76 protein-coding genes are annotated in these 91,079 nt (G+C 60.8%); 37 read left to right on the top strand and 39 right to left on the bottom strand.

What is annotated here, in order from left to right:
• Nucleotides 1-373 precede the first annotated feature (373 nt).
• Complete coding sequence (locus tag HX823_RS16800) at nt 374-1,651, bottom strand: HAAAP family serine/threonine permease (protein WP_016980153.1); 1,278 nt, start codon at nt 1,649-1,651, stop codon at nt 374-376.
• Nucleotides 1,652-1,935: 284 nt separating this feature from the next.
• Between HX823_RS16800 and HX823_RS16795 the strand changes: the two genes are divergently transcribed.
• The 5 genes from HX823_RS16795 (at nt 1,936) to HX823_RS16775 (ending at nt 6,219) form a co-directional block, all read left to right on the top strand.
• On the top strand, nt 1,936-2,529 hold the full coding sequence (locus HX823_RS16795) for a TetR/AcrR family transcriptional regulator (protein ID WP_177075612.1): 594 nt from the start codon (nt 1,936-1,938) through the stop codon (nt 2,527-2,529).
• 184 nt (nt 2,530-2,713) lie between these two features.
• Nucleotides 2,714-3,238, top strand: a complete 525-nt coding sequence (locus HX823_RS16790; RefSeq protein WP_177075610.1) for a cysteine hydrolase family protein — start codon at nt 2,714-2,716, stop codon at nt 3,236-3,238.
• 53 nt (nt 3,239-3,291) lie between these two features.
• Nucleotides 3,292-4,245, top strand: a complete 954-nt coding sequence (locus HX823_RS16785; protein ID WP_177075608.1) for a 2-hydroxyacid dehydrogenase — start codon at nt 3,292-3,294, stop codon at nt 4,243-4,245.
• A gap of 129 nt (nt 4,246-4,374) precedes the next feature.
• A complete protein-coding gene (locus tag HX823_RS16780) occupies nt 4,375-5,442 on the top strand; it encodes a phosphotransferase family protein (RefSeq protein ID WP_038850917.1) in 1,068 nt (355 codons plus the stop codon).
• 9 nt (nt 5,443-5,451) lie between these two features.
• Nucleotides 5,452-6,219: an SDR family oxidoreductase gene (locus HX823_RS16775; RefSeq protein ID WP_016980158.1), complete on the top strand. Its 768-nt coding sequence runs from the start codon at nt 5,452-5,454 to the stop codon at nt 6,217-6,219.
• On the opposite strand, the gene HX823_RS16770 is transcribed toward HX823_RS16775, so the two are convergent.
• Nucleotides 6,220-6,663, bottom strand: a complete 444-nt coding sequence (locus HX823_RS16770; protein ID WP_038850919.1) for a carboxymuconolactone decarboxylase family protein — start codon at nt 6,661-6,663, stop codon at nt 6,220-6,222. It abuts the gene before it with no gap.
• A 155-nt stretch (nt 6,664-6,818) separates the two neighbouring features.
• Between HX823_RS16770 and HX823_RS16765 the strand changes: the two genes are divergently transcribed.
• The 3 genes from HX823_RS16765 (at nt 6,819) to HX823_RS16755 (ending at nt 9,116) form a co-directional block, all read left to right on the top strand.
• Nucleotides 6,819-8,252: a PLP-dependent aminotransferase family protein gene (locus tag HX823_RS16765; RefSeq protein ID WP_177075606.1), complete on the top strand. Its 1,434-nt coding sequence runs from the start codon at nt 6,819-6,821 to the stop codon at nt 8,250-8,252.
• Nucleotides 8,253-8,336: 84 nt separating this feature from the next.
• Nucleotides 8,337-8,618: a putative quinol monooxygenase gene (locus tag HX823_RS16760; protein WP_177075604.1), complete on the top strand. Its 282-nt coding sequence runs from the start codon at nt 8,337-8,339 to the stop codon at nt 8,616-8,618.
• A gap of 96 nt (nt 8,619-8,714) precedes the next feature.
• On the top strand, nt 8,715-9,116 hold the full coding sequence (locus tag HX823_RS16755; protein WP_177075602.1) for a cupin domain-containing protein: 402 nt from the start codon (nt 8,715-8,717) through the stop codon (nt 9,114-9,116).
• A 3-nt stretch (nt 9,117-9,119) separates the two neighbouring features.
• Here the strand turns inward: HX823_RS16755 and HX823_RS16750 are convergent, their stop codons facing one another.
• Entirely contained in the window at nt 9,120-9,749 is a 630-nt protein-coding gene (locus tag HX823_RS16750) for a DNA-3-methyladenine glycosylase I (protein WP_177075600.1), read from the bottom strand.
• A 217-nt stretch (nt 9,750-9,966) separates the two neighbouring features.
• Here HX823_RS16750 and HX823_RS16745 point away from each other — a divergent pair, with 217 nt between their 5' ends.
• The 4 genes from HX823_RS16745 (at nt 9,967) to HX823_RS16730 (ending at nt 13,614) form a co-directional block, all read left to right on the top strand.
• Nucleotides 9,967-11,292, top strand: coding sequence for a C4-dicarboxylate transporter DctA (locus HX823_RS16745; protein WP_177075616.1), 1,326 nt, complete (start codon nt 9,967-9,969; stop codon nt 11,290-11,292).
• Nucleotides 11,293-11,461: 169 nt separating this feature from the next.
• Nucleotides 11,462-12,163: an FCD domain-containing protein gene (locus tag HX823_RS16740; protein ID WP_177075598.1), complete on the top strand. Its 702-nt coding sequence runs from the start codon at nt 11,462-11,464 to the stop codon at nt 12,161-12,163.
• 18 nt (nt 12,164-12,181) lie between these two features.
• Complete coding sequence (locus HX823_RS16735; RefSeq protein WP_038848723.1) at nt 12,182-12,889, top strand: GntR family transcriptional regulator; 708 nt, start codon at nt 12,182-12,184, stop codon at nt 12,887-12,889.
• A 104-nt stretch (nt 12,890-12,993) separates the two neighbouring features.
• The gene (locus HX823_RS16730; RefSeq protein WP_177075596.1) at nt 12,994-13,614 is read left to right on the top strand and encodes a hypothetical protein; all 621 of its coding nucleotides are present in this window, start codon (nt 12,994-12,996) and stop codon (nt 13,612-13,614) included.
• 55 nt (nt 13,615-13,669) lie between these two features.
• Here HX823_RS16730 and HX823_RS16725 read toward each other — a convergent pair whose 3' ends face one another.
• Nucleotides 13,670-18,538 carry an NAD-glutamate dehydrogenase gene (locus HX823_RS16725; RefSeq protein WP_177075594.1) on the bottom strand — a complete coding sequence of 1,623 codons (4,869 nt, stop codon included), beginning with the start codon at nt 18,536-18,538 and terminating at the stop codon, nt 13,670-13,672.
• A 490-nt stretch (nt 18,539-19,028) separates the two neighbouring features.
• Between HX823_RS16725 and HX823_RS16720 the strand changes: the two genes are divergently transcribed.
• From HX823_RS16720 to HX823_RS16670, 11 genes are all read left to right on the top strand, one after another.
• Nucleotides 19,029-19,382 (top strand): hypothetical protein, encoded by a 354-nt coding sequence (locus tag HX823_RS16720; protein ID WP_033902402.1) that lies wholly within the window; start codon nt 19,029-19,031, stop codon nt 19,380-19,382.
• Nucleotides 19,383-19,528: 146 nt separating this feature from the next.
• The gene (locus HX823_RS16715; protein ID WP_003174327.1) at nt 19,529-20,488 is read left to right on the top strand and encodes a MoxR family ATPase; all 960 of its coding nucleotides are present in this window, start codon (nt 19,529-19,531) and stop codon (nt 20,486-20,488) included.
• A 5-nt stretch (nt 20,489-20,493) separates the two neighbouring features.
• Nucleotides 20,494-21,426 (top strand): DUF58 domain-containing protein, encoded by a 933-nt coding sequence (locus HX823_RS16710; RefSeq protein WP_033902401.1) that lies wholly within the window; start codon nt 20,494-20,496, stop codon nt 21,424-21,426.
• Nucleotides 21,423-21,917 carry a DUF4381 domain-containing protein gene (locus HX823_RS16705; protein WP_028616472.1) on the top strand — a complete coding sequence of 165 codons (495 nt, stop codon included), beginning with the start codon at nt 21,423-21,425 and terminating at the stop codon, nt 21,915-21,917. The genes HX823_RS16710 and HX823_RS16705 overlap by 4 nt, the downstream gene beginning before the upstream one ends.
• Nucleotides 21,910-22,998 (top strand): VWA domain-containing protein, encoded by a 1,089-nt coding sequence (locus HX823_RS16700; protein ID WP_038848730.1) that lies wholly within the window; start codon nt 21,910-21,912, stop codon nt 22,996-22,998. The genes HX823_RS16705 and HX823_RS16700 overlap by 8 nt, the downstream gene beginning before the upstream one ends.
• Nucleotides 22,995-24,734, top strand: coding sequence for a tetratricopeptide repeat protein (locus tag HX823_RS16695; RefSeq protein WP_177075592.1), 1,740 nt, complete (start codon nt 22,995-22,997; stop codon nt 24,732-24,734). The genes HX823_RS16700 and HX823_RS16695 overlap by 4 nt, the downstream gene beginning before the upstream one ends.
• Nucleotides 24,731-26,371: a BatD family protein gene (locus tag HX823_RS16690; RefSeq protein WP_038848732.1), complete on the top strand. Its 1,641-nt coding sequence runs from the start codon at nt 24,731-24,733 to the stop codon at nt 26,369-26,371. Before HX823_RS16695 ends, HX823_RS16690 begins: the two co-directional genes overlap by 4 nt.
• Nucleotides 26,372-26,832: 461 nt before the next feature.
• On the top strand, nt 26,833-27,066 hold the full coding sequence (locus tag HX823_RS16685; protein WP_177075590.1) for a DUF6124 family protein: 234 nt from the start codon (nt 26,833-26,835) through the stop codon (nt 27,064-27,066).
• Between the two features lie 82 nt (nt 27,067-27,148).
• Nucleotides 27,149-28,390 (top strand): exonuclease SbcCD subunit D C-terminal domain-containing protein, encoded by a 1,242-nt coding sequence (locus HX823_RS16680; RefSeq protein WP_177075588.1) that lies wholly within the window; start codon nt 27,149-27,151, stop codon nt 28,388-28,390.
• Entirely contained in the window at nt 28,387-32,025 is a 3,639-nt protein-coding gene (locus HX823_RS16675; protein ID WP_177075586.1) for an AAA family ATPase, read from the top strand. The genes HX823_RS16680 and HX823_RS16675 overlap by 4 nt, the downstream gene beginning before the upstream one ends.
• Nucleotides 32,022-32,615, top strand: a complete 594-nt coding sequence (locus HX823_RS16670) for a glutathione S-transferase (RefSeq protein ID WP_177075584.1) — start codon at nt 32,022-32,024, stop codon at nt 32,613-32,615. Before HX823_RS16675 ends, HX823_RS16670 begins: the two co-directional genes overlap by 4 nt.
• A 21-nt stretch (nt 32,616-32,636) precedes the next feature.
• Here HX823_RS16670 and HX823_RS16665 read toward each other — a convergent pair whose 3' ends face one another.
• The 5 genes from HX823_RS16665 to HX823_RS16645 all read right to left on the bottom strand — a co-directional run bounded on the left by HX823_RS16665 (nt 32,637) and on the right by HX823_RS16645 (nt 37,944).
• Nucleotides 32,637-32,816, bottom strand: a complete 180-nt coding sequence (locus HX823_RS16665) for a hypothetical protein (RefSeq protein WP_016980181.1) — start codon at nt 32,814-32,816, stop codon at nt 32,637-32,639.
• 156 nt (nt 32,817-32,972) lie between these two features.
• Entirely contained in the window at nt 32,973-34,148 is a 1,176-nt protein-coding gene (locus tag HX823_RS16660; protein WP_177075582.1) for a lactonase family protein, read from the bottom strand.
• Nucleotides 34,135-34,431 (bottom strand): DUF5629 family protein, encoded by a 297-nt coding sequence (locus HX823_RS16655; protein ID WP_177075580.1) that lies wholly within the window; start codon nt 34,429-34,431, stop codon nt 34,135-34,137. The genes HX823_RS16660 and HX823_RS16655 overlap by 14 nt, the downstream gene beginning before the upstream one ends.
• 78 nt (nt 34,432-34,509) lie before the next feature.
• Nucleotides 34,510-36,885 (bottom strand): RND family transporter, encoded by a 2,376-nt coding sequence (locus tag HX823_RS16650; protein WP_033902391.1) that lies wholly within the window; start codon nt 36,883-36,885, stop codon nt 34,510-34,512.
• A 15-nt stretch (nt 36,886-36,900) separates the two neighbouring features.
• The gene (locus tag HX823_RS16645) at nt 36,901-37,944 is read right to left on the bottom strand and encodes a YCF48-related protein (RefSeq protein WP_256350138.1); all 1,044 of its coding nucleotides are present in this window, start codon (nt 37,942-37,944) and stop codon (nt 36,901-36,903) included.
• Between the two features lie 291 nt (nt 37,945-38,235).
• On the opposite strand from HX823_RS16645, the gene HX823_RS16640 reads away from it, so the two are divergent.
• Nucleotides 38,236-39,351 carry a Gfo/Idh/MocA family protein gene (locus tag HX823_RS16640; RefSeq protein WP_177075578.1) on the top strand — a complete coding sequence of 372 codons (1,116 nt, stop codon included), beginning with the start codon at nt 38,236-38,238 and terminating at the stop codon, nt 39,349-39,351.
• 70 nt (nt 39,352-39,421) lie between these two features.
• Here HX823_RS16640 and HX823_RS16635 read toward each other — a convergent pair whose 3' ends face one another.
• The 12 genes from HX823_RS16635 to HX823_RS16580 form a co-directional block, all read right to left on the bottom strand.
• A complete protein-coding gene (locus HX823_RS16635) occupies nt 39,422-41,125 on the bottom strand; it encodes an AMP-binding protein (RefSeq protein ID WP_177075576.1) in 1,704 nt (567 codons plus the stop codon).
• A gap of 31 nt (nt 41,126-41,156) precedes the next feature.
• A complete protein-coding gene (locus tag HX823_RS16630; RefSeq protein ID WP_177075574.1) occupies nt 41,157-42,455 on the bottom strand; it encodes an acetyl-CoA C-acetyltransferase in 1,299 nt (432 codons plus the stop codon).
• Nucleotides 42,452-43,342: a MaoC/PaaZ C-terminal domain-containing protein gene (locus HX823_RS16625; protein WP_177075572.1), complete on the bottom strand. Its 891-nt coding sequence runs from the start codon at nt 43,340-43,342 to the stop codon at nt 42,452-42,454. The genes HX823_RS16630 and HX823_RS16625 overlap by 4 nt, the downstream gene beginning before the upstream one ends.
• A 3-nt stretch (nt 43,343-43,345) precedes the next feature.
• Nucleotides 43,346-44,689: a 3-oxoacyl-ACP reductase gene (locus HX823_RS16620; protein ID WP_177075570.1), complete on the bottom strand. Its 1,344-nt coding sequence runs from the start codon at nt 44,687-44,689 to the stop codon at nt 43,346-43,348.
• Nucleotides 44,690-44,718: 29 nt separating this feature from the next.
• Nucleotides 44,719-47,244, bottom strand: a complete 2,526-nt coding sequence (locus tag HX823_RS16615) for an acyl-CoA dehydrogenase (protein ID WP_177075568.1) — start codon at nt 47,242-47,244, stop codon at nt 44,719-44,721.
• Nucleotides 47,245-47,443: 199 nt separating this feature from the next.
• Nucleotides 47,444-48,850, bottom strand: coding sequence for an outer membrane protein transport protein (locus HX823_RS16610; RefSeq protein ID WP_218169844.1), 1,407 nt, complete (start codon nt 48,848-48,850; stop codon nt 47,444-47,446).
• Between the two features lie 150 nt (nt 48,851-49,000).
• The gene (gene praB, locus HX823_RS16605; RefSeq protein ID WP_038843885.1) at nt 49,001-49,495 is read right to left on the bottom strand and encodes an alkane oxidation protein activator PraB; all 495 of its coding nucleotides are present in this window, start codon (nt 49,493-49,495) and stop codon (nt 49,001-49,003) included.
• 435 nt (nt 49,496-49,930) lie between these two features.
• The gene (locus HX823_RS16600) at nt 49,931-51,376 is read right to left on the bottom strand and encodes an outer membrane protein transport protein (protein WP_038843883.1); all 1,446 of its coding nucleotides are present in this window, start codon (nt 51,374-51,376) and stop codon (nt 49,931-49,933) included.
• Nucleotides 51,377-51,498: 122 nt separating this feature from the next.
• Nucleotides 51,499-52,008, bottom strand: coding sequence for an alkane oxidation protein activator PraB (gene praB, locus HX823_RS16595; RefSeq protein WP_038843881.1), 510 nt, complete (start codon nt 52,006-52,008; stop codon nt 51,499-51,501).
• Between the two features lie 132 nt (nt 52,009-52,140).
• Complete coding sequence (gene praA, locus HX823_RS16590; RefSeq protein ID WP_177075563.1) at nt 52,141-52,635, bottom strand: alkane oxidation protein activator PraA; 495 nt, start codon at nt 52,633-52,635, stop codon at nt 52,141-52,143.
• Nucleotides 52,636-52,766: 131 nt separating this feature from the next.
• Nucleotides 52,767-54,047, bottom strand: coding sequence for an alkane 1-monooxygenase (locus HX823_RS16585; protein WP_177075561.1), 1,281 nt, complete (start codon nt 54,045-54,047; stop codon nt 52,767-52,769).
• 294 nt (nt 54,048-54,341) lie between these two features.
• On the bottom strand, nt 54,342-55,403 hold the full coding sequence (locus HX823_RS16580) for an alpha/beta fold hydrolase (protein WP_177075559.1): 1,062 nt from the start codon (nt 55,401-55,403) through the stop codon (nt 54,342-54,344).
• Between the two features lie 204 nt (nt 55,404-55,607).
• On the opposite strand from HX823_RS16580, the gene HX823_RS16575 reads away from it, so the two are divergent.
• The 3 genes from HX823_RS16575 to HX823_RS16565 are packed head-to-tail and all read left to right on the top strand — an operon-like array spanning nt 55,608 to nt 58,882.
• Nucleotides 55,608-57,146 carry an NAD(P)/FAD-dependent oxidoreductase gene (locus HX823_RS16575; protein WP_177075558.1) on the top strand — a complete coding sequence of 513 codons (1,539 nt, stop codon included), beginning with the start codon at nt 55,608-55,610 and terminating at the stop codon, nt 57,144-57,146.
• Nucleotides 57,143-58,033 (top strand): SDR family oxidoreductase, encoded by an 891-nt coding sequence (locus HX823_RS16570; RefSeq protein WP_177075556.1) that lies wholly within the window; start codon nt 57,143-57,145, stop codon nt 58,031-58,033. The genes HX823_RS16575 and HX823_RS16570 overlap by 4 nt, the downstream gene beginning before the upstream one ends.
• 15 nt (nt 58,034-58,048) lie before the next feature.
• A complete protein-coding gene (locus tag HX823_RS16565; protein WP_177075553.1) occupies nt 58,049-58,882 on the top strand; it encodes a metal-dependent hydrolase in 834 nt (277 codons plus the stop codon).
• Here the strand turns inward: HX823_RS16565 and HX823_RS16560 are convergent.
• A complete protein-coding gene (locus HX823_RS16560) occupies nt 58,879-60,954 on the bottom strand; it encodes an EAL domain-containing protein (protein WP_177075550.1) in 2,076 nt (691 codons plus the stop codon). The genes HX823_RS16565 and HX823_RS16560 overlap by 4 nt on opposite strands.
• A 295-nt stretch (nt 60,955-61,249) precedes the next feature.
• Between HX823_RS16560 and HX823_RS16555 the strand changes: the two genes are divergently transcribed.
• Together HX823_RS16555 and HX823_RS16550 are read left to right on the top strand one after the other, a co-directional pair.
• The gene (locus HX823_RS16555) at nt 61,250-61,516 is read left to right on the top strand and encodes a hypothetical protein (protein WP_038843869.1); all 267 of its coding nucleotides are present in this window, start codon (nt 61,250-61,252) and stop codon (nt 61,514-61,516) included.
• Nucleotides 61,517-61,529: 13 nt separating this feature from the next.
• Nucleotides 61,530-61,859, top strand: a complete 330-nt coding sequence (locus tag HX823_RS16550) for a DUF6388 family protein (RefSeq protein ID WP_038843868.1) — start codon at nt 61,530-61,532, stop codon at nt 61,857-61,859.
• Nucleotides 61,860-61,863: 4 nt separating this feature from the next.
• On the opposite strand, the gene HX823_RS16545 is transcribed toward HX823_RS16550, so the two are convergent.
• The 16 genes from HX823_RS16545 to tssA are packed head-to-tail and all read right to left on the bottom strand — an operon-like array spanning nt 61,864 to nt 81,556.
• Nucleotides 61,864-62,709, bottom strand: coding sequence for a serine/threonine-protein kinase (locus tag HX823_RS16545; RefSeq protein ID WP_177075548.1), 846 nt, complete (start codon nt 62,707-62,709; stop codon nt 61,864-61,866).
• Nucleotides 62,706-63,449 (bottom strand): PP2C family serine/threonine-protein phosphatase, encoded by a 744-nt coding sequence (locus HX823_RS16540; protein WP_177075546.1) that lies wholly within the window; start codon nt 63,447-63,449, stop codon nt 62,706-62,708. Before HX823_RS16540 ends, HX823_RS16545 begins: the two co-directional genes overlap by 4 nt.
• Nucleotides 63,416-66,766, bottom strand: coding sequence for a type VI secretion system membrane subunit TssM (tssM, locus tag HX823_RS16535; RefSeq protein WP_177075544.1), 3,351 nt, complete (start codon nt 66,764-66,766; stop codon nt 63,416-63,418). Before tssM ends, HX823_RS16540 begins: the two co-directional genes overlap by 34 nt.
• A 15-nt stretch (nt 66,767-66,781) precedes the next feature.
• Nucleotides 66,782-67,645 carry a type IVB secretion system protein IcmH/DotU gene (gene icmH / locus HX823_RS16530; protein WP_038843860.1) on the bottom strand — a complete coding sequence of 288 codons (864 nt, stop codon included), beginning with the start codon at nt 67,643-67,645 and terminating at the stop codon, nt 66,782-66,784.
• A gap of 5 nt (nt 67,646-67,650) precedes the next feature.
• Nucleotides 67,651-68,979: a type VI secretion system baseplate subunit TssK gene (tssK, locus tag HX823_RS16525; protein ID WP_038843858.1), complete on the bottom strand. Its 1,329-nt coding sequence runs from the start codon at nt 68,977-68,979 to the stop codon at nt 67,651-67,653.
• A gap of 1 nt (nt 68,980) precedes the next feature.
• On the bottom strand, nt 68,981-69,466 hold the full coding sequence (gene tssJ, locus HX823_RS16520) for a type VI secretion system lipoprotein TssJ (RefSeq protein WP_033902423.1): 486 nt from the start codon (nt 69,464-69,466) through the stop codon (nt 68,981-68,983).
• 5 nt (nt 69,467-69,471) lie between these two features.
• The gene (gene tagH, locus HX823_RS16515; RefSeq protein ID WP_177075542.1) at nt 69,472-70,644 is read right to left on the bottom strand and encodes a type VI secretion system-associated FHA domain protein TagH; all 1,173 of its coding nucleotides are present in this window, start codon (nt 70,642-70,644) and stop codon (nt 69,472-69,474) included.
• Nucleotides 70,645-70,660: 16 nt separating this feature from the next.
• On the bottom strand, nt 70,661-70,792 hold the full coding sequence (locus tag HX823_RS16510; RefSeq protein ID WP_038843856.1) for a hypothetical protein: 132 nt from the start codon (nt 70,790-70,792) through the stop codon (nt 70,661-70,663).
• 41 nt (nt 70,793-70,833) lie between these two features.
• Nucleotides 70,834-72,366 (bottom strand): sigma-54-dependent Fis family transcriptional regulator, encoded by a 1,533-nt coding sequence (locus tag HX823_RS16505; RefSeq protein ID WP_177075540.1) that lies wholly within the window; start codon nt 72,364-72,366, stop codon nt 70,834-70,836.
• The gene (locus tag HX823_RS16500) at nt 72,363-74,795 is read right to left on the bottom strand and encodes an AAA family ATPase (RefSeq protein ID WP_177075538.1); all 2,433 of its coding nucleotides are present in this window, start codon (nt 74,793-74,795) and stop codon (nt 72,363-72,365) included. Before HX823_RS16500 ends, HX823_RS16505 begins: the two co-directional genes overlap by 4 nt.
• 6 nt (nt 74,796-74,801) lie before the next feature.
• Nucleotides 74,802-75,815: a type VI secretion system baseplate subunit TssG gene (gene tssG / locus HX823_RS16495; protein ID WP_177075536.1), complete on the bottom strand. Its 1,014-nt coding sequence runs from the start codon at nt 75,813-75,815 to the stop codon at nt 74,802-74,804.
• Nucleotides 75,779-77,566, bottom strand: coding sequence for a type VI secretion system baseplate subunit TssF (gene tssF, locus HX823_RS16490; RefSeq protein WP_038843848.1), 1,788 nt, complete (start codon nt 77,564-77,566; stop codon nt 75,779-75,781). Before tssF ends, tssG begins: the two co-directional genes overlap by 37 nt.
• Nucleotides 77,556-77,975 carry a type VI secretion system baseplate subunit TssE gene (tssE, locus tag HX823_RS16485; protein ID WP_218169839.1) on the bottom strand — a complete coding sequence of 140 codons (420 nt, stop codon included), beginning with the start codon at nt 77,973-77,975 and terminating at the stop codon, nt 77,556-77,558. The genes tssF and tssE overlap by 11 nt, the downstream gene beginning before the upstream one ends.
• Complete coding sequence (gene tssC, locus HX823_RS16480; RefSeq protein ID WP_177075534.1) at nt 77,972-79,447, bottom strand: type VI secretion system contractile sheath large subunit; 1,476 nt, start codon at nt 79,445-79,447, stop codon at nt 77,972-77,974. The genes tssE and tssC overlap by 4 nt, the downstream gene beginning before the upstream one ends.
• 28 nt (nt 79,448-79,475) lie before the next feature.
• Nucleotides 79,476-79,973 carry a type VI secretion system contractile sheath small subunit gene (tssB, locus tag HX823_RS16475; RefSeq protein WP_177075532.1) on the bottom strand — a complete coding sequence of 166 codons (498 nt, stop codon included), beginning with the start codon at nt 79,971-79,973 and terminating at the stop codon, nt 79,476-79,478.
• A 32-nt stretch (nt 79,974-80,005) separates the two neighbouring features.
• Entirely contained in the window at nt 80,006-81,556 is a 1,551-nt protein-coding gene (tssA, locus tag HX823_RS16470; RefSeq protein WP_177075530.1) for a type VI secretion system protein TssA, read from the bottom strand.
• Nucleotides 81,557-82,036: 480 nt separating this feature from the next.
• Between tssA and HX823_RS16465 the strand changes: the two genes are divergently transcribed.
• Nucleotides 82,037-82,552: an Hcp family type VI secretion system effector gene (locus HX823_RS16465; RefSeq protein ID WP_033902356.1), complete on the top strand. Its 516-nt coding sequence runs from the start codon at nt 82,037-82,039 to the stop codon at nt 82,550-82,552.
• 52 nt (nt 82,553-82,604) lie between these two features.
• Here HX823_RS16465 and HX823_RS16460 read toward each other — a convergent pair whose 3' ends face one another.
• Entirely contained in the window at nt 82,605-83,426 is an 822-nt protein-coding gene (locus HX823_RS16460; protein ID WP_061448793.1) for an aldo/keto reductase, read from the bottom strand.
• A gap of 105 nt (nt 83,427-83,531) precedes the next feature.
• On the opposite strand from HX823_RS16460, the gene HX823_RS16455 reads away from it, so the two are divergent.
• From HX823_RS16455 to HX823_RS16425, 7 genes are all read left to right on the top strand, one after another.
• Nucleotides 83,532-84,026 carry a DUF1543 domain-containing protein gene (locus HX823_RS16455; RefSeq protein ID WP_177075528.1) on the top strand — a complete coding sequence of 165 codons (495 nt, stop codon included), beginning with the start codon at nt 83,532-83,534 and terminating at the stop codon, nt 84,024-84,026.
• A 97-nt stretch (nt 84,027-84,123) separates the two neighbouring features.
• On the top strand, nt 84,124-85,224 hold the full coding sequence (locus HX823_RS16450; protein ID WP_177075526.1) for a polyamine ABC transporter substrate-binding protein: 1,101 nt from the start codon (nt 84,124-84,126) through the stop codon (nt 85,222-85,224).
• Nucleotides 85,225-85,249: 25 nt separating this feature from the next.
• Nucleotides 85,250-86,668: an aminotransferase gene (locus tag HX823_RS16445; RefSeq protein WP_177075524.1), complete on the top strand. Its 1,419-nt coding sequence runs from the start codon at nt 85,250-85,252 to the stop codon at nt 86,666-86,668.
• Nucleotides 86,669-86,733: 65 nt separating this feature from the next.
• Complete coding sequence (locus HX823_RS16440; protein WP_177075522.1) at nt 86,734-87,582, top strand: response regulator transcription factor; 849 nt, start codon at nt 86,734-86,736, stop codon at nt 87,580-87,582.
• Between the two features lie 88 nt (nt 87,583-87,670).
• On the top strand, nt 87,671-87,952 hold the full coding sequence (locus HX823_RS16435; RefSeq protein WP_010210937.1) for a peptidylprolyl isomerase: 282 nt from the start codon (nt 87,671-87,673) through the stop codon (nt 87,950-87,952).
• Between the two features lie 130 nt (nt 87,953-88,082).
• On the top strand, nt 88,083-89,942 hold the full coding sequence (locus HX823_RS16430; RefSeq protein WP_177075520.1) for an extracellular solute-binding protein: 1,860 nt from the start codon (nt 88,083-88,085) through the stop codon (nt 89,940-89,942).
• A complete protein-coding gene (locus HX823_RS16425) occupies nt 89,942-91,003 on the top strand; it encodes a microcin C ABC transporter permease YejB (protein WP_038843829.1) in 1,062 nt (353 codons plus the stop codon). The genes HX823_RS16430 and HX823_RS16425 overlap by 1 nt, the downstream gene beginning before the upstream one ends.
• Nucleotides 91,004-91,079 lie beyond the last annotated feature (76 nt).

The following is a 91,079-nucleotide window of genomic DNA, read 5'->3' as shown; positions in this document are numbered from 1 at the left end:
TTGCTTTTGCTCCACACCACTCAGGTCGGCTACCAGGCCGCCGTGCTTTTGCTTTTGCTTTTGATCTTAGGCGCCCCGTCAAACACGCTGGCCGAACGCAGGCTTTGGAGCGTGGGTAACCCGGCAGGACGCCGGGTTAGCCGCGCTGGGCCAAGGATGGCCCATCGCGGCGGCCCACGCTCCAAAGCCGGAGTGAGGGCACACCGAGCCTAGGCGAGGTGCCGAGTGTTGGGGCGAGAGCCTTTTGGTTACTTTTGGGCTCTTCCAAAAGTGAGCCGCTGTAAGAGCGGAACCCTAAGTGGCCGTTACCGCAGCAACGGATATGAACACTCGCTATCGCAAGTAAGGTGCAGTCAGACAGACCACACCAGCCTCAAGCAAAAAACGAATAAACCACCGCAGTAATCGCCACCAACCCCACCGCCGTGACAAACACATTGGACGCCTGCCCACGGTACTTGGCCATAGCCGGCACCTTGCGGATGGCATACATCGGCATCAGAAACAGGATCGAAGCAATGATCGGCCCCCCCAGCGCCTCAATCATCCCGAGAATGCTTGGGTTCAACGTCGCAACAATCCAGCACACCACCAACATGAACGCCGCCGTCATCCGGTCCAGACGCTTGGCCTCAGGACGACGACCGGTCTTCAGCACCAGCCCCTTGAGGCCTTCACTCGCACCGATGTAATGCCCCAAGAACGACTTGGCAATCGCCACAAACGCGATCAACGGCGCTGCGAACTCAATGGTCGGGTTATTGAAGTGGTTGGCCAGGTACGACAGGATCGACAGGTTCTGTGCCTTCGCCTCGGCAAGCTGCGCCGGCGACAGGGTCAGCACGCAGCTGAACACGAAGAACAGCACCATCACCACCATCAACAGGTGCGCACGGGACAGGATCTGCGAGCTGCGCTCATCAGCGTGGACGCCGTACTGACGCTTCTGGTCCACCGCAAAGGCCGAGATGATCGGCGAATGGTTGAACGAGAACACCATCACCGGAATCGCCAACCACAAGGTGTTGAGCAGCGCAGACGGCGCCGGAACCTGGCTGGCGGTGCTGAGGATGCCGCCGTTCCAGTGCGGGATCAGGTATACCGCCAGGAACAGCAAGGCGACGATAAACGGATACACCATCAGGCTCATCGCCTTGACGATCACCTGCTCACCGCAACGCACCACGGCCAGCAGGCCGAGGATCAGCACGAACGACAGCAGTGCGCGTGGCGGCGGCATGATGTGCAGTTGGTGCTCCATGAAGCTGCCGACCGTGTTGGTCAACGCCACGCTGTAGATCAGCAGGATCGGGAAGATTGCGAAGAAGTACAGCAAGGTGATCAGCGCACCGGCCTTGATGCCGAAGTGCTCTTCGACCACGTCGGTGATGTCGGAGCCTTCACGGCCCGACAGCACGAAACGGGTCAGGCCACGGTGGGCGAAGAAGGTCATCGGGAACGCCAGCAGCGCGAGGATCACCAGTGGCCAGAAGCCGCCCAGGCCTGCGTTGATCGGCAAGAACAGCGTACCGGCGCCAATGGCGGTGCCGAACAGGCCAAGCATCCAGGTGGTGTCCTGGCGGCTCCAGCTTGTGAGGGTTGCAGGTGTCGTTGCATAGCGTTCGTCGACGCTATTGGCCTGATCATTCATCCGGTCGGATCTCCGCATTTACACGGCCGGGACGAGTCAGAAAAACCTGACAGGCAGCGCCCCGACCATAGAAGGGGCCGGATTGTCCGGGATTCTTGTGAATAAGCAAAGACTTAGCTGAGGAACGGTGGTGCGGTGCAGGCCCGCAGGGGCACCTGTATACGGCGGTTTTCGGGGCGTGCGGCTGAATGTGAAATATACATTCCCGCACAAATCTATTTTAGAATCGCGCTTGATCCTGTAGTTTTCATCCAGCATCCGCCGTTTATCCAGAGAGCCCAGCCATGCCGCGCGTTTCCCGCAAACAAGCCGAACTCAACCGCGAAATCATCGTCGAGGCAGCCACGCACCTGTTTCGCGAACGCGGCTTGCACGGCATTAGTCTGTCGGACGTCATGGCCGCCGCCGGCCTGACCCACGGCGGTTTCTACGGGCACTTCGCCTCCAAGGAGGCCCTGGCCACTGAAGCCTGCCAGCAGGCCTTCGAACAAGCGAACCTGGGCTGGCAGGCAAAGATCGATCGCAGTGAAGATCAGCAGGCTGCCCGCGAAGCCGTGATGGGGCCTTATCTGACAGCCACCCATCGCGACAACCCTGGAGACGGCTGCCCCGTGTCGGCCTTCGCCCCGGACATGTGCCATGAGCCCGCCGACACCGCCTTGCAACACACCTTTATTGAGGGCGTCGAGAAGTCCCTGGAGGTCTTTGCGCAGCTACAGGAGGGAGATCGCCAGGCAATGCTGGCCCAGTACGCAATGATGATCGGCGCAGTGACCCTCGCGCGTGCGACACGTGGCAATCACCTGTCGGATGAATTCCTGGTTGCGGCACGAAATGCCCTACTGGCCGTTGACAGCCCTTCCTCCGTCCCAGCATGATCAGGCCATGAACATTTTCCAGCGCTGCCTCACCCGCACCACCACCATGACCGCTTCCGGCGGGTCGCGCGGTGGCTGTGAGTGCTTGAGCTAGACACTTCACAGATTCAACCCAAGGCCCCGCCAGCAATGGACGGGGCCTTTTTATTGCTCCGCCCGTTCGGCAATCACAAGGAGCAACACCATGGCTGACGCCCTGCTGATCATCGACATGCAAACCGGCTTATACGATGGCCCGGAAAAACCCATCGAGCGCGAACGCGTGCTCGCCACCATCAACCTGCTGATTCAGCGCGCACGCCTGGCTGGCGCCCCGATATTCGTCGCCCACCACACTGGGCCGGCAGGCTCACCGATAGAAGCCGGCAGCCCGCTTTGGCAGCTGTGGCATGGGCTGGAGGTAGACGAATCCCGCGATCACCTGTTCAACAAGAGCCGCCCCAGCTGCTTCCTGGGCACAAATCTGGAAGCGCACCTGAGAGCGGCCCAGGTCAATGAACTGGTGATCGTCGGCATGAAAACCCAGTTCTGCATCGACACCACTTGCCGGGTAGCCGTGGAATTGGGGTTTTCCGTGGTGCTGCCGGAAGATGGCCACACCTGCATGGACACACCGGCACTCAAGGCCGAAGCGATTATCGAGCATCACAATGCGACCCTGGCCGGAGCGTTTGTGAAGCGTGCACGTGCGGTCGAGATAAGCTTCTGATCGCTCAAATACGGCATACTCCTCCCCTCAAACCCTTCAGGAAGAGCCTTCCGATGACCGCTACTGTTTTGGTCCTGGTTGAAACCATCAACGAATACCTGCCCATCATCGAGGGCAATGACTTTCATGTGATCCTGGCGCCGACACCCGCCGAACGCGCCGAAGCCATCAAGGCGCACGGCAGCCAGATCAGGGCCGTGCTGACCCGTGGCCCGCTGGGCTTGTACGCCGAGGAAATCGCCGCCCTGCCCCTGTTGGAAATCATCTGCGTGATCGGTGCGGGCTACGAGCATGTAGACCTGCAAGCCGCCAGCAATCGCGGGATCGTCGTGACCAATGGCGCCGGGGTGAACGCGCCATCGGTGGCCGATCACGCCATGGCGTTGCTGCTCTCGCTGGTGCGCGGCATCCCGCAGACCGACGCCGCCGTGCGCCGCAGCGAATGGCCGAAAGTGATGCGCCCGTCCCTGGGCGGCAAGCAGTTGGGCATCCTCGGCCTGGGTGCTGTGGGCCTGGAAATCGCCAAGCGTGCAGCCCTGGGCTTCGGCATGGAGGTGAGTTACCACAACCGCCAGCCGCGCGATGACGTGGACTACACCTACTGCGCCACTGCGGTAGAGCTGGCGCGCACCTCGGACTTCATGATCCTCGCCACGCCCGGCGGCGCCAGCACCCGTCACCTGATCGATCGCCACGCCCTGGATGCCCTGGGCCCGAATGGCTACCTGGTCAACATTGGGCGTGGCAGCGTGGTGGTTACCGCCGACCTGGTCGCGGCCCTGGAGCAACGCCGCATCGGCGGCGCCGCACTGGATGTATTCGACGACGAACCCCAAGTGCCCGACGCCCTCAAGAAGCTCAGCAATACCGTGCTCACTTCCCATGTGGCCGGCCTGTCGCCCGAAGCGGCCCATGACACCGTGCAGCGCGTGGCCGATAACCTGGTGGAATACTTCGCCGGTCGCCCGGTGCTCACGCCGGTCGCCCTGCCCCCGCCCACTCAATGACCGATCAGGCACGCTGATCATCGTCCAACACGCTAACCTATTAAGCCGCCCCGACCTTGTCGCTGGGCGGTTGTGCGCATTAGATTAGGAAATAGTCCAAGGCCTTTAGAATAAGCAGAAGGGATAAGCATGGCGCTGAACGACCAATCGACCCAGATTCGCCCAGGCGAAGAACTTGATGCCAGCCTGATCGATCCCTACCTCAAGGCCCATATCCCCGGCCTGAGCGGCACGCCCACGATCAGCCAGTTTCCCGGTGGCGCGTCCAACCTGACCTACCTGCTGGAATACCCTGGCCAGGAATTCGTGCTGCGCCGCCCGCCCTTTGGCCACAAGGCCAAGTCCGCCCACGACATGGGCCGCGAATACCGCATTCTCAACCAGCTCAAGGATGGCTTCCCGTATTGCCCCAAGGCCTATGTGCATTGCACAGACGAATCGGTGATCGGCGCCGAGTTCTATGTGATGGAGCGGGTCAACGGCATCATCCTGCGCTCCGACCTGCCGCCTGAGCTGGGCCTGGACGCGGCCAAGACCGAAGCGCTGTGCAAAAGCTTCATCGACAAGTTCGTCGAACTGCACCAGGTGGACTACAGCGCCTGCGGCCTGGCCGACCTGGGCAAGCCGCAAGGCTACGTAGAGCGCCAGATCCGTGGCTGGAGCGATCGCTACGAAAAAGCCCTGACCCCCGACGCGCCGCGCTGGGAAGCGGTACGCGCCTGGCTCAACGACAAAATGCCGGCCGACCATCCGACATCAAGCATCGTGCACAACGACTACCGCTTCGATAACGTGATCCTCGACCCGCACAACCCCATGCAGATCATCGGCGTGCTGGACTGGGAGCTGACCACCCTCGGCGACCCGTTGATGGACCTGGGCAACACCCTCGCCTACTGGATCGAAGCGGCCGACCCGGCGCCGGTGCAACTGATGCGCCGCCAGCCGAGCAACGCGCCGGGCATGCTCACCCGTCGTGAATTCGTCGACTACTACGCCGAGCGCTCGGGCATCCAGATCGACAACTTCGACTTCTACTACACCTACGGCCTGTTCCGCCTCGCCGGCATCGTGCAGCAGATCTACTACCGCTTCTTCCATGGCCAGACCCAGGACAAACGCTTTGCACAGTTCATTCACATGAACAAGCTGCTGGAGCAGATGAGCCTGAACGTCATCAGCAAATCGTCCCTTTAAGGAACCGCTATGTCCAAGACCCACCTGTTCGACCTCGACGGCAAGATCGCATTCGTTTCCGGCGCCAGCCGTGGCATCGGCGAGGCCATCGCCAAGTTGCTGGCCCAGCAAGGCGCCCATGTGATCGTCTCCAGCCGTAAGCTGGAAGGCTGCCAGCACGTGGCCGATGCGATCATCGCCGATGGCGGCAAAGCCACGGCCGTGGCCTGCCATATCGGTGAAATGGAACAGATCACCCAAGTGTTCGCCGGTATCCGCGAGCAGTTCGGGCGCCTGGATATTCTGGTCAACAACGCCGCGACCAACCCGCAGTTCTGCAACGTGCTGGACACCGATCTCGGTGCGTTCCAGAAGACCGTTGACGTGAACATCCGGGGCTACTTCTTCATGTCCGTGGAAGCCGGCAAGCTGATGCGCGACAACGGCGGCGGCAGCATCATCAACGTCGCGTCGATCAACGGGATTTCCCCCGGTGTGTTCCAGGGCATCTACTCGGTGACCAAGGCCGCTGTGATCAACATGACCAAGGTGTTCGCCAAGGAATGCGCAGCGTTCGGCATTCGCTGCAACGCCCTGCTGCCGGGCCTGACCGACACCAAGTTCGCTTCGGCGCTGGTGAAGAACGACGCGATCCTGAAAATGGCCCTGGCGCAGATCCCCCTCAAGCGCGTGGCCGACCCGAGCGAAATGGCCGGCGCGGTGCTGTTCCTGGCCAGCGATGCATCCAGCTACACCACGGGCGTATCGCTGAATGTGGACGGTGGTTTCCTGTCCTGATCAAGCATTCGGCGGCTGCTGCCGAAAACTCACCGCCAGGCGGTTCCAGCCACTGATGCTGGACACCGCCATGGTCAGGTCCACCAGTTCCTGCTCGCTGAATTCCAGCCGCACGGCGGCGAACAGTTCATCCGATACCGTCGAGGTCGGCAGTGTCGCGACGGATTCGCTCCAGGCCAACGCGGCCTTTTCCCGCGCTGTGAAGAACGGCGAATCGCGCCAGACGCACAACGCGAACAAACGTCGCTCGGTCTCGCCGCGCTGACGTGCCGCCATCGAGTGCATGTCCGTACAGAACCCGCAATGGTTGAGCTGCGAGACACGGATCTTGAGCAGTTCCAGCAAAGGCTTTTCGATGGACAAGCCAAACGTGGTCGCCTCCAGCATCAGCATGCCTTTGAGCGCCTGCGGTGAGGCGGTGTAGTAATCCAGGCGGGGTTCCATGGGGGCGGCTCTCTGGCGGTGGGTGCAATGACTGTCCAGCCTAGAACCCACACGGCATAAGCCCTATAGCCAATCGGCCGGTTTATGCAGAGACCATTTTGAGCCTGCCGCGCACGCGCGTACGCTTGGCGCAACGTCAATGCCCGGAATAACACATGGAACTGCACGTTGTGATCAACGGCCGCAAGGATCTGGCCGAACAGTTGTACCAACAGTTGCGTGAAGCCATTGGCTCCGGGCGCCTGGCCGCCGGCGCGCAGTTGCCGCCCAGCCGCTTGCTCGCCGAGCAGTTGGGCGTGTCACGCAAGACCGTGTCGGATACCTACGCCACCCTGACCTACGAGGGATTGCTGATCGGCAAGACCGGTCGCGGCACCTTCGTCAACGCTCGCGCGCCACAGACCGAACGCCTGCAAACCGCCACCGACTTGGCCTGCGCCGCCAACCTGGCGAAATGGCAGTCACTGCCCTCGCCCATGCGCCACCCCACCCGCGATAGCACACTGCGCTATGAATTTATCGGCGGCGCCACCAGCCGCAACCAGTTCCCCCAGGATGAATGGCGGCGCTGTACCCAGGACGCGTTGCGGCGCATCGCTCAGAACAGTGGTTTCTACAGCCAGCCCGAAGGCTTGCCAGCGCTGCGCAGCGCTATCGCCGGGCATATCGCGTTCTCACGCGGGGTCAACTGCCGTGACAGCGACATCGTAGTCACCAACGGCGCCCAGCAGGCACTGGACCTGATCGCCCGCGTCGTGCTGGAACCGGGCAGCATTGTCGCCATGGAAGACCCCGGCTACAGCCCCGCGCGCCAAATGTTCATGGCCATGGGCGCCCGTGTCGCCAGCGTGCCGGTGGATGAACAGGGCATTCAGGTCGAGCGGATTCCCGACGGCACACGACTGATCTACGTGACGCCCTCGCACCAGTTCCCGCTCGGCATGCCCATGAGCCTGCCACGCCGTGAAGCCTTGCTGGCGCGGGCGTTCGAGCTGGGCGCAATCATCATCGAGGACGACTACGACAGCGAGTTCCGCTACGAAGGGCGGCCCACCGACTCCCTGCAAAGCATGGACACCCGTGGCGTGGTGACCTACGTCGGCACCTTTTCGAAAACCTTGCTGCCGGAGCTGCGCCTGGGCTACGCGGTGCTGCCGCCGGCGATTTATGGCGCAGTGCTCAAGGCCAAGCAGCTGACCGACCAGCACAGTTCCACACTGCCGCAATGGGCCTTGGCCAAGTTCATCAGTGAAGGCTACCTGCTCAAGCATATCCGTCGCTGCCACACGGTCTACGCCGGGCGCCGTGAACGCATCCTGCAACGCCTGGCAGGCGACTTGTCGCCCTGGTTCGAGGCCGTACCGACCGTGGCTGGGTTCCACATGGCGGCGCTGTGCAGGGTGCCGGTGAACATCCCGTTGCTGATGGAACTGGCGCGCCGGGTAGAGGTGGGTTTGTACCCCTTGGATGTATTTTTCCACGATGCGCCGGTACGCCCTGGCCTGATCATCGGCTTTGGCGCCATCGAAACCCTGGACATCGACCCGGCGCTGGACAAGGTGCGCGATATTCTCCAGCAGATTGGCTAGCGGATTTTCCGGCGGATTGGTCATTGGTCCTGGCGTCGTCAGGCTCTAGCCTGTGCACTGACCCCGCCCTCGGAGACCATCGCCATGCCAGCCTGTGCCTTCAACACTGTCCTTGTCCGCGCGGCCGCCGGGCGCTCAGCGGAACTGGGCGAGCGCCTGCAGCAGATAGCCGAGGCGGTGCGCACCGCCCCCGGATGCCTGGATTACGGGGTGCAGCGCGACCCGATGGACCCCGACCTGTGGACCGTCACAGGACGCTGGTCCTGCGCCGAGCAGCTCAGCGCACACTTCGCGTTACCGGCCCTGCAAGGCTTTATCGAATTGACCCGTGAACACCTGGCCCGTCGCCTGGATTTCGACCACTGAAGCATTGGTCTACTGGTCTTAGCCAGGATTGGTCATTGGTCACCCAGGCCTTGCAGCGTAGGGTAAAGAGGTCTCGAACTACTCGGAAACTTCGTCATGAAACCACTGCTCGCCGCCGCCCTGATGTTCGCCTCGCTCAGCGCCTTTGCCCATGAACCGGTTTATAACCAAGAGTCGATCAAGGTCTTGCAAGAACACGCCTTGACCAATGTACCCGGCAAGAAAACCATCATGCTCACCGTCGATTACGCTCCTGGACAAGCCACTGTGCCCCATAGCCACACAGGTACTGCCGTGGCCTATGTGCTGGAAGGCGCGATCACCTCGCGGGTGAATGATGAGAAAGCGAAAACCTATCAGGTCGGCGAATCGTTCTACGAACCTGCGGGCTCCCGGCACTTTGAATCGAGCAATGCCAGCCAGACAAAACCGGCCAAGTTGCTGGTGGTGATCGTGCTGGATGACAAGGCTGAAGTGCTGACGCCTCTCAAGCAGTAAGCCCTAAGGTCGCTTGAACCGCCGGCGCAGGTCTTCGATCCGTGGCCGGCAAACACAACCTTCCAAGTGATCATTGACCATCCCCATCGCCTGCATCAACGCATACATCGTGGTCGGGCCCACATAGGTCCAACCGCGTTTCTTCAGGGCTTTGGACAAGCGCACCGAAGCCGGTGACGTGGGGTTGCCTGTCCAATAAGCCATATCCACCACTGTCGGGCGCTCATCTTCACTGGGCTCAAACGCCCACAGCCAGCGCGCCAGCGAACCCGTCTCATCCACCAGTTCACAGGCCCGGCGTGCGTTGTTGATGGTGGACACGATCTTGGCCCGATTGCGCACGATGCCCGGGTCCTGCATCAAGCGCTCGATATCTGCCTCGCCGTACTGCGCCACCCTTCTGAAATCAAACCCGTCGAACGCCGCCCGAAACTGCTCACGCTTGCGCAGGATGGTGATCCATGCCAGGCCCGCCTGGAAGCCTTCCAGGCAGACCTTCTCGTACAGCTGGATATCATCCGCCACCGGCACGCCCCACTCCTGGTCGTGGTAACGCAGATATTGCGGCGCTGCTGTGCGCCAGGTGCAGTGGGTCTGCCCGGTTTCGTCAGGGGTCAGTCCTGGTGTGTCCATCCATCACCTCATGTGCCGAGCGGCGGATGATAAGCGAAAAAATTTCCCTCGCGCCAACCGCTCAAGCATCACCCTTACCGACCAACTGGTCAGACCGGGACCTGTCAACCGTCAAATAATTGCTTGTGATTTCAAAAATACCGGGCGTAGACTGGCCCCGCACTGGACTTACCGGTATGACCACAACAATTAAGCCCTGGAACCACCAGGGCACCGAATAGAGATCCCTCCCATGCTCAGATGGTGCTCGCGTTCGATTTTCCTGCAAGTCGTGATTGGCCTGATGCTCGGCATCATTTGCGGCCTGGCCCTTCCCGAATTCTCCTCGCAACTCAAACCCCTGGGTGACGGCTTTATCAAGCTGATCAAGATGCTGATCGGCCTGATCGTGTTCTGCGTGGTGGTCAGCGGCATTTCCGGTGCAGGCGACCTGAAGAAAGTCGGGCGTATCGGTCTCAAGTCGGTGATCTACTTTGAAGTGCTCACCACCGTCGCCCTGGTGATCGGCCTGGTGATGGCCTTCAGCACCGGCATCGGCCAAGGCGCCAATATCCACCTGGAACAGTTGTCTTCCGCCGGCCTCAATGAACTGGCCGACAAGGGCCAGCACATCCGCGGTACCAGCCAGTTCCTCATGGACTTGATCCCCAACTCGGTGATCGGCGCCTTTGCCGACAACAACGTGCTGCAAGTGCTGCTGTTCTCGGTGCTGTTCGGCAGTGCGTTGAACCTGGTGGGCGAAGCCGCCTCGGGCATCTCGCGGCTGATCAACGAATTGAGTCATGTGATTTTCCGCATCATGGGCATGATCGTGCGCCTGGCGCCGATCGGCGTGTTTGGCGCGATCGCCTTCACCACCAGCACCTACGGGCTGGATTCCCTGCAACACCTGGGCAGCCTGGTGGGTTTGTTCTACCTGACGTGCTTTGCCTTCGTCGGGCTGATCCTCGGCCTGGTGATGCGCCTGTCGGGCCTGCGCATGCTGCCGCTGCTCAAGTACCTGCGTGAAGAACTGCTGATCGTGATGGGCACCGCCTCCTCCGACGCCGTGCTGCCACAGATCATGCGTAAACTCGAACACCTGGGCATCGGCAGCTCCACCGTGGGCCTGGTGATTCCGACGGGGTATTCGTTCAACCTCGACGGCTTCTCCATCTACTTGACCCTGGCCATCGTGTTTATCGCCAACGCCACCGGCACACCGCTGTCGATGACGGACCTGCTGACCATCCTGCTGGTGTCGCTGATCACCTCCAAGGGCGCCCACGGCATTCCCGGTTCGGCGCTGGTGATCCTGGCGGCGACCCTCACCGCGATTCCGGCGATCCCGGTGGTGGGCCTGGTGCTGGTGCTGGCGGTGGATTGGTTCATGGGCATCGGTCGCGCATTGACTAACCTGATCGGCAACTGCGTCGCCACCGTGGCCATCGCCCGCTGGGAAAAAGACATCGACCTCCAGCGCGCCAACAAGGTGCTGGACGGCCAGCAAGGGTATGCCTTCCAGGCCAAGAAGCCGGTATTGCCGGCGCATCAGGAGTTCTGACCGATTTCATGAGCGACGCCGTTCAAATGTGGGAGCGGGCTTGCTCGCGAAAGCGCTGGGTCAGTCACAGAAGTATTGACTGAATGACCGCATTCGCGAGCAAGCCCGCTCCCACAGTTAAGAGTCGCCATGCTCGCTAATGTATTCGCAACATAAAGGAGAGGTAGACGTGATCAGCACCTCAACCGTCGTCAATTCAGTGGTAGAAAAACTCCGCGCCGCCTTGGCGCGTGGCCAGTGGCGCCGGGGTGAAATGCTCCCCGGCCAGCGCGAACTGGCCGAACAGATGGGCATCAGCCGCCCCAGCCTGCGTGAAGCAGTGATCGTGCTGGAAACCCTCGGCCTGGTGCGCTCCATGCCCGGCAAAGGCGTGGTGGTGCTGGAAACCAGCGTCAGCGAGCCGCAATCCAGCGACGCCGTGGCCGACGCCAGCCTGGAAGACATCCTGCAACTGCGCTACACCCTCGAACCCTTCATTGTCGGCCTGGTGGCCCAGTCCATCAGCAGCAAGGAAGTCGGCCAACTGCGCCTGACCCTGATGGACATGCGCGAAGCCCTCGACGCCGGCGACGCGCAAGCCGGAATGAACGCCTACATCGGCTTTCACGAAGAATTGTTCGCCCTCACCTCCAACCCGATCTTCCAGAACGTGGTGCAACAGACCAGCAACGCCCTCAAGCAAAGCGCCCAGGTCCTGCGCAACTCGCCGGAACACCTGGCCGAACGCCTGCAGGAAAACGACGCCGTGGTGCGCGCCATCCGCAATAAGAACAGCGCCCTGGCCAGTGCCGAGATGCGCCGGCACATCCTTCAGGAAGGCCTGCGCATGGGCATTCGCTTGAACATCCCGGACGACCATCTGGGCAGCTGATTTTTTTGGAGACAGGCCATGACCGCCCACGCCTTGCACTACGAACCGATCCTCCCGACCCTGCGCCTGGTCGCTGGTAAAAAGCCTTCGGTGGACGATATCTACCCGCGCCTGTTCGACGCCATCCTGGAACAGCGGATCGCCCCGGCCAGTCGCTTTACCGAAGAAGGCCTGGGCGAGATCTTTGGGGTGAGCCGCAGCGTGATTCGCCGCGTATTGGCAAAGCTGTCCCATCAGCAAGTGATCATCCTGCGTCCCAACCAGCGTGCCCAGGTGGCTGCGCCGGATGCGCTGCAAACCCGCCAAATCCTGGAAGCCCGCCGCCTGACGGAAATGACTGTGGTGCAACTGGCCTGCACGCAGGCCACATCGACGCAGATCCGGCATTTGCGCGAACTGATCGCGCGGGAGCGTGAGCATATTGAACGGGACCAACGCGGGCCAGCCATCCGCCTCTCCGGCGAATTCCACCTGCAACTGGCAGCGATGGCACGTAACGCGCCGTTGGCGCAATTTCTCAACAGCCTGGTGCCGTTAACGTCGTTGATCATTGCCCAGTACGAAGCGAATGCCTGTACCTATTGCGCGTGGCAAGAGCATGAAGCGATAGTGGATGCCGTCGAACAACGCGATGTGAAGCGCGCGATAAACCTGATGACCCAACACCTGGATCACCTGGAGGCCAAATTGCTGAGCCACGATGATCAGATGGCCCACCCTGGCTGACTACAATTACAACGCTGATCTACGAAATCACCGACAGCACGGACGGTCATAGAACCGCAGAATTGCATTCATTCCTAAAGCCTTGAACGCGGATGAATAGCACTATGCACCCCCTCACTTTCGCACTGGTCACTGGCCTGGTCGTCACCCAGTTCAGTGTCAATGTACGGGCCGGCGACGCGTTAACTGCCGGGACTTACATCATCACCCCGGCAGCCCCCGTGTGGTTGCTTGAACAGCCCTACGCAGATAGCCCCATGCTCACCGCCCGCACCTTCGGTGGCAGCGCTTACGGCGACTACCACGTCAAGGCCAGCCTTGAGATCAGCTGTTCGCCGCAGAGCCCGACCGCCAGCATTGCACTGCAGATCACACCGGCGGCGCTGGGCTTTGACATCGCACCTTTCGAAGGTCCAGACGCCAGCGCCAATGGGCCGTTGCGCATCACTACGGCGACACGCACGACCATCGAACACTCGGTAAATGGCGTCTGGACTTACGGCGGAGCGTTCCAGATCGGTACGATATTTGCGCTCAGTGCTGCTGTTCCCCATGACGAATTAGCCTACTGGGCCAGCGATGCCTCACGCGGCCAGACATTAAAACTTTCAGTAGCGCCAGCCAAAGAGGGTGGCAAGCCGCTGACCGCGACATTCTTATTGCCTGCTAACAACAACGGTTTGAAAACAGTTATCCAGCCCTGCCTGGGCAACGCCAGTTTTTAAGCCATAAAAAAAGCCCCGTATCTCAGGATACGGGGCTTTTTGTCTTACAGCGGAATCAAGCCGGTTGCAGCACCGACTGACCGCTCAATGCCAGGTCCAGCAACTCACGGTTGGCCACCGCGTACATGGCGTAGTCCGTCCCCACAGCGGCACGGATTTCCACCATCATCGCCACCCAACGCTGCGCCATGTCCTTGTGCTGCTCAAGCCACAGGGCCACGCGGGCTTCCATGTCTTGTGGCGCGTCGGCCATTTGCAGCACGGAGATGGTGATTGCGCGTTGCTGCCAGTCCACGTCATCGCGGAAGGCTTCACGAGCCTGGGCCTGCCAGTTGTTAGCCACCGGCAGATCGCTGATCTGCTGCAGGTACCACGGCAAGTCCAAGGCGCTGCCGACGGCAAAGTAGGCCTTGGCCACTTCGGCGGCGTCATGCCCGGTCACGTCAGCGGCTTCGATGATCGGCAGCAAGGTGTACAGGTGAGTAGTGCCTGCAACCATGCGTGCCAACAGCTCAGGCACACCGGCTTCGGTATATTTACCGTAGCGGTTCTGCCAGCCTTCGCGGGTCGGGCCTTCCAGCAGTTCGTCGAGCTTGAGGCCCAGCGCCGCCAGGTGCGGACCAAAGTGCGCGGTGTCACGGCCAGCGTCCTGCTCGTTGCGACGGCTGCGCAGGAACCAGCGTGTAGCACGGCGGCCCAGACGCATCAGCTCATCCATCAGCTCCAGTTGCACGTCAGCGGAAACCTGGTGGTCCAGGGCTTCAATCTGACGGAACCAGTGCGGGAGGTGGAAGATGTCACGCACGATCACATAAGCGCCAGCAACGTTCGCCGGGCTCATGCCCGTTGACTCCTTGAGTCGTTGAACGAAGGTGATGCCCATGTGGTTGACCAGGTCGTTGGCGATCTGGGTGCTGACGATCTCACGCTTGAGGCGGTGGCGACGCATGGCCTCGGAGAACTTGGCGACCAGGCTCGGTGGGAACGCGGTCTCCATGTCACGGGTCAGGTAGTCGTCATCCGGCACCAGGGACTTGAGCAGCGCTTCCTTGAGGTCGATCTTGCTGTAGGAAATCAGCACCGACAGCTCCGGACGGGTCAGGCCCTTGCCGTTCGCGGCGCGCTCGGTGAGCTGCTCCTCGGTCGGCAGGTACTCGATGGCGCGGTCCAGCTTGCCACGGCCTTCCAGGTCGCTCATCAGGCGCTTGTACTCGGCGGCACGCTCGTAGGCACGGCGCGCGGCCAGGGACAGGGCCTGGGTCTGCTTGTAGTTGTTGCCCAACACCAGGTTGCCGACTTCGTCGGTCATGCTCGCCAGCAACTGGTTACGTTGCTTGTCGGTCATGTCACCGGCCTGCACCACTTCGTTGAGCAGGATCTTGATGTTCACTTCGTGGTCGGAGCAGTCCACGCCACCGGCGTTGTCGATGAAGTCGGTGTTGGAACCGCCGCCATTGAGGCCGAATTCCACGCGACCCAGCTGGGTCATACCGAGGTTACCGCCCTCGCCCACTACCTTGCAGCGCAGCTCGTTGCCGTTGACGCGCAGCGCGTCGTTGGCCTTGTCGCCCACATCGGCATGGCTCTCGGTGCTGGCCTTGACGTACGTACCAATGCCGCCGTTCCACAACAGGTCCACCGGCGCCTTGAGCAAGGCATTCAGCAGCTCGGTCGGGGTCAGCTTGTCGGCCGCGATGTCGAAGCGCTCTTTCATCTGTGGCGAGATGGCAATGCTCTTCGCGCTGCGCGAAAAGATACCGCCGCCTTCAGACATGATGCTGGTGTCGTAGTCGGTCCAGGCCGAACGCGGCAGCTCGAACATGCGCTGACGCTCGACGAAGCTGGTCGCCGGGTTCGGGTTTGGATCGATGAAGATATGCAGGTGGTTGAACGCTGCGACCAGTTGCAGCTTGTCGGACATCAACAAGCCGTTACCGAACACGTCACCGGCCATATCGCCGACGCCGACCACGGTGATGCTGTCTTCCTGCACGTTGATGCCGCGCTCACGGAAGTGACGCTGCACACCGACCCACGCGCCCTTGGCGGTGATGCCCATTTTCTTGTGGTCGTAACCGGCGGAACCGCCGGACGCGAACGCGTCACCCAGCCAGAAGCCGTAGTCGATGGCGATGCCGTTGGCGATGTCGGAGAAGGTCGCAGTGCCCTTGTCCGCCGCTACCACCAGATACGGGTCATCGTCGTCATGACGCACGACGTTGGCCGGTGGCACCAAGGCGCCGTCCTTCAGGTTGTCGGTGATGTCCAACAGGCCGGAAATGAAGATGCGGTAGCAGGCGATGCCCTCGGCCGCGATCTCGTCACGGCTGCCGCCCAGTGGCAGGCGACGCGGCAGGAAGCCGCCCTTCGCACCCACTGGCACGATGACCGAGTTCTTCACTTGCTGGGCTTTTACCAGGCCGAGCACTTCGGTACGGAAGTCTTCTTCACGGTCGGACCAGCGCAGGCCGCCGCGCGCGACATTACCGAAGCGCAAGTGCACGCCTTCGACGCGTGGCGAGTACACGAAGATTTCAAACTTCGGCACCGGCTTAGGCAGTTCAGGGATCGCGTGCGGGTTGAACTTGTAGCTGAAGTACGACTTGTTCTGGCCGTTGGCGTCAGTCTGGTAGAAGTTGGTGCGCAGGGTCGCCTTGATCAGGTCCAGGTAGCGACGCAGGATGCGGTCTTCGTTGAGCACCTGAACGTCGTCCAGGGCCGAAAGAATCGCTTGTTCCAGGCGTTGCTGCTTGTCTTCCAGGTCGTCGCTGGTGAGCTTGCGCGCCAGGTAGAAACGGGTCTTGAACAACCGGGTCAACTCGCGGGCGATGTCGGTGTGGTTGTTCAGGGTGCTGGCGATGTAACCCAGGTCGAAGCCCAGGCGGATCTGCTTCAGGTAACGGGCGTAGGCACGCAGCAGTGCCACGTCGCGCCAAGGCAGGCCGGCAGTCAATACCAGGCGGTTGAACGCATCGTTTTCAGCGTCGCCGTGCACGATGTGCACAAACGCATCCTGCAGGGTGTCGTTGAGCTGCTGGATGTCCAGGTTCACGCCTTCGGCGGCGATGAACGCGAAGTCATGGATCCAGAACTCACGGCCATTGGCATGACGCAGACGGTACGGGAACTCACCCAGCACACGCAGGCCGAGGTTTTCCAGGATCGGCAGCACGTCGGACAGCGCCAGCGGGGTGTCGGCGTGGTAGAGCTTGCAATGCAGCTCGCGCTGGCCAGACACCTGGCCCAGCGGCTGGTAGAAGCTCATCACCAGCGGGTTGGCTTCGGTCAGGCTGAGCAAGTGCTGCATGTCGACCACGGCCGAATGCGCGGCGAAACGCTCGCGGTAACCGGCTGGGAAGCCTTTAGGGAAGTCGGCCAGCACGTTGGTGCCGTGGGCTTCGCCGAAGCTTTCCACGACCAGGCTGGCGTAGTCGTCCTGCCAGCTGCGGCAGGCCTGCACCACTTCTTTTTCCAGTTGCAGCGGGTCGATGTCCAGGCGGTTCTTCGGGTCAACCCGCAGGATCAGCTGTACACGGGCCAGCACGGACTCGGAGAAGAACGTCCAGAATTCGCAATCCGAGGCCTTCAAGCGATCCATCAGCACTTGCTGGATCTTCTGGCGCACTTCGGTGGAATAGATGTCGCGCGGCACGTAGGCCAGGCAGTAGCAGAAACGACCGTACGGGTCTTTACGCAGGAACACGCGGATCTTGTTGCGTTCCTGGATCTGTACGATCGACATCACGGTGCTGAACAGCTCGTCGACCGGGGTCTGGAACAGGTCATCACGTGGCAATACTTCAACCACCTGCGCCAGTTCCTTGCCCAGGTGAGCCTTGGGCTGGAAGCCGGAACGGCGTTCGATCTCCGCAACCTTGCGACGGATGTACGGAATCACCCGCACGCTTTCGCCATACACCGACGAGGTGTAAAGGCCCATGAAGCGGTGTTCCTTGATCACTTTGCCGTCGGCGCTGATCTCACGGATCGACACATAGTCCGGATACGCCGGACGGTGCACGCGGCTCGGGTGCGCGGCCTTGGCGAACGACAGCACGGTCGGTTCACGCAGGTAGGCTACGGCATAGTCTTCGATGCGCAGGTCGTCGGCGGTGAGGCCGGCGCGCAGCAGTTTGGTCAGGCCGAGGAACGAATCGGCGTCATATTCGATATGACCGCCGTCCGCCTCGTCACGTACCACGAATTCTTCATAGCCGAGGAAGGTGAAGTGGTTGCCCACCAGCCATTCCAGGAAGTTCTTGATCTCGGCTTTCTCTTCGCCGTCGATGCTGAACTGGCTGGCGTCGATACCGGCCAGCAGGTCCTGGACCTTGGCTTTCATCGGTTCGAAATCGGCCACGGCCACGCGCACTTCGCCCAGTACCTGCTCCAGCTCTTTGCTCAGCACGTTCAGTTCGGCGGCGTTGGCGCAACGGTCGATTTCCAGGTACATCAGCGATTCTTGCAGGATGCCTTCGCCCTGGGTGCCTTTTGGCAGGATCTCCAGCAGCTCGCCCTTGGCGCCACGGCGTACGCTGAGTACTGTGGTCTGCAAGGTGTGAATGCTGTAGCCACGGCGGTTCAGCTCGGTACGCACCGAGTCCACCAGGAACGGCAGGTCATGGTGCAGCACTTCGACCGCGGTATGGGTCGACTGCCAGCCATGACGTTCGTAATCGGGGTTGTAGACCCGCACTTGCGGTTGGGTGTGGTCAAAGCGCTCAAGCAGGCGCCACGCAGAAAGAGTGCAACCGGCCAGGTCGGAAAGGCGACGCTGGGTCAGTTCGTCCAGGGAAATGATGCCGAAGAATTGTTCAGCGAACAGCGCCACTTGTGGCAGTGCCTGTTCACTGATGTGCTGCGCCAGTGCCGCTTGCAGTTGATGCTGGAAGTCGGCCTTGCTGGCTGCGGTGAAGAACGCCATCTGTGGTACTCCGCTTGGGCTTGTTATTGATGGAAGCGTCGCGTGTTATCCCCTTGCGGGGAGACCGTCAGCGCTGTTCGCTGGTACTGATATAAGCACACTAGCGAATCAGGGTGACAGGTGGGTGAAGCTGGACAAGACAATGAGGTCACATACAACTTCCATAAGATGCGCACCTTGCCGGGTGACGGTACGACGGGCAGGTCAGGCGCCTGGCTCATGCACATCCGTTGCGCAGCTTAACGAGTGTGGGAAGCCCACTGCTTGCGACGCTGCGACATATTCGGTCATCGGTAAGCAGGCGTGGGGTTGCGACTTGGGCAACCCGCAATATCCGGCAAAAAAACCGGCTATTTCAATGTCCGCGAGTACCAGAAATGACTGATCTTGCCCCTCAGGTCATGCACTGGGTCTGACACAGGATGCAGCACAAAATTCGCCGCAATGGCACAATTGCCCGTATTACGCCCTACCCCAGACAGGATTCCCCATGCTGCAGTTGAAAACCGACGCCCTGATGGTCACCCCGTGCGATGACGAAGAAGACAACATGGCGATGCTCTGCTGCCACGGCAAGAACGGCGAGATGTTCATGCTGACCCGTTACCCGGATGAAGACGAAGTGGAACTGACCTGGGATTACGAGCCGTCGACCCTCGACGGGCTGAAAGTCACCCTGGGCGCCACGACGCTGCTGGTTGAGCTGGCCGCAGGCGATGCCGATGCACTGGGCGGCAAGGACCAGTTGGAGATCACCCACGCCACCAGCGCGTCGGACCTGGCCGAAGTCGAGGAAACCCTGCAAAACATCCTCAAAGGCACTGGCACCTACGTCCGCGCGTGACGCCTCGCACACAAAAATCCTACAAGTTTTGCCAAAAATACCCGTTACGCCGTTAGTCGCCAGCCCCTTCGATGCATTAAAGTAAGCCTCCCAAGCCCGGCGTTTTTTCTCGACCACCGGGCTCATCTCTCCAGGAACCGTCATCGATGGAACATCGTGAAGCGCTGCTTGCGCTGCGAACCTTTCTTTCTACGCAGATTCTCGGCCAGGAAAAACTCATCGATCGCCTGTTGATCGCCTTGCTCGCCGACGGCCATATGCTGGTGGAAGGCGCGCCGGGCCTGGCCAAGACCAAGGCCATCAAAGAGTTGGCCGAAGGTATCGAAGCGCAGTTCCATCGTATCCAGTTCACCCCCGACCTGTTGCCTGCCGACATCACCGGCACCGAGATCTATCGCCCGGAAACCGGCAGCTTCGTGTTCCAGCAAGGGCCGATCTTCCACAACCTGGTACTGGCGGACGAAATCAACCGCGCCCCGGCCAAGGTGCAGTCAGCTTTGTTGGAGGCCATGGCCGAGCGCCAGGTCAGCGTTGGGCGCAGCACGTATGACCTGTCCCCGCTGTTCCTGGTGATGGCCACGCAAAACCCCATCGAGCAGGAAGGCACCTACCCGCTGCCCGAGGCCCAGCTCGACCGTTTCTTGATGCATGTGAAAATCGGTTTTCCGGACGCCGCCGTCGAGCGGCGCATCCTGCAACAGGCCCGTGGCGAAGCGCTCAACGGCGAAACCAAGCCGGAGCGCCGCGTCAGCCAGCAGGCGATCTTCGCCGCGCGCAAGGAAATCCTTGGCCTGTACATGGCCGACGCCGTGGAGGAATACCTGGTGCAACTGGTGATGGCCACGCGCACCCCGGCCAAGTTCGACCCGGAAATGGCCGAGTGGATCGCCTACGGCGCCAGCCCACGCGGCTCCATCGCCCTCGACCGCTGTGCCCGCGCCCACGCCTGGCTGGCCGGTCGCGACTTCGTCAGCCCGGAAGATATCCAGGCGGTGCTGTTCGACGTGCTGCGCCATCGCATCATCCTGTCGTTCGAGGCCGAAGCCGCTGGCATTGACCAGGACCGTGTGGTGCAGCGCATTCTCGACGTCGTTGCCGTCGCTTGAAACCCATGAACGCCGGTGATGGGATCCGCGTCACGCTCAGCGAATTGATCGAGATGCGCCATCGCGTGCGCGAAGTGCAGCTGTTTTCCACGCCAAGCCAGCGCAGCCCTTTGATCGGCCTGCACCACTCCAAGCTGCGCGGGCGTGGTGTGGACTTCGACCAAGTGCGCGTGTACCAGGCCGGCGACGATGTGCGCACCATCGACTGGCGCGTCACCGCACGCACCCAGGAACCGCACACCAAGCTGTTCCATGAAGAGCGCGAACGGCCGATCTTCATCATGGTGGAGCAAAGCTGCCGGCTGTTTTTCGGCTCGGGGCAGATGTTCAAGTCGGTACTGGCCGCCCAAGCCGCCAGCCTGATCGGCTGGGCCGCGCTGGGGCATAACGACCGTGTCGGCGGGCTGGTGTTCGGCGACAACGAGCACTACGAAATCAAGCCGCGCCGCAGCAAGCAAAGCCTGCTGCAACTGCTCAACCGCCTGGTGCGGGTCAACCAGAGCCTGAGCACCGAAAGCCGCCCCGAAGCCGACGCCCTTGGCATGGCCCTGCGCCGTGGCCGCGAAGTGTTGCGCCCTGGCAGCCTGGTGATTGTGATCTGCGATGAGCGCGCACTGACCGAAGGCGCCGAGCAACAGCTGAGCTTGCTGTCGCGGCATTGCGATTTGCTGCTGTTGCCGATCTCCGACCCACTGGACCATGCCCTGCCCGCCGCCGGGCTGCTGCGTTTCGCCGAACGCGGTGCCCAGCTGGAACTGGACACGCTGAATTTCGACCTGCGCCAGGCCTACAAGGCCCAGGCCGAAGCGCGCCTTGCGCGCTGGGAGCTGCTCGCGCAGAAACTGCGCGTACTGCTGATGCCCTTGAGCACCCAGAGCGAAATGGTCGAGCAACTGCGCGAATACCTCAACCCGCAACGCCCGGTTAAAAAACAATGAGCAGCCTTGACCAACTGCAACCGCTGATCGCCCCACCCGCCATCGGCTTCTGGCCGCCCGCGCCGGGTTGGTGGCTGTTGCTGCTGGTGATTCCGCTGCTCGGCTGGGGCCTGTGGTCACTGCGCCGCTTTCTGCCGACCCGCCGCCCCATCGCCCGTGCCGAACAACCCTTGGACCCACTGCGCATCGCCGCCCTGGCAGAGCTTGCACTCATGCCCAAGCCTTACGATGGCGCGCCCGCCGGTGCCTGGCTGCAACAGCTCAACGGCCTGCTCAAACGCCTGTGCCGCAACGACTACCCCTACAGCCAGAGCCACACCCTCAACGGCCGCAAATGGCTGGCATTCCTCGACAACCGCTGCCCCGCCGCCGGCCTTACGCGCTGGATGGTATTGGTAGAGGGCGCCTACAAACCCGAATGCAAGCTCGACGACAAGGCCATCGCCGGCCTGACCCAAGCCGTCGACACCTGGATTCGCAAACATGTTTGAGTTCGCCTGGCCGTGGATCTTCGCCCTGTTGCCGTTGCCGTGGTTGATGCGCCTTGTGCTGCCGGCCGCCGACAGCGGCGAGCCCGCGTTGAAAGTCAGCTACCTCAGCGACCTTGAAGGCCTGGCCCGTCGCCGCGCCCGCGTCAACCTGCCCGGCTGGCGCCAGCAAGCGCCGTTCGTGGTGCTGTGGTTGCTGCTGCTGACCGCCGCCGCGCGCCCGGAATGGCTCGGCGAACCGTTACCGATTGCCGCCAGTGGCCGCGACCTGCTGGTGGCGGTGGACGTGTCTGGCTCCATGGATTTCCCCGATATGCATTGGCAGGACGACGACGTAAGTCGCTTGAGCCTGGTCAAGCACCTGCTTGGCGATTTCCTTGAGGAGCGTGAAGGCGACCGCGTCGGCCTGATCCTGTTCGGCAGCCAGGCCTACCTGCAAGCGCCACTGACCTTTGACCGCCGCACCGTGCGCGCCTGGCTGGACGAAGCGCGCATCGGCATTGCCGGCAAGAACACCGCGATTGGCGACGCCATCGGCCTGGCCCTGAAACGCCTGCGCCAGCGCCCGGCGCAGAGCCGCGTGCTGATCCTGGTCACTGACGGCGCCAACAACGCCGGGCAGATCGACCCGCTGACCGCCGCGCGTCTGGCGGCTGAAGAAGGCGTAAAAATCTATCCAATCGGCATCGGTGCCGACCCGGAACAAACCGGTTCCTTGGGCATTCTGGGCGTCAACCCGAGCCTGGACTTGGACGAACCGGCGCTCAAGGCCATCGCCGAGGCTACCAACGGCCAGTACTTTCGCGCCCGCGATGGTGAAGAGTTGCAAGCGATCAAAGCGACCCTAGACAAACTCGAGCCCGTCGAACAACAACCCACCCAAGCGCGCCCGGCCCTGGCGCTGTACAGCGCGCCACTGGCCCTGGCCTTGGTGCTGAGCATGTTGCTGGTGATTCAGGAGCGCTGGCCGAACAACGCCTTGCAACGGCTGTTCAACAAATTGTCGAGCAAGGGGATTTTCCTGCAACAACACCCTGAGTGGCGTCAGCGCCTCAAACGCCTGCGTTTGCGGAGGCGTCGATGATCGACCTGTGGCCGCACTGGTTCCGTCCGTGGTGGTTGTTGCTGCTACCGTTGCTCGGCTGGTTGCTGTGGCACCTGTGGCACCGGCAAAAGCGCGCCGGGCGCTGGCAGATGATCCTGCCGCCGGCCTTCCACGCGGTGTTGCTCAGCGGTGGCAACGGCCGCGAGAGCAAATCACCGTGGGTGGTACTGGGCATTGCCTGGCTGCTAGCCGTATTGGCGTTGCTCGGCCCGAGCTGGCAGCGTGTGGAACAGTCCAGCCAGAAGCCTTCCGATCCGCTGGTGGTGTTGCTGGAACTGACCCCGGAAATGCTCGCCACCGACAGCCCGCCCAACCGCCTGGAACAGGCACGACGCAAGCTGTACGACTTATTGCAAGCGCGTACCGATGCGCAAACCGCCATCGTCGTGTACGCCGGTAGCGCCCACACGTTGGTGCCGCTGTCGGACGACCTGGCCACCAGCCGCAACTTGCTCGAAGCGTTGCGCCCGTCGATCATGCCCGAGCCCGGCCATCGCGCCGACCTGGCCGTCGAGAAAGCCCTAGGCCTGCTCAAGCAAGGTGGCCTCGGCCAGGGTCGCTTGCTGCTGATTGGTTCCTCGCTGTCCAAACAGGAACGCCAGGGCATTCGCCTGCTGCTGCAAAACGCACAAGCGCCCACCCTGTCGATCCTGGGTATCGGCAGCCGCGAAGGCACGCCAGTCACCCAGGAAAGCGGTGAGTTCCTCAAGGACGAACAAGGCGCGATCCTGGTACCGCGTCTCGACAGCCCGACACTCAAGGCCTTCGCCAGTGAAATGGGCGGCCGCTACCGCGCCGCGCGCCTGGACGACAAGGACCTGCGCCAACTCGGCGTGCTCGACCCGCCGCAAACCTTGCGCAATGACGGCCAACGGCTGCACCTCGATACCTGGGCCGACCAGGGTTACTGGCTGCTCCTGCCCTTATTGCTACTCGCTGCCTGCGCCGGGCGGCGTGGCTGGTTGTTCTGCCTACCGCTGCTGCTGTTGAGTGCGCCGCAGCCCAGCTATGCGTTCGGCTTGCAAGACTTGTGGCTGCGTCCCGACCAGCAAGGCCAGTACCTGCTGAAGAAAAAGCGCCCCGCCGAAGCCGCCGAACACTTCCAGGACCCGCAGTGGAAAGGCGTGGCGCTTTACGAGGCCGGCAACTATGCAGAGGCCATCAAGCTGTTTGCCGAAGGCAATGACGCCTACTCCCACTACAATCGGGGTAACGCCCTGGCCAAGTCCGGCGAACTGGAAGCCGCCATCGACGCCTACGAACAGGCCCTCGAAGCCCAGCCCGACCTGCAACCGGCCCTGAAAAACAAGGCGTTGGTGGAGGCATTGATGCAGGAACAGGCCGAACCGGAACCCACCGAACCTGCAAAAAACGAGGATGACGAAACCACCCAACCCGGCCAAACCGCGCAACCGGGCGCCAGTGGGCAAAACGCCACAGGTGGCGAGCCGTCGTCCCAAGGGCAAGGCGAAGCCGGGACTGACGACACCCAACCCGGCAACACGCCGCACACCACGGGTAACGAAGTGCCGGGCAGCGAACTGGGCGACGAACAAACCACCACCCCGCCGCTGCGCCCCAATGACGCCAGCCTCGACGGTGAGCACCGACAGGCCCTGGAGCAATGGCTGCAGGAGATCCCGGACAACCCCGGCGAACTGCTGCGCCGCAAATTCTGGTACGAACAGCAACAACATCAGGACAAGACTCGATGAGCCGCCGCACCACCCTACTGCTCCTGCTCGCCCTTTCGGCAGGCCACGCCCAGGCGGCGAACCTGTCCGCCAGCGTCGACCGCAGCCGCGTCAACTCCGGGGAAACGGTGGAACTGACGGTGGAATCCAGTGATGTCACGCAGTTCGGCAAGCCAGACCTGACGCCGCTGGATGCACAGTTCGAAGTCAGCGGCACGCGCCAGATCAACCAACTCACCACCCTGGGCGGCGATAACCACGCCACTACGCGCTGGATCATCACCCTGCTGCCCAAGGAAAACGGCACGGTGGTCATCCCGCCGCTGCAAGTGGGCGACTACAAGACCCAGCCGATCAGCCTGCAAGTGGTCGAAACCGCCAGCCAAAACACCGCCGCCGAGCTGGCGCCGGTGTTTGTCGAGGCCAACCTCGACCAGACCAGCGTCTACGTACAGGCCCAGGCGCTGTTGACCGTGCGCGTCTACCACTCGGTGTCGCTGTATGACGACAGCAGCCTCACGCCCTTGCAGATTGCCGATGCACGCGTGGAGCAGTTGGGCGAGTCACGCACCTATGAAAAGGTCATCAACAGCATCCGCCATGGCGTGATCGAAACCCGCTACGCGATCTATCCGCAACACAGCGGCACCTTGGCGATCCCGGCGCAGACCTTCAGCGCGACGCTGGTGGAGTCGCGCCCGCCGCAGGAAAATACCCTACAAGGCACCAAGCCCGGCAAACTGATCCACGTCAGTTCTGCAGAGTTGCCGCTGGTGGTCAAACCCAAACCCGCGCTGTACCCCGCCGATACCCCGTGGCTGCCAGCGCGCAGCCTCACCCTCAGTGAAAACTGGAACCCGGAGCCCGAGCACGTGCAGGTCGGCGACTCGCTGACCCGCAGCCTTACGGTCAAGGCCGAGGGCCTGTCTAGCGCGCAACTGCCGGCCCTGCCCAGCACCGAGATCAATGGCCTGCGCCGCTACCCGGACCAACCGGTACTCGGCAACCAGACCAACGACCGTGGCCTGATCGGCAGCCGCGAAGACCGCGAAGCCCTGGTGCCCACCCGCGCCGGCAGCCTGGAACTGCCCGCCGTGGACGTGGTGTGGTGGAACACCCACGAAGACCACCTGGAGCGCACCAGCCTGCCCGCGCGAACCCTGCAGGTTGCGATCAACCCGAGCCTGGCAGTGGACACGCCCGCCACGCCCACAGTCATCACCGCCCCGGACGATGAACGCCTGTGGCTGTGGCAGCTGAGCACGTTGATCCTCGCCTGCACCACCCTGCTGGGGTTCGGCTTGTGGTGGCGTGCCCGTCGGCAACCGGCCGTGTTGCGTGCCGCGCAAACCGGGCCGAGCCCGCGCACGCTGCTGGATGACCTCAAGCGCGCCACCCAGGCCAACGACCCGCAAGCCACCCGCCAGGCCCTCGACGCCTGGGCGCGGCAGCAGCCGGAAACGCTCGCGGATATGGCGGCGCGGTTTGTGCCGTTGTCGGATGCATTGGATGGGTTGAATGGCGCGCTGTACAGCGAGAGTGGGCATTTCTGGCTGGGTGAGGACCTGTGGCGTGCGGTGAAGGCGATTCCGATGGCCGAGCGCGAGGTGGACCCGGCGGCGGACACCACCAGCTTGCCGCCGCTGTATCCCAAGTAACCGCAACCTCCCTGACACCACACACATCAAAAATGTGGGAGCGGGCTTGCCCGCGAATACGGTGTGTCAGATAAAGATACCCCGACTGATACACCGCATTCGCGGGCAAGCCCGCTCCCACACTTGATCTCCGTCGTCTGGTCGACATGCATTGTTAAAGGCCAGCAATCCATATCGCTTTAATTTGCAGGAAGTTTCCTAGACAATCCCACGGCCTTGCGCCTGCTCATTCCACTGGCTAGCCTTCGCTCCGTCGCTGCATATCAGCGATCGGGTGTGGAAACCCGGGAGTAAGGAAGCGTCATGATCGTATGAAAACGCTCAATGGCGGCTGTACGCGGGCAGACTTCGGTCTGACTGGGTCCTACTCCCCGGTTTCCACCCCGCGTATGGCTGCCACCTAACTTTGTTGTGTGGAAACGACATCAAGGTGACGCCTCCAACTGAGTAGGAGTTTACGCATGGACAAAATCGTCCCCGACCCACCACCCGCCTTCACCGTTCACCACGACCTCAGCTTCGAAGACGCCGTCGCCCAGATCTGCGACCTGCTGCGCTGCGCCGCCGCGACCGCTGCTGGCACCACTCAAGCGCTAAGCAGTAATCAGCGCCACATGGCCGGCGCCACCGAGCACTTGATCAACAGTGCCAGAACCCTGGCTGACCGAGCGCTGGACTGCCTGCACACCGCCTGACCCTTGTGGGAGGGAGCTTGTCCCCTCCCACAGGTTTACAGGGTAAACTCCCCTCCTTTTCATCTCTTCAACGGAGTTCGCCTTGCGTCTGTTTCACACCTCCGACTGGCACCTGGGCCAAAACCTCCACGGCCAGGAACGCGACTTCGAACACGCCTGCTTTCTTGAGTGGCTGCTGGGCCAACTGAACACCCATCTGCCGGATGTACTGCTCATCGCCGGCGATATCTTCGACACGGTCAACCCGCCACTCAAGGCCCAGGAGCGGCTGTATGACTTCATCATCAGCGCCCACGAACAGAACCCCAAGCTGACGATTGTGATGATCGCCGGCAACCATGACTCCGGCTCGCGTATCGAATTACCCGCGCCACTGATGCGCCGCCTGCGCACCCATGCGCTAGGCCGGGTGCTGTGGCTCGATGACGGCCAACTCGACGCCGAACGCCTGCTGATCCCCCTGCCGGACGCCAAAGGCAAGATCGCCGCCTGGTGCCTGGCGCTGCCGTTCCTGCGCCCGGCAGAAGTGACCGGTGCGCACTTGGGCGACGACTACCTACGCGGCATCGGCCAGGTGCACGAATGGCTGATCGCCGCCGCCAACGCCAAGCGCAAAAAAGGCCAGGCGCTGATTGCTATCAGCCATGCGCACATGGCCGGTGGTTCGGTGTCGGAAGACTCCGAGCGCAGCCTGATCATCGGCAATGCCGAGGCGCTGCCGGCCAGTCTGTTTGATCGAAGTGTCGCTTACGTCGCCCTCGGCCATTTGCACAAACCGCAGAAGGTCAATGGCGAGGAACGCATTCGCTATAGCGGTTCGCCGATTCCGCTGTCGTTTTCCGAAATCGGCTACAAGCACCAGATCCTCGACGTGACGTTCCAGGGCCAATGCCTGGTGAACGTCGAACCGATCCTGATTCCGCGCTCGGTCGACCTGCAACGCCTGGAAGCCGCGCCGCTGGCCGATATCCTCAAGGGCCTGGCCGAGTTGCCCGACGTCGACCTGCTCGCCGAAACCCAGCGCCACCCTTGGCTGGAAGTGCGCGTGCGCCTCGACGAACCGCAGCCCGACCTGCGCCAGCAGATCGAAAGCGCCCTGCAAGGCAAGGCCGTGCGCCTGGTACGCATCGCCGCCGAATACGCGGGTAAAGGCAGCCGTGAGGATGAAGGCGACGACCGCCTGATCGAACTCGACCAGCTCACGCCCCAGGAACTGTTCAGCCGCGCCTGGCAGGACAGTTATGGCAGCGAAGTGGATGAACAGACCTTGAAGGACTTCGCCGTGCTGCTCCAGGAAGTGCAACAGGAGGGTGAACAGCCATGAAGATCCTCGCCATCCGCCTGAAAAACCTGGCTTCACTGGCCGGCCCGTTTGAAATCGACTTTACTGCCGAGCCCCTGGCCAGTGCCGGGTTGTTCGCGATTACCGGGCCGACCGGCGCGGGTAAAAGTACCCTGCTCGATGCCTTGTGCCTGGCGCTGTTTGGCGCAGTGCCACGCCTGGGCGATACCGGCCAGGCGAAGATGCCGGATGCCGACAGCGACATTTCCATCGGTGACCCGCGCACTCTGTTGCGGCGCGGTACCGGTGGCGGTTATGCCGAAGTAGATTTTGTCGGCGTGAGTGGCCGTCGCTATCGCGCGCGCTGGGAAGCCAATCGCGCCCGCGACAAGGCCAGCGGCAAGTTGCAGAACAGCCGCCAGAGCCTGATCGACCTGGACAGCGACCAACTGCTGGCCAGCCAGAAAACCGAGTACAAAACCCAGCTGGAACTCGCCCTGGGCCTGAACTTCGAACAGTTCACCCGTGCCGTCTTGCTCGCGCAGAGTGAGTTCAGCGCCTTCCTCAAGGCCAACGACAACGAGCGCAGCGAACTGCTGGAAAAGCTCACAGACACGGCCCTGTACACCCAACTCGGCCGGCGCGCGTTCGACAAGGCCAAAGACGCGCGGGATGCGCACAAGCAGTTGCAGGACCAGGCGACCGGTGTGGTGCCCCTGGCGCCCGAGGCACGTGTCGAGCTGGATCAGCAGTTCGATGCCGCGCAAACCCAGCTCAAGACCCAGCAAGGCCAGCTCAAACAACTTGAGCTTCAGCACACCTGGCTCAAGGAGCTGCGCGAATGGCAGGAACGCCAACTCGCTGCCACCGAACAACTGCAGCGCGCACAAACCGAATGGGATAACCAGCGCCAGCAACGCGAAGACCTGGGCCGCCTGGACCAATTGGCGCCACAGCGTCACCAGTTTGCGCGCCAGGCCGAACTCGGCAGCGTGCTTGCCCCGTTGGCCGTGCAGATTCAGTCGCATATCCAACAACAAGGCGAACTGCATACCCGCCAGGAGCAGGCCCAGCAGCAACAAGCCAGCGCGCAAACGGCGTTGGCTGAGGCCCTGAAAACCCAAACGGATGCCGTGCCGTTGCTGCGACAGGCGTTTGAAGAGCAAAGCACCCTCGCCCACTTGACCAAGGAGCTGGCCAAGCGCACCGAGGACCAACAGCAGCACGAAAGCGCCTGCGCCGAAGGTCAGGCCCACCTCACTGCGCTGCTGGAAAAACAGAATCACGTCACTGAGCGCCTGCAACGCCTGGGCACCGAGCTTGAGCGCAGCGCCGCCCTCGCGCCGCTGAGCGATGCCTGGACCGCCTACCGCGACCGCTTGCAACAGCTGACGCAGATCGGCAATCGCCTGAATAAAGGCCAGGCCGAACTGCCCCAATTGGAGCAACGTGCGACCCGCGCCGCCGAGCAGTTCACTCAGCAACGCGAAGCCCTGGACCTGCTGTATCAGGAGGCCGGTGCCGAGCCTCACGCCGTGGCCGAGCAGATCCAGTTGCTGGCGAGCCTGCTGCAAGACAATCGCAAACAGCAGCGCGCCTTTGAAGACCTGACGCGCCTGTGGGACAACCAGCAACAGCTGGACCAACACGCCGCCAGCCTGACGCAAAAGCTCACCGACGCCCAACAACAACGCGAACAACTGAACCAGACCGGCCTGCAAACCAAGGCCGAACTGACGGTTGCCGAACAGACGCTGAACGTGACCAAGCAACTGTTGGAACGCCAGCGCCTGGCCCGCAGCGCCAGCGTCGAGGAGTTGCGCGAGCAATTGCAGGACGACCAACCCTGCCCGGTGTGCGGCAGCCACGAGCACCCGTATCACCAGCCCGAAGCGTTGCTGCAAAGCCTCGGTCGACATGACGAAAACGAAGAAGCCACCGCGCAGAAAGCCGTGGACAGCCTCAAGGAAAAACTCACCGAGTTGCGTGGCGAAGTGGGCGGTTTGATCGCCCAACAAAAGGAATACCTGCAACAGCAGGAACACCTGGCCACGCAACAGCAAGCCCTCCAGCCAAGTCTGGAGGCGCACCCGCTGGCCGCGTCGTTGCTCAACCAGGAAGCGGCCAAACGCAGCGCCTGGCTTGAGCAGCAACTGGGCCAACTGGGCCAAAGCATCGGCCAGGACGAGCAACGCCAAGGCGCCCTGCTCAACCTGCAACAGAACGCCGGGCGCTTGCAGCAGCAACTGCAAGCGGCGCAGGAAGCCAGCCAGCAGGCCCGTCAATTGCTGGTCGATCAGCAACGCGAGCTAACCAGCGACAGTGAACGCCTCGATCAGGAACTGAGCGCCTTCGCCAGCCTGTTGCCCGCAGAAATCCTGGAGGGTCTGCGCGCCGAGCCGGCTGCTACCTTCATGCAGCTGGACCAGCAGGTCGGCCAGCGCCTGGAACAGCTGGGTCACCAACGCGATGAGCTGGCCGAGCAACAAGAACGCCAACAGGCGATCGAGAAGGAACAGACCCACCAGCAACACCGCCAGCAACAACTCGACGCCCTGCGCCAGCAGGTCAGCGAGCTGGCGACCCAACAGCAAGCAGCCCAGGAAAAACTCAACGCGTTACTGGGCGAGCACACCAGCGCCGAACACTGGCAGCAGCAACTGGAACAGGCCGTGACCCAGTCACGCGAAAGCGAAACCGACGCCAACAAACAGTTGCAGGAAATCCACAACGCGCTGGTCCAGCTGGCGGCGGACCTCAAGGCACAACAGGAACGCGAACACGCGTTGCAGGCCGAACAAAAGGCCCTCGTCACGCGTATCAGCGAGTGGCGCGCCTTGCATCCGGAACTCGATGACGCTGGCCTCAACCGCTTGCTGGCCTGCGATGACGCCCAGGTCAGCCAATTGCGCCAGCAGGTGCAGCTCAGCGAAAAAGCCGTCGAACAGGCCAAGGTACTGCTGCAAGAACGCGAACAACGCCTTGCCGACCATCAGGCCCTGCACAACGGCAACCTCGCAGCCGAAGAGCTGGACAGCACCTTGGCCACGCTCAATCAGCAACTGGCCGAGAGTGAAAAACACTGCGCCGAATTGCGCGCACGCCAATCCGAAGACCAGCGTCGCCAGGACGCCAACCAGGCCTTTTCCGAGCAGATCGCCAAGGCCTATGACGAATGGCAACGCTGGGCACGCCTGAACGCGCTGATCGGCTCGGCCACCGGCGACACCTTCCGCAAGATCGCCCAGGCCTACAACCTCGACCTGTTGGTGCATCACGCCAACGTGCAACTGCGTCAGTTGGTGCGGCGTTATCGCCTCAAGCGCGGCGGCAGCATGCTCGGCCTGTTGGTGATGGACACGGAAATGGGCGACGAGCTGCGCTCGGTGCATTCGTTGTCCGGCGGCGAAACCTTCCTGGTTTCACTGGCGCTGGCCTTGGGGCTGGCGTCGATGGCTTCCAGTACATTGAAGATCGAATCGCTGTTTATCGATGAAGGCTTCGGCAGCCTCGACCCGGAATCGCTGCAATTGGCGATGGACGCGCTGGATGGCTTGCAGGCTCAAGGTCGTAAGGTGGCGGTGATTTCCCACGTGCAGGAAATGCACGAGCGCATTCCGGTGCAGATCCAGGTCAAGCGTCAGGGCAATGGTTTGAGCACGTTGGAGGTCAAGTGAGCGAAGCGCTGCTGTATTCGTTCCGGCGCTGCCCCTATGCGATTCGGGCGCGGCTGGCCCTGCGCTACTCGGGCGTACCGGTGCGCATCGTCGAGGTGAGCCTCAAGGCCAAGCCCGCAGAAATGCTGGCGCTGTCGCCCAAGGGCACGGTGCCAGTGCTGAACATTGACGGGCAGGTGATTGAAGAAAGCCTGGAGATCATGCAATGGGCCTTGGCGCAGAACGACCCGGATAACTGGTTACTGCAAGGCGACCCGGCCATATTCGCGTTGATTGCCGAGAACGACCAAGGCTTCAAGTATCACTTGAATCGATACAAGTACGCCGAGCGCTACCCGGAACAGCCGATGGAGCATTATCGCGCCGAAGGCGAGGTGTTCTTGCAAAAGCTGGAAGCGTTGTTGGCAGAGCACGACTACCTTTTGGCTAACCACCTGACCCTGGCGGATGCTGCACTGGCGCCGTTTGTGCGCCAGTATGCCCATGTGGATCGAGTGTGGTTTGCCGGTACTCCGTACACACGGTTGCAGGCTTGGCTTGAGCGCATTATGGACTCAGCGCTGTTCATCGCGGTGATGGCAAAACCCTGAATCCCGCATCGCCCGCAGCGCTTACTGCTGGGTTTTGTGATCCAGTGCGGCATAGAAGTTGGCGCTTTGTTGCAGGTATTTCTGGGTGTAGGCGCTGGTGCTGGATTTTTTGCCGGAGACTTCCACACTGGCCGCGGCTGGCAGGGCAACAGTGGCGGAAACAGCGGAAGCGGCGATGATGGAGAAGAGATTCAGATTCATGTCGGTAACCCTTGTGTTCGTTTGGTTGAGTGGCCGGGGAAGGCCTTGGAACCAAACTTACGCCCGAGGGCTAAGCCTTAGAAATGCTTTGAAACAGTAGCCGCTATTAACAGAATTAATAGAAAGGCTCAGGCCCCGCATGACGGGGCCTGTGGCTTATTGACGCACCAGGAACTTGAGGTCGCTGGGCGCATCGATCGGCAATTTCTGCACGGTTTTACCCAGCAGGCCGGTTTTGGGGTCGCGTTCGACCACCACGATTTCGTTGCTTTTCTGGTTGGCGATCAGCAAAAACTTGCCGCTCGGGTCCAGGCTGAACTCGCGTGGGTGGTCACCTTCCACGGAACGGCGTTGCAGTTCCTTGAGGTGCGCGGTGGCCGGGTCGATGCTGAACACCAGCAGTTGATTGGCCGTGCCACGGTTGCTCAGGTACAGGAATTTGCCATCACTGGAGGCATGCAGCGCCGCACCGGCCTTGTCCGATACCGGTTGACCGGCGGCGAAATCCACCAGTTGGGTCTGGGTCAGTTGGCCGTCCTTGTAGTCGAACACCGCCACCTGCGCGCTCATCTCGGTGGTCAGCCAGGCATGCTTACCATCGGCGCTGAACAACAAATGACGCGGGCCGCTGCCGGGCGGCAATTGCACCGAGGCCGGGTTGGCCGGGGTCAACGGCAGCTCAGGGTTGGCCTTGGGATCGTAACGGTAGGCAAATACCTTGTCCGCGCCCAAGTCCTGCACAAACACGTATTTGCCATCGGGCGATGACACCACCGAATGCACGTGGTTGGACGCCTGGCGCTCAGGGTTGACGCGACTGGCCGGGTGCCCACTCAGTTGCACCGGCGCCGATAGCTTGCCTGTGGCATCCACCGGCAGCACCGCCAGGCTTCCGCCCGGATCTTCCAGCACCGAATAGTTGGCGACGAACAGGTAGCGTCCATCGGCAGCCACGCTGGAATGGGTCGGCTCATTGCCCAGGCTCTGCACCTGGTTGATCAACGTCAGCTGATGATTCTGCGGATCGATGCTGTAGCTGCTCACCCGCCCGACCGGGTCTTTCTGGCCTGGACCGTTCTCGTTAACCACAAACAGGTGCTTCTGGTCCTTGGAGACCGTCAGCCACGACGGATTGGCCGCCTTGGCCGCCAACACTGGCTGGCCTTGGAACTTGCCAGTGCGGCTGTCGAATTGCAGGCGATAGATGCCTTCGCTGCTGCCGGCGGTGTAGCTGCCCACCAGCAGTTCATAGGTGTCTGCCGGCGCGGCTTGCACCGACATGGCACCGACACTGCCCGCCATCAGCAGGGGCCAGAATTTACGCATCATCATCCGCTTCATCCTCATCGTTATTGTTGTCGCCCTTGATCGCACTCAGGCAGACCAGACGGTGTTCGCCGTCTTCGTTGCTCAAGAGCCAGCTTTGCAAGCTGTCATCAAAGGTGGCGGCGTTCAGTTGTTCTGGACTGAACTTCCAACGCTTGAGTTCCCGGCCGTCCATGCTTTCGATCAGCAAGTGCTGGTCAAACGTGAAGTCGAAGGCGTGCAGCCCATTGATGATCAGCATGTCGCTGTCGGTCAGGGCGGTGCTCAGGTTGGGTTGCGAATCGGTCATGATGTGAAGTCACTGCGGGGGAAAAGACACATGATAGGTCAATTCCCCCGCGGTGCCTTGCGGCAATGGTCTAATCGATCAATGCGCGAAGAGTGAGTTGCCCTTCTGCCCCGCCAGTTTCTCCGGCTTGATCAGGAACCGCGCCAGCGCCGGCAGCAGCCACAGCGCGCCGAACATGTTCCACAGCAGCATGAAGGTGAGCATCAGGCCCATGTCGGCCTGGAACTTGATGGCCGAGAAGATCCAGGTGCACACGCCAATCGCCAGGCACAAACCGGTGAACAGCACGGCTTTACCGGTGGACTTGAGCGTCTGGTAGTACGCCTCTTGCAGCGGCAGACCGGCGCGCAGGAAGCTTTCCAGGCGGCTGTAGATGTAGATACCGTAGTCCACGCCAATCCCCACGCCCAGCGCCACCACTGGCAACGTCGCGACCTTGACGCCGATGCCCATGAACGCCATCAGCGCGTTGCCCAGCACCGAGGTCAGCACCAGCGGCAGCACGATGCACAGGGTCGCCGCCCAGGAGCGGAAGGTGATCATGCACATGGTCGCCACGCACAGGTACACCAGGATCAGGATGGTCAGTTCCGATTCCTTGATCACCTCGTTGGTGGCCGCTTCGATCCCGGCGTTACCGGCGGCGAGGATGAATTCCAGGCCGTCCTTGTTGTTTTCCTTGGCGAAGTCCTGCACCGCATGCACCGCGCGGTCGAGGGTTTCGGCCTTGTGGTCGTTGAGGAACACCAGCACCGGCGCCAGGGAGCAGTTGTTGTTGTACAGGCCATCGGCACGGGCGATGGAGTTGTTCAGCACATCCGGGTTACGCGACAGGGTTTCCCATTTCAGGTTGCCCTCGTTCATGCCCTTGATCATCTGCTTGGACACGGTCACCAGCGAGATCGCCGACTGCACACCCTCGGTGTTCTGCATCTTCCACATCAACTGGTCGATGGGCGCCATGGCTTCATAGCGCGAGCAGCCTTCGGCCTTGGTCTTGACCATCACCACCAGCACGTCGGAGCTGGTGGAGTAGTTGCTGATGATGAAGTTGTTGTCTTTGTTGTAGCGCGAGTCCGGGCGCAGTTCCGGCGCGCCCTGGTCGAGGTCGCCGATCTTGAGGTTCTGGCTGTACCAGAGGCCGCCGCCAAAGGCGATCAGGGCCAGGAAGATCGAGACCGGCGCGACTTTGGGGCTGGCGAATTTCGAAAGCAGGCGCCAGAACGGGTGTTCGCGGTTCGCGTCTTTCTTGCTCTTGGCGATGGCGCGTTTGCTGATGCCGACGTAGGAAATCGCCACTGGCAGCAGGATCAGGTTGGTGAACACGATCACCGCCACGCCGATAGAGGCGCCGATGGCCAGTTCGCGGATCACGCCAATGTCGATGATCAACAGCGTGATAAAGCCCACCGCATCGGCAAGAATCGCGATCATCCCCGGTAGAAACAGTTGGCGGAAGGTACGGCGTGCGGCCGTCAGCGCGTTGTCCGCTTCGCTGGATTGCAGGGCGATACCGTTGATTTTCTGCACGCCGTGGGAAATACCGATGGCAAAGATCAGGAACGGTACCAGCATCGAGTAAGGGTCCAGCCCGAAACCGGCGGCATGCATCAGCCCCAACTGCCAGACCACCGCCACCAGGGTGGTGCTCAACACCGCAATGGTGCTACGCAGGCAGTTGGTGAACCACAGCAGCAGGACCAGGGTAATACCGAACGCCACGCCGAAGAACAGCACCACCATGATCAGGCCATCGATCAGGTCACCGACTTTCTTGGCGAAACCGACGATGTGGATCTGCACGTTGGGGTTCTGCTCCTGGAACTTGGTGCGGATCTTGTCTTCGAGTTCATGGGAGAACTTGCGGTAGTCCAGGGCCAGCAACTTGCCCTGATCCTGCGGGTCCGGGTAGGACTCCAGCAGCGGGATGTCGACGATGCTCGACTTGAAGTCGTTGGCCACCAGGCGCCCGACCTGGCCGGACTTGAGCACGTTGTTGCGCAGTTGATCGAGGCTTTCCGGCGAGCCGTTGTAGCTCTGCGGGATCACTTCACCGCCGGCAAAGCCTTCTTCGGTCACTTCGGTCCAGCGGACGCTGGGGCTCCACAGCGACTTTAGGCCCGAACGGTCGACACCGGAAATGTAGAACACTTCGTCGTTGATCTGACGCAGGGTCTCCATGTACTCCTTGGTGAAGATGTCACCGTCCTTGGCCTCCACCGAGATGCGCACCGTGTTGCCCAGGTTCGCCAGGTCATTGCGGTGCTCCATCATCTTCTCGATGAAGGGGTGCTTGAGCGGAATCATTTTTTCAAAGCTGGTGGACGGGCGAATCAAGGTCGCCTGCCAGAACAGGAAAATACTCACCAGCAGGCAGATCACGATGACTGCCGGGCGGTTGTTGAAGATCAGGCGCTCAAGAAAGGTCGCTTTATCGTTGTGATGACTGCTCATTCTTTCCCCGCCTTCTTATTGTTTTGTCGGTTCGGCGCCATCGGCTTTAGCGACGCGAACGCCCCCCTGCCCGGCCAGAATCAAGTTGCCATTGCCTGCCGCCGTGACGGACGAAAGCGAAATGCGGTCCGCACGGTTGAACACGCTGAAGGTCACGCCGTCGTCATGGCTGACCACCACGCTGCCGCCGTTGCCGACCACGACAATCGAGCCGTCCTGCAGCAAGGTCGCGCCCGACAACCCAAACTCCAGCGCTCCCCGCGCAGCGTTCAGTTCAACTTGCTCCCAGGTGCTGCCAAAGTCCGTGGAGCGGTACAGATTGCCGCGCAAGCCATAGGCCAGCAGGGTTTGCGCTTGGGCGGTGCCGATCACGCCAAACAGCGAGCCCTCGTAGGGGCCTTCGAGTTTTTCCCAGGTCTGGCCGTCGTCGCTGGAGCGGAACATGCTGCCCTGCTCGCCAACGATGAACAGGCCGGCGTCCTTGATATGGGCAATGGCGTTGAGGTGGTACTGGTCTTCGTTGTCGAGGCGGTCGCTGACGTCGTCCCAGGTCTTGCCGCCGTCGGTGGTTTCGATCAACGCACCGTAGGCGCCGACGGCCAGGCCGTGGTTGGCGTCGTTGAACCACACGTCGAGCAGCGGGGCTTCGCGTTTGAGGTCCTGGTACTGCTGGGTCCAGGTGGCGCCACCGTCGGAACTGGCAAGAATCTGCGCATCGTGGCCCACGGCCCAGCCCTGCTTTTCATCGACGAAAAACACCGCCGTAAGCAACTGCCGGGTGGGGACTTTGGCTTGGGTCCAGGTGCTGCCCTGGTCATCGGAATAGAGGATGTGCCCGCGATCACCGACCGCCACCAGGCGCTTGCCCGCGTGGACTACATCGATCATCAGGCCTTTGGCGGCCTTGGGGGATTCAATCGCAAACGAGGTATCGCTGGCGGCCTGGACGGCTGCCGGTAATACGACAGCGCCAAACAGCGAGAGCGCTGCGGCCAGCATCGCAACCCTGCGTGCGGCGCGTGGGCGGCAAACAACCCAACCCATGACAGGCTCACTCATAGACCTTTCTCCCATTTATTATTGTTATCGCTGCCTTCCGGGGCCTTGAAACCTGCAATCTAGAGCGCCTGGAGGAAGCAGGGGCCATCCTATCGGGCTTTCGAATCGTCTGACAATCGGCGCTACGTTATCTTTTGTTAACTGACCCCGTTTCGACAGCGCCTGAATATAGCTGCATTCGCGGGGGTGATCGCCGGAGCCTCAATGAATTTTTATTCCATCTATTGAAATATGGGAATTTTTATTCCATTAATAGTCTTCCTGAAAACAATAATCCAAAGGACCACGGCGATGCGTGAACTCGGAATCGGCTTGATCGGCACAGGCTTCATGGGGCGCGCCCACGCCCTGGCCTTCAATAACGCCCGCGCGGTATTCGAACTGCCGCTGCACCTCAAGCTGGCTGCACTGGCCGACGCCGACACCGAACGCGCACAACGCTGCGCCAAGGATTGGGGGTTTGCCCAGGCCCATGGCGACTGGCAGGCGTTGATCAATGATCCCAATGTCGACGTGGTGGCCATCACCACGCCCAACCATTTGCACTACCCCATGGCCATGGCCGCCATCGCAGTGGGCAAGGCGGTGTACTGCGAAAAACCCCTGGCCGTGAGCCTGGAACAGGCCGACGCCATGCGCCGCGCCGCCAGTGCTGCGGGCGTGGTGACGCGGGTGGGCTACAACTACCAGCACAACCCGATGATCACCCTGGCACGGCAGATGATTGCCAGCGGCGAGTTGGGCGAGATCATCAGCTTCCAGGGAGAGTTCAGCGAAGATTTCATGGCCGACCCGGCCTCGCCATGGTCGTGGCGTTGTGAAGTGGAACACGCGGGCGGCGCCTTGGCAGACTTGGGCAGTCACTTGCTATCGATGGCGCGCTATCTGGTGGGCGACGTAGTGAGTGTGTGTGCCGACACCCAGACCGTCCACGCCCGGCGACCGGCCGTCAAAGGCAGCACCGACCTTAAATCGATCGCGGTGGATGACCAAGTGCACGCCCTGCTGCGTTTTGCCAATGGCGCACGCGGCACGGTGAGCAGCAGCTGGCTCAAGCAAGGCTACAAGAACCATCTGAGTTTCGAGATCAGCGGGACGAAAGGCACCTTGGCGTTCGATCAAGAGCGCTTGAATGAATTGCAGGTGTGTGGCGTCGGCCAGGACGGGTTCCAGCGTTTGCTCGCTGGCCCTGCCCTGCCCGGTTATGCGGCGTTCAGCCCGGCGGCGGGCCATCAGTTGGGCTACAACGAACTGAAGACGCTGGAGGTGCAGGAGTTGATCCTGGCGCTGGCCGGTCAAGGTGCGGACGGCACGGACTTTGAGGCGGCGTGGGAGGTGGAGCGGTTGGCGACGGCGATTCGCGTGGCGGCCAGAGAAGAACGCTGGGTACAGGTCGAAGAGGTTTAACAGCCCCGAACCTTGTGGTGAGCGGGCTTGCCCCGCGCGAGGCAAGCTCGCTCACCACAAAAAGCAAAGTCTAACGCAGTGCCCTGCGCAGGACTTTGCCGACAGTGGTCTTGGGCAGTTCAGTGGTGCGGAACTCCACGTACCTGGGCACCTTGTACCCCGTCAGGTACTCCCGGCAATGCGCAAGAATCTGCTCCTGGGTCAGGCTCGGGTCCTTGCGCACCACAATGATCTTGACCTTCTCCCCGGTCACACCATCTTCCACCCCAATCGCCGCCACTTCGGCCACACCAGGGTGCAGCGCCACCACGTCCTCGATTTCATTGGGGTATACGTTGAAGCCCGAGACCAGGATCATGTCCTTCTTGCGGTCCACCAGGCGGATATAACCACGCGTGTCCATCACGCCGATATCACCGGTCGACAACCACCCTTCGGCATCCAGCACTTCGGCAGTGGCGTCCGGACGTTTCCAGTAGCCCTGCATCACCTGTGGCCCGCGCACTTGCAGTTCGCCCTGCTCGCCAATCTCAGCCAACTCACCGTCTTCGCGAACAAACCGCACCCAGGTCGAGGGCAATGGCACGCCGATGCTGCCGGTGAATTCCATCTCGCGCATGCGCGCAATGTCGATCGGGCTGATGCTCACCACCGGCGAGCATTCGGTGAGGCCGTAGCCTTCGATGATCGGCAGCCCCGTGACTTCCTTCCAACGCTTGGCCACCGCCGTGTGCGTGGCCATGCCTCCGGCGATCACCATGCGCAGGTCAGAAAAGTCCCGCGCGCAGAACTCCTTATTCTCGAGCAGGCCGTTAAACAAGGTGTTGACCCCGGCTATCCCGTTGAAGCGCTCCTTGCGCAGGATCATCTGCACACGCTTCACGTCCCGTGGGTTGGCGATCAGGATGTTGCGCCCGCCCAGGCACATGAACATCAGGCAGTTCACCGTCAGGGAAAAGATATGGTACAGCGGCAACAAGGTGACGTTGGTTTCCTGCTTGTCCTGGTCCAGTTGGTCACCAACCCAGGCCTTGGCTTGCAGCAGGTTGGCGATGATATTGCGGTGACTGAGCATCACGCCCTTCGCGTCGCCGGTGGTACCGCCGGTGTATTGCAGGAAGGCCAGGTCGTCGAGGTGCATCTGCACCGGGAAATGCGTGAGCGCCCGCCCCTGTTTCAGCACCTGGTTGAAGCGCAGCGAGCCGCGCAGACTGAACGCTGGCACCTGCTTTTGCACGCTACGCAGGATGAAGTTCATCGCCGCGCCTTTGAACGTCCCCAGCAAATCGCCGATGGCCGCGATTACCACACGCTTGACGCTGCTGCCGGTGATGACTTTTTCCAGGGTGTGGGCGAAATTCTCGAAGATCACCACGGTTTCCGCGCCGCTGTCCTTTAGCAGGTGCTTGAGCTCATGGGAGGTGTACAGCGGGTTGACGTTGACCACCACCGCGCCGGCCAGGATCGTACCCAACAGGCAAATCGGATACTGCAAGCAGTTGGGCATCATCAGCGCGACACGATCACCCTTCTTGACGCCCTGCCCCTGCAGCCAGGCGGCAAAGGCATAGCCTTGCACCTGCCAGTCGGCGTAGGTCATTTCGGTGCCGATGCTGACGTACGCCACCCGTTCGCGAAATTTTTCCAGGTGCTCCAGGAACACCTCGCGCAGCGATGGGTAGTGCTCGATAGCGGCGTCGATATCTGCCGGGACGCCGGGCAGGTAAGCGTTCAACCAGATCCGTTCGGTGTGTTCCAGGCTTACAGCGTTCATGGCAGTCTCCTTGTTGTTGTTTTTGATAGAGCTACTTTTCGACGATGGCGGTAATGCCCAGCCCACCCGCCGCGCAGATGGAAATCAGGCCGCGCCCGCCGCCGTTCGCATGGATGATCTTGGCCAACGCCGCCAATTGCCGGCCTCCCGTGGCGGCAAAGGGATGGCCGCAGCCCAGCGAGCCTCCGTTGACGTTCATCTTCGCGCGATCAATGGTGCCCAGGGGCGCCTCCAAGCCAAGACGTTCGCGGCAATAATCCGGGTCTTCCCAGGCCTTGAGCGTGCACAACACCTGGGCGGCAAAGGCTTCGTGGATCTCGAAGAAGTCGAAGTCCTTGAAGCTCAGGCCTTCGCGTTTAAGCATGCGCGGCACGGCGTAGGCCGGGGCCATCAGCAAGCCTTCGGTGCCGTCGACAAAATTCACCGCTGCGGTTTCGCCGGTACGCAGGTAGGCCAGCACTGGCCAGCCGTTGGCGGCGGCCCACTCTTCACTGGCCAGCAGCACCACCGAGGCGCCGTCGGTCAACGGAGTGGAGTTGCCGGCGGTAAGGGTGCCGTTCTGACGGTCGTAGGCTGGAGACAGGCCGGCGAGCTTTTCCAGGCTGGCATCGGCGCGCAGGTTGTTGTCCCTGGCCAGGCCGCGATGGGGGCTGATCAGGTCGTCGAAGAAGCCGCGCTTGTAGGCCGCGTCCAGGCGCTGGTGGCTGGTGAGGGTCAGCTCATCCTGGGCCAGGCGCTTGATCTGCCAGCGCTTGGCCATTTCTTCGCAGTGCTCGCCCATGGACAGGCCGGTGCGCGGCTCGCCGTTGCGTGGCAACAGTGGTTTGAAGAACATCGACGGCCGGACCTTGAGCAACGTTTTCAGCTTGTCGCCCATGCCCTTGGCACGATTGGCGGCGAGCAACGTGTGGCGCAAGGACTCATTGATACCGATGGGCGCGTCAGAGGTGGTGTCGGCACCCCCGGCAATGCCCACCTCGATCTGGCCGAGGGCAATCTTGTTCGCCACCAATAACGCCGCTTCCAGGCCGGTGCCGCAGGCTTGTTGCACATCGTAGGCCGGCGTGTCCGGCGACAAGGTGGTGGACAGCAACGACTCACGCGCCAGGTTGAAATCCCGCGAATGCTTGATCACCGCGCCAGCGGCAAACTCACCGAGGCGTTGGCCGTGCAGGTTGTAGCGGTCGACCAGCCCTTGCAGCGCGGCGACCAGCAGGTCCTGGTTGCTGTCGTGGGCGTACACCGTGTTGGAGCGAGCAAAAGGGATGCGGTTGCCACCGATGATCGCCACGCGACGGACCGGGGCCGGGTTGAAGCTGTAGTCACTCATTCCAGGTTCTCTTTCCAGATGAAAAGGCCACGCATATGGGGTTTGTCACCGGCAAAATTGCGCACTTCGAATTCGCGGCGCGGGCCAGTCACCGGATGGCTCCACAGCGCGACCTGGCCGGGCAGGAAGATCGGCAACTTGAAGTCACAATGAGCCTCGGCCTGGTCCAGGCCACCGGGCGGTTGCTGGGCGGCGAGCGCGTGGCCCAGGGTCCACATGCCATGGGCGATGGCGCGGCGAAAGCCGAACAGTTTGGCGCCGATCACCGAAGTGTGAATCGGGTTGAAATCCCCTGAGACCTTGGCAAAACGTCGGCCCAGGTCGGCGGGCAGCACCCAGCGTTGGGTGCGTAACAAGCTTTCTTCCTGCAGCGGCAACGCGTCACCCCACGGTTCGCCGACCGGGTCCTTGACGTCCCGGCGCAGATACAGGCTGTCGCTTTCCCATACCAGCGTGCCGGCACCGTAGGCACGAGTGGCGATGCTCAACGCCTGGCCCTTGGGATGGGCGACCCAACGCTCGCAATACACCTCAATGCGCAACGCCTGGCCTTCGTGCAAGCGCTGGTGCTGACGGATGCGATTGGCCAGGTGCACCATGCCGCTGGCCGGGTACGGAAAGCTTGGGCGGGTCAGCAGCATCAAGTGCAAAGGGAACGCCAGCACGTGGGGATAGGACAACGGCACGCCCTGTTCGCGGCGAAACCCACAGGCACGGCCATAAGCCGTGATGTCGGCGGCAGACAACGCCACCGCCGAGCACACCAGGCGTTCCGTGGGCAGCACGGGCGCACCGTCGAGCTTGGGTTTGCGCAGGGCACACACGCCATCCAGCAGCAAGCGGGTGCGTGAAGGCGGCGGATCAATGATCTGTGTCACGTAGTCCATGGCTCAGGCTCCCAGCAGGCTTTGGCCGCACACCCGTACGACTTGGCCGTTAACCCCGCCGGACGCCGGATGCGCCAGCCAGGCAATAGTTTCGGCCACGTCGACCGGCTGCCCGCCCTGGGACAGCGAATTCATGCGGCGCCCGGCTTCACGGATCATCAGCGGGATCTTCGCGGTCATCTGGGTTTCGATGAACCCCGGCGCCACCGCATTCACCGTCACCTGCTGCGCCGATGCACGCGGTGCCAGGCCCTGCACCAAGCCGATCACACCGGCCTTGGAGGTGGCGTAATTGCTTTGCCCGAGGTTGCCGGCGATACCAGAAATCGACGAGACACAAACAATTCGACCTCCCGGTTTGAGGCCTTGGCTATCCAATAAGGCATTGCTCAGTAGCAACGGCGCTTCGAGGTTCACCGCCAGCACGCTGCGCCAGGCGGCCTCGGTCATTTTGGCGATGGTCTTGTCGCGGGTGATCCCTGCGTTGTGCACCACCACGTCAAAGGCGCCGTATTGGCTGACGTGGGCTTGCAGCAGTGCGGGCGCGTCCGGCGCGGTGATGTCCAGGGGCAGCGCCGAACCTTCGACGCTGTCCGCCGCCTGTTGCAACGCCGTCTGGGCCTGGGGCACATCCACGCACACCACATGGGCGCCGTCCCGCGCCAATACCTGGGCAATCGCCAGGCCGATGCCACGGGAGGCGCCGGTGACCAGGGCGCGACGGCCAGCGAAGGGTTTGTCCCAATTGACCGTGACGTGGCCGTCCACCGGTTTCTCCAGGCGCACCACTTGCCCCGACACATAGGCCGAACGGCGCGACAGGAAGAAACGCAAGCTGCTGTCCAGTGCGTCTTCGGCACCCGGCGCCACGTAGATCAACTGCACAGTAATCGCCCGGCGCAGCTCCTTGGCCAGCGAGCGCACCAACCCTTCGAGGGCACGCTGGGCAATGGCTTGGGGCAAATCCTGGCAATGCTCCGGCGCGGTGCCGAGCACCACGACGCGGCCATGGTGGCCAAGACGCTTGGCGTTGGCGTGAAAGAACACATACAGCGCGTCCAACTGTTGCAGGTCGGCCACGGCGCTGGCGTCAAACACCGCGCCCTGCACTTTCACCGTAGATGGCGCCTTGAGCGTCGCCGGGGTGGCAGCAACGGTATCGGTGGCCGCGAAAATCCGCTGCACCTCGGCGGCCAGGCGCCCTGCCCCGGCGATGATCACCGGGTTGACCAAGCCCTGCTGGCCGCTGCGGTAGCGTTGCAGTGGCAGGGGCTGCGGCAAGCCGATGGCTTGGGCCAGGCGACGGCCCCAAGGGGAATTGACGAAGGAAAGGTAGCTGTCACTCATTGATAGATTCACTCACAACACGGTGTTGGCTAATTGACCGAGGCGTTTTCGCTTTGGCTGGTGCGACGTTTCGCCGTCGGCTCCAGCGCTTGCTTGCGCTGCTGCAACGCCTCCAGCAAGCCGAAGTCCTGCGGAAAGTCATCCACTTGGATGCCGTGGTCGGCGTATTCCACGTAACGGCCGAGCAAGGTGTCTTCGTCATCGCTGATCAAGTCCAGCGCCCGCGCCTTGACGCGCCAGGCGGTGAAGGCCGTGGCGGAGATCGGCATCGGTTCGATCAGGCCCTGCTTCACGGCGGGCTTGAGCCGGGCGTCGATCAGCTCGACCTGCGGCAGCAGGCGGAAACCCAGTTCGCCGTAGGCCAACTTGTCAATTTCTGGACGTGGGATGTAGGAGTTGGCCAACAACCGGTCGCGGGTTTCGCCCGGTGTCTGCACCACGTCCGCCACTTGGGCCAGCAGACGGTCCGACGGTTTGCGCAGTGGGATCCCGAACGGGAAGGTCAGGCCACGTAGCACCGCCGCAGCGGGTTTCGAGGGGTAGTTATCAAGCACTTCCGCCAGCGCTTCGTGGGCCCGCAGCAATGCATCCTGCGCCGCCCAGTGCACCAACGGCAGATCCGCCTGGGGCCGGCCGTCGTCCTCAAACCGCTTGAGTACGCAGGACAGGATGTACAGCTGCGACAGAATATCCCCCAGGCGCCCGGTGATACTTTCCTTGCGCTTGAGGGCTCCGCCCAGCACGCCCATGGAAATATCCGAAATCAGCGCGAGTACCACTGACAGACGATTGGCCTGGCGGTAGTAGGACGCCAGCGCGGGGTCGGTCTTGGCCGGAACGGAAATCAACCGCCCGCCTGTCAGGGAATGCACCGCCGCTCGTACGGTATTGGCCAGCACAAAGCTCACATGGCCAAACATGGCACTGTCGAAGGCTTCCAGCGCTCTACGTTGGTCAGGGTTACGCGCTGCTTCCATTTCGCGGAACACATAAGGATGGCAACGGATCAGGCCCTGGCCAAAGATGATCAGGCAGCGCGTCATGATGTTCGCGCCTTCCACGGTGATGGCGATGGGGCTTTGCTGATAGGCACGGGCCAGGAAGTTGTTGGGGCCCATGCAGATGCCCTTGCCGGCAACGATGTCCATGCCGTCATTGACGATGATCCGCGCGCGCTCGGTGACGTGGTACTTGGCGATCGCCGAGATCACCGAGGGTTTCTCACCCGCGTCCAGGGACGCCACCGACACCTTGCGCACCGCATCGCAGGCATACAGATGCCCGGCCATGCGCGCCAAGGGTGCCTGCACGCCTTCGAATTTGCCGATGGGCAGGCCGAACTGTTTGCGCATCGCGGCATAGGCGGTGGTGCCGCGCACCGCCACCTTGCCCAGGCCGACGTTGGCCGACGGCAAGGAAATTGCGCGACCGGCGGCCAGGCATTCCATCAACATGCGCCAGCCGTTGCCGACTTGCTCGCGGCCGCCGATCACCCACTCCAGCGGAATGAACACATCCTTGCCGGTGGTAGGACCGTTCTGGAAGACGGCATTCAGCGGCCAATGCCGGCGGCCACTGTTGACGCCGGGATGGGAGGTTGGGATCAGTGCGCAGGTGATACCGAGTGAACCCGGAGCGCCGAGCAAGCCATCCGGATCTTCTGCGCGGAACGCCAGGCCGAGCACCGTGGCAATCGGGCCGAGGGTGATGTAGCGCTTGTCCCAGGTCACGCGAAAGCCCAGCACTTCCTCACCTTCATGGGTGCCTTTGCAGACGATGCCCAGGTCAGGAATCGCCCCGGCATCGGAGCCGGCATACGGGCTGGTCAGGGCAAAGCATGGAATGTCTTCACCTCGCGCCAGGCGCGGCAGGTAGTAGTTGCGCTGGGCATCGGTGCCGTAGTGAAGCAGCAGTTCGGCCGGGCCGAGGGAGTTGGGCACCATCACCGAAATGGCGGCCGCCGAGCAGCGCGTCGACAGCTTCATCACCACCTGCGAGTGCGCGTAGTGGGAGAAGCCTTTGCCGCCGTATTGCTTGGGAATGATCATGCCGAGGAACCCGGCATCCTTGGTGTACTGCCAGCCTTCGGGCGACATGTCCTGCCAGACCTGGGTGGTTTCCCAGTCATTGGCGATGTCGCACAGGGTTTCGACTTCGTTGTCGAGGAAGGCTTGTTCCTCTGCGCTCAGGCTGGCCGGTGCGGCTTGCAGCAGACGCTGCCAATTGGGCTTGCCGCTGAACAGCTCGGCGTCCCACCACACGGTGCCGGACTCGATGGCGGCGCGTTCGGTGTCAGACATCGCCGGCATGATCGTACGAAACAGGCCCAAAGCCCTGCTGGTCAGCAAGGTGCGGCGCAGGGGTTTGATAGTCATCAGCAACGCGGGCGCCACCACCAGTATCGCCGCGACTGTGGCGCCGAAACCGGCCACGACGTTGAACAGGTAACCCGCTGCCAGCCAGATCAGGCCTGCGGCCAACCACAGGGTGGCGACAGCTTGTCGATATGCCAGGGCGATCGCTGCTGCGAAACCCACCAGTAACCAGATAACCATGGAGATACCTCGATTCGATTCAGGGTACGGCCTACGTGCGCCAGGTCGGATGACATGCGGCGTAACGCCACACTACAAAATTCGAAAACTATATTCAAATTTTGTTTTGAAATTATTATTTAATGCCTGGGTGAAAAAATGGCGGCTGAGCGAGCCGCCTGGTCAATCCGTCACAAAAGGGGAATACCGCCTTGAAACATCAGAACGTATAGGTGGCCGACAGGCTGACGACATCACCGGACGCATTCACCTTGCCGTCGAGGCGCGCGGCCCCCAGCCGGTCGACGTTCTGGGTCTTCAACTTGACCGTCTGAACGAACTGGTGGGAATAGGCAACGTCGAGGGTCAGGCCCTCAATTGCCTTCACGTCGTACCCGGCACCGAGGGACACAAAGGTGCGATCACCATCCGGGATGCGCGGGTCACGGGTGGAATTGCGGGTTGGCGTCTGGTCAATGGCCACACCCGCGCGCAAGGTCAGTTCATCGGTCGCACGGAAGTCGCCACCGAGGGAGTACATCCAGGTGTCCCTGTAGTTGTAGGGAATAGACACGATGGTGATGTCCCCCGACTTGAGTGTCAGGTCCTTGAACGAGGACCACTGCGTCCAGACCACACTCGCGCCCAGGGTGAACCGATCATTGAACTGGTGCACCCAGTCCAAACCTGCGGTGGCAGGGATATCCAACCGGGTGCTGGCATGGGCACCGTCCGGAAACAGCTCAAGCCCCGGATAGGCCGTGCCCACCAGCGTACCGCTGCCGCCGAAGGGGCTTGGTTGGGTCATGAGATTGTAGGAAAACTTATCGGCATGGATGTTGTACTTGCCGGTCATCTTGTTCTTGATCCTGGCGTGGTAGTTCAACCCCAGTGTGTCTTTTTCCGTGGGTTTCCACACCACACCGGTAAACCAGCCGGCTGACACATTGTCGACCTTGACCCGCATCAGCGCGCCGCCGACGTCCGACGGGAAAGCAATACCGCCCAGTTCAGAGTCCGATACCGCCGCCGCCGACAACAAGTCGATGTTCTGGCTGACGAACCCCTTGCTGTGCTGGACGATCACCCCACCGCCAACGGAAAACTGGTCGTTGACCTTGAACGACAGCGCACCGGTCAAACCCACGGTTTCGATTTTGGTGTCTACTGCAAACCCACGCAGTTTCGAATCCTGGTCCCAGGTGGAACGCATGCCCTGGGGCACGACCTGGCTCAGGCCGAAAGCAAACCGGTCGCCCAACGGCATCACCATGAAGCCTGTGGGCAGCCAGGCAGAAAATCCCCCTTGGCCACCGTCATTGTTGTTAACGGTCGTCGCTGTGGAATCAGGAAAGCCACTGTCGTCCAGCGGCGTGCTGGAAATCGGCTTGCCTGCGTAATCATAGGCGTCGCCTTTGTACTTGATCTTGATGCGCGCGTAATCGACCGTGAACTGCGCAACGTTACGGTCGATGAAGGCCATGGCGGCCGGGTTGTTATACGCCGAACTCGGATCGTTCTTGAACAGCGAACCGCCCGCGAAGGCCCTGCCCCAGCCGGGGGCACCATAGGTCGGGGTGGAGAAACCGCCGGCCTGCACAGGTGCGGCCACCATCCATCCGCCCATTAACGCCAGGCCCAGCAGCACTTCAATCTGTCGTTTATTTAACTTCACACGGCACCTCTACTGCGCTCTCAATCAGCCAGCCGCAACAGACGCCTCATGGGAGGCGCCTGCCTTTTAACGGGCGCTCAGCCCCTTGTATTCACGCCATCCTCAAGGAACAACGGTGAACGCTGGCGTTGGCTTGACGCTCAGGCTTACCACGGTGCAGTTGCCTGCCAGGGATTGATTGGTAGCCGTCAACACACCACCGCTGTAGTTGGCGGTGATAGTGGAAGCACCACAATTGGAGACGGGGTACAGAATCGAACCCGCGATGGTGTATCCGACGTTGGTCACCGAACCTGCGGTAGCACCGGTCGAGGTCAACGTCCATGGCAAGCCGGTGATCTTGGGCAGGCTGCACAGCCCACCCCCCGTGATGGCAACGTCAGTGATTTTGGCAACGCCCGCGGCGTCGACATTACCGGTGAAAGTCGCCCCGCAATTGACTGCGGCCTGGTAGGAGGATGGCGATTTCACCGAGATCGTGCCGGGTGCGGTGAAGTGGGTGTTTACAGGGGTGATGCTGTAGGCATTGGCCATGGAGGCGGCCCCCATCAGAACAGCCAAGGCAGACAACGACACGACAGTTTTAAAGTTCATCATTGTTATTCCTCACGTAGAAAGGCGAGTTAGTCGCCAGGGACAATGACCATGACTGAGGAGTTGAGGTGAAACAGCAGAACTCCTCGATCCGGCCAAACTTCACATCAATGACCGATACCGATGAGCGGGGAACCTTGTAGGAAATTGCATAGTTAGCGTTCATCCCTTCAAATTGTTTTTGTTCGGGTAGAACAACTTTCCTGCAACTAAGCAGGCGCCGGAATAGGACTAATCCGAGCGAGTGAAAACATCGATTTATTAGGAAATAATGACGGAACCAGGCGGGGGTCGTGAGTACTTGCGAGGGATGATGAAGTGGGAGGTTGAAGGTGCTTCAGTAAAAATCGAAACGGGTCGCACAGGCGACCCGTCGATGCGGTAAACGCGTGAAACAGCAGAAAGATGCGCTGACTGGCTGCTCCACTACCGCATACATTAGAACTTGTAAGTGGCGGACAGGCTGACAACCTCACCTTTGCTGTCGACTTTACCATCCAGGCGCGCAGCGCCCAGGCGGTCGACGTTGACGGTTTTGAGCTTCACCTGCTCGACAAACTGCCGAGAGTAGGCACCGTCGATACTCAAGCCGGGTATGGCCTTGATATCGTAGCCAAAGCCGAGAGAAGCGAAGTAACGATCGCCGTCGGGGATACGTGGGTCACGCGTGGAATTGCGGGTGGGAGTCTGGTCATAGGCAACACCGGCGCGCAGGGTGAAGTCATCGGTAAGCTTATAGTCGCCCCCTAGGGAATACATCATGACGTCCCTGTACTTGTAGGGGATCGACACGATGGTATTGCCATCGGACTTCAGGGTCAGCGCCTTGAATGACGACCATTGGGTCCACAGCACACTGGCGCCCAGGCTGAATCGGTCGTTGAACACATGCACCCAGTCGATGGCGGCGGTGGCCGGAATGTCCAGCTGGGTGGATGCGTTGGCGCCGTCCGGAAACAGTTTGAGGCCGGGGTAAGCACGCTCGACCAGCGTCAAGCCATCCCCTCCGGCATCGGTCATCAGCAACCTGCTGCCTGGATCAGCATAGATGTTGTATTTGCCCTCCATTTTGTTCTTGATTTTGGCGTGGTAGTTGAAACCCAGCGTGTCTTGCAAAGTGGGTTTCCAGGCCAGGCCGGCAAACCAGCCCACCGAGGTGTTATCGACCTTGACCCGCATCAGCGACTGCCCTACCCCCGATGGGAACGGGATGCCGAGACCACCCAGCCCCGGCGAGACCGCCGCCGCCGCATACAGGTCGACGTTCTGGCTCACGAAGCCTGTGCTGTGCTGAACAATGGCACCTGCACCAATAGAAAACTGGTCATTGACCTTGAACGACAGCGAGCCGGTCAAACCGACGGTTTCAATTTTGGTGTCAACGGCGAAGTCACGGCCTTTCCAGTCCTGGTCCCACGTGGATTTCATGCCCTGCGGGACGACCTGACTCAAGCCAAAACTGAAGCGATCGTTGATAGGTATCACCAAGAAGCCAGTGGGCACCCAAGCCGTAAAGCCGGCTTCACCCCCATTGCCTTCACGCGGCGTGGAGGTCACACCGCCGAATTCGTCCATGACCCCGGTGGACGTCGGGTCCCCTTTGTAGTCATAGGCATTTCCCTTGAACTTGATATTGATACGCGCATAGATAACGTTCTGCTGCGCGATGGTTTGGTCAATGAACGCCATGGCGGCCGGGTTGTTGTAGGCTGAAGAAGGGTCATTCTTGAACAGTGAACCACCGCCAAACGCACGGCCCCAGCCTTGCGCGCCAAATGTAGGAGTCGAGTACCCGCCAGCCTGAACGGGCCCGGCTGCGACCATAAACCCGCTCAACAACGCCAGGCCAAGTAACGCCTGGGCCTGTTGTTTCTTATTATTCATGCTCCACTCCTTATTATTTTTATCCACCACAGCCGGAATCACCGCCTTGGCTTGCCTTAACAAGTGCCCTTTGCAGGGCACTTGCGTTTCAACGTGTGATCATCACGTCAAGCGCACGCCTATCAAGGGTTGACAGTGAGCGTTGGGGTTGGCGTCGCGTTCAGCGCAGTGATTTTGCAACTGCCGACGGTTTGTGCCGATGGAACAGTAATGGTGTGGTTGCTGTTGTTGTAGACCACATTGATGGTGGCTGGAGCGCTTGCGCAGTTGCTGACGATCTTGAAGTTCACGCCTGAAACAGTGCCTGCAAAGGTGTCAGGCCCGGTGGCGGTGGAGGCGGTCAAGGTCCATGGCAAACCCAGCAACACTGGCACACCGCAAAGTGGGTTGGAGCCGCTCACAGTGGCGCCGGTGATCGAAGCGTTGGCACCACTCGCAGCCACGCTGCCGGTAAAGACGATGGTGCAAGCCACGGGCGCCCCGAACGACGCAGGCGATGTAACAGTGATAGCACCTGCGGGCGTGGTGAAACCCGCGCCAGGAGGAGAAATGGTAGCGGCATTCACCATGGAAGCAGCACCCATGCAAACAGTCAAAGCAGTCAACGACACGAGAGTTTTCAAGCTTTTCATTGTTTTTCCTCACATGTTATGGCGAATTCATTTCGCCAGGGGTAATGGCCATGATCGAGAGGTCACGGTGAAACTGCAGAACTTCCCTTTCCAGCCAAATCTCAATTCAATTACCGCAATAAAATCAGGTGGTTACTCAACAAACTTAAAGTTAGGTGGCATCTTGATAGATACCGTCTTGATCGTGCAGTCGTCGCCGATTGGTACATTGGCGGCCTCCAACTTGCCGGTGGCGTTATCCCAGGTGCCATCGGCGGTAGAAGGACCGCACTTGCCGCCCAAACCAAAGGCGTGGACATCCACGCTGATCTTCGACATGGAACCGCTCTTGGTGTCTTTGGCGACCAATACCCACGGCAGGTTGATGGCTTCGACCCGACGGCACTTGAGGCCGCCGTCGAATTCGACTTTGTCGACATTCACCGATAAACCATCCGCCGCCACTTTGCCGGCGACCTTGATGGTGCAATCGGCACTGATCAGTGCGCCTTTGGAAAAGCTGATGGGACCTTGGGCGGTGAATGCACTGCCGGCGGGTTCGATGCGCGCTGCCTGGGCCTGGTGATAGGCAATAAGGCCCAGCGCAGCCAATACGATATGGGTGGTGAACTTGGCAGGTGCTTGCATGGTGTACGTCCTTCCCTTTAATTATTTTTGTTCGGGGCAAACAACTTTCGGGTTATTGATTTGTAAACTTGCGGGCGATAGAGACCTGCGCGGCACGCAGGCCCCGAGTACGCACACGGTATGGCGTGAACTTAAAAAGGCTTAGCGCTGTTGCTGTACTTCTCCAGGTACTTCAAGCGTTGTGAGGGCTGAAGATTGGTCAGCGTAATATCTCCCGCATAATGATTCAGCACACGATGGTCCATGCGCCGCCGCCACAAATAAGGCACATAGGCCCAGACAATCATACTGGCGTAGCCATAAGGAAGTTGCGGCGATTCATCAAAATGACGCAACGACTGATAACTACGAGTGGGGTTGGCATGGTGATCGGAGTGCCGTTGTAATTGAAACAGGAAGATATTGGTAACAATCCGATTGCTGTTCCAGGAATGCCGGGGCGAGCAACGTTCATAACGACCATTGGGCAACTTCTGACGTTTAAGTCCGTAGTGTTCTACATAGTTCACGACTTCCAGCAGCGAAAACCCGTAGATGCCTTGGATAATCAGGAACGGAATCACTGCCGCTCCCAGCCAGGCGATCATCGCGCCCCACAGCACCACGCTGTACATCCAGGCACTGAGCACGCCGTTCTGCCAATGCCAGGCCGGCAGGCCGAGCTTGCGCAGGCGTTCGCGCTCCAGGTTCCACGCTGAGCGGGCACTGAACCACACCGAGCGCGGCAGAAAGGCCCAGAAGCTCTCCCCCAGCCGCGAACTGGCCGGATCTTCCGGCGTGGCGACACGGACGTGGTGGCCACGGTTGTGCTCGGTGTAGAAGTGACCGTAGAAGGTCGGGGCCAAGGTGACTTTGGCCAGGAACACCTCCAGCGCATTGGGTTTGTGGCCCAGTTCATGGGCGGTGTTGATCGCGATGCCGGTGGCGGCGCCCGTCGACATGGCCATGCCCAGGTAAGTGAACCAGCTCACTTCGCCATGCAACTGGGTGCGTGCGGTGATGTAGCTGGCCGCATGGGACAGCCAGCTCGACGGCTCCAGGTTCGCGACAGCCTGCAACAGCCCACCCTCGATGATCCAGTCGATACCGCCGGCAGCCAGCCAACCGGTGATCACCACCGACGAGATCACAAACACCACGCCGGTGTAGACGATCCAGCGGTAGTAGCTTTGCGATTCAAGGTGGCTGACGGCGGATTCGGGCGGGTTGCTCACGTCTTCACCGAGCAGGCCGTCGATCAGTGGGATCAGGCCGAAGATCACTAATACGCCGACCCACCAGAGTTGCTGCACACCGGTGGTGATGGCCAGGGCGCCGGACAACAAAGGCGTGGCCAAGGGCATGATGCCCAACCACCACAGGTGGCGCTTGCCGTCGGTCCAGGTGCTTGGAGCTGCCAGTGTCTGGTTCATGGCAGCCTCCGTTGCTGGGCAGTGCAAAACAGGTTCAGGGAGCGTTGAATGCTCCAGGAAATCAACCATGCGATAAAAGACGTTTTTTTCATTTTTATTCGCTCTTAGGCATTTCAAAAATCATTTCAAAATAAACATTGAAATATTTTTTTAAAGAAATAGCGCGGAATCGTTAGGTCGTCAACTACTTTTTCGAGGCCTTTTTTACGTGACCGGACAGTCTCTTTTTCAGCCGCTGGGTCAGGTCTCTAGGCCAAGCATTTCGGACGGTACAACCCGCAGTGAGTGCCACGATTATTTGCTTGCCAACGCAAACGGCGGATGCAGGATTGCAGCGCTTTGCGCTGGCCGCGCACGCTTGGCCAGGTGGTGCACCGCCTCCACCACCCGCGCGGTGGCGGTGATCGGCAGCATGTGCCCGCGCCCCTCCACCACCTGCAGCTTCAGGCCCGGAACCTTGTCGGCCAGGGCCTGGCCGTGCTTGCGAAAGTCCAGGACCTTGTCCTGCGCGCCATAGATCAGGCTGATGGGCAGCGTCAGTTGCGGGTAGCGCTTGACCATGCCCGGTAGGACATCATTGACCAGGGCGATCTCGCTGGACGCGGCATAGAAGTTGTCGGGGCGCATGCCCAGCAGCCCCCCGCCACGGGTGGCGAAATCGTCAGGGGCACTGTCCGGTGCGAACACGCCTTTGACCACCGCGCCGCGCGTCAACAGGCCAATCGGCACCGTGAGGGTGTGAGACACCCAGCGCCGCAGCCAGGCCGGTCGCACCGCCAGTGACCAGAACACCACGGGCAAAGTCGGTTGTGGATGGGTCAGTGGCGCCACCAACACCAACCCCGACACTGCGTGGGGATGGTCGAGGGCCAGCGCCAGGGAAATCGCACCACCCAGGGAATGCCCCAGCACCACAGGTTTATCCAGGCCCAGCGTCTCGATAAAGGCCGCCACTTGCCGCGCCTGGGCCGGCAGGTCCGCAGCGGTGCCTTTATGGCGTGTGGAATAACCCGATCCAGGGCGGTCGAGCGTGATGACACGGAACTGCTCACGCAATTGTCCGGACAAGGCATACGTCAGGTTGCGACTACTGCCCATCAGGCCGTGAATCATCACCAACGGCGGGCCCTTGCCCTCTTCGTAATAATGAAAGCGCTCGCCATTCACCTCCACAAAGCGCCCATTGTTCGGAACGGCGGCTTCAATACTTCGCGTCATCCACGCGCTGAATCCCCACAAAACGGCGCTTGCGCCTATCAATACAGCCGCAGCGATAACCCATTCAACAGCCATAGCTCGGTCCTCTGCATCCCTGCGGCTGGCGACCCGACCGGAATTGATCAAGGCCTCAGCCATCGTCCACACCCTGGACCTGAACGTCGTGCCTGTCCGTCGGACAAGTCGCACATGAGGAACCTGGGACTAGCGTAGGCGATATTTTCAGGTAGATTATTTAAAATCTTTTTTAAAATAAGTAATTCAATTTTTCTTTGCAATGGTGTTCTATCTAAAAGACACAACAAGAAAAGGAGCACACCCGATGCCCATGAAGGAATGCTTATGAATGCCCAGAGCGACTCAATCGACATCGCCATCATCGGCTCTGGCTTTGCCGGCCTGTGCATGGCGATCAAGCTCAAGGAGGCCGGGTTCACTGACTTCTTTATCGCCGAGCAGGCCGACACCCTCGGCGGCACCTGGCGTGACAACCACTACCCCGGCTGCGCCTGTGATGTGCAGTCCCACGTGTATTCGTTTTCCTTCGCGCCCAACCCGGACTGGACTCGCCAGTTCGCGCCGCAAGCGGAGATCCGCGCTTACCTGGAGCAATGCGCCACGCGTTTCGGGCTGGCGCCCTACTTGCGTTTCGGCATGGGCCTTGAGCGGGCGGTCTTCGATGAGCAACACCAGCGCTGGCAATTGCGCTTCAGCGATGGTCGCCAGGTCAGTGCACGGGTGCTGGTCTCGGGCATGGGCGGCCTGTCGCGCCCGGCGCTGCCGGATATTCCGGGGCTCGACAGTTTCAAGGGCAAGCGCTTCCACTCACAGCAGTGGGACCACGACTATTCCTTGAAGGGCAAGCGGGTGGCAGTGATCGGCACCGGCGCCAGCGCCATTCAGTTTGTGCCGCAGATTGCGCCGCAGGTGGCTCACCTGGACCTGTTCCAACGCACTCCACCCTGGATCATGCCCAAGCCCGACCGGGCGATCTCGCCTTTCGAACGCTGGCTGTTCAAGCACCTTCCCTTCACCCAACGCCTGGTGCGTAGCGCTTTTTATTGGGCGTTGGAAGGTCGCGTGGTCGGCTTTGCCCTGCACCCACGGCTGATGAAAATGGTGCAGAAAATCGCCCTGCGCCACCTGCACAAACAAGTGGCGCGCCCTTCCCTGCGCAAGACCCTGACCCCGGACTACACCATCGGCTGCAAGCGCGTGCTGATCTCCAATGACTACTACCCCGCGCTGTCGCGCAGCAACGTCGAGGTGGTCACCGACAACGTGCTGCGCATCGAAGCTGACGGGGTGATCACCGCCGACGGTATCAAGCACCCGGCCGACTGCCTGATCTTCGGCACCGGCTTCCAGGCCACCGATCCCCTGCCCCGCGACTGCATCATCGGCCGCGGCGGCGTCGACCTGATGGACACCTGGCAAGACGGCGCCCATGCCTACAAGGGCACCACGGTGCCCGGCTATCCCAACCTGTTCCTGATCGTTGGCCCCAACACCGGCCTGGGGCATAACTCGATGATCCTGATGATCGAAGCCCAGGTGACCTACATCCTCGATGCACTCAAGCAAATGCAGCGGCATCGCATCGCCAGTGTGGACGTCAAACCCAGCGTGGAAAGCGCCTTCAACCAACAGTTGCAAGACAAGCTCAAGCGCACCATCTGGAATACCGGCGGTTGCCAGAGCTGGTACCTCGACCCTCGCACTGGCAAGAACACCACGTTGTGGCCCGGCTCGACTTGGCGCTTCAAGCAGGTCACGCGCCAGTTTGCGCTCAAGGATTACGTGGCCAGCCTGGTGCCGATCAATGCGCCCGACCGCCCTGTGCCGGCCGCCCATTCCGCTGCCGAAGGGAGCCTGTCATGAAGTCATTCAACGGCCGCGTGGCGGCCATTACCGGCGCGGCGTCGGGCATGGGTCGCGCGTTGGCATTAGCCTTGGCACGGGAAGGTTGCCACCTGGCACTGGCGGACAAAAACAGCCAGGGGCTGGAACAGACGTCGGCGCTGATCAAAACGTCGACCCTGGCGCCTGTGTTGATCACCACCCAGGTACTGGATGTGTCCGATCGCCAGGCCATGGAGGACTGGGCTGCACGCTGCGCGGCCGATCACGGACAGGTCAATCTGGTGTTCAACAATGCCGGGGTGGCCCTGTCGAGCACCGTGGAGGGTGTGGACTACGCCGACCTGGAATGGATCGTCGGCATCAACTTCTGGGGCGTGGTCTACGGCACCAAGGCGTTTCTGCCGTACCTGAAAGCCGCAGGCGATGGCCATATCATCAACACCTCCAGCGTGTTCGGCCTGTTTGCCCAACCAGGCATGAGCGGCTACAACGCCACCAAGTTTGCCGTGCGCGGCTTTACCGAATCCCTGCGCCAGGAGCTGGACCTGCAACGCTGCGGTGTATCGGCCACTTGCGTGCACCCTGGCGGTATTCGCACCGATATCTGCCGCAGCAGCCGTATCGACGCGAACATGACGGGGTTCCTGATCCACAGCGAACAGCAAGCCCGCGCCGACTTCGAAAAGCTGTTCATCACCGACGCCGACCAGGCCGCCAAAGTGATCCTGCACGGTGTACGCAAAAACAAGCGCCGTGTGCTGATCGGCCGCGACGCGTATTGCCTCGACCTGCTCGCCCGCTGCCTGCCGGCGGCCTATCAAGCCCTGGTGGTGTTTGCCAGCAAACGCATGGCGCCAAAACCCCGCACGCCGGTACTTGAACCCAACGACGAGCCCCGCCTCTGAACAGGAGCACGCACCATGTTGCCGATCCGCCGTGACATCCGTTTCGCCCTGCCCGCCGAGCGCATCAAGGACTGGCATGAACAGGGTCCGTTCATCACGCACTTCTTCAATGCCCTGTCGCTGCTGTTCCCTCAAGGCGAGCTGTTTTTCATGGACAGCGTGCGCCACTACCGCCAACGCATCGACGACCCCGCGCTGAAGAAAGAGATCCAGGGTTTTATTGGCCAGGAGGCGATGCACAGCCGCGAACACGTGGCCTACAACGATTTGCTGCAAGCCGCCGGCTTACCCGCGCACACCCTGGACCGTCGACTGAAATTCATCCTCGACCTGCAGAAAAAACACCTGCCGGCATCCTTCAACCTGGCCGTGACCATTGCCCTTGAACACTACACCGCGATGCTGGCCGAAATCCTGTTGAGCGACCCGTCCCGCTTCGGCGAGTCACTCAAGGGCTACCAACAGATGTGGTACTGGCATGCCCTTGAGGAAACCGAACATAAGGCGGTGGCCTTTGATGTCTGGAACACGGTGATCAAGCCCGGACCCAAGCGCTATTTGCTGCGCACCGGGACCATGCTCACCACCACCGTGTTTTTCTGGCTGGTGGTGTTCGATTTCCACCTGCGCCTGCTGATCGCCGACCGCAAATCCGGCGGGCACCTGAAAGGCTTCTGGCGCATGCTGAAATTTCTGTATGGGCCCAAGGGCGTGTTCCCACGGATGGCGGTGCCGTGGCTGCATTACTTCAAACCCGGCTTTCACCCCTGGGATCATGACAACCGTGTGCGCCTGGCCGCAATTGACGACCTGATCGAGGAGATCGAGCAGACCCAACGCGGGTATTAGGCTTGCGCCAAGGCGGCGCGTTCACGCACAAAACCTTCCAACTGATCGCCCGGCAGTGCCTTGCTGAAATACCAGCCCTGGATGATCAATTCGGCGCCGGTATTCAGGAAGGCCAACTGCTCGGCGGTCTCCACCCCTTCCACCACCACGCCCAGGTTCAGCGCCTCACAGAAGCGCAGCATGCCGGTCATGACCTGGGCGCCCTTGGGATCGTGCTGGGCCACCACGAAACTGCGGTCGATCTTGATGAAGTCCACCGGAAACTGATGCAGGTAACTCAAGGCCGAAAACCCGGTGCCAAAGTCATCGATATAGACCTTGGCGCCAATGGCCTGCAGCTTCTGGATGGTCTGGCGCGTGACCTGGATATCGCTGACCAGCGCGTCTTCGGTGATTTCCACCGAGACCTGCCCGTGGGCCTGGGCCAGGATTTCCACAAGGCGCTCGCCATAGGCGGCGTCGGTCAGGGTCGCGCTGGAAATATTGATGGTCATCGGCAAGGCAAAGCCGAGTTTCTGCCACTTCTGGTATTGGCGGACCGCCTGGGACGCTACCCACACATCCACATCCGGCATCAACCGCGCCTGGGCCAGCCATTGCAGGAACTCCCACGGCGAATGCACCTTGCCCTCGGCATCACGGGCACGCATGAGGGCTTCACAACCGGTGCACAGGCCGGTGCGGGTCGATATCTGCGGCTGGAATTCGAGGTAGAACTCGTAGTCACTGATTTGCTGGATGCGGCTCAACTCATTGGCCTGGCGTGCCAGGGTCTTGTGGGACGCGAGCACCGGATCCAGTTCACGCAGCCGGCCCTTTTCTTCAAGACCCCGGAAGGTCATGTCCAGGGACTTGAGGTAGACCGTGCCCCCTTCGGTAGCCTGGCGATGAATCGCGCGCACATAGGGCGCGTACACCAAAGTGCCCAGGCCCAGCAGCGTCAGTTGCAGCGCCACTGCCGCGAGGTCGCCATGGGTACTCAGGTAGGCATTGAGCAGCACAGGCGCCGTTAACGGAACGCTGACCACCGCCGGCGACACCCAGCCCATCTGCACCACCGCCAACGCCACCATGGCATTCAACGCAGGCACGATCAGAAACGGGATGAACAAGCGCGGGTTGAGGATGATCGGCAAACCGAACAACAACACCTCACTGACGTTGAACAGTGACAGCGGCAGGCTTGCCACCGCCAACAAACGCATGGACTGGCTTTTGGAGAACAGCAGGATCGCCAGTAACAGGCACAACGCGCCGCCGGAACCTCCGATAAACGCAAAGCTGCCCAACAGGCCGCTGTTCAACATGTACTTGATCGGCTCGCCCGCCGCCAACGCCGTACCGTTAAGCACCACCGCCTGGTCCAGCACATCGAACAGCGGTTGCATGGCGTACACGCCGTGAATGCCGAAAAACCACAACAACGAATTCATCAGGGTCACGAACAGCCCGCTACCGTAGGGCGATTGCAGGGCATCGAGTACTTGGGGGCCCTGCAGTTGCGCCACATAAGGCACCTGCAACAGCAAGGACAGTACCACCACCAATCCCAGAGCGGTGATGGCGCCCGGCACCACCATATTGATCGTGCCCCGCAGGTTATGGCCTACCAAGTCTTCGTTGACCAACCGGGTCCAGCGGTGACGGTGCAGCCAGGCAATCGCCGGCACGTTCAACAGCGGCGAGGCAATTGCGATAAACAGTACAAAGGTTGCCGAAGCGCGGGGATATTCACGCAGGATAAACGTCGCCACCACCACATGGGCCAGGCACAGGAACGCCACCGGTAGTTGCGGCAGGCGATACTGGATTGCCAGCATGTAACCGATGGACGCCGCCACCAACAGCGGGATCACAGAGCTGATTTGATTGTGCAGGCCCGCGAGAAATGCCACTACTTGCGGATCGAAACCCAGCACCCGTGCGCATTCCGACAGGATCAGGAAGCCGGCAGACACCAACAGGCATGGCAGGATCCACAACAAACCTTCGCGGATCGCTCGAAGAGACTCGGTGCTGGCCAGGGCGGCCAGTCGTTGGGTGAAGAAAAGCTTGAACAGCGTTTGCGCCATGACCCATCCCTCTGTCCATCGCCCACTGCCCCTGGAAGGCAGGGCCGGAAACACGGGCTAACGCTACACGTCCTGGCACAGGGAGCGAAAGCCTTTTGCCCTTCATCCAGGTGTTTTTTCCGTAATGGATGACAGGCAATTCCCTGGTTTTTCAAATTAATTGGATTTTCTGACCTGGGCCAATCACCGAATCTGCTTCAATGAGTATTATCGGCACCGGTATTGTGCGATAGGTTCGCTGTATTCATGGAAGGCTGCCTGCGAAGGAAGTTGGCACCAGGGAGAGACGCTCGATATGCAAGACAAGCTGTCAATGAATGTACGCCCGCTGTTTTTCAACATCCTGCTCTGGGTATTCGGGGTTACGCTGCTGTTGATCTGCAAGGGCGTGATCGAACGAATGACGGGATCCTCCAACGAGGGTTCCCTGGACCTGACCCTGGTGCTGATCGCCTATCTTTTATTGTTTTTACTCACCCCCATACGCGCCTGGACCGACCGCCGACTACGCAAACGCGCCCGCCGCCTTAGCGCTGGCCACCGTCCAAAGCCCGGCCATTGATTGGAGCAAGCCTTTGTCACCACCCGGCGATAACCACCAACTGGCACTGGACAGGTTTCTCAACGAACACCCCGATGTGGCCTTGGAACTCAACACCCTGAACCCGCTGGCAGCTCAAGCCAAGGGCGAAACCCTGGCGCACTATCGAGCCGAAAGGCTGCATGAGGCCTTCGAAGCAGAGGCCGAACGCCAGGGCCTGTTTGCCTGGGAGTTGACCCTTAAACTCACCGCAGAATCCCCCGAAGACTTTGAAGCCCAACGTCTTGAAGTGCATAAGGAAGTGGCACAGATGGCCGGCCTGAGCTGGGACGAATACCGCCAGTTGCATGATTTGGCCGGCTGACCCATCACCCCACGAACCACAAGCGCCGTCGATTGGCCAACCCTTCACGCAGCTCAGCGACCCCTAAGGTGCGCTGCTCGGGGTCCATGGCCAATGCTGAACGTAACGAAGGCCAGTACTGCCTGGGCAATTGCCTGGGCCGAGGCAGTCGCTGATGATATTGGCGCTCTCCAGGCCGCCGGCCCTCTGCCAGCTCATAGAGCACACAGGCAGCTCCGTACAGATCGGCGCTGGCGGACGGCAATCCTCCGGCCATCAACTCCGGCGCCGCATACGCAGGGGTCCAGGCATTCAGGCGGCTTCGGCTCAAAGCCGGTAATCCTGACCTGACCTGGGCCTCGGCGTGACCCAAGCCAAAATCGAACAGGCGCAACCCCTGCTCCCCCACCATGATATTCGCCGGCTTCACATCACCGTGCAGGACACCTTGGCGATGGGTGTAGGCCAGTGCATCCAGCAATTGCAGGGCCATGGGTTGCAACTCTTGCCACGGCAATCCCTGCGGACATTCCGGGAGCACGCGGTCCAGCGTCAGGCCGGGCATGACTTCCATGGTAAAAAATGCCACTTGGTGCGCCGTGTCCACCTCAAAAGAAAATGCCCGCACCACATGATCATGTCGCAGGCTTCGGGTCAGGGCGAATTCGCTGTAGAGAAGCACATGGGCGTCAACCGACGCGGACAGGCTCTCGCCCAGCAACTTCAGCGCCACGCGGCAGTCTGGCTCGCCAAATGCCTCATGCAGCAGGTCCCGGGCGCGATAGACCACGCCCATCCCCCCAGTACCCAGGATGCGTTCGAGCTGATAACGCCCCGCAAGCAGGTTCGGTGGGCCTACCGTCGCATTCATGGCTGGATCACCACGCCGGTAAGGTCATCTCGCGCCGCGCCGCGCAATACGTCGTGGAACAGCCGGTCCACGACCTGCCGCGGTGTACCGGCGCTCATGGCACGCCCCAATTCCCTGTGACTGAGCCCCTGGTACAAGCCATCGCTGCATAACAAAAACACGTCTGCGGGCTGGGTGCGCAACTCCAGTACTTCCAGGCTCAGCGGCTGCCGGCCTCCGACTGCTCGGGTCAAGGCCCTACTGCCTGGATGAGCCTGGGCCAGTTCTGGACTCAACTGCTGGCGGTCGATCAGTTGCTGCTGCAAGGAGTGGTCGCGTGACAGTTGATACAGCCGCTGACCCCGCCAGAGATAGCATCGACTGTCTCCAGCCCAGATACAGGCCGCACGGTTGGGTTCGAGCAACAGCACAACCACCGTACTGCCCATGATGCCCGCCCCGCCATCGACGGGTTGCAATTGACTGTCGAGGCCACGCAGGCAAAGGCGGACGGCCTCGATCCGTTGGTCAAAGCCGCCTTTGCCTGGCAGTGCGGCAAGGCTGTTGACCACCCACTGGCTGGCGACATTCCCGGCCTGATGACCGCCCATGCCATCAGCCACCGCCCAACAACCCCGTTGTGGGCAATCGAGGAGAGCATCTTCATTGCGCGCACGGTTTTTGCCTTGTGCCGTGCGCCCGGCACTGCGCCATGCGTGCGGCCCGCTCACAATTGCTCCGGCAAGCGGAACGTGCGCCATGTCGCCATCTGGAACGGGCTAGGGTTGTGTTGGCTGATGAGCAGGTAATTGGCCCGCAGGCCTGCCAGGTCAGCCTTGAGAATCTGCGCATCCCTGCCGCTGGCAGACTCGCTTTGCATCAAGTCGAAAAACCGGAACAACGACCAGGCGCCACTGTCCTTCTCGATCCCCAGCGGCCGCTCTGCACCGCGCTCCAGCACCAGGCTGCTGCGACCGTTCTCGGCTTCGATCGGCCAGCGGAATGCCATTGGCACGATCGGACCGTGACGGTATTCCAATTGCTGATCGCCGACTCGCAGCGTCGCCCGGCTGACGGCCTGATCCAGACTGTAGGGCGCCAATGTGAACCGCACGGCCCAATCACCCTGGTCCTCGGTGAAAAACCCCTGGCGAATGGTCTGGGCCCGGGTCAGTTGGTCCAGCACCGAGCGCGACATTGGCAGACTGCGCCCCTCCAGGGCCCGCATGCGATAACGGTCGCCCTCGACACTGACAAACGGCCGCAGGTACCCCTCATAAAAGCGCGCCAGCGCGCCCCGTGGCTTGAAGAACGCCTGAAAATCGCCCAGGGCGACGTCGCTGCCGGCGTGGGCATCGAACGGGTATCGGCGTTGGATGGCTTTCGCATAGAGGCCGTAAACCTCGCTTTGATAACGCTGATTCACGTACCCATACGCATCATCAAGCAGGTGGCGCCAAGTTTGGTCGGCAATTCCCTCGAACCAACCTTTGAGCGGCTGCGGGAAGCGGGCCGCCGTATCACGCAGGTTGCCCAACAGCGGCTGCTGCCCATCCATCCGCTGCCTGGCCATTTTGAACGCTGCCTGCTCCGGCGAGCTATCCCGGTTCAGCGCCAGCAATTGCAACTGCAGCTCATCAAGCAAGCGCAATGCCTGTGTCAACTCGCCGCCTGGGTTCTGCTCTTCGTCGAGCAATTGGTGCAAGGGTTCGAAGCGGCGTTGCAATGCACGCCGGGCCGTATCTGGCAGTGGTGTTCTGGCCAGAACCTTGGACGTCGCAGCGCCCAGTTCGCCAACATGCGAACTCACCGCCTCAAACCGATCGGGGATCGGCACTAACCGCGTGTTTTCGCGCACTTGCTGCAGCAACTGCACCAAGGCCGACTGCGCTGATGTGAGGCCCGCAAGTTGCTCCGCGCCTTGTCGCAGGCTGCCGGTGTCCTGCAGCCTGATTCGACCCAGGGCGTCACTCCAGGCATCGGCGTACTCACTGAAATAGCGTTGCTCCAGCGCCAGCATCAACCGGCGTAGTTCCGTGGCGCTGAGGTCGGAGCTTTCCCCAAGTACCCAATTGTCCTGTGCGATGGCATTGACCCATTGAGCGCCCTGTGTTTCGAAAACCTGCAGGTATTTTTGGGTGTAGAACCCCGGTATAGGGGGCCCTGAACTGGAAAACGCCGGGCCTTCGGCCAGACGGTAAGGCTCCAGGCTCCGCGCTTGTTCCCGCAGCGCCCGGTAGACCACCTCTGCCAGCGACTCACCGCGCAACACCAAGCGAGCCTGGACGACCAACTCATCATTCAACGGCACCAAGAAAGGTCGTTCCAGGAGCCGCAGAAAGTGTTCATTCAGACGCTTATGCGCTGAAGTATTCCCCCGCCACTGACCCGCCACGTGCTCTGCCAGCCACCCCACATCACGCCGCTCACGCAAATTAAGCATCAGGTAGGCACGCAGGCTGTCCAGCAATTGCCCGCGGTCACCCAGGCTGCCTCGTACTCGTCCTTCGAGCAGCGTGGTCACGTACGGCAGTAAATGCAGCTGCAAGGCTTGGTCATAGGCGCTGGCCAGCAGCGGATAACTCACCTCTCCCTGATACAAGCCAGCCCGTTCAATCCAACGTGCTTCGGCCAACGATGGAAACACATGAGTTGCAGCCAGGCGACTGTCGAGCAGCGTCAATAGTGCGAGGCTCTCGTCGTCTCCTTGTTGAATAGAGGGTTGGGTGTTGATCAATCCCAGTAGTTGCACCAACCGCTGATGGTTGAAGGTATAACTGTGCGTCCACAACGCCCCTGCCGTGCCGATGACCACCGACGCAGCCAGCGCCATCAGCCCATGACGCCGATGTATGCGCTGCCGCTCAGGGCTACGCAGTCCGGCAAGATCGGCTTCGGCAAAAATCACGCGATTGAACAGGCCTTGGACAAAATGAGGCCGTACATCGGCAGTCTTCGCACAGGTCAGGTAGAACCCTCGCAAACCATTGATGTGTGGGTAGCGATGGGCGGAAAATCCAGTCTCGATAAACAGGCACAGGCGGTCACCGATGTGTGCGACCTGCCGGGGAAAGTCCAGTATCCGGCGTCGACGCGCGATATTTCGCTCCTGATGCAAGCGCGGGATCAGCTCCGCGCCCAGACGCTGCAGAAGGTTCTCGAACGCCTCTCTCACCTGAGCGATGTCTGTGCCGGCGGTACCTGTCACCAGGTGCCCACCCAAGACGACTTCTGCGCCGTCGCCCTGCTGCGCGTCAAAGAACTCGACAAACCCGGCCAACCGATCAGCCTGGGTCAACACCAGATAGACCGGAACATCCGCATGCAATGTCTGCTGGATGTCCTGCAAGCGGCTACGTACATGACGCGCATGACGCTCCAGGTCGTGCTCATTGCTGCTTGAAAGGGTATCAACAGACAACGTGACCACCACGCCATTGAGTGGCCGCGCCCGGCGTCGCGACTTGAGCAGCCCAAGGAGTGTCATCCATCCCGCAGCGTCAACCAAGGGGTCTGGCTGGCCCAGGTAGCGGCCGGCCGTCTCGACCATCACGGCTTCTTCGGCAAAATACCAGTCCCAGTCAGGCGTAGTGCCTGGGAGCACGGTTTCTGGTCGCCCGAACAGAGACTGCACGCCGTTGGCAGCCAACAGGCTGGTCTTGCCACTGCCTTGCTCGCCAATCAACAGGTACCAGGGCAACTCGTTTCGCCAGCGCTCGCTGCGGTCACCATAGTGTCGGGAGCTTTTCAGCGCGTGCAGGGCCTCCTTGAAGCGCCCCTGCACCTGCCTTGTTTCGTCGTTGATCAATGCCTGACGCTGATGACGCTCGTGGTGTTCATGCTGATTCAAACGAGCGGTACGGCGAGTACCCACCACGACCATCGACAGTCCCCACAACAGCAGCAACCCGCTGATGGTCAGTAACCGGGATGTCGGGCTGTGCCAGAAACGGTAGTCATCCACCGCCAGTAAAGGCCCGAAAAACCAAATCAGCAGTCCACTGGACAACACCAGCAACAAGCTCCACAGCCAACTTTTGCGCAGCACCGTCCCCACGCCCTTGAAAAATGCGTTCATCCATTGCTCCCAGCGTTATGAATGCGTTCGAAACAGGCCTGGTACCCAGGACTGAAGAGGTTGCAGCGTCGTCTTGCGTTCCTGGCCCAGTACCCAGGCAAATCCTGAATACATCACCAGCAAACAGACCAGCACGCAGATGGCGACCCCAGTGCCGGAGGCAATACGTAGCCGTGACCGGGATGCTCTCCCCGCCTCTGGCGAAATGGAGACCGGCAAACGGTCCCCGCGCACATGCCTGATCTGGCGGTACACAGCGTCGTGAAGCGCTTCAAGTTGCGCCCTACCCCGCTCCATGACGCGGTATTTGCCTTCGAAGCCCAACGACAAGCACAAGTACATGAGTTCCAGCATGGCCAGATGCTTGAAGGGGTCGCGGGACAAACGCTCCAGCAACTGGAAAAACTTTTCCCCCCCGAAGGTTTCGTTGTGAAAGCGGCTCAACAGGCTTCTCTTCGACCAATCGCTGCTACTGCCCCATGGTGTGGTCACGACGGCCTCATCAATGACACTGCACAACACATAACGTGCGGAGATCACCTGACTGTTCTCTACCCCCAAATGCAAGGCATGCGCCTCAAACGCGGTGACACCCGATGAAAGCTGGTCATTGAGCGTCTGCAGGCTTTCCCGACCGGGGCTGGCCTTGATCAGGGCAACCTGCGACAAGAGTTCCCAGGCCGCTGCCAACAGGCTGTTGGAACCCATCTTGAAGCTTTGCGCCCCCTGCAGATGGGCGCTGTAGATCATGCGGTCTTCCAACTGCTCGAAGCGTGGCGGCGTTGGAAAGTCCGTGACGGGCCCCTGTGCCGGACCGAACCCTTCACGATCAAGCAATATGGTTTTTTCATCCTGCGGGTATTCACTGTCCATCGTCATGCTGTTCAGTTCCTGATAGCCCAGAAGTGGAGTTCCAGCTCGGCGAACTCGCCACTGGCGTGGAAGGCGAAACCACCCGACTGCTCCAACTGCGCGATGTCACGTGGACTGAGTTCGAGCATGAAATAGGTCTTGCCGGCGTGATACGGAATCTGTCGAGGTGCTACCGGCAGCGGCTTGACCTTGATACCTGCGAGATGCAGGTTCACCAGCTCGCGGATACGTTCCACAGGGCCGATCTTGAGATGCGCCGGCAGCCGATGACGCAGCTCCTCCGTATCACACTGGGCGGTAGCCGCTAAAATGAATGTCGCAGCGCCGAGCAATTTGAGATCGCTGACCGGGCAGACCAGTACCCCGTACTGTCGCTGTTGCAACGTGAGCTCAATGGCGTGTTGCTCCAGCACCGACGACAAGACGGTGCGAAGCCCCTCCATCAGCCCGCGAAAGCTCGCTCCCTGGTCGCCGTGTTGGTACTGCACCGCCAATTGCGCACGTTTGTTGTCGCAGGCGAACGTCGACAGTTCCCCGAGAATCGCCAACAACTCCCGATACAACAACTCCGGCCGCACCTGGGTTTGCCCCAGGTAATGACGCAATATCAACTCAGCACGGTTGATCAGTTGCAGCATCAAAAAGTCGCCAACCTGTGCCCCAGCCGAGGTGCCACTGCCCTGAATGCGTGATGCGATCGCATCGCCACGCGTTGCCAGCAGACTGATCACCTCCTTGATGCATGAAGACACATACCCCGAACCTTGGAGATAGATGAACGTCGGTACAAAATCCGCATCCAGCTTTACGCCGCCCTCCTGGGTCGAATCCTGCACCTGGGCGACCTGGAGTCTCACGTAGAACGGATCGCTGGGCCCTTCCCCCAGCATCAGGCGCAAGTCCGGGCGTGCACAGTGGATCTGGCAACGAGCGTCGACGCCAGCATTGGAGTCCCCTATCTCCGTTTCACAGGCGACGTAGCGAGCCAGGACATCGCCTTGCTCCTGTCTGCGCACTTCAACCTGATTCTCTGTTGCCAGCGGCAGCGCCAGGTACACAGCTTGTCTGCCTGCATTGGCAGGCACCTGCAACACCAAAGGCTCCATCGCGCCACTCAGCTCGAACAAGCTACCATCCGGCAATACACCGCTGGCCCGGTTGACCACGACCTTGCCCAGATTGAGGTACTGCACATCGACTTCCAAGGTCAGGAAACCCCAGGCGTCACTGCTCAGCAGGCGGGTACGGTTGAGCTGTCGATGGTAGTAGCGGTCGTTATGCTGCAAGTGCTGGGGCCGCAGCAACATGCCCTCTTGCCAGATCACGTTATGGACGTGCATTTCAATCCTCCGTCCTGTCAGTTTGAGGCGCGACCAGGCGGAGGCCCGTCTGGTCCAGCGCAACTTCGGCCCGCGTCAGTTGCCCTGGCACCACAGGCAGCACCAACCGCCATTGCACGTGGGGCAAGTCGCGGTAGGCCGCCAGCACGCCGACATAACGGCTATGCGGCTCGACACTGAGCTTGAGCGGCACCTGCTCGCCGGGACGCAACTCCCATTCCTCGCTGCTGACCCAATCCTTGGCGAGTGTCTGCTCGGCCCGGCTGTAGAGGCTGAAGAAGTCGGCGTTTTCAAAGGCCACGGGATGCCGCAGCTCAAGCAGTTGCACCACCACGGGTGAGGGACGACCGTGCAGGTCGGGGTTGACTTCATCGCCAGCGGTCAACGTCAAGTCCAGTTTGGTCAGGGTCGAAAAAGGTGAAAGCGTGCTACAGCCGGCCAATAGGCCAAGGGCTGACAGCGTTGATATGACAGCGATCCGATACATGAACATCATCCTGGGCACCCGACGTGCAAGGTGGAGACCAGGCGCACCTGCTCCTCGTAGGCTTTGGAAAAATCATTCAGCAACCCCTGCTCGCCCAAGGGCTCTTCGGACGTCAACCGTTGATAGTGGCGTTGATACGCCCGCCAATGGGCGCCATCGCTGAAGAACCTGGGTGGCTGGCCCTCGCGTTCGAAACACAGCAGCAAGTGGCCTGGCGCAAAGGCTGCCATTGCACTGCGCACAGCGGCCCGACTGGCCACGACCAAGGCCAGTTGATGCACTTGCAGTTCACGACAGACCTGGGCGACGGCGTATTCGGCAGAGTGTTCCCCCAACTCGCCAACACCCAGCAATGACTTCAAGGCAGTTGGGCCGTCGGCACAGGCTTTTAACGGGTTGCGGGTATCGAGCCCTGGAGCGGTCAGTGCAGAGTTGATTTCACTGTTCAGCTCGTCGCGGGTTCGCAGGCTCTGCTGCAACCCATCGATGGTTAGCCTGAACAGCCCTGCCACTTTGATCGCCAGGGCCTCACGGCCCAGCGTATCAAGCGTGTCCAGTTGTATGCCCAACGCTTGCGCGAACTGTGGCCAGAATGTTTCCGAACCACCCGGCGCGGCCGCAGCGGGCCCGGTAGGTAAGACCTCCCTGACGGGGTCAGCCCACTTCGGCACGACCAGATGATCACGTTCCACGGCACCCTGACATAGCGCTTGGGACGGCACCTGCATGGCTGTATCCAAGGCATCAAGCTCTGCTGATGAATCAGCACGCAGTTGCTCGCGATCCAGTGCATCGACAGGGTCAAGTCCCAGGAACGCATCGTCTGGGATCGCGTCATCCCGAGCAAATGACCGCCGCTCATTTGCCAGCAAGCGAGCGCGGATCTCCAGCCCGCCCAATTGGTACACGTCACCCTCACTGATCAGACGTGCCTGCCCCTTTTCCAGGCGCTCCATGCTGCCTGATACACCGATGCCGTTGCTGCTGATATCGGTCAGGAAGTAGCGGCCTTCTCGGTAACTGACCAAGCCGTGATGACTGGAGATCAGGCGATTGGCATCAGGAATGATCCAGTCACAGCCCACCCCACGGCCGATCACGCCACCGACGCCCGCAAACGTCTGGCGAGCAGGCGTCGCAGCGCCTTCGGTACCACAGACTTCAAACACTAGTTGCATGGCGGAGCTCCCCTGCTCACTGCCCACGTCGGGTCGCCTGGGGGTCACCCAACGGACGGTAGTCGGCATCGTCAAAGACATAATTGGCGTTACAGCCACTCAACAAACACAGCACCAGCAAAAGGCCTTGCCACGGACGAAAAAACATCAGGTATCTCCCATGAAAATCAGGTGCCAACACGCCCCCATTCAGCCCCCCTCGCAGACATCGCCCAGGGGGATCTTCAGGCGCGCCAGGCGATAGAGCAGCGTGCGGCGAGCGACGCCCAACTCACGTGCGGTACGGGTGCGATTGCCACGGTTTTTGTGCAGGCAATCGATCAGGAATACTCGTTCGACCCGCTCCAGGCGTTGACGCAACGTTGCATCGACGGACTCATCGGTGGGGGGTGCAGACAAGGACAAATGCGCGGGCAGGATCACACCGTCATCGCAGAGCAGTACCGCACGGTCCACCAGGCACTTGAGTTCACGGACATTGCCGGGAAAGGCGTGACTCGACAGTTGGTCAAGGGCTGCGCTGGACCACGACACCGGTTCGCGTTCAAGGGCAAGAGAGGCCTTTTGCGCAAATTCACGCGCCAACAACAACACATCGTCGTCGCGCTCGCGCAAGGGCGGCAGTTCGATGGGAAATTGCGCCAGCCGGTAGTAAAGGTCTTCGCGAAAACTGCCTTGGGCGACCATCGCGGCGAGATCACGGTGAGTCGCGGCGATGATGCGCACATCCACCTTGTGTGCCGCGCTGGCGCCCAAGGGGCGCACTTCGCCCTCCTGTAGAACCCGCAGCAACTTGGCCTGCAGCGACAGCGGCATGTCGCCGATTTCGTCCAGGAGCAGCGTGCCGCCGTGTGCCGCATCAAACAGCCCGGTATGGTTGCGTTCAGCCCCCGTGAAAGCACCTTTGCGATAGCCAAACAGCTCACTTTCCAGCAGGCCTTCGGGAAATGCCGCACAGTTCTGCACCACGAACGCTTTGCTGCGACGCGCCCCCGCAGAATGGATAGCCCGCGCCACCACCTCTTTACCCGTTCCCGTCTCCCCTCGCAGCAATACGGTGTAGGAGGTATGCATGACCTTGCCAATCAGGCGGTATGTCTCATCCATGGCCGTACTGCTACCGACCAACCCAAATTCTGCACGGGGAGCCGGTGTGCATTGATTCTGTCGGGCGACGCTTCCCAGGGATGGCTGACAGCGCAGCAAAGCCAGTTGCATCAAGGTAAAACTACCCAGTTGGCTCAAGGAGACGGAGTAGTCCTGCAAGTGTTTCCGGCATTGGCTGGCACACAGCAATACGCCACTGATGGCCTTGTCACGGTTGAACAACGGCACACATGACAGCGCTGCCCAAGCTGTCGCCATCGCTGGCAGGAAGCCGTATTCGTACACGCTGCTCGAGAAGTCCTCCAGACTAAGGGCCGTTTGATGGCTGAGTACGTAGTGCAATACCTGCTCGTGCTGGAAGTCCTTGGTGCCGACCGGATCACCGGGGCAAAGCACCCCGGATAAATGCTGGGCAATCAGCTCAAGTCGGCCTGTGGATTCATCTCGCCAGTACAACTGGCTGAGTTCACACTGGCTGAGTTGCGCCACCGCCGTCACACACAATCCGGGCAGGGAGGCTTCGTCGCCATCAATGCCCAAGTGGATGAACCAGCCAAGCAACGCGTCGGCGTAGGCCAGGGGATGGGATAGTTGAGTGGATCGGATATCCCTCATTGGCTGAGCTCACAAATGGGATAGCCACTATCCGCCAGGCGCGCATGCACATTCGCCAAGCATTCACCCTGGGCCATGGCCGCCAGCAGCCGATCCGCCACCTGCGGCAACAAATGGAGCTCGATCCATTGGTCTATGTAACGCGCACCACTGTCTGCGTGGGCACAGTGTTCGGCCATGTGTGCAACCAGCTCTGGCGTATAGCTGAAAGCCAGCTTGCGTAGACGCAACCGTTGTCCCAAGCGTTCCAGCTTGAGCCTTGCAAGGTCATGCAGAACCTCACCCTTGATCGGGTAATACGGCACCACACGCATGCGGGCCAGCAATGCCGGTTTGAGATAATCGCGCAACAGCGGACGGATCGCCTCTTGCAGCACATGCATGTCAGGCCGTTGATCGCCAGCACACAGTTCACCGATACACTCACTGCCGAGGTTGGAAGTCATCAGGATCAGTGTGTTGCGAAAGTCGATTTCCCGGCCTTCCCCGTCATTGACCAGACCCTTGTCGAAAATCTGATAGAACAGGTTCAACACTTCCGGGTCGGCTTTCTCGACCTCATCGAGTAGCACCACCGAATACGGTCGTTGGCGCACGGCTTCGGTCAGCACACCGCCCTCGCCGAAACCGACATAACCGGGCGGTGCGCCAATCAACCGCGACAGGGAGTGTTTTTCCTGGAACTCCGACATGTTGAGCGTCGTGACGAAACGTTCACCGCCATACAGTAGATCGCCAAGGGCAAGTGCTGTCTCGGTCTTGCCTACACCGCTTGGGCCGACCAGCAGGAACACACCGACCGGTGCGTCGGCTTTGTTGAGCCCCGTGGCAACGGCGCGTAAGTTGCGGTCCAGGGCCTGCACCGCCTGTTCCTGGCCAAGAATGCGCGCGCGCAGCGCATCGGCAAAGCCCAGCGCCCGTGCGCTGTGCTCAAGTGCCAGTTGTTCAACCGGGATACCGGTCCAGGCACTGATGACCTGGGCCACCAGGCGCGGGCATACCTGCTGCGGCACGGCCTGTTGCTCAAACCAGTGCTGTTCCAGCTCCAGGCGCTCACTTTCCATTGCATCCCTGCGCAGGTTCAACGCGTGCAAGATCTGCTCATCCACGGCGAACCCTGCGTCCCTGTCACGACTTAATGCTTGATGCTGCCGCATACCTCCCGCTTGCTCCGCGTACAAGCGTTGTAATGCCTCCGGTGCTGTCTCCCGACGGACCCGCAAGCGAGCACAGGCCGTGTCCAATACATCCACCGCCTTGTCGGGCAACTGGCGCCCGGACAGGTAACGAGCGCTCATTTGCGCCGCCGCCACGACGGCATCGTCACGCACATAAACGCCGTGGCTGCGCTCATACACCGAAACCAGTCCGCGCAAGATCGAAACCGCCTGCTCGACGCTGGGCTCGCCCACCCGTACAGGCTGGAAACGCCGCGCCAATGCCGGGTCCTTTTCGAAGTATTTTTTGTATTCCGACCAGGTAGTGGCAGCGATGGTGCGCAGTTCACCACGAGCCAGGGCTGGCTTGAGTAGATTGGCGGCGTCGGACGCGCCTGCCTGGGCGCCTGCCCCGACCAAGGTATGCGCCTCATCGATAAACAGGATCACCGGCGGCACTGAAACGTTGACCTCATCGATCAAGCCCTTGAGGCGCCGCTCGAATTCACCCTTGATACTGGCACCGGCCTGGAGCAAGCCCATGTCCAAGGTCAGCACCCGGACATCCTGCAGTGGTCCCGGCACCTGCGCAGTGGCGATGCGTAGCGCGAGGCCTTCGACAACGGCCGTCTTGCCGACCCCGGCTTCGCCGACGAGTATTGGGTTGTTCTTGCGGCGGCGCATGAGGATGTCAATCAACTGGCCGATCTCGACATCCCGGCACAACACCGGATCAATACGCCCTTCATGGGCCTGGCGCGTCAGGTCGTGGGTGAAGCGTTCCAGCAGTGACTCACCCTTCGGGGCAGGGTCAGTACCAGGCGCCTGGCTCCGCACAAAGTCGAGCACACGCTGCGCATCCAACCGATTCAATAAAACCTGATAGACACTCCCCGCGTGGTGCAGCGGATGACGCAGCAATGCCAGCAACAGGGCGCCGTGATCGACCTCGGTCTGTCGCAGTTCCAGATGGGCAACCATCAGGGCCTGTTGCAGCCACTCTACAAGCGCCTGGGCAAACACCGGATTGCGCGAAGCACTTGCCTCCCCTTTCGGTTGCAGTGCAGCTTGCAGCTCGCCGGTTTCGATGCCCGCATCTGCCAATGCCCTTGCCAGAAGGCCGTCGTGATGCTCCAGCAGGGCCAACAGCAGGTCTTCCACCAACACCTCCCGGCCGCCGCGCGTTACGCAGCGTTCAGCAGCGCGAACCAAATCGCGACGAGCCTGGGGGGTCAAGGTCTGGATAAGTTGTTGCAGGTCCACATTCATCATAATGATTCATCCCTCATGAGCGTTGCTCGGCACCATGACCACACCATCGGCGTACTCATGTGCCAGCCAGCTGGTCCAGCCGAGGCGACAGACGTTGTGTTCGCCAATGTGCAACGGTCGGATCTCTTCTTTGGCAAGCACCAGGCGCAGGTCATATTCCAATGGGTCCCGCGCCGTCAGCCGCACCAATGAGCACAGCAGCGGGTAGTCCGCACCCGTGGGCAGAAACCCATGGAGTTGCTGCCACCGCAGGCCCTGCAGATGCACCCTGAACTTGCCACTGCGGTCGGCCACCTGGCTGCCCAATACCTGGTCATGACCCAGCACGCTGTTCGCGACGCCGAGCCGGTTTCGCTGTGAGTCGGCGATGACAACCGTGCGCAGTACCCATTGCTCGATGAACAGCCGGTTGTGCTTGAAGTAGTAGCGCAGCACCGTCTCGATCAAGGCCGCCGAATGTGCCCGCAGGCCTAGCAGCCCCAAGTAGGGCAACAGCCGTTTGCAGTTCAATTGCGCGACACTGCGAATCTGCCGCCCCCTCAACCCGATCAACGCAAACATCTGCTCGGAAAAGGCGTCACGCGCACCCGCCTGGAAACACGCCCGATAACGATATTTGCGCCAGATTGGCAGCATCAGTCGTTGCAGGCGGTGATGAAACACGTCCAGGAAATCTCGCGTAGCGTTGCCGCCCACCCCGTCGCCATAGGCCTGCTCGCCATAAAACGCAGGTAACGGCGACCCCGCGCCACACAAGCCCAAGACGTTGAGGCGAAGGCGTGCGCGCAGCTGTTCGTGCTCGACAAAAAATTCCACGCGATCAATATCGTGCCCGGGAAAACCGAGGCCAGGGTTGGCTTGAAACTCCAGCAAGTCATACAGCGCGTCGTCATCCAACAGAGGATGGGCATCGCGCAGACGCTTGATCACCTGCAAAACCGCCTGGAATAGCGAATATTCGCGGATGATCCGCGACAGTCGCGTCAAAGCAGGGGCTGCTGCCCCATCCGTGGTGGCCATAGATACACGTCTCCTTGTGTGCTGATGACTCTTAGTTCGTGATAAGCATTGAGGCTGGCGTAGAGCGCAAAGAACTCGTTGAGCACTGACGCAAAAATGAACACTTCGCCCGCCCCCAAGAAACCCTGGGGATCAATCTTCAGATCAATGCGTACTCCGCGACACGGCAAGCCGCGGTGCAAGCGGTCAACCGATGAATGACTGACGGATCGCATTGCACCCAACTTCCGCTCACTGACCTTCTGCGCCAGCCGGTCGTGATAGCGCGGCAAGTCATAGGTTTTGAGAATCACCTTCAAGGCGTCGATATCGCTCAATGACAGGTAGTTGAGCGACATGTTGCTGATAAGCCGCCAGAGAAAATCCTGGTCCAGAGGCGGAGACAGACTGGCTGTCGGCGCGCAGATATTGCGAAACGACACCCCCTCCGGTGTCTGCTCGCACGGCCGGTTGATGTCGCCTAACTGCAACAGTCGGGGTAGGTTGTGATTGGTGCACGTCAACTCGATCGACAGTGTTTGCTGGTCCAACTCGGGGCCGCTGCCAATCCCAAGCCAGGTGTCCAGCCCGGCATGCTGTGACGATGGCCGTTGGCGAATGCTGTAGCTGGGCGGGTTTTCCGGTAGGTCGGTATCGCCATCATGTTCAAAGGATTCGAACGGCACGTAGGCCTCATATCCACGCCCACCTGGCTGCCAACCCGTTACACGGTCTACGGAAAATACACTTGCGTTCTCCCGCGAATACTCGCCGGGAATGAGCAGGTACTCATCTTGCTTCCCGTCCAGGCGAATGGGCACCGCGTCATGCTTGAACAGATTCACGATGGGTGTGCAGTAAAGCTTTACGTTATCCAGGGTGGGCTGTTGGGACTCACGCCATGGCGTGCGTAACTCAAAGCGCATTATCAGGCCACGTACCTGCTTGAGCTGCTCACCGGGCAATCTGTGCAGCACGTCCATGCCCCCCACATCGACAAACAGGAACTTGTCAGGAAAGGCAAAATACTCCTGCAGATGGCGATACCCCGGGAAGGTATTCTGCGGATAGGGGATCAACGCCTGTTCCTCACTGAAACCCACCGGCTGTACCTGTTCGGCACCCAGTCGCAGTGATATTGCCTCACCGTCGGGCCCGCTGACGGGCAGTCCATCTTGGCCCAAAGGCAACAGCTCGATACCTTCGAGGTGGCGCAGCAGGCTCAGGTATAACGCCTGGCTGATGTAGCTATCCCCGGCCAGATGCAGGCGCAACTGGTCAAAGGCCCAGTCACTGAAATTACCGGCGGCGCTCATGTGCAGGCGCAGGCTCAACACGCCCTGCCCTGCCTGTGTGCTGTACTCCAGGGCGCTCAGTTGCAGCGGTAGAACCTGTGTGGCGTAGCAGGTACGAAAACGGCATCGCTCACCGTTGACTGCGGCGCTTTCCACCGACGTATCACGCGCCACCCACACACCGGGACCTGAGTGCTTCAACGGGTCAAATTGCAGCATGCTGAACGCTGGCATTGGGCGCATGTAGTTGGGCCACAGCAAATGCATCAGCGAGTGTGTGAGTTCTGGAAGTTCGTCGTCGAGTTTTTGCCGCAAGCGCCCCGTGAGAAATGCAAACCCCTCCAGCAGCCGCTCGACATCGGGATCCTGGCCAGACTCTGCGAGGAAAGGGGCCAGCGCAGGATTGCGCTCGGAGAACTGCCGTCCGAGCAGTCGCAACGCACTGAGCTCACTTTGGTAGTAACGGTTAAAAGACATCCGGCAAAACCTCTACCCGACCGGCGTCACAGAGTCGCGCGGTAAACACCACCGGTTGCTTGACACCCTTGACCGTCAGTGTGGCTTCGATAGCGAACGCCAGCGCCAATGGATCCTGGTCCCGCGGCAACGTCCTGACCCGCACATGCTTCAAGCGTGGCTCGTACGCCCGGATAAATCGCTCGATCAACAAACGCGATTGAGTCAATGACTCATGCAAGCTCTGGTTCATGTCGTTGAGGTCGGGCAACCCGTAATCCGGCAGTGTCTGCACGCTGCCGGCACGGATACTGAGCATTTTTCCCAGATGCATCGCGACAGATGTCACGCCACACGCGGGAGTAGCCGCCGGACGTTCAAGACGCTCGAAAAGGCGTTGGTGGTGGGACACTCCCTGGCCGCTGCTCATTCTTTATCGAGCTTGCCGACCAGGGACAGCGTGAAGTCGGCCCCCATGTACTTGAAGTGCGGCCGTACACTCAGGTTGACGCGGTACCAGCCGGGCTCACCGTCGACATCACTGACAACGATGCGCGCCGCGCGCAATGGCCGTCGTCCACGCACTTCGGCACTGGGGTTTTCCTGATCGGCGACGTACTGGCGAATCCATTTATTGAGTTCCAGCTCCAGGTCTGTGCGCTCCTTCCACGAACCCAATTGCTCGCGCTGAAGAACCTTGAGGTAGTGGGCCAGGCGATTGACCACCATCATGTAGGGCAGTTGGGTACCCAAGCGGTAATTCAGCTCGGCTTCCCTGCCCTCGGGACTGAGGCCAAAGTGTTTCGGCTTCTGCACCGAACTGGCGGAGAAAAACGCGGCATTATCGCTGCCCTTGCGCATCGTCAAGGCAATGAAGCCCTCTTGCGCCAGCTCGTACTCACGGCGGTCGGAAACCAGCACTTCCGTCGGGATTTTGGTTTCGATCTCACCCATGCTCTGGAAGTGATGCAACGGCAAGTCTTCCACCGCACCACCGCTTTGCGGGCCGATGATATTCGGGCACCAGCGAAAGCGCGCGAAGCTGTCAGTCAGGCGCGTGGCAAAGGCGTATGCCGTGTTGCCCCACAGGTAATGTTCATGGCTGTTGACCACGTTTTCCTGATAAGCGAAGGTCTTGACCGGACACTCAACTGGATCGTAGGGCGTACGGAGCAGGAAGCGCGGCACGGTCAAGCCGATATAGCGTGCGTCTTCGCTTTGGCGAAAACTTTGCCATTTGGCAAATTGAGGACCTTCGAAGTGGTCCTTCAGGTCTTTCAGGTCCGGCAGGCCGGTAAAACTCTCCAACCCGAAGAACGCCGGCCCGGCGGCGGCGATAAAAGGCGCGTGGGCCATGCAGGCCACGCTGGATGCGTACTGCATCAGTTTCACGTCGGGTGCACTGGGAGACAGAAAGTAGTTGGCGATAATCGCGCCCACAGGCTGACCACCAAACTGACCATACTCAGCACTGTAGATATGTTTGTACAACCCGGACTGGGTCACTTCCGGTGAATCCTCGAAATCTTCCAACAGGTCTTGCCGGGAGACGTTCAGCAGTTCGATCTTGATGTTCTCGCGGAAGTTGGTCCGGTCAACCAACAACTGCAATCCCTTCCAGGAGGCCTCCAGGGCCTGGAATTGCGGGTGGTGCAAAATCTCATCCATCTGCAGGCTGAGCTTCGTGTCGATCTCGGCAATCATCCGGTCGACCAAGCGTTTCTTGACGGGCTCACCACGATTCTGCGGCTTGATCAGCTCTTCGATGAACGCCGAGACGCCCCGCTTGGCAATGCCATACGCCTCGTCGTCTGCACTCAGCAGAGTCTGGGCAACGATGTTGTCGAGAATGCTGAATTGATCATCGGTGGGTGCTGGCAGTGTCTGTTGTTGTGTCGTCATGCGGTCAGTGTCCTTTTACTGAAAAATGTCAGGCGTCAGGCGTGTCCAGCCCCAGTTCAGCCAATACCCGAGCGCGGGACTCGTCATCGGCCAGGGCCTGCTCAATAGCCTTGCGAAAGCTCGGGGTGTTACCCAGGGGTCCTTTGAGCGCCATCAGTGCCTCGCGCAACGCCATCAGTTTGTGCAACTCGGGCACCTGCTCAACCAGGTTCGCGGGATTGAAGTCCTTCATTGCATTGATACGCACCTCAATGGCCAACTCCTCAGCACCTGCATCCTCCTGCAGGCGGTTGGGCACGCTCAGCGTCAGGCTCAACGCCTGCTTGGCCAGCACGTCATCAAGGGTGTTCTTGTCGATCGCGATGGGCTTGCGATCTTCGAGCTTGCGCACGTCCTCACGTTGGATGAAATCGCCCAGCACCAACAGTTTCAGCGGCAGTTCGACTTCTTCCTGCGCTCCGCCGATAGCGGGTTTGAACGTGATATTGATGCGTTCCTTGGGGGCGACCGAAGCTTCTTTGGCCATGGTGTCTCTCCTTTTTCAAGTGGCTCGAAAGCCTATTCAAGTACCGCTTCCAGATCGAAGAGGCACAGCCTGCGATGGGTGTCTTCCTTGCGCTCGCGCACGGCGTGGTTTTGTGGCAGCAGGTCGCAGCAGCGATACAGAAGCTGGGCAACTTGAAGTGCCAACTCCGGTTCCCAGCGCTCAAGGCCTGTGCGTTGCAGTTCGTGGTCCAGGTGTTCGAGCTGGATCTTCGCCAGCTCATGCTTGCCCGCCTGCACACACAGGCGCGCCTGTGCCAGCCGCCAGTGAAAACGCGCGCGATCACTGCGAGCGGCGAGGCTGCCTTGCTTGAGTTCATGGATCGCGGCCTTGAGCCCATCCTTGCGCAACCTGGGCGCTACCGCCTGCAAGGCGAGCTCCCAGGGCTCGGCTTCGGAATCCACCACGGCGGCTGATTCGGGTACTTGCAAATGCCGGCTGACCTGCAGCGTGATCCAGTCACGGCTGGCGGCGTCGGCAAAAGGAACGCGGTCGTGAAAGCAGAACGACGGCAGGTCCGGCAAGCGTTGCAACAGCAAGGCGAAGGCAACTTCCAGCTCGAGCATGGCCTGTTCGGCCTGCAAGGCGTCCAGGCATTGCCAGAGCATGCGCAACCCATCGAACCAGAACATGGCACCGGCCAGACTGGCCTCGAGTTCAAGTACCAGGTCGGCGTAATGCCCTTGGGCAAAACGCTCCTGATAACGCTTGAGCTTGTCAGGGGCAGGACCGCGCAACGCGGTCACCCGTTCGTTGTCGGCATCCGGGTAGCTGGCCAGTACCAACCAATTCAATGTTCGGTTGAGGCGCAAGGCGCGCAGGTCGGTAGCGTTCTGGCGCAACCACCAGGTACACAACGGGCGGGCCTGCTCCTGCAACGTACGTAGTAACTTGCTGGCGTCTTTTTCGTTGTTCACAACGGCTTCGGGTTTGAGCAATTGGCTGGCCGCTTGCTGGACCTGCGCAATGACACCGCTTAACCCCGCCGCCGGGGTATCGTCCTGAGCCGCACGCTCCAGTCGTTGAGCCAATTGCCTGCGAATCGGCAGCAGCAACGGCGCGTCATCCGCGAAGTGCTTGGCCCATAGCTCATCGAGACTTATCAGTTGCTCAAGCACAGCGCGAAACAAGGCCTGCTGGTTCTGCAACGGCAAGCCTTGCGCGAACAAAGGCTCGAGGCGCAACACCAACCAAGCGAATGCTGCGCCACGGGTACGCAGCTTTTCGGGGTAGGCCACCGACCAATGATGCTCGCAGAGATAGCGCAACATCCCGAGCCCCGCCAGCAGCCCCGGATAGGATTCGCGCTGGTGCAAGGCCCAGGTCAACCAGACCGCCACGCGTAGATCCTTGGATTGTTGCCGTAACAGGCCTTCGCTGGTTTCCAAAACCTTGTGCCAGTCCGGCTGACTGCTGCCATGGATCGATTGCGCCTTTGCCAGCTCGGACTCCAAGGTTTCATACTCACTCGAAAAGCGCATATCGCTGCCCGCAAAACTTGTTTGCGTACAAGGCAGCCTCGCAACTTCTAGATAGTAATCACACAGTTTGCCCGAATACGACATTCAACACCTGATGCAACTAACCAAGACAGGAAAAAGCCAACTGGCGAAACTTAAATCGCACGCCCAAAGGCCATCTTAACCTTGCTGTAACTTCTGCAAAGCTCCCAAACCTTAGCCACACCAAAAGCATTCAGCAAGCGACAGAGAAATACTTAATCCTTTTCCTACAAACGCGCAAACAAAGCCACTGCGCAGCATTTTGCGCACTGAGCCACAAGTGCGATTTAGACTCTATTTACAACTTCCCTATTTAACCCGCGTGCGCACTGAGCAATTAAATGCGCAGCTCTGCGCAACTAAATACGCCATATAACCACCAAAATCATCTCGCCTGATTATCACTCCAGCCTTATTTAACGCCAAGCCCCTGTATTTATTAACCCGCTCACTTTCAGGCACGGTTCTTGTAGTAACGGTGACTTGCCAGCCGGTGTCATTATCGGTTGGGACTACCTCTTCAATCAGACAAGGAAACCCGTCATGCCAACACCCGCCTATCTTTCCATCACCGGCGTCAAACAAGGTTTGATCACGGCAGGCACGTTCACCCAGGACTCGGTAGGTAATATTTACCAGGAAGGCCATGAGGACCAGATCCTGGTCCAGGCGTTTGCTCATCAGGTGATCATTCCCCGCGATCCTCAATCCGGCCAGCCCACCGGCCAGCGGGTCCACAAACCCATGATGATCAGCAAAGTCTTCGATAAATCCTCCCCGTTGCTGTTCAGCGCACTGACCAGCGGCGAGGAGGTCAAGTGCCGGCTGGAATGGCTGCGCACCTCGTCCGCCGGCACCCAGGAGCACTACTTCACCATCGAACTGGAGGGCGCGACCATCGTGGACATCCAGTCACGCATGCCCAACTGCCAGGACCCGGACAACGCCCACTTCACCCACCTGGAGGATGTGTATTTCACCTACCGCAAGATCGTGTGGACCCACGAAGTGTCCGGCACTTCCGGGTCCGATGACTGGCGCAGCCCGGTTACGGGTTAAACCGGATTAACCAGGGAACGGTGCCAAGGAAGGCGCCGTTCCTGACAGTGGGCTACACCATCGCCAGAGGGTGCTTGCGCTTGGGTGCGCCAAACACGCGGTCAATCGCGTCGAGGTCGTGCTCATCCAGCACCAGCTTGGCGGCGGCTGCGTTGAGCCGCACGTGCTCCGGGGTGACCGCCTTGGGGATCGCGATCACACCGTCCTGGCGCAACACCCAGGCCAGGGAGACCTGGGCAGGTGTCACCTCATGGCGACGGGCGATCTGCTTGAGGGTCGGGCTGGACAACAACTCGCCACCCTGGGCAATCGGACAGTACGCCATCAAGGGCAAGTGATGCTGTTGCCACCACGGCAGCAGGTCGAATTCGATACCCCGCTCTTCGATGTTGTAGAGCACCTGATTGGTGGCGCACGCCGGGGATGCGAGTTCCTGCAGGTCGGCCACATCGAAATTGGAGACGCCCCAGCGGCCGATCTTGCCGGCTTCACGCAGGCGCTCGAAGGCTTCGACGGTTTCCTCAAGGGGGTGTTGGCCGCGCCAGTGCAACAGGTAGAGATCAATGTAGTCCGTGCCCAGGCGCTGGAGGCTGGCTTCACAGGCACGGGGCACGCCCTTGTGGCTCGCGTTGTGCGGGTAGACCTTGCTCACCAGGAACACCTGGTCGCGCCTGCCGCGAATGGCTTCGCCGACGACCGTTTCGGCGCCGCCCTCACCGTACATTTCGGCGGTATCGATCAGGGTCATGCCCTCGTCGATGCCCAGTTGCAAGGCCGCGACTTCGGCGCGGTGCTGGTCGGGATTTTCGCCCATGCGCCAGGTTCCCTGGCCGATGACAGGGACGGGAACGCCCGCCAGATCAATGGTACGCATGACAACCTCCTGATGAGTTCGCGGATTAACAGTGTGGCATTGACCGGACAAAAGGGTTCAATCGAAGTAAGGTTAGCCTCTGCCAAGTCACAGGAAGAACCTGTAATGCTGTTTGTCGTCATGCTCGGGGGCAAGCACCCACGGGCAAAGATTGAAGTGCACGATGTGGTGTTCGCGGTCGCGGACACGCTGGAAGCGACCTACCCGCAACTACGCGCCGGTTGGTTCGGCAGCCCCAAGGGTGTGCACATCGATGCCTGGATGGCCGTGGAGGGCGTGGACGGTTGGACAGTCGAACTGAGCCATCTGGCCCCGGCGGCTGGTGCACATCACCTGTACTTCATCAACCTTGGCGGTTACGAAGCCAACAGCTTTGGCGAAGCCCACCACTACCTGCTGGTGGTGGCCCGCAACAAACAGGAGGCCACGCGCAAAGGCAAGCAACAGATGCTGCGCCACTGGTCCCAAGCCCACACCGATGGGGTGCTGGACATCGACGACTGCCTGCCCATCGACCTGGTAGACGGTCGCTATATTCATCTGGTGCAGGGCCCGCACCGGCCAATCATCCAGCAGAACGACTACATCGTCCTGAGCTGAACCCTACCCGAACGGGGTATGGCGCCCACCGGCCACCTGCCTGACAGTGCAATCAGTCCCTCAGCCTGATAACACGCACAACTTAAGGTGGGTCCCCATGCGTAAAGCCTTTATCGCCCTGTTCAGCGCCGCATTGCTTGCCTCCGCCACCTTGAGCCAGGCCGCCGACGACCCAGGCAATACCTTGCGCATCTACAACTGGGCGGACTACATCGGCGACACCACCCTGGCCGATTTCGAGAAAGCCACGGGGATCAAGGTGGTCTACGACACCTACGACTCCTACGAAACCGTGCAGGGCAAGCTGCTTTCCGGACGCTCCGGGTATGACTTGGCCCTGCTCAACGCCTCCCTGGTGCCGCTGCTGATCAAGGGCGGCGTGTTCCAGTCGCTGGACAAGTCCCAGTTACCCGACTGGAAGAACCTTGATCCATTGGTGCTGAAAAGCCTGGAAGCCCACGACCCTGGCGTCACCTATTCCGCGCCCTACACCTGGGGCAGCAATGGCGTGACCTACAACGTCGACCTGATCAAGGCGCGCATGCCGGACGCGCCTATCGGTTCCCTGGCGATGATTTTCGACCCGAAGGTGGTGTCGCGCTTCGCCGATTGCGGCATCACGTTCATGGATTCCCCCACCGACATGATTCCCCTGGCCTTGACCTACCTCGGCCTGGACCCTAACAGCGTCGCCCCAAAAGACCTCAAGGCCGCCCAGGACGTGTTGATGGCGGTGCGCCCGTACATCCGCAAATTCGACTCCAGCGGTTTCATCAACGGTTTGGCCAACGGTGATCTGTGTCTTGCCACCACCTGGTCCGGCGACTACGCCACGTCCCAGGCACGGGCAACGGAGGCCGGGGCCAAGATCACGCTGGACTATTTCATTCCCAAGGAAGGCTCGCTGATCTGGTTCGATAACTTCTACATCCCCGCCGATGCGCCCCATGTGGCCAACGCCCACCGGTTCATCGAATTCCTCCTGCAACCCAGCACCATGGCCGGCGTCAGCAACACCATCCACTACGCCAATAGCAACCTGGCCGCCAAGCCCTTGGTGAATGCCGATATCCGCGACAACCCGGCCATCTACCCCGACCCGACAACGATGCAGCGCCTGTTCACCCAGAAAAGCCAGCCGCCGGCCGCTGTACGCCTGATCACGCGCACCTGGAACGCCGTGAAGACCGGCAAGTGACCCCCAGCCATTGAAGGTAAATGCCATGACTCTGCCAAATCCCGCTTTCTTCGCCCAGTTCGACCACGACAAACTGGACGCCGCCGACAAAGCCCACTACATGCACGGTTTCCATATGTTCGACGAACACCGTGAACAAGGCTCGTTGAACATCGCGATGGGCGACGGCGCCTACATCTATGACACTCACGGCAACCGTTACCTGGATGCGGTCGGTGGCATGTGGTGTACGAATATCGGCCTGGGTCGCGAGGAAATGGCCGACGCCATCGCCAACCAGGTGCGCCAACTGGCGTACTCCAACCCGTTCTGTGACATGGCCAACGTCACCGCCATTGAACTCTGCGCCAAGCTCGCGAGCCTGGCGCCCGGCGACCTTGATCATGTGTTCCTCACCACTGGCGGCTCCACGGCGGTGGACACGGCCTACCGACTGGTGCAGTTCTATCAGAACAGTCGCGGCAAACCGACCAAGAAGCACATTATCTCGCGCTTCAGCGCCTACCACGGCAGTACGTTCCTGACGATGTCGATTGGTAACAAGGCCGCTGACCGCGCGCCGGAATTCGACTTCATGAGCGACCTGTTCCACCACATCTCTTGCCCCAACTACTATCGTGCGCCGGAGGGGATGAGCGAAGCAGACTTTCTCGACTTCCTGGTGAACGAGTTCGAAGACAAGATCCTCACCCTCGGTGCGGACAATGTGGCGGCGTTCTTCGCTGAGCCGATCATGGGTTCCGGCGGCGTGATCATTCCGCCCCAGGGCTACCATCGGCGCATGTGGGAAATCTGCCAGCGTCATGACCTGCTGTACGTCGCCGATGAAGTGGTGACTTCATTCGGGCGCCTCGGTGCGTTTTTCGCCTCCGAAGAGGTGTTCGGCATGCAGCCCGACATCATCACCACCGCCAAGGGCCTGACTTCCGGCTACCTGCCGCTGGGCGCGTGCATTTTCTCGCAGCGTATCTGGCAAGTGATCGGTGAGCCGGGCAAGGGCCGCTGCTTCACTCACGGTTTCACCTACAGCGGGCATCCGGTGAGTTGCGTCGCCGCACTGAAAAATATCGAAATCATCGAGCGGGAAAACCTGCTGGCCCATGTCGAAGAGGTCGGCGTGTATCTGGAACAACGCCTGAAGACCCTGGCCGACTTGCCCCTGGTAGGCGACATCCGCTGCCAGCGCCTGATGGCCTGCATTGAGTTCGTGGCGGATAAACGCACCAAGGCGCTGTTGCCGGACGCGGTCAACATTGGTGAGAAAATCCACCTGCGCGCCCAGGCCAAGGGCTTGCTGGTGCGCCCCATCGGCCATCTGAACGTGATGTCACCGCCACTGATCATCACCCACGCCCAGGTCGATGAGGTGGTGGAGACCCTGCGCCAGTGCATCCTCGACACGGCAGCCGAACTGCGCGCCAGCGGCGAGTACCTGGGCCGATGACCTATAGCGCCGAGCCCGTCTCGGCGTTGTGGCCTGGGCATCGACGGCCGGGTAGACTGGCCGTCATGACAACCACCAGCCCTGCCCCCTCCCTGCAGCAACTGGAAGCCTGGCACCACGCCCTGGGCCAGGCGCTTATTCATGTGGACGAGGCCTCGTTCCTCGGACACCTGGCCAGCGCGCTCTGCACGCTCACGCCCATCGAATCGATGATGATCAGCCTGGAACGCCAGGGCCTGCCGCCGCACTTGCTGTATCAGCAAGGCATTCCCCGCACCTACCAGGACGAGATCATCCACCGCTACTTTTCCCGTGGCTACTTGCTCGATCCCTTCTGCCTGGCAGTGGACAAGGGCCTGGCCGAAGGTTTCTACCACTTGGCCGAGATTGCCCCGGACGACTTTTTCAACAGCGAGTACTACAAGACCTATTACCTGCGCAGCGGCGGCGCCCAGGAGAGCTACTACATTGTCGACCTGTGTCCCCAGAGCAAGATTTCTCTGTGCATGTTCCAAGGCTTGAGCGCCGGGCAATTCACTGGGCCACAACTGGCGCTGCAGAAAGCCACCCAAGCCATGGTCCGCGAATTACTGCGCCGTTTCGGCACGAGCGGTGGCCTGACCAAAGTGATCAGCGACGACGCCTTCACCCAGACCCAGGCCCATCAGCAGATTGAAGCCGCGTTCATGGAATTTGGCAGCGGCGTATTGACCGTTCGTGAACGTGAGATCGCCCACTTGATCCTGCGCGGGCATTCGGTGAAATCCACCGCGCAAGTGCTAGGCATTTCGCCGGAAACCGTGCGCATGCATCGTAAGAATCTGTACACCAAGCTGGCGATCAATTCCCAGGCCGAGCTGTTTGCGCTGTTTATCGAATGGCTGACCTGCAGTGGCGCCATGGCCCGCAGTTGAACCACTCAGGCAATCGGTGGGAACTTTGCCAGGAAATAACCGCCTGAATCCGGTAGGCTCACCCTTTTCATTCAAGGAGTTACTTCCCATGGCCAAAGCCACCGCCCGTCACATCCTCGTTTCCACTGAAGACAAGTGCAACGAACTCAAGGCCCAAATCGAAGGCGGCGCCGATTTCGCAGAGATCGCCAAAGCCAACTCCAGCTGCCCGTCCAGCCGCGACGGCGGCAACCTGGGTTCGTTCGGTCCAGGCCAGATGGTCAAGGAATTCGACACTGTCGTCTTCAGCGCCCCGGTCAACACCGTGCAAGGCCCTGTGAAAACCCAGTTCGGCTACCACCTGCTGGAAGTCACCAGCCGCCAGGACTGATCCAGTCCGCGCTGATGCTTTAAACAACGGCCCGCCTTTTGGTGGGCCGTTGTGCATGTGATGACTGGCGACGCTGATGCCGTTAGCGTACAAATCCCTTTTCTACTTCACACGGCGTTCAAGGCTGACAATGCGATTGGCTTTTTCCTACATTTTGAGTTCGACCCTGGCCCTGCTGCTGGCCAGCACCGCCGTGATCGCGGCGCCCCAACCGTACCTGACTGTGTACGGCGAACCGGCCAAGTACCCCGCCGGCTTTACCCATTTTGACTATGCCAACCCGAACGCCCCCAAGGGCGGCAGCCTGCGCCGCTCGGCCATCGAGATCGGGCGCTTTGACCACGTGTTGCCCTATATCGACAAAGGCATCGGTGTTTCCCAGATCGACGGCTGGCTGTATGCGCCCCTGGCCCAGCGTTCCCTGGACGAGCCCTACACCGTTTACGGCCTGGTGGCCGAAAAGATGGAGCGCGCCGACGACGGCCTGTCGCTGCGTTTTTTCCTCAACCCCAAGGCTCGCTTTGCCGACGGCAAAGCCATCACCGCCGAAGATGTGCGCTACAGCTTCGACCTGCTGATGACCCAAGGCAGCCTGCGCTTTCGCACGCTGTTTGCCGACGTCAAGCACGTCGAAGTCGAGGGCGAACGCCAGGTGCGCTTCGATTTCTCCAGCAATGAAAACCGCACCCTGCCCCTGGACATCGCCACCCTGCCGGTCTTCCCGGAACACTGGTGGAAGACCCGCGACTTCGCCAATGGCGGCGGCTATGAGGCGCCTCTCGGCAGCGGCCCCTATAAAGTCAGCAAGGTCGACTCCGGCAGCACCATCACCTTTACCCGCGACCCGAGCTGGTGGGGCAAGGACCTGCCCGTCAGCCGTGGCCTGTATAACTTCGATCACCTGAGCCTGGAGTACTTCGGCGACACCGAAGTGGCCCGCCAGGTATTGCGCGGCGGTGCCTACGATTTCAACCGCGAGTTTTCCGCCACCGGTTACTCCATCGGCTACAACGGCCCGGCCCTGGATGACGGTCGCCTGCAACGCGCGCACTTGGCCAAGGAAATGCCGCAACCGGCCCAGGGTTATGTGTTCAATGTGCAAAAACCGATGTTCAAGGACCGCCGCGTGCGCCAGGCCCTGGCGATGCTGTGGGACTTCGAATGGGCCAACCGGCAGATGATGCGCAATATGTACATCCGCCAGCAGAGCTTCTTCTCCAACAGCCCGCTGGCGGCCAGCCAGCCGCCGACCCCAGAAGAACTGGCGATTCTTGAACCCTTGCGCGGCCAGGTGCCGGACGAAGTGTTCACCCAGGTGTTCAAGGCGCCGGTCACCGACGGCAGCGGCATGATCCGCGACAAGCAATTGCAGGCCCTGGCCTTGCTGGAGGAAGCCGGCTGGAAACCGGACGGCGACAAACTGGTGAATGCCGAGGGCGAACCGCTGGAATTCACTTTCCTTAATGCGCAAAGCGGCATGGAACGTCTGTTGCTGCCGTACAAGCGCAACCTGGCGCAGATTGGGATCACCCTGAATATCCGTCGTATCGACTCTTCCCAGTATGTGAATCGCGTGATGGCACGCGACTACGACATGATCGTCACCGGTTTTCCGGTCACCACCTCGCCCGGCATGGAGCTGTACAACTACTTCGGCTCGGCCGCCGCGTTCGACCCCGGCGCCAACAACTACATGGTGCTCAAGGACCCGGCCGTCGACAGCCTGATCAAGGGCCTGGTCAAGGCCGACACCCAGGCGCAGATGCTCACCTACGCCCATGCGCTGGACCGGGTGCTGCAATGGAATTACCTGTGGATCCCCAACTACTACCCGCCCGGCACGTCCGCCGCGTGGTGGAACCGCTTCGGCCGCCCGGCCATCGAGGCGAAAAACGACGAAGCCCTGGAAACCTGGTGGGAAATCAGCCCCACGCCCCTGACCAACGAACAAATGAACGCTGAGTTGAAAAAACGCGGAGGTGCGCGCTGATGTTTGCCTATATCGTGCGGCGCCTGCTGCTGATCATCCCGACGCTGGTGATCATCCTGCTGGTGAATTTCGTGATCGTACAAGCGGCCCCCGGCGGCCCGGTGGAGCAAGCCATTGCTCACTTGCAAGGCATTGGCGGCGGTAGCGTCGGTGGTTCCTCCGGCGAAGGCATCAGCGGCGGCTCCCGCGCCAGCCGTGGCCTGGACCCGAAGTTGATCGCGGACATCGAAAAACAATACGGCTTCGACAAGCCGGCACCGGAACGCCTGTGGCTGATGCTCAAGAGCTACGCGCAGCTGGACTTTGGTAACAGCTTCTTTCGCGGCAAGACGGTGATTGACCTGATCCTGGAAAAGATGCCGGTGACCATCTCCCTCGGCCTGTGGGCCACGCTCATCACCTACCTGGTGTCGATCCCCTTGGGGATTCGCAAGGCGGTGCGCCATGGCAGCAGTTTTGATGTGTGGAGCAGTACCGCGATTGTCATCGGCTATGCGATGCCCGCGTTCCTGTTTGCGATGTTCCTGATCGTGGTGTTTGCCGGCGGTACCTCGCTGAACTGGTTCCCGGTGCGCGGGCTGGTGTCGGAGAACTTCGAAGACCTCAGCACCGTGGGCAAGATTGCCGACTATTTCTGGCACCTCGTATTGCCGGTCACCTCGCTGGTCATCGGTGGGTTTGCCACGCTGACCATCCTCACCAAGAACTCGTTCTTGAATGAAATCACGCGCCAGTATGTGGTGACCGCCCGTGCCAAGGGCCTGAGCGAACGGCGCGTGTTGTACGGCCATGTGTTCCGTAACGCGATGTTGCTGGTGATCTCGGGGATTCCCCAGGCGTTTATCGCCGTGTTCTTCGCCGGTTCCCTGCTGATCGAGGTGATCTTCTCCCTCGATGGCCTGGGCCGCATGAGCTACGAAGCCGCCGTCTCCCGCGATTACCCGGTGGTCTTTGGTTCATTGTTTATCTTCACGTTGTTCGGCCTCTTGATAAAACTCATCGGTGACCTCTGCTACACCCTGGTGGACCCGCGTATCGACTTCGCCGCGAGGAACGCCTGATGCTTAACCTGTCTCCCGTGGCGCGCCGCCGTTTCGAACGCTTCAAGAAAAACCGCCGTGGCTGGTGGTCGCTGTG

Source organism: Pseudomonas sp. P7759 (assembly GCF_013386445.1).
Classification (GTDB): Bacteria; Pseudomonadota; Gammaproteobacteria; order Pseudomonadales; family Pseudomonadaceae; genus Aquipseudomonas; species Aquipseudomonas azotoformans_A.
Note: the sequence above shows the minus strand (reverse complement) of the source record. Positions and strands in the feature narration are given on the sequence as shown.

Bases quoted from the DNA above. Each gene is read 5' to 3' on its own strand.
- HX823_RS16800 (WP_016980153.1), bottom strand. From the start codon at position 1,651: ATGAATGATCAGGCCAATAGCGTCGACGAACGCTATGCAACGACACCT.
- HX823_RS16795 (WP_177075612.1), top strand. From the start codon at position 1,936: ATGCCGCGCGTTTCCCGCAAACAAGCCGAACTCAACCGCGAAATCATC.
- HX823_RS16790 (WP_177075610.1), top strand. From the start codon at position 2,714: ATGGCTGACGCCCTGCTGATCATCGACATGCAAACCGGCTTATACGAT.
- HX823_RS16785 (WP_177075608.1), top strand. From the start codon at position 3,292: ATGACCGCTACTGTTTTGGTCCTGGTTGAAACCATCAACGAATACCTG.
- HX823_RS16780 (WP_038850917.1), top strand. From the start codon at position 4,375: ATGGCGCTGAACGACCAATCGACCCAGATTCGCCCAGGCGAAGAACTT.
- HX823_RS16775 (WP_016980158.1), top strand. From the start codon at position 5,452: ATGTCCAAGACCCACCTGTTCGACCTCGACGGCAAGATCGCATTCGTT.
- HX823_RS16770 (WP_038850919.1), bottom strand. From the start codon at position 6,663: ATGGAACCCCGCCTGGATTACTACACCGCCTCACCGCAGGCGCTCAAA.
- HX823_RS16765 (WP_177075606.1), top strand. From the start codon at position 6,819: ATGGAACTGCACGTTGTGATCAACGGCCGCAAGGATCTGGCCGAACAG.
- HX823_RS16760 (WP_177075604.1), top strand. From the start codon at position 8,337: ATGCCAGCCTGTGCCTTCAACACTGTCCTTGTCCGCGCGGCCGCCGGG.
- HX823_RS16755 (WP_177075602.1), top strand. From the start codon at position 8,715: ATGAAACCACTGCTCGCCGCCGCCCTGATGTTCGCCTCGCTCAGCGCC.
- HX823_RS16750 (WP_177075600.1), bottom strand. From the start codon at position 9,749: ATGGACACACCAGGACTGACCCCTGACGAAACCGGGCAGACCCACTGC.
- HX823_RS16735 (WP_038848723.1), top strand. From the start codon at position 12,182: ATGACCGCCCACGCCTTGCACTACGAACCGATCCTCCCGACCCTGCGC.
- HX823_RS16730 (WP_177075596.1), top strand. From the start codon at position 12,994: ATGCACCCCCTCACTTTCGCACTGGTCACTGGCCTGGTCGTCACCCAG.
- HX823_RS16725 (WP_177075594.1), bottom strand. From the start codon at position 18,538: ATGGCGTTCTTCACCGCAGCCAGCAAGGCCGACTTCCAGCATCAACTG.
- HX823_RS16720 (WP_033902402.1), top strand. From the start codon at position 19,029: ATGCTGCAGTTGAAAACCGACGCCCTGATGGTCACCCCGTGCGATGAC.
- HX823_RS16715 (WP_003174327.1), top strand. From the start codon at position 19,529: ATGGAACATCGTGAAGCGCTGCTTGCGCTGCGAACCTTTCTTTCTACG.
- HX823_RS16710 (WP_033902401.1), top strand. From the start codon at position 20,494: ATGAACGCCGGTGATGGGATCCGCGTCACGCTCAGCGAATTGATCGAG.
- HX823_RS16705 (WP_028616472.1), top strand. From the start codon at position 21,423: ATGAGCAGCCTTGACCAACTGCAACCGCTGATCGCCCCACCCGCCATC.
- HX823_RS16700 (WP_038848730.1), top strand. From the start codon at position 21,910: ATGTTTGAGTTCGCCTGGCCGTGGATCTTCGCCCTGTTGCCGTTGCCG.
- HX823_RS16695 (WP_177075592.1), top strand. From the start codon at position 22,995: ATGATCGACCTGTGGCCGCACTGGTTCCGTCCGTGGTGGTTGTTGCTG.
- HX823_RS16690 (WP_038848732.1), top strand. From the start codon at position 24,731: ATGAGCCGCCGCACCACCCTACTGCTCCTGCTCGCCCTTTCGGCAGGC.
- HX823_RS16685 (WP_177075590.1), top strand. From the start codon at position 26,833: ATGGACAAAATCGTCCCCGACCCACCACCCGCCTTCACCGTTCACCAC.
- HX823_RS16675 (WP_177075586.1), top strand. From the start codon at position 28,387: ATGAAGATCCTCGCCATCCGCCTGAAAAACCTGGCTTCACTGGCCGGC.
- HX823_RS16665 (WP_016980181.1), bottom strand. From the start codon at position 32,816: ATGAATCTGAATCTCTTCTCCATCATCGCCGCTTCCGCTGTTTCCGCC.
- HX823_RS16660 (WP_177075582.1), bottom strand. From the start codon at position 34,148: ATGATGATGCGTAAATTCTGGCCCCTGCTGATGGCGGGCAGTGTCGGT.
- HX823_RS16655 (WP_177075580.1), bottom strand. From the start codon at position 34,431: ATGACCGATTCGCAACCCAACCTGAGCACCGCCCTGACCGACAGCGAC.
- HX823_RS16650 (WP_033902391.1), bottom strand. From the start codon at position 36,885: ATGAGCAGTCATCACAACGATAAAGCGACCTTTCTTGAGCGCCTGATC.
- HX823_RS16645 (WP_256350138.1), bottom strand. From the start codon at position 37,944: ATGAGTGAGCCTGTCATGGGTTGGGTTGTTTGCCGCCCACGCGCCGCA.
- HX823_RS16640 (WP_177075578.1), top strand. From the start codon at position 38,236: ATGCGTGAACTCGGAATCGGCTTGATCGGCACAGGCTTCATGGGGCGC.
- HX823_RS16635 (WP_177075576.1), bottom strand. From the start codon at position 41,125: ATGAACGCTGTAAGCCTGGAACACACCGAACGGATCTGGTTGAACGCT.
- HX823_RS16630 (WP_177075574.1), bottom strand. From the start codon at position 42,455: ATGAGTGACTACAGCTTCAACCCGGCCCCGGTCCGTCGCGTGGCGATC.
- HX823_RS16625 (WP_177075572.1), bottom strand. From the start codon at position 43,342: ATGGACTACGTGACACAGATCATTGATCCGCCGCCTTCACGCACCCGC.
- HX823_RS16620 (WP_177075570.1), bottom strand. From the start codon at position 44,689: ATGAGTGACAGCTACCTTTCCTTCGTCAATTCCCCTTGGGGCCGTCGC.
- HX823_RS16615 (WP_177075568.1), bottom strand. From the start codon at position 47,244: ATGGTTATCTGGTTACTGGTGGGTTTCGCAGCAGCGATCGCCCTGGCA.
- HX823_RS16610 (WP_218169844.1), bottom strand. From the start codon at position 48,850: ATGGGCGGATGGATGGTGGCCGCACCTGTGCAGGCCGGCGGTTTCTCC.
- praB (WP_038843885.1), bottom strand. From the start codon at position 49,495: ATGATGAACTTTAAAACTGTCGTGTCGTTGTCTGCCTTGGCTGTTCTG.
- HX823_RS16600 (WP_038843883.1), bottom strand. From the start codon at position 51,376: ATGAATAATAAGAAACAACAGGCCCAGGCGTTACTTGGCCTGGCGTTG.
- praB (WP_038843881.1), bottom strand. From the start codon at position 52,008: ATGAAAAGCTTGAAAACTCTCGTGTCGTTGACTGCTTTGACTGTTTGC.
- praA (WP_177075563.1), bottom strand. From the start codon at position 52,635: ATGCAAGCACCTGCCAAGTTCACCACCCATATCGTATTGGCTGCGCTG.
- HX823_RS16585 (WP_177075561.1), bottom strand. From the start codon at position 54,047: ATGAACCAGACACTGGCAGCTCCAAGCACCTGGACCGACGGCAAGCGC.
- HX823_RS16580 (WP_177075559.1), bottom strand. From the start codon at position 55,403: ATGGCTGAGGCCTTGATCAATTCCGGTCGGGTCGCCAGCCGCAGGGAT.
- HX823_RS16575 (WP_177075558.1), top strand. From the start codon at position 55,608: ATGAATGCCCAGAGCGACTCAATCGACATCGCCATCATCGGCTCTGGC.
- HX823_RS16570 (WP_177075556.1), top strand. From the start codon at position 57,143: ATGAAGTCATTCAACGGCCGCGTGGCGGCCATTACCGGCGCGGCGTCG.
- HX823_RS16565 (WP_177075553.1), top strand. From the start codon at position 58,049: ATGTTGCCGATCCGCCGTGACATCCGTTTCGCCCTGCCCGCCGAGCGC.
- HX823_RS16560 (WP_177075550.1), bottom strand. From the start codon at position 60,954: ATGGCGCAAACGCTGTTCAAGCTTTTCTTCACCCAACGACTGGCCGCC.
- HX823_RS16555 (WP_038843869.1), top strand. From the start codon at position 61,250: ATGCAAGACAAGCTGTCAATGAATGTACGCCCGCTGTTTTTCAACATC.
- HX823_RS16545 (WP_177075548.1), bottom strand. From the start codon at position 62,709: ATGAATGCGACGGTAGGCCCACCGAACCTGCTTGCGGGGCGTTATCAG.
- HX823_RS16540 (WP_177075546.1), bottom strand. From the start codon at position 63,449: ATGGCGCACGTTCCGCTTGCCGGAGCAATTGTGAGCGGGCCGCACGCA.
- tssM (WP_177075544.1), bottom strand. From the start codon at position 66,766: ATGAACGCATTTTTCAAGGGCGTGGGGACGGTGCTGCGCAAAAGTTGG.
- icmH (WP_038843860.1), bottom strand. From the start codon at position 67,645: ATGACGATGGACAGTGAATACCCGCAGGATGAAAAAACCATATTGCTT.
- tssK (WP_038843858.1), bottom strand. From the start codon at position 68,979: ATGCACGTCCATAACGTGATCTGGCAAGAGGGCATGTTGCTGCGGCCC.
- tssJ (WP_033902423.1), bottom strand. From the start codon at position 69,466: ATGTATCGGATCGCTGTCATATCAACGCTGTCAGCCCTTGGCCTATTG.
- tagH (WP_177075542.1), bottom strand. From the start codon at position 70,644: ATGCAACTAGTGTTTGAAGTCTGTGGTACCGAAGGCGCTGCGACGCCT.
- HX823_RS16510 (WP_038843856.1), bottom strand. From the start codon at position 70,792: ATGTTTTTTCGTCCGTGGCAAGGCCTTTTGCTGGTGCTGTGTTTGTTG.
- HX823_RS16505 (WP_177075540.1), bottom strand. From the start codon at position 72,366: ATGAGGGATATCCGATCCACTCAACTATCCCATCCCCTGGCCTACGCC.
- HX823_RS16500 (WP_177075538.1), bottom strand. From the start codon at position 74,795: ATGATGAATGTGGACCTGCAACAACTTATCCAGACCTTGACCCCCCAG.
- tssG (WP_177075536.1), bottom strand. From the start codon at position 75,815: ATGGCCACCACGGATGGGGCAGCAGCCCCTGCTTTGACGCGACTGTCG.
- tssF (WP_038843848.1), bottom strand. From the start codon at position 77,566: ATGTCTTTTAACCGTTACTACCAAAGTGAGCTCAGTGCGTTGCGACTG.
- tssE (WP_218169839.1), bottom strand. From the start codon at position 77,975: ATGAGCAGCGGCCAGGGAGTGTCCCACCACCAACGCCTTTTCGAGCGT.
- tssC (WP_177075534.1), bottom strand. From the start codon at position 79,447: ATGACGACACAACAACAGACACTGCCAGCACCCACCGATGATCAATTC.
- tssB (WP_177075532.1), bottom strand. From the start codon at position 79,973: ATGGCCAAAGAAGCTTCGGTCGCCCCCAAGGAACGCATCAATATCACG.
- tssA (WP_177075530.1), bottom strand. From the start codon at position 81,556: ATGTCGTATTCGGGCAAACTGTGTGATTACTATCTAGAAGTTGCGAGG.
- HX823_RS16465 (WP_033902356.1), top strand. From the start codon at position 82,037: ATGCCAACACCCGCCTATCTTTCCATCACCGGCGTCAAACAAGGTTTG.
- HX823_RS16460 (WP_061448793.1), bottom strand. From the start codon at position 83,426: ATGCGTACCATTGATCTGGCGGGCGTTCCCGTCCCTGTCATCGGCCAG.
- HX823_RS16455 (WP_177075528.1), top strand. From the start codon at position 83,532: ATGCTGTTTGTCGTCATGCTCGGGGGCAAGCACCCACGGGCAAAGATT.
- HX823_RS16450 (WP_177075526.1), top strand. From the start codon at position 84,124: ATGCGTAAAGCCTTTATCGCCCTGTTCAGCGCCGCATTGCTTGCCTCC.
- HX823_RS16445 (WP_177075524.1), top strand. From the start codon at position 85,250: ATGACTCTGCCAAATCCCGCTTTCTTCGCCCAGTTCGACCACGACAAA.
- HX823_RS16440 (WP_177075522.1), top strand. From the start codon at position 86,734: ATGACAACCACCAGCCCTGCCCCCTCCCTGCAGCAACTGGAAGCCTGG.
- HX823_RS16435 (WP_010210937.1), top strand. From the start codon at position 87,671: ATGGCCAAAGCCACCGCCCGTCACATCCTCGTTTCCACTGAAGACAAG.
- HX823_RS16430 (WP_177075520.1), top strand. From the start codon at position 88,083: ATGCGATTGGCTTTTTCCTACATTTTGAGTTCGACCCTGGCCCTGCTG.
- HX823_RS16425 (WP_038843829.1), top strand. From the start codon at position 89,942: ATGTTTGCCTATATCGTGCGGCGCCTGCTGCTGATCATCCCGACGCTG.